The organism is Nonomuraea sp. ATR24 (assembly GCF_041950485.1).
GTDB classification, from domain to species: domain Bacteria; phylum Actinomycetota; class Actinomycetes; order Streptosporangiales; family Streptosporangiaceae; genus Nonomuraea; species Nonomuraea ceibae.
Genome location: NZ_JBGNUU010000008.1, coordinates 227712 through 325788, shown reverse-complemented (window position 1 = coordinate 325788; position 98077 = coordinate 227712). Strand labels below are relative to the sequence as shown.

The following is a 98077-nucleotide window of genomic DNA, read 5'->3' as shown; positions in this document are numbered from 1 at the left end:
CCTTGATCGGCGCGGCGAGCCGCGCGGTGCCCTCGGGAGCAGGACCCCCGGCCCGGGCGGCGGCGCTGCCCGCAGCCAGCGGGTCCGACACGGCCGACGGCGTGCGCCCCAGCAGGCGCAGCAGCACCGCCCGGGCCGCCGGACGCCGCGCCGGATCCTTGGCCAGGCACGCCGCCACCAGCTCACGCAGATCACCGTCCAGCCCGCCGAGATCCGGCTCGGCCCGCATGATCCGGTGGACGAGCGCGGGCAGCGGCCCCGCCCCGAACGGCGGCGCCCCCGACGCCGCGAACACCATGGTCGCCCCCCACGCGAACACGTCCGCCGCCGCGCCCGCCGCCCCCGGCCTGAACTGCTCCGGAGCCATGTACGGCGGCGTCCCCGCCACCTCGTCACCCGCCCCCGCGTCCCCCACCGGCCGGGCGATGCCGAAATCGATCACCCTCGGCCCCTCCGGGCTCAGCAGCACGTTGCCCGGCTTGAAATCCCGGTGCACCACCCCCGCCCGGTGGATCGCCGCCAGCGCCGTCGCGGTCCCCACCGCCAGCCGGTGCAGCTCCCGCCCCCGCAACGGGCCGCGCGCCGCCACCGCCTGCTGCAACGTCGGCCCCTCGATGAACTCGCTCACCACGTACGGCTCGGCCCCCGCCGCGCCGACCTCCAGGACCTGCGCCGTGCAGAACGCCGCCATCCTGGGCAGCACCTCAGCCTCCCGGCGCAGCAGCGCGGCGGCCTCCTCGTCGGCGGCCCGCAGCACCTTGACCGCCACCGGCCGCCCGCCCGGCGCCTGCGCCAGATAGACCACGCCCTGCCCGCCCGCGCCCAGCCGCCCGCGCACCACGTACGCGCCGATCCGCGCCGGATCGCCGGGCCGCACCGCGGCGGCCACCGGTCAGCCCCGCGTGTAGCGCACGTCCACCAGCGGCTCACCCGGCGTGCGCAGCTCGGCCAGCACCCGCACCACCTCACCGGCGAAGTCCGTCACCACCACCTCGCTGCGGTCCCCGCCGCCGGGCACGACCTGGATCAGGTGCTCCTCGTCGTACCAGCCCACCATGCCCGCCCCCTTCCGCGTCGGCACCGTGGCCACCCGGGCGCCGCCCGCCGCCGTCCACACGCAGGCGGCGAACCGCTTGGCGCACCCGCTCGTGACGAACCGGCCGCCGCTCGGCGAGAACATGTCCGTCGCCCCCACGACATGCCCCACCCAGTGCATCATCCGCGTCACCCGGCCCGACTCCGCGTCCCGCACGCGCACGCCCTGCCCCCACTCCGCCGTCAGATAGCGGCTGATCACCGACCTCCCGTCGGGCATCCACCGGAACTCGGCGTAGAAGCTCAGCGGGTTCACCTTCCCGCCCGTCGCCAGCGCCGCCTGCCGCACCTCCGCCCCGTCACCCGTCGGCACGAACCTGGCCGACCGCGCCGCCACGTCGATGATCACGTACCCGGCGCTGAACGGCTGGTTCTCCTCCCCGACCTTCTCGAACCGCTGCACCGACAGCAGCAGCCGGTCACCCCGCCGCGACCAGCTCAGGCCGACGGACTGGTACGGCGGGCGCAGCACCGGCACGCTGAACCGCTCACCGGTCAGATGGTCGGCGAACCATACCGCCAGATGATCCCCGGCGGCCGCGTACAGCGTGTTGAAGCTCGCCGTGTAACGCCCGTCGGGCGACGCCTCCGCCACCACGGTGTGCGGCCCGGCGTCGCCGAACCGGCCCGTCCGCGGGTCCCGCGTGTAGCGGCGGCTCTCGCCCACCCGCACCGACGTCAGCCGCACCCGGTCGCCGGGATGCTCGTACGCCACCCCGAGCCCGCCCGGCAGCGGCACCTCGGCCCCCTCCGCAGGAGGCCCGTCCGCCGGGGCCACCGCTCTCGGCGTCCACGTCCCTCCGGGCCGCGCCTGCTGCGCCACCCGCGCCGCCCCCGCTCCCGGCTCGCCCACGGCCAGCGTCACTCCGGCCGACACACCCCCGGCCACCAGCGCGATCACCACCCCCGCCGCGGCCACGACCCCCCGCCGCCGCTTCCTCCCCGCCCCGGCAGCCTCCACCGCGCTCGCGCCGGCCGACTGCGGGACGGGCCCAAGGACGGGCCTCGGGACGGGCCTCGGGACGACCAGGACCGTCTCCTCGATCAGACGCAACAGCGCCTGCTCCGCCGTCGGCCTCACCTCCGGGTCGACGGCCAGGCAGTCGGCCAGCAGCTCACGCAACGGCCCCTGCGGGAGCGCGGCCAGGCTCGCCGCCCCCTCCGCCATCCGGGCCGGCCGCCCGCTGAAACCGCCCCCGCCGAACGGATCCCGCCCGGCGGCGGCGTACGCCACCGTCGCGGCCCACGCCCACACGTCCGTCGCGGGCCCGAGCTCCCCGCCGCGCGTCCGCTCAGGGGCGAACAGGTCACCCGGCTCCAGATCGATCGGCGACGTGTCGTGCCCCCCGCTCAGCACGTCGTGAACCTCCGGCACCGCGCACAACAGCCGCGGCCCGTCCGGCCCGAGCAGCACCCGGCTCGGCCGGATCCCCACGGGAGCCAGCCCGGCCCGGTGTGCCGCCGCCACGGCCGTCACCGTCCCGATCGCCAGCCGCCGCAACGCCGCCCCCTCAACCGCCCCACTGCCTGCATCACTGTCCGCATCACCTGGCCCGTCGGCGGCAGGGTCCGGCCGGGTACGGGCCGCTCCGCCTCCGCTCTCACCGGGACCGCCGGCGGCGGCGGCCGGGGTGAGGCGGGCCAGGAGGGAGCCGCCCTCGACGTACTCGGTGACCACGTGGTCAGGGCCCGCGTCCAGGACGGCCACGGCGCCGACGGGGGCGGCCTCGCGCAGACGGGCGAGCCGGGCGAGGTCGGGGCGGCGCTCGGCCGGCCTGCCGTAGTGGCGGACGACCACCGTGCGCCCCGAGGGGGAGGTCGCCAGGTGGTGCGAGACGCCGCAGCAGCCCGTGTGGAGGGTGCCGGCGAGGCGGTAGCCGCCCACGGCGCGGGCGTTCACCGGGCCGCCCGGGCCAGGCGCAGGCCGGGGGTGTCGTCGGCCGCCTCCAGGGTGGCCAGCAGCCGCCGGGTGCCCTCACGGAAGTCCAGCGCCACGAACTCGTGCGGCGTCCGGCCCGGGTCCAGGATCATCAGGTGGTCGTCGTCGTACCAGCCCCACATCTCCGCACCCTTGATCGTGTTCACGTAGGTGGCGACGCGGACGCCGGTGGCGGCGTCCCACGCGCAATGGGATCCGCCGCTGGGGCAGTCGGTCAGCATGAGCCGGCCCGACGGCGAGAACAGGGCGCGGCCGACGCTCGGCCCGGTCCACGGCATCGTGCGCGCCTCCCGGCCGTTCAGGTCGCGGAAGCGCAGGCCGGTGTGGCCGCCGCTGTCGTGCGAGGCGACGACGCCGTCGCCGCCGGGGGTCCAGGCGTACGGTCCCGTGTCGCCTTCCGTGGGGACGGTTCGGGCCTGCCGGGTGGCGGTGTCCAGGACGGCGAATCCGGCCGTCCTCCGCTTCGGGCCGCTCACCGTGAGGAGCAGCCGGGACGAGGCCCGGTCCCACACGGGGGAGGCGGCCCGCTCGGGCACCCGTACGGTGAAGCGCTCGCCGGAGCGGCGGTCGGCGACCGTCACGTCACGGCCCGCCTGGAACGCCACCCGGGTGCCGTCGGGCGAGGCGGCCACGTCGTCCGCCGCCACCCCGGCCTCGATGAACCCGTCCCACTGGGCCGCGCGCAGCCAGGTGCCGCGCTCGTTCCGGTACGCGACGACGCGCTGGGGATCGCCGGGATGCTCGTACAGGGAGAGTGCGATCCCGGCCGCCCGCATCGTGGCCTGCGGGGACGGGAGCGCGCGCGGGCCCGCGGCGGTCACCGACAGGTCGGGCAGCGACAGCGTCGGCGACGGGACGGGCCGGGAGGCCGCGCCCACCCGGTCGGCGATCAGATGGCCCGCCCCGGCGGAGACCACCGCCACGGCCAGCGCCCCCGCCGCCAGCCCCGGCCACCCCCGCCACGCCACCCCGCCCGAGGCTGCGGCGCCGCCTCCCGGGGTACGCCCTGCCGCTCCGGCCTGGGACGGTGCGGCCATCCCAGGGGTGTGGCCTTCCGACGCCGGGCGAGGGACAGCCGGGCCGTCCCCCGCCGGACTCGCCGGGCCGTCCGCCTCCGGGCTCGCCCGGAACTCGTCCGTGGGGGAGTGGGGCGCGGTGTCGGGGATGAGCGTACGGGTGGAGTGGCCGATGAGGCGGAGCAGGAGGTCGCCCGAGTCGGGCCGCGCCGCCGGGTCCTCGGCCAGGGCGGCGGCGACGGCGGGGCGCAGGTGCTCTTCGAGGGCGGCCAGGCCGGGCTCGTGGCGGAGGCCGCGATCGGCCGAACCGGTGGCGGCGTACAGGATGGTGGCGGCCCAGGCGAACACGTCGTCCGCCGGGCCCATGACCTGCTCGGGAGCGCCGGTGGGGGCCGGGGGGAAGGCCAGGCCGTAGCCGGTGACGCGGACGCCGTCGGGCCCGAGGACGACGGTGCCGGGGCGCAAATCGCCGTGGGTGACGCCGCCCTGGTGCAGCCCCACGAGGGCGGAGGCCGTCGCGATGGCGAGCCGGTGCAGCGCGGTGCCCGTCATCGGGCCGTCGGCGGCGACGGCGTCGGCGAGCGACCGCCCGGGGACGTGCTCGGTCACCGCGTACGCCCGGCCGCCGGCGACCCCGGCGGCCAGGACGCGGGCCAGCGACGGCGCGTCGAGCTCCGTCAGGGCGGTCACGCGGTCCGCCGCGCCGGGCCCGCCGGGCAGCCAGGCGACTTCGACGTGCCGGCCGCCGGCGTCGCGGGCCAGGAACACGGGCCCGCGGTCGTCGTGCCGTAATCGTCCCAGCAGGACGAACCCGCCGAGGTCCGCGGGATCGGATCGCTGTAATGGGGGAATTTCCGTCATTGCCTCAGCAATTCATCGACAGCCGACCGCCTGATTATGGATCAGGCGCTTCCGGTCGTGGAAGACCGGCGCCCGGCCGTCTTACCCTGCCAGGGCCCGGAGGAGGACGTCCCCACGCCGGGCCCGGGACGGGCCGCCACGGCGGTGGTGGGTCAGGAAACGAGCTCCCCGGCCTGGACGACGTGCCGGATGCGGCCGGGGTCGGCCAGGACGCCGAGGTCGGCGAGCGGGTCGCCGTCGAGGACCAGCAGGTCGGCGTGCGCGCCCACGGCCAGGGTGCCGATCTCGCCGGCCATGCCGAGCAGCTCGGCCGCGTTCACCGTGGCGGCGCGGAGCACGTCCAGCGGCTTCTGCACCTCGCCGCGCAGGCGGAACTCCTGGTTCTGGTGCCGGTGCATGCCGCCGAGCAGGTCGCTGCCGTACACCAGCCGCACACCGCCCCTGGCGGCGCGCTCCAGCGCCGCCAGGCCCGCGCCGAGCACCGCGTCGACCTTGCGCCAGCTCGGCTCCGGCAGCCCGTGGGCCACGCCCTCCTCCTTCAGCGCCCAGTACGTGACCAGCGTCGGCACCAGGAACGCGTCACGCTCCAGGAACAGCTCCACGCTCCGGTCGTCCAGCAGGTTGCCGTGCTCGATCGAGCGGATCCCCGCCTCCAGCGCCCGGTTGACCGCGCGTGCGGTGTACGCGTGCGCGGCCACGTAGCGGTTGGCCGCCTCGGCCTCCTCCACGATGGCGCGCAGCTCCTCCATCGAGTACTGGGTGGAGTCGATGCGGTCGGTGGGGGAGGCGACGCCGCCGGAGGCCATCACCTTGATGTGGTGGGCGCCCTTGCGCAGCTCGTCGCGGGCGGCGGCGCGCACGGCGTCGACCCCGTCGGCGACCCGGCCGAGCCCGGCGCAGCACGGGTGGTCGTCGTGCACCCGGGTGCCCCGGCCGCGCGAGTCGCCGTGGCCGCCGGTCTGGCTGAGCGCCCGGCCGCAGAACAGCAGCCTCGGCCCCCGGATCAGCCCTTCGGCCTGCGCGTCGGCGAGCCCGTAGTCGGCGCCGGAGGCGTCGCGGACGGTGGTGAAACCGCGCGCCAGCATGCCGCCCATGATGCGGGCGCTGTGCGCGGCCACGTACGAGGGCGACCAGGAGGTCAGCCCGCCCAGGTCGGCGGTGGCGGCGGTGACGTGCACGTGCGCGTCGATCAGGCCGGGGACGACGACCGCGCCGGCCAGGTCGACCACGCGCGTGCCGTCGGGGGCGGTCAGGCCGCGGCCGGTCTCGGCGACGCGCCCGTCCGCGCAGCGCAGGTCGGTCTCGGTGAAGTCGCCGGTGTCGGGGTCGAGCAGCAGGGCGTCGCGCAGCAGCAGGCTCATCGGGCGCCTCGCAGCGCGGGCACGGCCAGCGGCGCGAGCGCCTGGGCGGCGGCCACGGACGTCTCGTCGTAGCTGCCCTCGGCGTCGAGGATGTTGAGCGCGCCTAGCACGGTGCCGCCGTCCACGACGGGCACGTTGACGATGGCGCCGCAGCCGAGGCTCTCGATCAGCTCGTGGTCGGCGAAGATCTCGCGTACGGCGGCCCGGTCGCGGCCCAGGTAGGGCAGCCGCTGCTCGATGCAGCGGGTGAGCCACTCCTGCGCGACCTCCACCGTCTTCTCGCCGCCCACCGGGTACTGCTCGGGGTGGCTGCTGTGCACGCGGCGCAGCGCGCGCCGTTCGGGGATCCAGGCGAGCACGGTGAACAACCGCGCGCCCACCTGCTCGCGTACCTTCTCCTGCAGTTCCGGCAGCCCGGTCACGACGTCATCTCCTTAGCTGCGCCGGCGGGCTCGCCCCGCTCGGTCAGGTCTTCCAGGGAACGCCCGGCGGTCGCCAGGCCGAACACCATCACGCAGATCACGCCGGCCGCGAGCACGGCGGTGGTCATGCCGAACACGCCGCCGAAGCCGAGGCTCGCGTACGACACGCCGATGATGGTGGGAGCGAGGATGCTGCCGACGCGGCCGAACGCGCTCGACAGGCCGGTTCCGGTGGCCCGGATCCAGGTGGGGAACACCTCGGGGGTGTAGGAGTAGACGCCGGCGTAGGTGCCGTTCAGGAAGAACGACAGCACGGCGCCCGCGACCGTGATCGACACGGGCGTGTCCATCTGCGACAGCCAGAAGGCGCTGACGGCCGATCCGGCGAGGTAGATCGCGATGGTGTTCTTGCGGTCGAGCCGCTCCGACAGCCAGGCGGCGGAGAAGTAGCCGGGGATCTGCGCCAGGTAGATGATCAGCGAGAACTCGAAGCTCTTCGTCACCGTGATGCCCCGCTCCACCAGCAGGGTGGGGATCCAGGAGAAGAAGCCGTAGTACGAGAACGTGATCACGAACCAGATCAGCCAGATGACGCCGGTGCGCCTGGCCATCGCCCGGCTCCACAGGAACCGCAGGGCGTTGACCAGCGTGACCTTCGGCGTCTCCCGGACGGGCAGCGCGGCCGCGGTCTCGGGCACCGGGGGCAGGGGCCGGCCGGTGGCGAGCTCGACGCGCCGTTCGATGTCGGCGACCACGGCCTCGGCCTCGGCGGTCCTGCCGTGCTGCAGCAGGAAGCGCGGCGACTCCGGCAGCGAGCGCCGCCACCACAGCAGCATCAGGATGGGCACCGCGGTGATGATCTGCGCGATCCGCCAGCCGTCGTCGAACGTGGGCACCACGAACCGGCCGATGAGCGCGGCCCCGACGAACCCGAAGGAGAAGAACCCGGCCAGCGCGCCGATGAACCAGCCGCGCCGCTTGGCGGGCACGAACTCCGACAGGAACGGCGCGATGATCGCGCTCTCCGCGCCGGCCCCGGCCCCGGCCAGCACCCGCGCGCCGAGGAACACCTCGTAGTTCGGCGCGAACGCGGCCACGACGGAGAACACCGCGTAGAAGGCGAGCGCGTACATCATGACCTTCTTGCGGCCGATGCGGTCGCCGAGCAGGCCCGCCGCGATCGCGCCGAACAGGAAGCCGAACGGCGAGGCGGAGCCGATGATGCCGAGCTGGCCGTTGCTGAGGTTCCACGCCTCCTGGGCGCTCGGCAGCAGGAACGCGACGACGGCCGAGTCCATGCCGTCGAAGGTGTAGCCGAGGCCGCCTATCAGGAGCAGGAGGTAGTGCGGACGGCTCAGGGGGAGCCGGTCCAGCCGGGCCAGCAAGGTCATGGCACAGCCTTCCTAGGGCACGGGGCCCTGCCAGGGAGGGGGAGTTATTGCAACGTATAGTGCAAATCGGGCAAGATGCAATGGTCCTTGCAATATTTGGAAAATGTACGATGTCTCCCGGCGAGGGAGGGGCGCGTGACGGACAGCTTCGAGGAGTGGCTGCGCGACCGCGTGCCGGAACGCGGGCTGCGCCCCAAGGCCGCGGCGGTGCTGGACATCCTCATCACGCAGCCGCGCCGGGCGTCGTTCGGCTCGGCGGCCGAGCTCGCCGCGCTCGCGGGCGTCAACGTGGCCACCGTCACCCGTATCGCGCAGGCGCTCGGCTTCGCCGGGTGGCCCGCCCTCCAGCAGGAGCTGCGCGCCCGCTACCTCTCGTCGCTCAGCGCGCCGCAGGTCGCCGCCGAGCACAGCGGCGAGGGCTCGCCCAGCGCCCGCTCGCTCCGGCGCGACCTCGACAGCCTCGCCCTGCTCAACCGCCGCCTGGACGAGGGCGTGATCCGGACCGTCGCCGAGGCCGTCGCCGCCGCCCGCCGCACGGTGATCGTCGCCGACGGCAGCTACGCGGCGGTCGGCATGGCGCTCGCCCACAACGCCCGCATCGCGGGCTACCCCGTCGCGGCCGTCACGGCGGGCGACTCCGAGCTGTCCAACACCGTCGCGGCGATCGGGCCCGGCGACGTGCTGATCGCCATCAGCTTCTGGCGGCTGTACGAGAGCACGGTCCTGGCCGCGCACGAGGCCCGCGCGCGCGGCGCCCGGGTGTTCGCGCTCACCGACGCGGCCAGCCCCGCCCTGGCGGACGCGGCCGAGGAGGTCGTGATGGTCCCGGCGGAGGGGGTCGCGTTCTTCCCGTCGCTGACCGCCGGGCTGGCCGTCGCCCAGGCACTGGTCGCCCAGCTCGCCGCCGTCGACCCGGCGCGCACGGCCGCCGCCATCGAGACGGCCGAGCGGATGTGGACCAAGTTCGGCCTGCTCCACCGGCGCCCCGCGGGCGGCGAGCCCGCCGGCCCGTAGAGGAAGCCCTGGTGACAGGCCGGGAGCGGATGCTTGATCGGGTCCGGCCCCGCCCATAGCCTCGTCGTGCCGGACCTACGACGAGGGGGCCTCGTAGTGACCATCCCGCTGGCGGTGGCCGTGGCATTGACCGAGCTCGCCGCGACCGCGCTCGTGCCCGCCGCCGCCGGACGGCTGCCCGGCTGCCCGCTGGTGTTCGGGCACGGCGGCTACCCGAAGAACCCCGGAGCCAGCGCCAAGGACCTGATCCGCCAGCCGAACCACCCCACCGGCATCGAGCACATGCGCGCCGAGGGCGCCGACGGCCTGGAGGCCGACGTCCAGCTCACCCGCGACGGGACCCAGGCGGTGATGTGGCACAACACCACCACCAACGGCCTGACCGGGCCCAACCGCGAGATCACCGACCTGTGGTGGGCCGACGACGACGGCGGCCTGCGGTCCCGCCGCGTCTCGCGCGGCCCCTACGCGGGCGAACGCGTCCACACGCTCGGCTCCTGGCTCGACCACGCCGCGGCCGCCGGGCTGATCGCGCTGCTGGAGATCAAACGCCAGGCCAGACCCATCCTGCGACGCTCCGAGGAAGCCTGGCAGGAGCTGTCCGGCCCGATCCTCGAACGGCAGGACGCCCAGCGCATCCTCCTCTACTCGGCCGACCCGTGGATCCAGCGCGAGCTCGCCACGCGGCACCCCGGCCTGGTGCGGGGCGAGGCCGTCCGCTGGACCGACGGCGTCCCCTGGGACGAGCCGCCGCCCGGCTGGCGCGCCCAGGTGCCCCGCTGGACGAAGATCCTCAAGCGCGGCCCGGCCGGCGTGCTGACCGACTACCCGGCCGACTACCGCCGCTGGCTGGCCGGAAAGTGCACGTGACGGGCCCGTACGAGCCGGACTGGGCGGCGGTGCGGCGGCGGGTCGCGGACGCGCCGTGGGCCGCCCGCGTGCTCGGCGCCCTGGAGGCCGACTTCGGGTACTGGTCGGGCCTGCCGCTGCCCGGCCCGGACCGGCCGTCCGCCTGGACCCACCACTACTTCTGCGACGCCGACGGCGCGCCCCTGCGCCACGACCCCGCCACGCCCGACCGGCACGCGTGCACCGGCTGCGGCAAGGTCTACTCGGGCGAGCCGTGGGACGGCGCCTGGCGCGCCATCACGCACAACGCCGCCGCCGCGCAGGCCCAGCGCGCCGCCCTGCTGCTGCGCCTGACCGGCTCGCGCCCCGCCCGCGACGAGCTCGAACGCGTCGTCGGCGGCTACGCCCGCCGCTACCGCGACTACGCGCCCCACGGCCAGGCCGCCGGGACCGGCCGCGTCCAGCCGCAGGGGCTCGACGAGGCCGTGTGGGCGATCGGGCTGCTGCGCGCCGTGCGCTGGGCGGGCGACGCCCTCACCCCCGCCACCTCGGCCGCCCTCGACGGCCTGGCCCGCGACGTCGCCGCCCTGCTGCGCCCGCAGGCGGGCGCCGTGCACAACATCCCGTGCTGGCTGCTCGCCGCGCTCGCCGAATGCGCCGTACGGCTCGGCGACACCGCGCTGCTCGCCTGGTGCCGACGACTCCGAGTTCGGTGCGGAGGCGCAGGTCAGGCGCGGGTTCCACGACGAGGGCCTGTGGTACGAGGTCAACCCGCACTACCACTACTACGCGCTCGCCGCCCTGCTGTCCTACCGCGAGGCGGCGGGCCCGGCCGGGCTGTCGGCGACGGCCGCGCAACGCCTGGCCCGGGCGGTCACCGCGCCGCCGATGCTCGCCTACGACGACGGGCGGCTGCCCGCGTACGGGGACGGCTGGGCCGAGTGCTTCACCGCCGACTTCGCCCCGCACGCCGAGGCCGCCTGGTCGCTCCTGCCCGAGCGGCCGCCCAGCCCGGCCCCCTACTACGCGCACCCGCGCCCCGCCCCGGTCCGCCTCTGGTACGGCGCGCAGCTCCCCGACGGGGTCGCGCCGCCGCTGACCGGCCGTTCGTCGGTCGCCGCCCTCGTCTTCGGCCCCGGCGACCTCCCGCCGCCGCCCCCGGACCCGCCGCGCTCGTTCGTGTGGCCGGGGGCCGGGATCGGGCTGCTCAGGTCCGGCCGGGTGCGCGCCGCCCTCCGGTACGGGCCCGACGCCGGCTGGCACGACCACCGCGACAAGCTCGGCGTGGACGTGGCCACCGCCACCGGCTGGTCCAGCCTCGACCTCGGCACCAGCGGCTACGGCTCCGGCTTCACCGCGTGGCTGCGCTCGCCGGTCGCCCACAACACCGTCACCATCGGCGGACGCCCCCAGCCGCCGCACACCGGCCGCCTCGTCGCCTCGTCGCCCGGCCACCTGACGGCCGAGTCCGCGTTCGACGGCCACACGCTGCGCCGCGCCCTGACGGTGACCGGCGACGGCTGGACCGACGAGTTCACGGTGACGCCCGCCGCGCCGGACGCGATCGAGTGGACCTTCCACGGCGACGGCCCGTTCACGGCGGACGGCGAGCCCGCCCTCCTCACCGGCGACCTCGGCCACGCCTGGCTGCGCGACGTGCGCCGGCTGCGGGCGCATGCCGGGGTGCTGCGCGGCGCCTGGGACGCCGACGGCGCGCCGTCCCTGGAGTTGACCGTCCCGGACGGGTTCGAGGCGTACGCGGCGCTCGCCGACGGCAACCCGAACGGCCGCCCGCTCGGCATCGTCCTGCTGCGCGGGCACGCGGCACAGGCGCGCGTCCACGCCCGCTTCACGCTCCCGCCGCCCGCGCCCTGAGCACAACCGTTCAAGACCCCGCCCGCCCGCTGCGGCTACAACGAGGGGATGGACATCGGCTTCATCGGCCTGGGCCTCATGGGCGGGCCCATGGCGGTCAACCTGGCCCGCGCGGGCGGCCTTGTCGTCTGGAACCGCACCCCCGCCCGCGCCGAGCCGGTCCGCGCGGCCGGCGCCGACGTGGCGGCGAGCGCCGCCGAGGTGTTCGGCCGCGCCGGCACGATTCTCCTCATGCTCGCCGACGAGGCCGCCGTCGACGACGTGCTGCGCCGGGGCACGCCGGAGTTCGCCGCCCGCGTCGCCGGGCGCACCGTGGTGCACATGGGCACGACCTCGCCCGCCTACTCCGCCGGGCTGGACGCCGACGTGCGCGCCGCCGGAGGCCGGTACGTGGAGGCGCCCGTCTCCGGCTCGCGCGGCCCCGCTGAGGAGGGACGCCTCGTCGCCATGCTCGCCGGGGACCCCGGCGCCGTCGCCGACGTGCGCCCGCTGCTGCGGCCGATGTGCCACAAGAGCGTCGTCTGCGGCCCGGCGCCGTCGGCGCTGCTGATGAAGCTGGCGGTCAACCTGTTCCTCATCACGATGGTCACCGGGCTCGCCGAGGCGACGCACTTCGCCGCCGGGCACGGGCTGGACCTGCGCCGCTTCCAGGAGGTGCTGGCCACCGGCCCGATGGCCAGCGCCGTGTCGCGCGGCAAGGCCGCCAAGCTCGTCGAGGGCGAGCTGTCCCCGCAGGCGGCGGTCGCCGACGTGCTCAAGAACAACCGGCTCATCGCCGAGGCCGCCCGCGCCGCCGGGCTCGCCTCACCGCTCCTCGACGCCTGCCACGAGCTGTTCGCCGAGACGCTCGCGCTCGGGCACGGCGGCCTCGACATGGCCGCCGTCATCCGGGCGATCGAGGCCAGGACCGGCTGAACCGCAGGCGGCCTGCCAGCGCGCGGGCGTGAGGCCGTACGCGCCCTTGAACCTGCGCGTCAGATGGCTCTGGTCGGCGAACCCGGCCGCCTGCGCGGCGACGGCCGGCGGGAGCCCGGCGCGCAACGCCCGCCGCGCCACGTCGAGCTGCCGCATCGTGCGGAACCGGGTCGGGCTGGTGCCGAACACGGCCCGGAACTGCCGGGCGATCGTCCACCGGTCCAGCCCCGACACCCGCTCGAACACCGCCACCGGATGCCGCACCGCCGGGTCGGCCGCGATCAGGTCACGCACCCGGGCCAGCGCCTCCACCGCCGCGGCCGCGCGCCCGGCGCCCCGCCCGGCCTGGCGCGCTCCCGCGTGCGCCGCCAGCGAGCGGGCGATCGCCAGCGCGACCTCCACCCGTTCGAGCTCGCCGAGCGGCTCGTCCAGCCGCCGCAGGCACGCGGCCAGCGCGGGCGGCATCCGCCGCACCACCGGGTCCGGCACGAACGGCAGCGGCCCGCCGCCCAGCGCCTCGCCCACCAGCGCCGGATCCACGTAGAAGATCCGGTAGCCGAACCCCTCCTCGGTGCCCGGCGCGCCGTCGTGCACCTCGTCCGGGTGCAGGATGTGCCACTCGCCCGGCAGGCAGTGCCGCGCCTCGCCCCGGTAGCGGAACGTCTGCACGCCCCGCAGCGTGATCCCGATCGCGTAGCGGTCGTGCCGGTGCGGCGCGAACGCCTCGCCGACCAGCGACGCCGCCATCCGCTCGATCCCCTCGGCGCCGGCCCCGAAGCGCAGCCTCGCGCCGGGCCCCTCCCCGTTCACCAGGCGAAGTCCTCCAGCTCCAGCACCGCGCGGTCCATGTCCTCGGCCCGCCCCTGCCGCAGCAGCTTGGCATACAGCGGGTCGCCGCCGACCGCGCCCGCGCGGATGTCGCGGGCCCGCGCGCTCATCCGCGCCTGGATCTCCCGGACGATCACCGCCGGGTCGCCGTGCCAGCCGTACGCGTCCAGGAACGTCCGCAGCCGCTCGGCCCGCCTGTCGAACGCCCGGAACCCCTCCAGCTCCGCCACCCGGCGCGCGTGCAGCGGCACCCAGCTCAGCGCGGTCCACGCCAGGTCGGACTCGGCGCCCACCGGCCCGGCGAAGTCCCAGTCGAAGAAGCCCGACAGCCGCCCCTCGTGCCAGGCGGCGTTGAACGGGCTGGCGTCGTTGTGCCCGATGATCTGCCCCGGCGACCACTGCCCGCCCACCCGCCAGCGGGCGTCGGGCGGCGGCGTGAAGTCGGCCACGGCCGCGTGGTAGTCCCGCAGCCAGCGGGCCACCTGGCGCAGCGCCTCCTCCGTCCGCGTCCACTCCGGCCACACCAGCCGGTTGCCGAGCGTCTCGCCCTCCAGGAACGTGAGCACCTCCCGGCCCTGCTCGTCGTAGCCCAGTGCCCGCGGCGCCCCGGCGAAGCCCTTGCGCTCCAGGTGGCGCAGCAGCTCGTGCACGGCGGGCGTCCACGCCCGCGCCGCCCGCCTGACGGTCGCGCCGATCCGGATCGCGCCCCCGTCGTTGCCTCCTTCGAGCCGGATCCGCCGGATCTCATGGCGGCCTGCGGATCCGCTCATCGATCGCCTCCTCCGGGGTCCCGCCTCCCAGATTCTCAATAAGTGCGGGCATCTCCAAGAGGCCCAAAGACCCGTCGTACGCCTGCCGCGATCCAGATCGTGGCCAGGGCCGCGTACACGGTCAGCAGTGCGATCGGCCACACCCCCGACACCAGCGACGCCACCACCGCCAGGCCCAGCAGGGCCGCCCACCCGTACAGGACGGCACGGCCGCGCGGCGAGCCGGTGTGCGCGGCCTCCTGCACGGCGGTGACCAGCGCCATGACGGCGGCCCCCGCCGTGCCGAGGACGTCGCTGCCGAGCACGACGCCCGCCACCAGCGTCGCCGCGCCCGCCACGAGCAGGCCGCAGCAGGCCAGCGCCACCCGCGACTCGCCGCCGTCGAACAGCAGCCCGGTCGCCTTCGCGCGGGCCAGCCGCAGCACGGTGACCGCCTCCGTCACCCACGCCGCCCAGTGCAGCAGCGCGATGACCACGAACACCGCGATGACCGGAGGCAGCGCCGGCAGCAGGAACACCAGCCACCAGCCGCCCAGGAACCTGCGCCGCACCCGCGACAGCCACCGGTGGAGCGGGTTGCGCTCCTTCAGCGCCGTCACCAGCAGGTCCCTGGCCTGCCCGTAGCCCGGGTCGAGCCGCAGCACCTCGCGGAACGCGCCGGCGGCCACGCGCGCGTCACCGGACGCCAGCGCCGCCCGCCCATACACCAGGTGCGCCGTGGCGCTCTCCGGCGCGAGCCCGACGGCCCGCCCCGCCGTCTCCGTGGCCGCCCGTGTCTGCCCGAGCGCCGTCTGCGCCAGCGACAGCAGGCTCATCAGGTCCGCCGACTCCGGGTCGAGCGCCAGCCCGCGTTCCGCCGCGCCCGCCACCAGCGGCCACTCGCCCTTCAGCACGTGCGCGCGGGCCAGCAGCTCCCAGATCGGCGGCCACTCCGGCGACAGCGCGAGCGCGGCCCGCCCGGCGGCGATCGCCTGGTCGGGCTGCCGCGCCCGGTTGTGCACCTGGCCCGCGACGTAGTGCGGGAACCACGAGTCGGGCGCCAGCCGCACCGCCTCGTGCGCCTCCGCCACCGCCTCGCCCGGCCGGCGCTGCTCGGCCAGCGCCAGCGCCAGCAGCGCGTGCCCGACCGCGTGCTCCGGCTCCTCGGCCAGCAGGCCGCGCAGCTCCCGCTCGGCGTCGGCGGGCCGGCGCATCTCCAGCAGCGCCCGCGCCCGCTGCACCGGGCCGGCGGCCTTCACCATCGGGCTTTCTTCACCATCGGGCCTTCACCATCGCACCTTCACGAGCTGGCCTTCACCACTTGGCCTTGATCCACGGCATCAGCTCGTCCCACGCCCCCGAGTCGTTGGCGTGCAGCACGTAGTTGCGCGCCGTCGCCATCCACTCCCGCACCGACGTGGGCCGCACGCTCTTCGCCGCCGCCAGCAGGTCGGGCGTCGCCAGCGGGATCGCCCGGCCCGCGCTGATCGACTGCTGCAGCTTCGCCTCCACGGCCCGGTCGACCACGCCCTTCAGATCGGCGCCGACGAAGTGCTCGGTCACCCGCGCCACCGCGTCGTAGTCCATCTCCGCGATCGGCTTGTCCCGGCACAGGATGCGCAGGATCGCCGCCCGCGCGGAGGCGTCCGGCGGCGGCACGAACACGAGCTGGTCGAACCGGCCAGGGCGGCGGAACGCCACGTCGATGTACCAGGGCGCGTTCGTCGCCGCCAGCACCAGGACGCCCTCGTTGGCGTCCTGGTCCACGCCGTCGAGCTCGGCCAGGAACTGGTTGACGATCTGCCGGTTGTGCGCCTGCCGCATGTCGGAGCGGCGCGCCGCCAAGGCGTCCACCTCGTCGAAGAACAGCACGCACGGCCGGTTGCGCCGCGCCAGGTCGAACGTGGCCCGCAGGTTGCGCTCGCTGGAGCCGATGTACATGTCGAGGATGTCGGCCAGGCCGACGTTCACGAACGACGCGCCGAGCTCGCCCGCCGCCGCCCTGGCCAGGTGCGTCTTGCCCGCGCCCGGCGGCCCGTACAGCAGCACGCCGCCGCCCGCCCGCTTGCCGAACGCGGCGAACAGCTCCGGCTGCTGGATCGGCAGCAGCAGCTTGACCTTCAGCGCCTCCTTCACGGCCTCCATGCCCGCCACGTCCGCGAACGTGAACCGGGACCGCTCCACCTCGGCGCTCGCCTCCGCCGCCGGCGTGGCGGGCGACGGCGCATCGTAAGCCCCGCCCCCGTACGCCGGCCCCGACGGCGCACCGCCGTACGGTGCCGGCCCTCCCAGGGCCTGGGGCGGGGCGGCGAGGCGGGCGGCGAGGGCGGGGTCGGCGAGCGACGGGTCGCGGGTGACCGCGTCGTGGTAGCGGTGCGCCGCCGCCGCGACGTCACCCTCGCCCAGCAGCGCCCGCGCGGCGAGCACGCCGAGCCGGGGCGGGCAGCCGGGCTCGCCCAGGAACGGCTCCAGCGCCGCCAGCGCCTCGCCGTAGGAGCTCTGCCGGACGAACGCCTCCGCCAGCCCCGCCGAGACGTCCGCGTCCTTGGGCGCGAGCACGAGTGCGGCCCGGAACTCGGCCTCCGCCTCGGCCAGGTAGCCCTTGGCCAGGAGCTGGTCGGCGAGGTGCCGCCGCAGGGGGAGATTGTCCGGAGACAGGCGCGCCGCCTCGCGGAGCGCCTGGAGGCCGGCATCGTCGAGCACGTGCCCGTCCTTCCGTCGGGGGAGTGGAATGAGGCAAGGCTATCGAAATCACCGGCCATGACCCCCAGCCCCCGACATATCCAGATACGCCCGGAAACGTCACCCATCCACGGCGGCGACGAGCCGGTCGACCACCTCAGGCGACAGCCCGATGCCGAACGTCCGGAACTTGGCCAGCGGAATCCCCCTGGCCAGCCCCATGAGCGCCGGGCTGAACCGGTCGAGCGCGGACCCGCCGAACGCCTCCTTCAGCACCCGGCTCCCCACGGGATGGTCCAGCCACTCGCCGAGCGTCGACATCGCGGTCAGCGGCGGCGCCCAGCCGTCGCCCGGCGTGCTCAGCTCCAGCCGCTGCCGGATGTCGCGCGAGGAGGCGCCCACCTCGACGGTGAACGCGCCCGGGTCGATCCGCCAGCCGCCCCGCGACGCCGACCACCACGCCAGGTCGCGGCCGGTCAGCGTGAACGAGACCCGCTCGCTCGCGCCCGGCTCCAGGCCGATCTTGGCGAAGCCGCGCAGCTCGCGCCGGGGCCGGGTGGGGCGCTCCTCGTCGAAGGCCACGTAAAGCTGGACGACCTCGTGCGCGAACCGGCTGCCGGTGTTGGTGACGGTCACCTCGACCTGCCACTCGTTCGCGCCGGTCTCGCGGGCCTCCAGGCCGGAGTAGGCGAACGTGGTGTAGGACAGGCCGTGGCCGAACGGGTAGGCGACGTCCACGTCCAGCGTGTCGTAGTGGCGGTAGCCGACGTAGCGGCCCTCGCCGTAGACCACGTGCCCGTCGCCGCCGGGGAAGTGCAGGTGGGAGGGCACGTCGGCGAGCCGGTGCGGGATCGTCTCGGTGAGGCGGCCGGACGGGCTGTGCGTGCCGAGCAGCAGGTCGGCCAGGGCGGAGCCACCGGCCTGGCCGAGCAGCCAGCCCTCCAGGATCGCCGAGGCCGCGTCCTGCCAGCCGGACACCGACACGACGCCGCCGTTGGACAGCACGACGACCACGTCCACGCCCGTCCCGGCCACCCGGCGCAGCAGCGTCGTCTGGTCGCCGGGCAGGTCGATGCCGGTGCGGTCGAAGCCCTCGGACTCTGCCGAGTCGGGCAGCCCGAGGAACAGCACGGCCACGTCGGCCCCGGCCGCCGCCTCCACCGCCTCCCGCTCCAGCTCGGGGTCGGCCTGCCCGTCGAGCCGGTAGCCGGCCGCGAACACCGCGCCGTCCAGCGCCGCCGCCAGCGACTCCCAGGCCGAGTCGAGCCGGGTCGGCACCACGTGCGAGCTGCCGTGCCCCTGGTAGCGCGGGGTGCGGGCGAGCTCGCCGAGCACGGCCACCTTGCGGCCGGGGGCGATGGGCAGCACGTCGCCGTCGTTCTTCAGCAGCACGGCGGACGCGCGGGCCGCCTGCCGGGCGACCTCGTGGTGCGCGTCGGCGTCCCAGCCGGTCGTGGCCGGGGCGGCGGGCACCCGCGAGGCGAGCCGCAGCAGCCGCCCGACGGCCCGGTCCAGCACCTCCTCGGGCAGCCTGCCGTCGCGGACCGCGTCGGCGATCTCCGCGTCGGTGCCGGTCGGCGGCATCTCCAGGTCGAGCCCCGCCTCCAGCGCCGCCACCCGGTCGGCCACCGCGCCCCAGTCGGACACGACGAGCCCGTCGAACCCCCACTCCTCCCGCAGCACCTCGGTCAGCAGCCACCGGTTCTGGCTCGCGTACACGCCGTTGATCTTGTTGTAGGCGCACATCACCATGTACGGGGCGGCCTCGCGGACGATGTGCTCGAAGGCGGGCAGGTAGATCTCGCGCAGCGTCCGCTCGTCCACGTCGGCGCTGATCCGCATCCGGTCGGTCTCCTGGTTGTTGACCGCGTAGTGCTTGACGCACGCGCCGACGCCCAGCGACTGGATGCCGTCGACCAGGGCCGCGCCCATCACCCCGGACAGGCGCGGGTCCTCGGAGAAATACTCGAAGTTGCGCCCGCACAGCGGCGAGCGCTTGATGTTCACGCCGGGCCCCAGCACCACGTCCACGCCCTGCGCGCGGGCCTCACGCGCGATCGTCCCGCCGACCAGCCGCGCCAGCTCCGGGTCCCAGGACGAGCCGAGCCCCACCGCGGGCGGGAAGCAGGTGGCGGGCACGCTCCTGGTCAGGCCGAGCGCGTCGCCGGAGCTCTCGTCCTGCCGCCGCAGGCCGTGCGGCCCGTCCGACAGGGTCAGGGCGCGTACGACGTCGCGGACGGCGGTGGTGTGCCAGGTGTCGCTCCCGGAGGTGAGCGAGGCCTTCTCGGCGAGTGTCAGATCCTTCAACTGATGTCCAATCCCAGCTCGGTGAGGAAGGCGGCGACCGAGACGCGCATGTCGACCCGGTCGGGGTCGAGCAGCCACTGCGTCTGCAGGCCGTCGACCACGGCGAGGAGTTGCCCGGCGACGACGTCCGGGTCGTGGGGCAGCGGCGGCGTGGCCTGCGCGAACAGCTCGGCGAGCACCCAGGCGGCGCCCTTGCGCAGCCGGCGGTAGCGCTCGACGAAGTAGGCGTGGGCCGGATGCCCGGGGTCGGTGGCCTCGGCCGACAGCTTCACGAACAGCCCGACGAGTCCCGGCGTCCGCATGCTGGCCGCGAGCTGGTCGACGTGCCGCCTGATGATCTCCACCGGGTCCAGGCCGGGGCCGGTGGCCGCCACGAGCTCGGCGGTGAGCACCTCGCGGCGCTTGAGCACCTCGATGAGCAGCGCGTCCTTGCCCGGGAAGTGGTGCAGCAGCCCGGCGTGCGTGAGCCCGGCGTGCGCGGCGATGTCGCGCAGGGACACGGCGTGGAAGCCGGAGCGGGAGAACAGCTCCATGGCGGAGTCCAGGATGCGCGCCTGGGTGCGCTCGCCCTTGGTCACCCGGCGTGTGGTGGGTTCGGTCACCGACCGGCCTTTCTGCTGTCCAGGGCACCCGGGTGCCCGGAAAACCGAACTTACCACGTGGTAGGAAACAAATCGGATGCCCGTCCCGTACCGATCTCTGTAGGGTCGGCGACGACCGCCGAGACCAGTGAGGGGGACCGCCATGCGCCGCAGCGCCGTTCCCCTGTCGCGGCTTCTGTCACGGTACGAGGTGATCCTGGTGTCCCCGTCCGCCCGGCGCCCGCTGCGCGGCCGGCGCCGGACGTCCCCGGCGGCCCCCTGACACGAGGGGCCACCGGGCGAATCGCGCTGTCCTGTCCAGAGAGATCCCGAAAGGGCCACGGACCGTGCGTGACACCAACCAGCTCGGCCTCGTCCGCAACCTGGGCATCCTTGCCCACGTCGACGCCGGCAAGACCACCATCACCGAACGCGTCCTGTACGCCACCGGCGCCACCCACAAGCGCGGCGAGGTGCACGACGGCACCACCGTCACCGACTACGACGCCCAGGAGCGCGAACGCGGCATCACCATCTTCGCCGCCGCCGTGACCTGCGCCTGGGACGGCCACCGCGTCAACCTCATCGACACCCCCGGCCACGTCGACTTCGCCGATGAGGTCGAGCGCTCGCTGCGGGTGCTCGACGGCGCGATCGCCGTGTTCGACGGCGTCGCGGGCGTCGAACCGCAGAGCGAGGCCGTCTGGCGGCGCGCCGACCACCACGGCGTGCCGCGCATCGCCTTCGTCAACAAGCTCGACCGGGCCGGCGCCGACCTCGACGCCGCCGTCGCCTCGATCCGCGACCGCCTGCGCGTCACGCCGCTGGCCGTCCAGCTGCCCATCGGGCGGGAGGACGGCTTCACCGGCGTCGTGGACCTGCTGCGCATGCGGGCGCTGGTCTGGGACGGCGCGTACGAGGAGCGTCCCGTCCCCGCGGAGCTGCTGGAGGAGGCGCGGCGGCGGCGCGGGCTGCTGGAGGAGGCCGTGGCCGAGTTGCACCCGGCCGTGCTGGAGGAGTTCTGCGCGGGGACGCCGGTCGGCGAGGCGACGCTGCGGGCGGCGCTGCGCGACCTGACGCTGGAGCGCCGGGCCGTCGTCGTGCTGTGCGGCTCCGCCTACCGGGACCGGGGGATCGAGCCGCTGCTCGACGCCGTCGTGGCCTACCTGCCGTCGCCGCTGGACGTCCCGGCCGTGCCCGGCCGGGCCGCCGGCCCGGCCCAGCCGCTGGCCGCGCTGGTGTTCAAGGTCCACTCGACCGGCGGCGGACGGCTGACGTACCTGCGCCTGTACGCCGGGACGCTGCGGAAGGGGGACGCCGTGCTGGACGCGGGCGCCGGGCGCACCGAGCGCGCCGGGCGGGTCCTGCGTGTGCGGGCCGACCGGCACACCGAGGTCGACCGGGCCGTGGCCGGCGACATCGTGGCCGTCACCGGGCTGAAGGCGGCCCGGCCCGGCGCCACGCTGTGCGCGCCGGACGCGCCGCTCGTCCTCGAACCGCCCGCCGCCGCCGAGCCCGTCGTCTCGATGGCGGTCGAGGCCGGGCGGAGCGTGGACGCGGGCCGGCTGGCCGCCGCGCTCGCCCGCCTGGCCGAGGAGGACCCGTCGCTGTCGGTGCGGGCCGACCCGGAGACGGGCCAGACCGTGCTGTCCGGCATGGGGGAGCTGCACCTGGAGGTGGCCGTGGAGAAGATCCGCCGCGAGCGGGGGCTGGACGTCGCCGCCGGGCGGCCGCGCGTCGCCCACCGCGAGACGGTGGCGCGCGGCGTGTCCGGCGTGCTGTACCGGCACGTCAAGCAGGACGGCGGCGCCGGGCAGTTCGCGCACGTCCAGCTCGACGTGGAGCCGCTCGACGCGGCGGCCGGCTTCGCGTTCCGCTCCGCCGTCACCGGCGGGCGGGTGCCGCGCGAGTACGTCCGCGCGGTCGAGGCCGGATGCCGCGACGCCCTCGCCGCCGGGCCGCTCGGCGGGCACCCGGTCACCGGGCTGCGGGTCACGCTCACCGACGGGGCGACGCACGTGAAGGACTCCTCCGAGGCGGCCTTCCGCACTGCCGGGGCGCTGGCGCTCAGGCAGGCGCTGCGCGCCTGCGCGATGGTGCTGCTGGAGCCGGTGGCCGAGGTCACGGTCACCGTCCCGGACGACGCGGTCGGCGGCGTGCTCGGCGACCTGGCCGCCCGGCGTGGCCGCGTCACCGGCTCGGCCGCGCGGGGCGGCACGGCGGTCGTCACCGCCACGGTGCCGCTGGCCGAGCTGTTCGGGTACGCCACCCGGCTGCGCAGCCGCACCCAGGGCCGGGGCGCCTTCACCAGCCGCCCGGCCGGGTACGCCCCGGTCTGACGCCGGGTATGCCCCGCTCTGCCGGCCGGACAGAGGGCCGTCCGGCCGGCGACCCCCCTGCGCGGTTACATCGAACATTGATATAAATGCCGGGTGGCACCCTCACCGGAGGCCCTCGATCTCGGCGCGCTCGTCACCGCGATCGAGGACTTCAACACCCACTTCATCCGCCTGCCGTCGGTCCGCAGGCTCAGCTTCTCGACCCTGTCCGTGCTGCACACGCTCGCGCGCCGGGGCCCGATGCGGCTCACCGACCTGACGGCGACCGAGCAGCTCAAACAGCCCGCGCTCACGAGCCTGGTGGCCAAGCTCGAACGCGACGGGCTGGTGTCACGCCGCCCCGACCCGCGCGACGGGCGCGCCGTCCTGCTGACCCTCACCGAGGAGGGCGCGCAGATCGTCCGCTCCCGGCACGCCGAACGGGTGACGCGCGTCGCCCGCCTCGTCGAGCACCTGGACGACGACGAGCGCGCGGCGCTCGCCGGTTACGCGGCCGTCCTGACCCGGCTGACCGAGATCGCCGCCCGCCTCGATGACCAGAAGCTCGATGACTAGACGCTCGATGACCAGGAGAACGCCTCCCTTGACGAACCGCCCCTTCCCCCTCCGCCCCGAGCCGCTGCACGTGCCCGACGAGGTGCTCGACGACCTGCGCCGCAGGCTCGCCATGACCAGGTTGCCGCTGGACGCGGGCAACGACGACGGCTTCTACGGCGTGCGCGGCGACCACCTGCGCGAGCTGGTCGCCTACTGGGCGGACGGCTACGACTGGCGGGCGGCCGAGCGGGAGATCAACGCCCACGAGCACTACCGGGTGGACGTCGGCGACGTGCCCGTGCACTTCATGCGCAGGCCCGGCGTCGGCCCCGACCCGGTGCCGCTCATCCTCAGCCACGGCTGGCCCTGGACGTTCTGGCACTGGTCGAAGGTCGTCGACGAGCTCGCCGACCCCGCCTCCCACGGCGGCGACCCGGCGGAGGCGTTCGACGTGATCGTGCCCTCGCTGCCGGGGTTCGGCTTCTCGACCCCGCTGACGCACCGGCCGGACATGAACTTCTGGAAGATCGCCGACGTGTGGCACGAGCTGATGACCGGCGTCCTGGGGCACGACAGGTACGCCGCCGCCGGGTGCGACGTCGGCGCGCTGGTCACCGGGCAGCTCGGCCACAAGTACGCCGCCGAGCTGTACGGCATCCACATCGGCTCGGCCCAGAAGCTCACGATGTTCAACGGCGACCGCGCCTGGGACCTGAGCGGCGGCCTGCCCATCCCGGAGGGCCTGCCCGCCGAGGCGCACGACCGGTTCGTGGCCCTGGACCGGCGGTTCGCGGCGCATCTGGCGGCGCACGTGCTGGCCCCGTCCACGCTCGCGCACGGGCTGACCGACTCCCCGGCCGGCATGCTCGCCTGGATGCTCGAACGCTGGACGAAGTGGTCCGACAACGGCGGCGACGTGGAGAACGTGTTCTCCAAGGACGACCTGCTCACCCATGCGACGATCTTCTGGGCGGGCGACGCGGTCGCCAGCTCGATCCGCACGTACGCCAACAACAACCGCTACCCGTGGACCCCGTCGCACGACCGGTGGCCCGTTGTCGAGGCGCCCACGGGCATCACGTTCGTCAGTTACGAGAACCCGCCGGGCGTGACGACGGCAGAGCAGCGGATCCGGAGCTTCCTCGACGGTGACCGGGCCGCCTGGTACAACCATGCTGGCATCACCTGCCACGAGCGCGGCGGGCACTTCATCCCGTGGGAGCTCCCCCGGGAGTGGGTGGCGGACCTGCGCCGCACCTTCCGGGGCCGCCGCTGAGCGGATCTTTCGCCGGTGACGTCCCTGGGGATGAATGCCGTCATGACCACACAAAGGCTAGGAATCGACGAGGTCCTCACCACCACCAGAAGCGTAAGGAAGCGCCTGGACCTGGACCGGCCGGTGCCGATGGAGCTGGTGCGGGAGTGCCTGGAGATCGCGCTGCAGGCGCCGACCGGCGGGAACCGGCAGGGGTGGGAGTGGGTGGTGGTGACCGACCCCGCCACCAGGGCCAGGATCGGCGACTACTACGGCCGGTCCGTCCGGGCCTACCACGCGTCGGGCTCGTCGGCCGGGAACCTGTTCCAGGACGACCCGGCGCGGGCCGAGGTGCAGCGGCGGGTGTCGTCGAGCTCGGCGTACCTGGGTGAGCACATGGGCGAGGTGCCGGTGCTGGTGCTGCCGTGCATCCGGGTGCCCGACGGGAAGCTGCCGGAGGGCAGCCAGGCCGGGCTGTGGGGCTCGCTGCTGCCGGCCGCGTGGAGCTACATGCTCGCCGCCCGCGCCCGTGGGCTCGGCACCGCGTGGACGACCCTGCACCTGGCGTACGAGCGCGAGGTCGCCGAGCTGCTGGGCCTCCCCGGCGACGTCCGGCAGGGGGCGCTCATCCCCACCGCCTACTACACCGGTGACACCTTCAAGCCCGCCCGCCGTCAGCCTCTGGACGAGGTCCTGCACCTGAACCACTGGAGCGGCTGACCCTCCGGGCCCCGCCCATGCGCCCCCGCGCCCGCGGGCGGGCGGGGCCACCCCCTTGACCGGATGCCCGTTCTCATAAATGATTATTCCTACTTAATAAGTAGGGTACATCGGAAAGGTGGGAACGTGCGGGCGCTCATCCTGCTCGGGCTCGTCGGATTCGCGGCGCAGCTCGTAGACGGCAGCCTCGGCATGGCGTACGGGGTCACCTCGACCACGTTGCTCCTGGCCGTAGGCACCAACGCGGCGGCCGCCTCGGCCACGGTGCATCTGGCCGAGATCGGCACCACACTCGCCTCGGGCCTGTCCCACTGGCGCTTCGGCAACATCGACTGGAAGGTCGTCGCCAGGATCGGCATCCCGGGCGCGCTCGGCGCATTCGCCGGCGCGACGTTCCTGTCCAGCCTCTCGACCGAGGTCGCGGCCCCGGTCATGTCGCTCATCCTGCTGTCCCTGGGCGTCTACATCCTCATCCGCTTCACCGCGTTCGGGCTGCCGCGCGGCAACCTGGGCAAGCCGCTGCGCCGGCGGTTCCTGGCGCCGCTGGGCGTCGTGGCCGGGTTCGTCGACGCCACCGGCGGCGGCGGGTGGGGCCCGGTCGGCACGCCGGCCATCCTGGCCAGCGGGCGGATGGAGCCGCGCAAGGTCATCGGCTCGATCGACGCCAGCGAGTTCCTGGTCGCCATCGCCGCCTCCGTCGGCTTCATCGTCGGCCTCGGCTCGGAGAACATCGACTTCGCCTGGGTCGGGGTCCTGCTGCTCGGCGGCGTGATCGCCGCCCCGATCGCCGCCTGGCTGGTGCGGCACGTGCCGCCCCGCGTCCTCGGCTCGGCGGTGGGCGGCGTCATCGTGCTCACCAACGTGCGCAGCCTGCTGCGCAGCGACTGGATCGACGCGCCGGGCGGCGTCCAGTCCGTCGTCTACATCGCCATCGCCATCGTCTGGGCCGCCGCCGTCGCCTACTCGGTGCGCGCCTACCGCCGCGACAAGGCTCTCGAAGCCGCCGCCCCCGCTCCCCGCGAGGACGAGCAGGAGGCCGCCCCCGCCTGACACCGGCGCCCCCGGGTCTACCCGCCGGGGGCCGGGGCGGTGGAGGCCCGGACGATCAGCTCGGTGGCCAGCTCGACGTGGTGCGACTCGACCGTGCCGCCCGCCGCCAGCCGCAGCGCGGTACGCAGGGCGACGGCGCCCATCTCACGCAGCGGCTGGCGCACGGTCGTCAGCGGCGGCGAGGCCATCTGGGCGATCTGCGTGTCGTCGAACCCGACGATGCTGAGGTCCTCGGGGATGCGCAGCCCGCGTGCACGGGCCGCCTCCATGAGGCCGAGCGCGGTCTCGTCGCAGCCCGCGAAGACGGCCGTCGGCGGCTGCGCCAGGCCGAGCAGCGCGGCCCCGCCCGTCAGCCCGTCGTCGTAGCGGAAGGCGCCGTACCGGACGTGGCCGGGCGGGACGGGCGCCCCGGCGGCCTCCATCGCGGCCCGGTAACCGTGCAGCCGGGCCTGGTTGCAGGCGGCGGCCGGCGGCCCGCCGAGGTAGGCGACGCGCCGGTGGCCCAGGGTGAGCAGGTGCTGGGTCGCCGCCAGCCCGCCCGCGAAGTTCGTCGACCCGACGCTGGTCACGCGGGCGCGCGGCAGGTTCAGCGGGTCGATCACGACGAGCGGCAGCCGCGCCCTGGCCAGCGCGTCGAGCTCGGCGGCCGAGATCTCGCCGGTGACCGCGACCAGCGCGCGCCGCCCGCCCGCGACCAGGTCGCGGGCCCAGGCGGCGGTGCGGTCGGCGACCTTGGCTATGCTCACGACGACCGACGCGCAGCTCTCCGCCCCGGCCAGCACCGCGCCCTGGATGATCTCGCTGGAGTACGCGTTCAGGTCGGCGTCGAACTGCACCTCGATCACGTACCCGGCCTCGGCCCGGCGCGGCGGCGGCGCGACGTAGTCGTGCCGCCGCAGCAGCTCCTGCACCAGCGACCGGGTCTCCGGCGCGACGTCGCTGCGGCCGTTGAGCACCTTGGACACGGTGGCCACCGACACCCCCGCCGAGGCGGCGACGGTGGCCAGCGTGGCGCGCCTAGGACGCGCCGGCATCGGGCCCGTCCAGGGGGACGACCTCCACGGGCGTGTCGAGCCGGCGGCCGGGCCCGGTCTCGCGCAGCGGCCCGGTCAGCCGGACCCGGCCGCGCAGCGGCAGGTCGGCGGACGAGGTGCCGACGAGCACGTCGAGGTCGCCGGGCTCGACGACGCGGCGCAGGTCGCGGCCGGTGAAGGCGGTGCGGTCGGCGTGCACGCGGAAGCGCACCTCGGCGCTGCCGCCGGGCTCCAGCCGGACCCGGGCGAAGCCGGTGAGCTGCCGCACCGGCCTGGTCACCTGGGCGAGCACGTCACGCAGGTAGAGCTGGACGACCTCCTCGCCGGCCCGCCCGCCGGTGTTGCGCACCGTGGCCGAGACGGTGAACTCGCCGTCGGTCGGCACCTCGGCGTCGCTGACGCGCAGCTCGCCCACCTCGAACGTGGTGTAGGAGGTCCCGTACCCGAAGGGGAACAGCGGCGTCGGGTCGAGGTTGCTGATGCCCGCGCTGTCGACGCCGAGCGGCGGCTGCAGGTAGGTGCCGGGCTGCCCGCCGGGCCTGCGCGGGATCTGCACCGGCAGCCTGCCGACGGGCTGGACCCGGCCGGACAGCACGCCGGCGATCGCCGCGCCGCCCTCCTCGCCGGGCATGAACGCCTGCACCAGCGCCGCCGCGTGGGCGTGCACCTCGCCGAGCGCGTACGGGCGGCCGGAGACGACGACCACGACCACCGGCGTGCCGGTGGCGGCCAGGGCCGTCACCAGGTCCTCCTGCGGGCCGGGCAGCCGCAGGTCCTCCGCGTCGCAGCCCTCGCCCGAGGTGCCGAGCCCGAACATGCCGGCCAGGTCGCCCACGACGGCCACGCACAGGTCGGCCCCGGCGGCGGCCGAGACGGCGGCGGCGAAGCCGGACCGGTCGCCGTCGCGCACGTCGCAGCCCCGCTCGTGGACGATCTCGGCGTCCGGCAGCTCGGCGCGCAGCGCCTCCAGCACGGTCGGCGCCTCGATGCCGAGCCCGAGGCCGGGGTGGCGGGGCAGCACGTGGTTGGGGAAGGCGTAGCAGCCCATGAACGTGCGCGCGTCGTCGGCGCACGGGCCGACGACGGCGACCCGGCGCGCTCCCGGCGCCAGGGGCAGCGCCGTGCCCGCGTCGAGCAGCACGATCGAGCGTTCGGCCAGCTCGCGGGCCAGCGCCCGGTTGGCGGGGGAGTCGAGGTCGGCGGCGGCCCCGGCGACCGACCGCTCCGGCGTCCAGTCCTCGTCGAGCAGCCCCAGCTCGGCCTTCTGGGTGAGCAGGCGGCGGGCCGCCCGGTCGATCACCTCCTCGGGAAGCTCGCCGCTGCGCACCCGGTCGGCCAGGTGCTGCCCGAACCCGAGCGTGTCGGGCAGCTCGACGTCGACGCCCGCGCTCAGCGCCAGCATGCCGGCCTCGGCGGCGTCGGCGGCGACGCCGTGCATGGTGGCCAGGAACGGGATCGACCAGTAGTCCGACACGACGGTCCCGGTGAACCCCCATTCGCGGCGCAGCACCTCGTCGAGCAGCCACGGGTCGACGGCGGCCGGGACGCCGTCCACGTCGGAGTAGGAGTTCATCACCGACCCGGCGCCGCCGTGCGTGACGGCCGTCTCGAACGGCGGCAGGATCACGTCCATCAGCTCGCGCCGGCCCATCGGCACCGGCCCGTGGTTGCGCGCGGCCCGCGAGGCGGAGTAGCCGGCGAAGTGCTTGAGCGTGGCGATGATCCCGGCGCCCTGCAGTCCGCGCACGTACGCGGTGCCGAGGGTCGCGACCAGGTACGGGTCCTCACCCATGGTCTCCTCGACCCGGCCCCACCGGTAGTCGCGGACCACGTCCAGCACCGGCGCGAGGCCCTGGTGGGCGCCCACGGCCCGCATGTCGCGCCCGATGGCCGCGGCCATCCGCTCCACCAGCTCGGGGTCGAACGTCGCCGCCCAGGCGATGGCCGCCGGGTAGACGGTCGCGCCGTAGGTGGTGAAACCCGTCAGGCACTCCTCGTGCACGATCGCCGGGACGCCCAGCCGGGAGCCGTCCACGACGGCCCGCTGGAGCCGCACCACCTCGGCGGCGCCCTGCTCGGGCGTCACCGGCGCGCTGCCGAACACCCGCGTCAGATGGCCGAGCCCGTGGACCGGGCCCGGCGGGGCCGACTTGGTGGCCGCGAACACGTCCTGCATCGGCGCCACGTTGGCCGTGCCCGACTCGCCCCCGTCGGGCTGCATGTCGTTGCCGGGCCACCAGCTGCCGAGCTGCGCCACCTTCTCCTCAAGCGTCATCTCCGCGAGAAGGGCGTCGACCCGGTCGGCCACGGGAAGGGCGGGGTCCCGCCAGGGGCGGGTAACCTGGCCCGGCGTGGGCGTCCGATCAAGTGCCGTCATCTGCTGCTCCTTAAAGCCGCCGAAAGTTTCGAAATATTGTCGACAATGCCGGGCGACCCGCGCGGAGATCTTGCCTGACCCCGTTTGAACAGCTAGGCGCCCGTGTGAGAGTACAACATGGACACGTCTGGATACAGGGGGTTGACAGGCATATGGGCCGATTCTAGATTGCCTCCCGCGCGGTCATTTTCGAAATGTTTCGACAGGGAGAGATCAGCGTGGAGCCCAGGACAACGTCTCGCCGTACCTTCCTCAGCCTCTCCATGGGTCTGCCCCTGGGAGCGGCGCTCGCCGCCTGCGGCACCTCCGGGCCCACCCGGGCCGGCGGCACGCCGACAGGCGGCGGAGGCGGGGGCGGCGGAGCAACCTACTGGTACCTCTCCGGCCAGCCCCAGGAAGGCATCCGGGCCGGCGCGGTGGAGCGCTTCAACAAGGCCAACCCCGGCGGGCAGATCACCGGGACGACCTTCCAGAACGACGCCTACAAGGCCAAGATCAAGACGGCGATCGGCGCGGGCCAGGCGCCCACGCTCATCTGGGGCTGGGGCGGCGGCACGCTGCGCAGCTACGTCCAGGCCGGGCAGGTCGAGGACCTGACGCCGTGGTTCGGCGAGAACGCCGCCGTCAAGGACCGGCTGTTCCCCTCCTCCTTCGGCGCGGCCACCATCGACGGCAAGATCTACGCGATGCCGTGCGAGACCGTCCAGCCGATCGTCCTGTTCTACAACAAGAAGCTGTTCGACAAGATCGGCGCAGAGCCGCCCCAGAGCTGGGGCGACATCATGGCCCTGGTGCCGAAGTTCAACGCGGCCGGCATCGCGCCGTTCTCGCTCGGCGGGCAGTCACGCTGGACGAACATGATGTGGCTGGAGTTCCTCTTCGACCGCATCGCCGGCCCCGAGGTCTTCCAGGCCGTCTTCGACGGGCAGAAGGACGCCTGGTCCAACCCGGCCGCCATCGACGCGCTCACCAAGATGCAGGACCTGATCAAGGCCGACGGCTTCATCAAGGGCTTCTCCTCGATCACCGCCGACTCCAACGCCGACCAGGCCCTCCTCTACACCGGCAAGGCCGCCATGATGCTGCACGGCTCGTGGACGTACGGCATGATGGCCGCCGACGGCGGCGACTTCGTCTCCGGCGGCAACCTCGGCTTCATGAACTTCCCGCCCGTCGAAGGCGGCAAGGGCGACCCCTCCAACACCGTCGGCAACCCCGGCCAGTACCTGTCGATCTCCTCCAAGGCGACCGCCGAGCAGAAGGAGATCGCCAAGAAGTTCTTCGCCACCGGCGTGCTCGACGGCGAGGAGGTGAAGGGCTGGGTCGGCACCGGCGCGGTGCCGATCGTCCAGGGCGCCGACAGCAACTTCGCCGGCTCCAAGGACGCCGAATGGCTCAACTTCGTCTACGGCGTCGCCAGCAAGGCCGGCACCTTCCAGCAGTCGTGGGACCAGGCCCTCAGCCCGACGGCGGCCGAGACGCTGCTGGACAACATCGCCAAGCTCTTCCAGCTCTCGGTGACGCCGGAGGAGTTCGCCACCAACCTGAACGCGGTCATCGGCAAGTGAGCGCACCCCCGCGGCACGGCTCGCTCGCGTGGCTGGCCGTGCCCGCGTTACTGCTTTTCGGCGCCTTCGGCGTGGTCCCGCTCGTGGGCGTGCTCGTGCTCAGCTTCACCTCGTGGGACGGGCTCGGCGACATCCACTTCACCGGCCTGGAGAGCTGGGCCGCGGTGCTCGCCGACCCGGGGCTGCCGCACGCCCTGTGGGTGACGTTCCTGGTCATGGCCGTCTCCTGGCTGGTGCAGACCCCGGCCAGCATCCTGCTCGGCGTGTTCCTGGCCGGTCACCAGCGCTACCGCGCGGTGCTGTCGGTCGTGTACTTCGTGCCGCTGCTGCTCAGCTCGGCCGCCATCGCGATCACGTACAAGGCGCTGCTCGACCCGAACTTCGGGCTCGGCGCCGGGCTCGGGCTGGAGATCCTCGCCCAGGACTGGCTCGGCGAGCCCGCACTCGCCTTCGGCGTCGTCATCTTCGTGGTGTCCTGGCAGTTCATCCCGTTCCACTCGCTGATCTACCAGGGCGGCGCGCGGCAGATCCCGCGCTCGATGTACGAGGCCGCCGAGCTCGACGGGGCCGGCCGGATCCGCAAGTTCTTCAGCATCACCCTGCCGCAGCTCAAGTACACGATCGTGACCTCCTCGACGCTCATGGTCGTCGGGTCGCTGACGTTCTTCGACCTGATCTTCGTGCTGACGGCGGGCGGGCCCGGCGACGCCACCCGGGTGCTCGCCCTCGACATGTACAAGCGCGGTTTCCAGGCCAACCTCATGGGCCCGGCCAGCGTGATCGCCGTCATCCTCGTCCTGGTCGGCCTCGCCCTGGCCCTGCTGCTGCGCCGGCTCGGCGGCGGGACCGGCAGCGACAGCAGGCTGGAGGGAGCCTGACATGGCCACCAGAACCCCCGGGCGCGAGCGTTCCAACTGGGCCGCCGGCGCCGTGAGCCTGGCGTGGCTGGCGATCGTCGTCATCCCCATCTACTGGATCGTCATCACCAGCTTCAAGACGCAGAGCACCTACTACGCGACCAACCCGCTGGCGCCGCCGACGGAGCCGAACCTCGACGCCTACCGGCTGGTCATCGAGTCGGACTTCGTCCTGTACTTCGCCAACAGCCTCATCGTCACCGCCGGCGCGGTCATCCCCGCGGTCACGGTCTCGTTCATGGCGGCGTACGCGATCGTGCGCGGCGGCAACGGCAGGTTCCTGCGCTCGGTCAACTGGCTGTTCCTCATGGGGCTGGCCATCCCGCTGCAGGCGACCGTCATCCCGATCTACCTGATCATCATCCGGCTGAGCCTGTACGACTCGCTGCTGGCGCTGATCCTGCCGTCGATCGCGTTCGCGATCCCGCTGTCGGTGCTGATCCTGGCCAACTTCATCCGCGACGTGCCCAAGGAGCTGTTCGAGTCGATGCGGCTCGACGGCGCCAGCGAGTGGGGCACGCTGTGGCGGCTGGCCTTCCCGCTGACCCGGCCGGCCGTGGTCACGGTGACCGTCTACAACGCGCTGACGATCTGGAACGGGTTCCTGCTGCCGCTGATCCTCACCCAGAGCCCGGACAAGCGCGTGCTGCCGCTGGCGCTGTGGAGCTTCCAGGGTCAGTACAGCATCAACGTCCCCGCGGTGCTCGCCTCCGTCGTGCTGACCACGCTGCCCATCCTGGTCCTGTACGTGGTCGGCCGCCGCCAGCTCCTCAGCGGGCTGACGGCGGGCTTCGGCAAGTAGGCGCCGCCGCCGGGCAGATGCCCGGCCTGACCTTCACTGGCCGACGGGCAGCTCGTCCAGGACGGCGGCGGCCAGGGCGCGGGCGGGCTCCTCCCAGACGCGGGCCAGCTCGTGGAAGGTGCGTTCGGCCCGGATGGCGGGCCAGTCGGCCGGCAGGTGCTCGGCCGGCAGGTGCGGGTCCTGGCGGACGAGCCGCAGCCAGTCGGTGTGGAGCAGGAGCTGCCGGGCCAGGTCGTCGGGCAGCCCGAGCCGCGCGCCGCCGTCGTGCCAGCGGTCGAGGAAGGCGTGGTAGCGCTCGGCGATGCGCGGCGTGTCGAAGGCCCGCACCAGGTCGGCCGACTCGGTCGGCTTGAGCGCCCGCGCCGCCAGCACGGTCACGTGCTCGTGCAGCCCCAGCTCCGTCACCGTCTCGGTCACGTCCTTGACGCCGGGAGCGATCCAGAGCCCGCTCTGCAGGAGCCCGAACCCGGCCCACACGAGCCGTGAGCGCAGGTCGTGGCGGGCGCCGCGCAGGCTGTCGGGCAGCGAGAACCCGACCAGGGTCCAGGTGCCGTCCCAGTCGCGGTTGACGGCGCCGGTCTCCCAGACGCGGCGGCGGCCGTCCTCCAGCACGCCGGTGGCCTTCGGCGTGAGCCCGAAATAGGTCTTGCGGCCCTGCCGGTGGCGGGCCAGCAGCCCCCGGTTGACCATGCGCGTCAGCGTGGAGCGCACCGCCTCCTCGGTCACGCCGAGGCGCGCGAACACGTCGATGACGCTGCCGGAGTAGACGGCGACGCGGCGGCCGAGCACGTAGACGCCGAGGAAGCTGAACATCAGCGACTGGGGGCGCGGTGAGGAGGAGTGCGCGGCGCCGTCCCCGTCGTCGGAAGTCACGAGTAGAGGGTAGACGGGTCCCATTTGTTGGGCAAAGCTATGACGCAGATCGGCAGTTTGCCCCGCGTTCAATGGTGTTCCGTCACCCCCCTGCGAAGGAACCAACGCCATGACCGAATCGCCGGCCTCCGCGCAACCCGTCCAGCTCCGCCGCGCCGTCGCCTCCAGCTACCTGGGCAGCGTCATCGAGTACTACGACTTCCTGCTGTACGCCACCGCCTCCGCCCTGGTGTTCGGCAAGGTCTTCTTCTCCGGCCTGCCCCCGCTCGCGGCCACCGTCGCCAGCCTCGGCACGTTCGCCACCGGCTACCTGGCGCGCCCGCTCGGCGGTGTGATCTTCGGCCACTTCGGCGACCGGCTGGGCCGCAAGCGCATGCTCATCCTCACGATGGTCCTCATGGGCGTGGTGAGCTTCCTCATCGGCCTGCTGCCCACCTACGAGCAGATCGGCAGCCTCGCCCCCATCACGCTCGTCCTGCTCCGCGTCGTCCAGGGCGTCGCGGTCGGCGGCGAGTGGGGCGGCGCGGTGCTGATGTCCGCCGAGCACGCCACCGGGCGGCGCGGCCTGTGGGCGAGCTTCACCAACGCCGGAGCGCCCTCCGGCATGCTGCTGTCCACCGCCGTGCTCAGCGGGAGCGCCGCCGTCCTGGGCGAGCGGGAGTTCCTCAGCTGGGGCTGGCGCGTCCCGTTCCTGATCAGCATCGCGCTGCTGGGCGTCGGCCTGTTCGTCCGCGCCCGCGTCGAGGAGACCCCGGTGTTCACGGCCGCCCGGCGGCAGGACGCCTCCGCGCCGCTGCTGGACGTGCTGCGCCACCACCCCAGGACGCTCCTGCTCGGCGTCGGCGTCGGCCTGTCCGCGTTCGTCCTGCAGGGCACGCTCACCACGTTCCTGCTGGCCTACGGGGTGGAGGCCGGCTTCGCCCGGCAGGAGGTGCTCAACGGGCTGACGCTCTCCTCGGGGCTGGCGATCCTCGGCATCCTCGGCTGGTCGGCGCTGTCGGACCGGGTGGGCCGCCGGCCCGTCGTCCTGGCCGGCGCCGTCCTCGCCGCCGTCTACAGCTTCCTGCTCTTCCCGGTGGCCGACACGGGCAGCGTGGCCCTGCTCACGCTCCTGCTCGTGCTCGGCCAGTCGGTCATCCACCCGATGATGTACGGGCCGCTCGCCGCCCTGTACGCCGAGCTGTTCTCCACCCGCAGCCGCTACACCGGAGCCTCGCTCGGCTACCAGCTCGCCGGGCTCGGCGCGGGACTCGCCCCCGTGGTCTTCGCGCAGATCCGGGCGGCGAACGACGGCGGCGGCACGATGGTCATCTCCGCCGTCATCGCCGCCTTCTGCCTGCTCACGGTCGGGTGCGCGCTGGCGCTGCGCGAGACCAGCCGCACCGACCTGGCGGGCGGGCCCATCAGCGAGGGCGTCAGGTAGCCGTACGCGACCGGCCGGCCCCGTGGAGGGCGCGCAGCGCGGGTTTCACGATCTTCCCCGAGGCCGTGCGCGGGATGCTGTCGGCCCAGACGACCGACCGGGGGATCTTGTACCTGGCGAGCCGCCCGTCCAGGTAGTCCAGCAGGTCCCCGGCGTCGGCGCCCGGCTCGCGGACGACGATCGCCAGGCCCGTCTCGCCCCACGTCGGGTCGGGGACGCCGATCACGGCGCAGTCGGCGACGCCCGGATGGGTCGCGATCACCGCCTCGACCTCGGCCGGGTAGACGTTCTCGCCGCCGGAGACGTACATGTCCTTGATCCGGTCGACGATGTAGGCGTAGCCGTCCGCGTCGGCGCGGGCGACGTCGCCGGTGCGCAGCCACCCGTCCGGGGCGGCGGGCGGGCCGCCCCAGTAGCCGGTCATCACGTTCGGGCCCCGGACCAGGACCTCGCCGGGCTCGCCCGGCGCGGCGTCGCGGCCGTCGGGCAGCGCGATCCGCACGTCGGTGAAGAAGTGCGGCACGCCCGCCGAGCCCGCCCTGGCCACCGCCTGGTCCGGCGGCAGATACAGCACGCCGGGGGAGGCCTCGGTCATCCCGTACCCCTGGCTGAAGGCCAGCCCGCGCGCCAGGTACGTCTCGATCGTGCGGAGCGGGACGGGCGCGCCGCCGCAGTTGAGCGTGCGCAGGCTCGACAGGTCCGCCCCGGCCCAGCCGGGGTGCGCGGCCAGCGCGTCGTACATCGTGGGCACCCCGAACAGGTACGTGACCCGCTCGGCGGCGATCGTCTCCAGCACCCGGCCGGGGTCGAACGCGTCCATGAGCACCACCCGGCCGCCCTTGAGCAGCGTCGGCAGGCACGTCATGTTCAGCCCCGCGGTGTGGAACAGCGGCGCGACCACCAGCGTCACCTCGTCGGCGGCCAGGTCGACGTCCACGAGCACGTTGAGGCTGTTCCAGGTGACGTTGGCGTGGGAGAGCACCGCGCCCTTGGGCCGGCCGGTCGTGCCGGACGTGTACATGATCATGCACGGGTCCTCGGCGGAGACGGCCTCGCCGGCCGCCTCGGGTTCCGCCTCGGCCAGCAGCTCCTCGTAGTCGCCGAGCGGGATCCGGCACGGCACGTCCAGCTCCGCCGCAGGCGGCGCGTGCACGAGCGCCGCCACGCCGCAGTCGGACAGCACGTAGGCCAGCTCGGGGGCGGCGAGCCGGACGTTGAGCGGCACGAACACCGCCCCCAGCGTCCCGGTGGCGAACAGCGTCTCCAGGAACGCCGGATGGTTCGCCCCCAGGTACGCCACCCGGTCCCCGCGCCCCACGCCCCGCCCGCGCAGCACGCGGGCCAGCCGCAGCACCCGCTCGTGCAGCTCCCGGTACGTGACGCGCCGCCCGCCGTGGACGACGGCCACCCGGTCCGGCGTCCGGCGGGCCCGGCGCTCCGGCCAGGAGCCGACGCCGCCGTCACGCATCGCTCTTGCCCAGGCCGAGCAGCCGGGCCGCGTTGTCCTTGAGGATCAGCGGCCGTACCTCCGGCTTGATGTCCAGCTCGGCGAAGTCGGCCAGCCACCGGTCGGGGGTGATCACCGGATAGTCGGAGCCGAACAGCACCTTGTCCTTCAGCAGCGTGTTGGCGTAACGGACGAGCTGCGGCGGGAAGTACTTCGGCGACCAGCCGGACAGGTCGATGTGCACCGACGGCTTGTGCGTGGCCACCGCCAGCGCCTCGTCCTGCCAGGGGAACGACGGGTGCGCCAGGATGATCGTCAGGTCCGGGAAGTCGGCGGCGACGTCGTCGACGAGCATCGGGTCGGAGTGCTTCAGCCGGATGCCGCCGCCGCCCGGTACGCCCGCGCCGATGCCGGTCTGCCCGGTGTGGAACAGCGCGGGCACGCCCAGCTCCTGCAGCGCCTCGTACAGGGGGTAGGCCATCCGGTCGTTCGGGGCGAAGCCCTGCAGGCTGGGGTGGAACTTGAAGCCGCGCACGCCGTGCCCGGCCACCAGGCGGCGGGCCAGCCGGACGCCCGCCCGGCCCCGCCACGGGTCGACGCTGGCGAACGGGATCAGCACGTCGGGATGCTCGGCGCAGGCGGCGGCGACCTCCTCGGCCGGGATCGGCGGGTGCCCGGTCGCGTGCTCGGCGTCCACGGTGAACACCACGGCGGCCATCTTGCGCTCGCGGTAGTAGGCCGCGATCTCGGGGATGGCGGGCTCGCGGGCGCCGCGCACCTTGAAGTAGGCGGCGGAGGCGGCCGACAGCTCCGGGCTGAGCGACGGGTGCCCGGAGGCGGAGATCTCGGCGTGGGTGTGGACGTCGATGGCGGTGAGTTCGTCCAGGTCGAGCGCCGTCATCGGGACTCCTTCCGCGAATCGGGGCTGCCGGGGCCGGCCCTGCGGCCGACGTTAGACAGATTCGCGTCGCCGGTCAACAATGTGCGCCAGGTTCGATCTGTCCGTGAAACTGGCCACGCTTGACCGGGGGATTACGCCGGGCGGGGTAGCAATACGGCGAGGTCAGAGCCGCGCGGAGGCTGACGGCGATGACCGGGCGGCCGTTCGCCTATCGGGGGGTTGGCGAACGGAACGCCGGACGAGAAGGTGGGGCCGGGCGGCGCTGTCCGCCCGGCCCCCTTGGCGTCCCGGTCAGCCCGCCTCGCCGTGCGCCTCGGCCTTCTGCCGCAGGTAGCGCTGCTCGGGCAGGCTCGTGGTGAGCCGGGCGGCCAGCCGGTAGTTCTCCCGCGCGGCGACGTGCTCGCCGGCCAGGTCCTGCAGATGCGCCCGGACGGCGTGTAGCCGGTGGTGGCGGGCCATCCGGGGATCGTCGTCGAGGCTCTCCAGCAGGTCCAGCCCGGCGCGCGGGCCGCGCGTCATCGCCACCGCGATCGCGTGGTTGAGCGTCACCATCGGGTTCGGCGCGATCCGGCCGAGGATCCCGTACAGGATGCGGATCTGCTCCCAGTCGGTGTCCTCCGGACGCGGCGCCTGCACGTGCAGCGCCGCGATCGCCGCCTGGAGCTGGTACGGGCCCAGGGGCGAGGCCGACATCGCGGCGGTCACCAGCGCCGTGCCCTCCTCGGCCAGGGCCGCGTCCCACAGACCGCGGTCCTGCTCGGCCAGCGGCACCAGGCCGCCGTCCGGGCCGGTGCGGGCCGGCCGCCGGGCCTCGGTCAGCAGCATCAGCGCCAGCAGCCCGGCCACCTCGCCGTCGTCCGGCAGCGACCGGTGCACCAGCCGCGTGAGCCGGATCGCCTCCGCCGTCAGCTCGCCCCGGTGCAGGTCGGGGCCGGAACTGGCGGTGTAGCCCTCGTTGAAGATCAGGTAGAGCGTGTGCAGCACCGCGTCCAGCCGGTCGGCCCGCTCGCCCGGCGGCGGCAGCTCGAACGACGCGCCCGCCGCCTTGATCCGCTGCTTGGCGCGGCTGATCCGCGGCGCCATCGTCGCCTCCGGCACCAGGAACGCCCGCGCGATCTCGGCCGTGGTGAGGCCGCTGACGGCCCGCAGCGTGAGCGCCACCTGCGACGCTGGCGTCAGCGCCGGATGGCAGCACAGGAACAGCAGCGTGAGCGTGTCGTCCCGGTCACCCGGCCCCTCCTCGCCCGGCGCCGGGGCCAGGTCGGCGTCCGGCGCCTCCCGCACGGCCGCGGCCACCTCCCGGCGCCGGCGCGCCTGCTCGCTGCGTACGTGATCGACCAGGCGGCGGGAGGCGACCGTGATCAGCCAGGCGCGCGGGCTGTCCGGCACCCCCTCGGCGGGCCACTGGGATGCCGCCGCGAGCAGCGCCTCCTGGACCGCGTCCTCGCACTCCTCGAACCCGCCGTAGCGGCGCATGAGCACGCCGAGGACCTGCGGCGCCAGCTCGCGCAGCAGGTCCCCGAGCCGTTCTGTGGCGCTCGCGTCCACGTTCACATCTCCAGTCCGGCCGGGTCCATCAGCGGGCGCACCTCCACGCCGCCCGGCAGCAGCGCGGCCAGCTCCAGCGCGCGCTCCCGGCTCTCACAGTCGACAACGTACTGGCCGGTGACGTGTTCCCCGGCGCCCGCGTACGGGCCCTCGGTCACCGCCGGCACGCCGTCCACCACCCGCACCACGGCGCTGAGGGACGGGTCGGCGAGCGCGTGCCCGCCGACCAGCTCGCCCGCCTGCCGGGCCGCGGTCACGAACGCCTCGTGGCCCGCCGCGTCCGCGTAGAGGCTCAGTAAGAACTTCATCGCGCTCAGCCCGAGAAGACGACCGGCCGCACCTCGATGCCGAGCCCCGGCACGCCGGCGTCGGGGATGAGCGCGGCCAGCTCCAGCGCGCGCTCCCGGCTCTCGCACTCGACGAGGTAGTAGCCGCCGAGGTACTCCTTGGCCTCCAGGTACGGGCCGTCCGTCACGGCGGGGACGCCGTCGCGCACCCGGACGACGGCGCTCTGCGCCGGCTCGGCCAGCGCGGTGGTGCCCAGCAGCTCGCCGGACCGCTTCACGGTGTCCATGAAGGCGCCGTGGCCGTTCATCACCTCGTCGCGTTCCTCTTCGGTCAGCGAGTCCCAGATCAGCGGGTTCACATGCATGATCAGCAGAAATTTCATGACATCTCCTTCGGTGGCCAGGGCGCCCGGTGGCGCCCTCCGACTGATGGTCGGAGCCGTCCGCGCCGTCTTGACATGCCCCGCGCACACGTTTTCCCCGGCCTCCCGAAGGCGGGTCCCGCCCCGGTCCGCTGAGGCGCGGGCCGGGGCGGGCCGGGGTCAGACGCGCAGGCCGGTCTCGACCGGAAGGCCGGCTTCGACCCAGTCCTGGATCCCCTCACGGTACTTGCGCACGGCCGTGTAGCCGAGCGCGGCCAGCCGCCGGGCGACCGCCTCGCTGTTGGGGCAGGCCGGGTTGGAGCAGTAGGTCACGATCGCCGCGTCCTTGTCGGGCAGCAGCTCGGCGGCCCGTGCGGCCACCTCGCTCTCCACCAGGGGGATCGCGCCCGGCAGGTGCTGCTGGGCGTAGTACTCGCCGCCGAGCGCGTCCACGACGACGACGGTCCCGGCGTCGATGGCGGCCTTGAGCTCGTCACGGGTGATGAGTGCGGTCATTGCGACCTCCGAATAACTGGACTACAGTCCGTTTCTGTGGATGATTCGGAAGTTAGCGGACCGCAGTCCGCTTCGTCAAGCGAGCCGCTGGAGATCCTCCGGAACAGGCCGCCCAAGGAACGGGCCGACGCCGCGCGCAACCGCGAGAAAGTGCTGGCCGCCGCCGCGAAACTGTTCCGCGAGCAGGGTGTGGAGAACGTCTCCATGGACGCCGTGGCCGCCGAGGCCGGAGTGGGCAAGGGCACGGTCTTCCGCCGCTTCGGCGACCGGTCCGGCCTGGCCGTGGCGCTGCTCGACGAACGCGAACGCGAACTGCAGCAGCGCGTCATCTCCGGCCCGCCGCCGCTCGGCCCCGGCGCGCCCGCCGCCGACCGGCTCGCCGCCTTCGCCGACGCCTACCTCGACTACCTCGCCGGCCACCTCGACCTGGTGCGCATGTCGGAGACCGCGGGCCCCGGCGCCCGCTACCGGATCGGCGCCTACCGGTTCTGGCACCGGCACGTGGCCATCCTGCTCGGCCAGGCGCGCCCCGGCTGCGACGCCGACGCCCTGGCCCATGCCCTGCTGGCCCCGCTCGGCGCCGAAACGGTCACCGCCGTCCGCGCCGAGGTGGGCGACGACCGGGTCCGGCAGGCGGTCCGCGCCGTCGTGCTCGCCTTGGCCTCAGCGCCCGACTGACCCGCCGTCCCCGGCCTTCCGTACGACGGCCCCGTCCACGATGACCTCGGCCACGCGGCGGACGGCCTCCCTGGTGACGGCCTCCGGCGGCCCCGTGACCAGCGTGAACAGCGCGCCCCCGTAGAGCGCGAGCATCGCGGGGATGCGCTCGCGCGGGATCGTCACGCCCACCTTGTCGTGATGCCCGGCGGTGAACCGCAGCGCGGACGCTTGGAGGCGCGCGAGCGCCGCCGCCAGCGCCGGGCGGCGGGCCGCCTCGAGCTGCAACTCGAAGATCGCCAGGTAGCGGGTGCGCAGCGTGGTCGCCGCCGTCAGCAGCGACTCGGCCAGCAACTCGACCATGCCGGCGGCCTGGCCGGTGCCGGTGGCCCGGTCGGTGTCGGCGGCCTGGTCAGTGTCGGTGGCCCGGTCGGTGTCGGCGTGGTGCAGTTCGGCCACCCGTTCGGCGGCGGCCACCAGCAGCGCCTCCCGGCTGCGGAAGTAGTTGGACGCCGTGCCCGGCGGCAACCCCGCCTCCTTCTCCACCGCCCGATGGGTCAGCCCGTGCGCGCCCGCCGACGCCAGCAGCGCGATGGCGGCGTCGGCGATGGCCCGGCGCCGGGCCGGATTGGTGGGCGGCACACCCCCATGCTACCAATGATCGTACTAGTACGATCGTAGTGAATGAGGAGGGCGCATGAGGATCGCCGTCGTCGGAGCGGGGCTCGGGGGAGTGGCGGCCGCCGTCGGCCTGCACCGCGCGGGCCACGAGGTGACGCTCTTCGAGCGCGCCGCCGAGCTGAGGGAGGCCGGCACCGGGATCGTCGTCATGCCGAACGGCCTCCGCGCCCTGGACAGCCTGGACCTGGCCGCGGACGTGCGCCGGCACGGCCGGCACGGCCTGCACGCCGCGAGCGGCGGCCTGCGGGACCGGCGCGGCCGGCCGCTGCTGGTCACCGACGCGGCCGAGGGCCAGCGGAAGGTGGGCAGCCTCGCCATCCTCGACCGCGCCGAGCTGCACCGCGCCATCCGCGCCCCGCTGCCCGCCGACCTGGTGCGCACCGGCGTCCCGGTCGACCGCGTGGAGGCGCGGGACACCGGCGTGACCGTCATCGCCGACGGCGTCCCCGTCGCCACGGCCGACGCCGTGGTCGCGGCCGACGGCATCGGCAGCAGGCTGCGCGCCCAGCTCTTCCCCGGGCACCCGGGGGTGCGCCGGACCGGCCGGATGGACCTGCGCGGGATGCTGCCCCGCCCGCCCGGCCTCGACCCGAGCCTGCTCGCCGGCCAGTTCGTCGACCGGCGCAGCGGGGCGATGTTCGGCCTGTTCCCCGTCGGCCCCGACCGGCTGTACTGGTTCACCGACTCCGCCCTCGACGGCCCACCACCCGGAGCGGACGAAGCACGGCGGCGGATGCTGTCCCTGATGGCCGACTGGCACCCGCTCGTCACGTCCCTCATCGAGGCCACCCCGCCCGGCGACGTCTACGTCGACCCGATCGCCCGCCTCGCCGAACCGCTCCCCTCCTACGCCGCCGGCCGGATCGCGCTCCTCGGCGACGCCGCCCACGCCATGCCGCCCGACCTCGGCCAGGGCGCCAGCCAGGCGTTCGAGGACGCCGCCGCGCTCACCCGCTGCCTGACCGGCGCCGGACCCGGCGACGTCGCCGCGCGGCTGCTGCGCTACGACGCCGAGCGGCGGCCCCGCGCCGACCGCGTCATGCGCGCCGCCTCCCGGCAGTCGCGCCTGACCAGCCAGACCGGCGCCCCCGCCTGGCTGCGCGACGCTTTGCTGCGCGCCATCCCGTCCTGGCTCGCCACCCGGCAACTGGCCGCCCTCTGGCACGCCTAGAGCCGCCGGGACGAGGGGCATCGACAGGCTCCCACCGGGCAGGGGAACCGGAGATCCGGCTCGGCGCGGAGGTGGCCGACATGCACGTCCTGCTCAGAAGCTGGCTCGCCGGCGCCGCCGGCACCAGCGCGCTCAACACCTGCTCCTACCTGGACATGGCGATCCGCGCCCGTCCGGCCAGCGGGACGCCCCGCCGGGCGATAGCGGACCTGGCCGCACGCGCGCACGTCGACCTCGGCGACGACGAACGGGCCGGCCATCGCAAGGACGCCCTGGGTGCGCTCCTCGGCTACGGCACCGGCGCGATGGCGGCGCTCTGCTACGGCCTGCTCACCTCGGGCAGGCGGCCGGCCTGGCCCGTCGGCGTGCCCATGCTCGCCGGGCTGGCGATGATCGGCTCGACCGGGCCGCTCACCGCGCTCGGGATCACCGACCCGCGCACCTGGTCGGCCGCGGACTGGATCTCGGACGTGGTCCCTCACCTGGCGTACGGGGTGGCGGCCTATCTGGCCTACGCGTCACTCGGCTGACACGGCCACGAGCCGCCACCCCTGCCGCTCCGATCAGGCGCTCTCGCGGGCGTCGTTGCGGAGGCTGAGGAAGATCAGCACGATCCCGATGTACGTGCACAGCCGCACCGCGTCGGGGATGCCGTTCCAGGTGCCGTTCATCCACATGCCGAACCATTCGCCGCCGATGGCCTGGAAGCCGAAGAACCACAGCAGCAGGCCGACCGTGCAGCCGACGACGCCCCAGCGCTTGGCCCGGTGGAAGGCGGCGTCGTCGCGGCCGACGGCCCTGATCTGCTGCCAGGCGGAGATCAGGCAGGTCACCATGATGACCGCCTCGGTGAGGATGACGCCGATGTAGGCGGCGTGGTGCGCCCACGTCCACGGGATGGCGCGGTAGTTGATCTGGCTGACCGCGGCGAGCTCGGGCTTCTGCGCGTCCATGGCCAGCACGTGCCGGACGAACTCGAAGTTCGTGCCGTAGTCGGTGAGGTTGCCGAACACGACGAGCAGCGCGAAGCCGCCGACGGTGAAGGTGAGCAGCGCCTTCGCGATGCGAAGGGCGGCGATGGTGTCGAAGCGGGCCAAGGTTCTTTCCTTTGACATCTCTGATCGAATGAGCACACGGGCCCAGGGGAGGTGTCCTGAAAAGGGGGGAAAGATCCACGGGGCCCGAGCGCCCGGCGTGGAGGAACTCGCCGGGCCGCTCCACTGGCTCCGTCACTGGCGGTGACGTCGCGGGCCCCTCAGCCTGAGGTGGAGCAACGTGACTCATGGTAGCCGAAGTCGCACCATGCCGATCCTGCCGTTCCGATGCCCCCGGCTTTTTTGTTTGCCCTGGTGAAACGGGGCTGGCAAACAATTCCCCGGCCCGAAGACTGCGATGCGGAAACCACGAACGTTCCCTTACACACGAGGAGAATGATGCGAGTCAGCAAGGCTCTTCTGGCAGGCGCCTTCGGCGCGGCACTGCTTCTGTCGCAGTCCCCGGCGGCGCAGGCCCAGGCCGTCGCTTCGGCGGCGGCGGACGGCGGATGCCGCCCCGCCTACACCGGCAACGGCTTCGTCAGCGTCTATCCGTGCATTTCGAAGGCCGGAACCACCGTCATCGCGGACGCGTACGCGGATGAGATGCCATCGGCCTGCGCCTACTACAGGGTCTCCATCGTCAGCGGCGCGTACGACACGGTATGGAAGACCGGTCCGAGGGAGGCGTGCAGCCGGGCGCACTCGGGGCAGGGTCTACCTCTACAACGCCCGGGGGACGTTCAGGTCGAAGATCACGACCTACAACAGCAACGGCGGCGCGATCGGCTCGCTCGAGAGTCCGAACATCACCGTTCCCTGAGGCGCCCCGGAGGGGCGGCGGAAGGTGACGCCGTCGCCCCGGTGACCGGCGAGCGCTCCGGCGGCGGGCACGTCCGCTGGTACGGCAGTCGCGGAAAGTAGGTCCGCCAGTCCGCCTCCGGCAGCCCGCCTCCGGCGCGACGGCACACGGCAGCCGCCGAGGCGGCGGGGCCGACGTCGTAGCGCTGGACGGGCACGTGCTGTCCGGCGGCGTACAGGGAGTCGCCGCCGGCGCTGAAGGAGAGGGCCAGGATGCCGTCGCCGGGGGTGGGCAGGGGCGCTCCGATCGGCAGCCGGGAAGCGACATCCCACAGTCGCAGGGTGCCGTCCGCCGTCCCGACGGCCAGCACCGACTCGTCACGGGAGAACGCCAGCGCGGTGACATCCCGGCTCGGATCGGAGCCGCTCGCCGCGAACGCGTTCAGCACGCCGATGCGGCGCCGCACGGCACCGTCCCACAGGACGGTCTTGCCCGAGGCGTCCCCCGTGGCGAGGTACCTGCCGCCGGGGCTGAAAGCCTGCGCCTCGATGAGGCCGGGGCCGGCCGAGGGCGGATTCTTCGCGCCCGACCGTAAGTCCACGACATCACCCGCTGACGTGACGACGAGCGGCCGGACAGGGTGCACGGCGATCCGGTCCGCGATGACGTCGGGCAACGCCCTCGTGATGGTGCGCCGGCGCAGGTCCCAGACCATCGTGGCTCCTCCCTGGTGATGCTGCGCGTCCAGGAGCGACCTGTCGCCGGGCCCGAAGGCGATCGCGCCGGTCGGCGGCTTGTTCTCCGGGCTCAGCACGAGCGAGTCCGTCGTGCGCCGGCCGGCCACGTCCCACAGGGACACGCGGGTCGGCCCCGTGACGGGATACGACTCCGAACTGCCGAAGGCCAGCGTTCTCCCGTCGGAGGCGAAGGCGAGCAGGATCGAGCAGCCCGGCATGGCGTGCTCCTTCGCGGGGCACGCAACCTCCGGGAGGTCGGCGGGCGGCCCGCCGGACAGCGTCCGGTGGAGCCGGAACAGCACGCTTCCCCGCTCCCGCGCCTCGTAGGCGAGCGCCAGCCGGGTCCCGTCCGGGCTGAACACCGCCTGGCCGGCCTGGTCCTCCTGCCACTGCGGGGTGAGGGCGGCGCCCAGATCGAGCGTGCGTACGGCAGCCGGCCACGCCCAGCTGGAGCCCGCCAGGTAGCGGATCCGGTTCGCCTGCGTGTCGATGCGCAGGTCGGCGACCTGCTCGCCCATGAGCGAGTGGCGGAAGACCGGTCTGCCCGGCCAGGAGACTCGCCACAGCAGGAGGTCGGTCCCGTCGGAAGCGGCCAGGAAGGCCCCGTCCGCGCTGAACCCGATCTCCTGGACGTTCCGATGGGCGATGGAGGCCACCTCGGCGCCCGACGCGAGGTCCCACAGGCGGACCCGCTCATCGGTGACGACCGCCAGGCGACGGCTGTCGGGCGTGAACCGCACGAACTGGTACTGGCACTGACGCCGGCCAAGAACCGGCGCCCAGGCGGTGTCCGTCTTCCTGCCCGTCCGCACGTCCCACACCTGCAACCGCCGCCCCGGAACACACAGCGCCAGGTACCGATCGTCCGGGCTGAGCGTCGCGTCCGGGAAGTCCGGTGCGGTGACCGTCCGCCTCTCGGCGTAGCTGCGCGCCATGGCGGGCGCGGCATCCCACGTCGACTCCAACGGCGCCGAGGGCTCTCTGGGGACGCTCACCCGCAGGAGCTCACGCCTCCGGGCGAGGTCCCACGCCAGGATCCGGTAGCGGGATCCCTCGGCGTTGTACCCGATGACGCTGCGCCCGCTCGTCCCCATCTCGAACCCGTCCTTCGCCGGGCCCAGCTCCCTGTCGTCGCGGCGTCCGGTGGCCAGATCCCACGACACCACAGTCCCGTCCCGCGTGAGGATGGGCAGCGTCCACGCGTCGCCCGTCCTCGCCCCCGCCCGCGGGTGCTCGGCGCCGAGCCCCGGCAGGAGAGCCGTCCGGCGGCGAGTGTCCACGTCCCAGGCGGAGACCTGGGCGGCGCCCACGCTGACCAGGGTGCGGCCGTCGGTGCTGAGGTGACGCATGGTCCCGGGGGCGCCGTCGGGATCGGTGAAGACGTCCTGGTGGCGTTGCGTGGCCGCCGCGTGCAGGCCGGACCGGGTCTCGGGCAGGTCGGCGACCCGCCAGGCGGCCAGGCTGAGGCGCATCGCCCTGACCGGGTCCATCTCGCGCAGGCTTTCCGCGATGCCGGCGGCGCGCCGGGCTTCGGCCTCGCGCTGGCGGGTCTGGCCCGTCGTGTTCTGCTGCCAGGCCAGCAGGGCCGCCACCAGCGTCAGCACGAGCAGTCCGGAGATCGCCGCCGTCCGCCGGGTGCCCGAGCGCCGCTCCCGCTCCCCGGCCGCCAGCCCGGCGGCCAGGAACTCGCGCTCCAGCGGAGTGAGCTCCTCCGAAAGCTGCTCCGGCCGCCTGCCCGGGCCGCTGCCCCGGCTCTTCCCCGAGACGGTGAAGTGCTCACGGGCAGCCGCCAGAGGCGCCCCGCGATACAGGCCGCCCGGATCGCGGTCGTGATCCCGCCAGGCCGTGGCCGCCTCGGTCAGGCGGCGCTGCAGCCGGATCCGCTCCCGGTCCGCCTCGATCCAGCCGCGCAGCCGTGGCCACGCGGTGAGCAGCGCCTCGTGGGCGAGGTCCACCTGCGCGTCGCCGAGCGTGAGCAGGCGGGCCGCGGCCAGCCGGTCCAGGAGCAGCCGGGTGTCGCCGTCGGCGGGCAGCTCGCTCCGGCCGATGGGGCGGCGGGTGTCGGGCGTGCCACGGCCGGGCTCGACCAGGCGCAGCAGCAGGTGCCGCAGCCGCTCCCGCTGCGGCGGGCTGAGATCGGCGTAGCAGGCTTCGCAGGTGCGGGCGATGGCGGCGTGGATGCCGCCGGACGCCTCGTACGCGGCCGTGGTCAGGGCCTTGCCGCTGCTGCGGCGCCACGTTTCCAGCAGCGCGTGGGACATCAGCGGCAGCCCGCCGGGCTCGCCGTCGACCTCGGCGATGATGCGGGCGGTCAGCTCGCGTTCGACGATCAGGCCGGCGGCGGCCGCGGGCCTGACGATCGCCTCACGTAACTCGGCCGTGCTCATCGGCCCGACCAGCAGCGTCGATCCCTGTACGGCCTCGGCCAGGGAGCGGTGCCCGGCGCAGTGGCCGAAGAAGTCGGCCCGCACGGCGATCACCACCCGGGCGCCGTTCTCGCGCCGCGCCTCGGCCAGGAGCGCATCGACGAAGGTGTCCCGCCGCTCCGCGTCGGCGCACAGGGTGAAGAGCTCCTCGAACTGATCGACGATGATCACCTCGTCGGCCTGCCCGGGGCGGACGCGCTGCGGATCAGCTCCCGGCGCCAGCACGCGAACCGTGGGGGGCGGCCGATCCTCCCGCTCGCGCAACCGGGGGAGCAGGCCCGCGCGCAGCAGCGAGGACTTCCCGCTGCCCGAGGGGCCGACCAGGAGGACCAGGCGGTGCGCGCCGACCAGCGCGGCCAGCCGGCCGGCCGTCGCGTCACGGCCGAAGAACCGGCCGTGGTCGGCTTCCTCGAAGCGGGCCAGCCCGAGATAGGGGGCCCGAGCGTCGTCCCGGCCGGCCGCGGCGAGCTCGCGCGCCTCCTCACCGGCCTCCTCCCAGCGTCGCCTCCAGTGCTCGGCGTCGCCGTCGCACGCCCGGACGTAGGCCAGCGCCACGTCGAGCGACGGCAGCCTTTCACCCGCGGCGGCCTGCGCCAGCGTCGTGACGGAGTAGTGGGCACGGGCGGCCATCATGCGGTACGTGGGCGTACCGGCCTTGTGGCGGAGCTCGCGCAACTCGTGGGCGAAACGGGCGATCGGCCCGTCCGCCGGATCCAGCGGCTGCTCACGACGTCCCAACTCTTCTCCTCCAAGCGGTGAACACGTCCGATGTCCGGGAATTCTTCGCACCGGCGAAAAGGGGGTGCAAAACAATCCGCCGGGGCTCTCGCGCGAGGAGAAAGATGCGAGCCGGCAGGCGCTGCTTCGGCGGTCGTCGGGCGCCCTGCACCGACAACGGCGGATGAGATTTCCCTCCCGGAACATACAGGTCGAATCTCCTGGTCTACAACCGGAGCGGCGGGCAACAGCGCCTTTGACCTGCGTGTTCCTGCTCAGGCCGGAACTGGGTGACGATCTCCGGGCCGATGGGATGTACTGACTCCGCGCCCCATCGGCTATTCAGGCCACGAGCGAGGAGAAATTCATGCTGAAGAAATTCATTCCGGCAGCCGTGGCTGCCATTTCCCTGGCAGGGCTGACATTCACGCATGTATACGACTGAGGTCACCATGACGCGGACTGGCCGACGACGCCGCAAACTGAAGACCACGTCCTGGTCACGTACATCCGGGGTGACACCGGATCCAGGCACACGACGTGCGTTCACCGCGCCGAGGACGGCGATCTCGGGTCGGGACATGAGTGGCCCCACGGGCGCGTCTACGTGACCGTCATCAAGATCGACTGGGTCAACCGCTGGACGTCGCCGTGCAACGGGTAGCCCGAGGACGACCCTAGGCGTTCACCGGGCCGGGGACGCGATCACTGCTGCCGGTGGATCAGGTCGCCGCCCAGCCGGGTGAGCTGGTGGATGACCATGTTCGCGTGCCGGGTGCTGGTGATCAGCCCGGCCCGTTGCAGCACCTGCGCGTGCGCGCTGGCCGACGACAGGGAGGCGCCGGTCCTGCGGGCGAGTTCGCTGGTGGTGCAGCCGGTGGTGGCGGCGATGCAGCGCAGGATGCGGGCCCGGGTCGCGCCGAGCAGGTCGGGCAGCGGGTCGGGGCCGGGGCCGGGTTCTGGTGTTCCGTGCGGGGTCGGGAACACCAGGACCGGCGGCAGGCTGGGGTCGGCCATCGCGACCGGGGTGAACCGCCCGAAGTAGGAGGGGATGAGGGTCAGGCCGCGGCCTCGCAGGTGGATCTCGTACCGGCCGGTGGCGTAGTCGGTCTCGAGCACCGGGGGCCGCCACCGGATCGACGGGCCGAGGCCGGCAAGCATCGTGTCCACGCCCTGGTCGGTGAGCAGGCGGGCCAGCCTGGCGCGTTCGCGGCCGAGGGTGTGCTCCATCGCGGTTCGGCGGGGGCCGAAGGCGATCTGGCAGTACCGCTCGCTCAGCCGTGCCAGGTCGCGGATCGCGTGCCGGCTGCCGCGGGCGAGGTCGTCCAGCGTCGCGGGGACGGGCGCGTGCGGGCGCAACTGGTCGAGCTCGTGCCGCACGCGCGCCGACGGCGTGTCGGCCAGGACGTCCAGGCCCTGCTGGAACCCGTTCGTCGACTCGTAGGGGGTCAGGAAGTCGGGGAAGTACGCCTTGATCGGCGCCAGCGGCACCAGCTTCTCCCGTACCGGTGTGAGCAGCCCGGCCTCGGCCAGGTCGGCGCGGACCTGGCGCCGCCAGCCGGACATCGCGCCGGTGCCGCCTGGCCGCTGCAGTGTGTGCAGGCTGAGCACCATTTCCCACATGATGTCCAGTCGGCTGGCGATGCGCACGCGAGCCAGGTCCTCACCGGTGAAGACGATCCGCAGGGTCCCCTTGATCATGATCGCATGTTCGGCCGCCAAGGTCACAGACAGATCAAAAGCCGATCGACGACGGCCGCCGCCCTCTCGAACGTCACGTCGATGCCCTGGTCGGCGCGGATCGGCTCGTTGCGGAGGGCGGCGCCGGCCTGGTCGTCGCCGGCGCCGGTCGGTGGGTGATCGCCCGCCGGTGGCCGGGCGGCCGGGGGTCAGGCAGGCCGTGCCCACGGCGGCCGAAGGCGACATGATACTTTACGGCCGTAGAGGTCGGGCGGAGGGGTGGGCGGAGATGACGGCGGAGGGCTCGACGCGACGGCAGCAGATCGCGGACGCGGCGATCGAGACGCTGGCGGAGGCGGGTTCGCGCGGGCTCACCCATCGGGCCGTCGACCGGGCGGCGGGGCTGCCGGAGGGCTCCAGCTCCTTCTACTTCCGCACCCGGCTGGCGTTGCTCCAGGCGGCTCTCGACCGGCTCCTCGAGCTCGAGATGGCGGAGCTCGCCTCACTTCCCGAGCTGCGTGGCGACAGCCCGACCGAACGGGCGGTCGAGCTGGCGATGTTCGCCATCGGGCACTGGACGACCGCCGGCCGCGTCCGGACGCTGGCCCGTCACGAGCTCTCCCTGGAGGCGACCCGCCGCCCCGAGCTGCGCGCGTCCCTGCAGAAGGCGTCCGACGTCGCTCACCGGCCGATCGTCGACCTGCTCGCGACGGCCGGCATCCCCGGGCTGGAGAAGCGCATCCACCTGATCGTCGCCTGCATCGACGGGCTCATCCTGGAACACCTGACCGGCCCCGACGGGCTCGACCTCGACCCGGTCGAGTTGCGGGCCGTGCTCCATCCCCTGATGAGCGGGCTCTCGCCCTGACCCTCGCGCGCGGCGCTCACGTGAGGATCCGGCTCTCCGGTACGTGATCGACGGCGCGGGTCCTGGCGTAGCGCGGCCGCCAGAGGGCGTGGTACAGCAGCCGGTCGGTCGGGGGAAGATGGCGCAGCACGGAACCGCGCACGGCGGCGGGGGCGCCGTCGAGAAGCCAGGGTAGAAGGAGCCGGCTCCCCGCAGACCGGCCAGCCGGCGGCGTTCCCAGTAGAGCGCGACCCGCTCGGCCCGGGTGAACAGCTCGGCGGTCGCCTCGGCGAGGCGGGTCTCGTGCCGGTGGTGGCGCGTCAGGGCGATCATCAGATTCGACAGCGCGCGCCAGGCCCGGTCCGGGGAGGCGGGGCGTCTCGCGGTGGCGTCGACCGCGTCGACCAGCGTGGCGAGCCTCCGGCGCTCCTCGGCGATGACACCGAGCAGGGCCAGGTCGGCCCGGCCCGCCTTCGCCCGTAGCACCGGCCACTGGTGGTTCCGGTCGGCGCGCTGGTGGATGAGCAGGAAGTACGCGAAGCGGGCCCATCGGTTCCGGCTCCGCGCCTCGCTGTCGCCCTGTCGTGCCACGGCCGCGGCCAGGAGGGCGAGGTCGCGCTCGAACGCCTCGTGGAGCGCGGCGCGCATGCGGGCTTCGTCGGACGTGGTGACGGTGGGCATGGCCTCCCTCTCGTGCGTGCCGGACAGGCGAGCGCGGACTCTTGCGTCATCCCGCCTCCCCGCATCTACTTCTGTAGAGCATCATTGCTACTCTACAGAAGTAGATGGCCTCCACCGGCACCCGAAAGAGGACCCTTCCGATGAGAACCCGACCCCCATCCGGGGCATCGCGACAGAAGCGGCGGATCGATGATTGACAGAACGGCGGGCTTCGCCAGGCGCAACCTGCGCAAGGTCTTCCCCGGCCACTGGTCGTTCCTGCTGGGGGAGATCGCGCTCTACAGCTTCGTCATCCTGCTGCTCACCGGAGCGTTCCTGACGTTCTGGTACAAGCCCAGCATGGGACACGTCGTCTACGACGGGTCGTACGCGCCGCTCAAGGGCATCCTGATGTCCGAGGCCTACGCCTCGACGCTGGAGATCAGCTTCGAGGTGCGCGGCGGCCTGCTCATCCGCCAGACCCACCACTGGGCGGCGCTGCTGTTCGTCGCCGGGATGCTGGTGCACATGCTCCGCGTGTTCTTCACCGGCGCCTACCGCAAGCCGCGCGAGCTGAACTGGATCATCGGCGTGCTGCTGCTGGCGCTCGGCATGGCCGAGGGCGTCACCGGCTACATCCTGCCCGACGACCTGCTGTCCGGCGCGGGCCTGCGCATCACGCAGGGGGTGGCGATCTCCCTGCCGGTGGTCGGGACGTACGTCCAGTTCTTCGTGTTCGGCGGCGAGTATCCCGGCGAGGACGTCATCTCCCGGTTCTTCACGCTGCACGTCCTGCTCATCCCCGGCCTCCTGGTCGCGCTCGTCTGCACCCACATGGTCCTCATGTGGGTGCAGAAGCACACCCAGATGCCCGGCAGGAACCGCACCGAACGCAACGTCGTCGGCTCCCCGTTCTACCCGGCCTTCATGGCCAAGGCGGGCGCGTACTTCTTCTTCACGCTCGCGGTCCTACTGGGTCTCGCCACCTTCGCGCAGATCAACCCGATCTGGCTGGCCGGTCCGTTCAACCCGGCCGACATCTCCGCGGGCTCGCAGCCCGACTGGTACATGGGCGTCCTGGAGGGGGCGTTGCGCGTCATGCCGGCCTGGGAGATCAACGCCCTGGGGCACACGCTGCCGTTGAGCGTGATCATCCCAGGACTGGTGCCCCTGGGCGTCATCGTGACGGGCCTGGCCCTCTACCCGTTCGTCGAGCGGTGGGTCACCGGCGACACCCTGGAGCACCACCTCGCCGACCGCCCGCGTAACAACCCGGTCCGCACCTCGATCGGTATGGCGGCCATCGCCTTCTACGGCGTGCTGTGGCTGATGGGGGCGAACGACGAGATCTCGGCCAACTTCCACATCTCGCTCTTCGCGCTGACGTGGGCGGGCCGGGCCGGGGTCATCGTCCTGCCGGTCCTCGCGTACGTGATCACGTACCGGCTGTGCCTGGGCCTGCAGCGCGGCGACGCCGGACTTCTCGCGCACGGCGTCGAGTCGGGGGTGGTCAGGCGGCTGCCGCACGGCGAGTTCGTCGAGGCCCACGTGCCGCCGGTCGAGGACATCGCGGCCCACATCAGGGGCAAGGCGGCGATCCCGGTGATCCGCGGCGCCGACGGGGCCGGGCGCGACGGTGCGCCGGCCGAGGAGCGGCGTGGTCCGCTGGGCCGGCTGCGCGCCCGCCTGAGCCGGGCGTACGGCGGCGAGAAGATCCCCCTCGAGAGCGGACCCCGCGCACCCCACGCCCGCGACGGCGAGCACGAGGCCGTGACGCGCTGAGAACGGCTCGGGCGGTCAGCGGGAGACGCTGGTGGCGCTGCGGCGCGGCCCGGCGTAGCGCCAGAAGAAGTTGAGCAGCACGCTGGCCCGGTTGCGCCCGCCCAGCAGGTAGGACACGTGGATGAAGATCCACACCAGCCAGGCCGGGAACCCGCGCACGGTCAGCCCGTTGGGCAGTTGCAGCACCGCCTCGCCCTTGCCCACGGTGGCCATGATGCCCGGGTCCCGGTAGGAGAACCGCTGCGGCGGCCGGCCCTGGATGGCCGCGGCGATCTGCCGGCCCGCGTGGTCGCCCATCTGGATCGCCGGCTGGGCGAGCTGCGGTTGCGCTTCGGGCTGCCCCGACAGGTCGCCCGCCACGAAGATCTCCGGGTGGCCGGGCACGTTCAGCGCGTCGGTGAGCGTGATCCGGCCGCCCTTGCCCTGCTCCAGGCCCCAGCTCCCGACCTGCTCGGGGGCCGTCACGCCGAGCGCCCACACGGTCAGGTCGCTCGGCAGCCGCGTGCCGTCGCTCAGCAGCACCGCGTCCTCCTCGACCGCCGCGACCGTGGAGCCCAGGCGCAGCTTGACGCCCCGCCTGCGCAGCGCCGCCGCCGTCGCGTCCCGCAGCCTCGGCTTGTACGGGGCCAGCACGTACTCGAAGCGCTCCACCAGCGTCACGCTAGTCCGGTCGGGGCCGATCTCCGGGTGCGTGAGCGGCAGCGTGCGCCGGCGCAGTTCGGCCAGCGTGCCCGCCATCTCCACCCCGGTCGCGCCCGCGCCCACCACCACGACGTGCGTGCTCTTGCGGCGGCCGAGCGCCGTGTCCTCCAGGTACTGTCCCAGCCGGTCGCGCAGCGCCGCCGCGTCGTGCAGCGAGTAGATCGGCAGCGCGTTCGCCTCGGCGCCCTCGATGCCGAGCCAGTTGGTGGTCACGCCGGTGGCCAGCACGAGATAGTCGTAGTCCAGCCCCGTCCCGTCCTCGAACTCCACCCGCCGCTCGTCCGCCAGCACCCTGGTGAGCGTCGCCCGGCGGGTGCGCACGTTCGGCCACTTGGCGGCGAACGTGCGGATCGGGTACGACACGTCCGACAGGCCCATCCCGGCGGTGGCGACCTGGTAGAGCAGGGGCTGGAAGGTCGAGTACGGGTTGCGGTCGACCAGCGTCACCAGGGCCCCGGCGCGGGCCAGCCTCTTCGTGGCCGCGAGCCCCGCGAACCCCGCACCCACGACCACGACCCGCGCTCTCTTCACCATGATCCGGTCCTTCCCTGAAACGCCGATCCGGAAAATCGTCCAATACCCTTTGTTTCCCGGTATGTGCGTCTTTTGGCGGACCAGGGTCGGCAACCGCGCGGGTCACGTACCTCCCAGACTCCACACGTACAGGACCCCGCCCGCCGCGCCCGCGACCACGGGACGGCCGGTGACCTCCGCCAGGGCCAGCGCGCGGACCTCCGGGCCGGTGGTGAGGAGCTCGCCGATGACCTCGCCCGTGTCGAGGTTCCAGACGCGCACGTACGTGCCGCCGCCAGGACTGTGCGCGACCACCGCGACCGGCACCCCGTCCAGCAGGCCCGCGACCAGGGCGGCGGTCCCGCGCGCGCCGAACGACCACTTCCCCGACCGCTTCCCGCTCGCCAGGTCGTGGACCCGCAGGGTGGCGTCCAGGTGCGTGGAGACCAGCAGCGTGCGGCCCTCCCGCTCGACGCAGGCCAGCCGTTCGACGCCGCCGACGTCGCCGGTGCGGAAGTCGTGCGACACCCCGCCGCCGGACAGGCCGCGGACGCGGACCCGGTTGCGGCCGTCGGCGGTGACGAGCACGTCGCGGCCGTCCAGCCTGCCGAACGCCAGCGCGCCGATGCCCTGGAAGTGCTCGCCCATCGGCTTGCCGAGCTGCTCGCCCCCGGCGACGTCCCACAGGCGGGCGACGCTGTAGAGGTCCCTGACGAGGTCGTACTTCTGGGAGATCGCCACCGCCTTGCCGCCCGCGAGCGTGACGCCGATGATCGGGTCGCCGGCGCCGTGGCGGGCGTCCGGGCCCCACACGCGCATCCGGCCGTCGGCGTGCCCGGACACCACCCGGTCCCCGTCCTCGCACGCGACGCACGTCACGGCCGCGCCGCCGTCGCCCAGCCTGGCCACCCGGGCGGCGGTGGCGGTCGTGCTCAGGTCCCAGGTCAGGACCGTCCCGTTGCCGGTGCCGCACGCGACCCGCGCGCCCGAGGCGGCGAGCGCCACCGGCGTGCCGCTTCCGCGCGGCAGGGTGACGGGCTCCACGACGAACGACCCGAACGGCACGGGCTGCGGCGCCGCCGTGGCGGGCGCGGTGGCCGCGCCCGGGGTGCCGTCGGTAGCGGTGGGCGTCGCCCCGGCGGTCGCCGTGCCGGTCGTGCCCGTGGTGCCGGTGCTGCCGGTCGTGCCGGGGCTCGCCGTACGGGCGGTCCCGGTCACCGTGGGGTCCGCCGGTCCGTTCGCCTCGAAGACGCCGCTTCCCGGCCGGAGGATCGCGAACGCGGACACCGCCGCGGCCGCCGTCGCCGCGACTCCCCCGATGAGGACCCGCCGGCTCACCGCCCCGCCCCGCCCCGCCACCGTCTCGGGCCCGCCGGAGGAGGACGCGGTACGAGCTCCGGGCCCCGGCGGCAAGGCCCGCTCCGGACCACCCGCCCCCGGCGGCCCGAACGGCGGCACGGGCGCCCCGGGCCCGTACGGCCCCTGCGCCTGCGGCGTCCCGGGCGCCGCGCCGTACGCCCCCTCCGGCTGCCGGTCCGCCCGCCCGGCATGGCCGCCCCCGCCGCCCCCGCCTTGCGCCGGCCCCTGCCCGGCGTCCTGGGGCGCGCCGTACGGGCCCTGCCCTGACGGCCGCGCCTGCCCGGTGCCCGGGGCCGGGACGTACGGACCGTGCGGGGCCGGAGTGTGCGGGGCCGGGGTGTGCTGGCCGGCGGGGTGGTCCGGGCGGGGGATGAGGCGCTGGGCGGCGTCGGGGGCGCCGGACTGGGTGAGGGCGGCGAGCAGGTCGGCGGGGGCCGGGCGGGCGGCGGGCGACTTGGCGAGGCAGGCGCGGATCGGCTCGGCGAGGTGCGGCGGGACGCCGGTCAGGTCGGGTTCGTCGGTGAGGATCGCGTTCAGGATGACCGGCACCGTGCCGCCCGCGAAGGGCGGCCGCCCGGTGGCCGCGAACACCATGGTGCCCGCCCAGCTGAACACGTCGGACGCCGGCCCGACCCGCTCCCCGGTGAACTGCTCCGGCGACATGTACGTGGGCGTGCCGACGGGCCCGGACGCGTGCGTGGTGGCGCCGAGCGCCTTGGCGATGCCGAAGTCGATGACGGTCGGCCCCTCCGGCCCCATCAGCACGTTGCCCGGCTTGAAGTCGCGGTGCACGATCCCGGCCCGGTGGATGGCGGCCAGCGCGGTGAGCGTGGCGATGGCGAGCCGGTCCAGCCCGCCGCCGGTGCGCGGTCCGGAGGAGCGCACGAGCGCCTGGAGGGTGTCTCCGGCGACGTACTCGCTGACGATGTAGGGCCGCTCGTCCAGCGTGCCGACGTCCAGCACGGCCGCCGTGCAGAACGCAGCCACGCGGCGCGCCGCCTCGACCTCGCGCAGGAAGCCCCGGGTGACGTCGTCGTCGTGGCCCAGATGGCTGTGCAGCAGCTTGATCGCGACCGGGCGGCCGTCGTCGGCGGTGCCGTGGTAGACGACGCCCTGGCCGCCGGAGCCGAGCACCCCGGTGAGGCGGTAGCCGCCGATCCGCTCGGGGTCGCCCGGGCGGAGCGGCCGGATGTCCGGCATCCCACTCCTTTCCGGACCTTTCATGAACGACCACACGATAGGCCCGGCCGTACCCGGGGCGGAAGGCGGCAGCCGCGGTCAGGCGAGCGTCCAGGCGGCGGCCTGCTCGCGCTGCCGCCAGTAGGCGGCGAAACGCCCGCCCCGGGCCAGCAGCTCGGCCGGGGCGCCCGCCTCGGCCACCCGCCCGTCCTCCAGGAAGACCACCTGGTCGGCGCGGGCGATCGTGCTGAGCCGGTGGGCGACGACGACGGTGGCCCGCCGTCCCGCCGTCGACTCCAGCGCGGCGACGACGGCCCGCTCGTTGGCGGCGTCCAGGGCGGCCGTGGCCTCGTCGAGCAGGAGCAGCGGCGCGTCCTTGAGCAGGGCGCGGGCGATGCTCACCCGCTGGCGTTCGCCGCCGGACAGCGCCGCGCCGCGTTCGCCCACGCGGGTGTCCCAGCCGTCGGGCAGCCGTTCGATCACCTCGTCGAGCCGGGCCGCCGACGCCGCCTCGCGGACCCGCTCGTCCGGCGCGTCCGGGTCGCCGAGCCGGACGTTGTCGTAGAGCTTCGCGTCGAAGAGGTAGACGTCCTGGAAGACGATGCCGAGCCCGCCCATCAGCGCGGCCGGGTCGTAGCGGCGCACGTCGTGCCCGGCGACCAGCACGCTGCCCTCGCGGGCCTCGTGGAAGCGGGCGACGAGCGCCAGCAGCGTCGACTTGCCCGCGCCCGACGGGCCGACGATCGCCGTGGTGGTGCCGCGCTCCACCGTGAACGAGACCCCGGCCAGCACGTCCCGCCCCGGCTCGTGGCCGAAGCGTACGTCGCGCAGCTCCAGGGCGGGTGCGCCCGGGTCGGGCACGACCGGGGCGGGGGCGTCCGCGCCGAGCACCGGCGCGTCGAGCACACTGCGGACCCGCGTCAGGGTGCCGCGCAGCGCCTCCATCGCCGGGGAGAGCTCCGCCAGCGTGGCGAACGGCTCGGCGAAACGCACCGCGACGATGACGAGCGCGACGACCTGCGCGCCGCCGAGCTCGCCGGTCACGCCCAGCACGACCGCCGTCGCCACCAGGCCGAGCAGGGCCGCCTGGGTGGCCAGCCCGAACAGCACCTGCCCCGGCAGGCTGAAACCGATCAGCCGCAGCGCCGCCGAGCGCTGCCGGGCCAGCGCCCGGCCCACCGCCGTGCCGCGCACGCCGGTCCGCCCGGCGGCGCGCAGCGCGGGCTGGGCCTGCGCCAGCTCGATGACGCGCTGCCCCGCCTCGGCGGAGGCCGCCGCGTAGGCGTCGTCGGCCGCGCGCAGGCACCGGCCGCTCGCCCACATGGCGCCCAGCAGCACCGGCGCCGCCGCCAGCGCCACCAGGCCGAGCGGCCAGGCGACCAGCAGCAGCCCGGCCCCGATCAGCGGCGGCGTGATGAGCGCCCCGGCGACCGGCGTCAGCAGGTGCGCCACCCCCTGGCACAGCTCGCGCCCCGACGAGGTCAGCGCCCGCTGCGCCTCGGCCCGCCGCCCGGCGGTGAACCAGCCGAGCGGGATGCGCTGGAGCCGGTCCACGACCCGCGCCTCCATGCCGGACAGCAGCTCGAAGCCGATCGCGAACCCGGCGGCGGCGACCGCGCGGTCGGCGGCCCAGCCCGCCGCCACCAGCGCCGCCAGCAGCGCGATCCAGCCCGCAGCGGTGCCGGGCCCGGTGGAGAACAGCGCGCCGAGCAGCGGCACCAGCGTGAGCACCGCCCCCGCCCGCACCGCCGCGCTCACCCCGAGCAGGACCAGGTAGCGGACGACCGCGGCCCGGTCGCCGGCCAGCCGGAGCACGTCGAAGATCATCATGTCAGGGTCTCCAGGGGAGCGGCGGCCTGCCACAGGTCGCGGTAGAGGCCGGGGGCGGCCAGCAGCGTCTCGTGCGTGCCACGCTGGACGACCCGGCCGCCGTCCAGCACCACGATCGCGTCCGCGCCCGTGATCGTGTGCAGCCGGTGCGCGATGACCACGACGGTACGGCCCGCGACCAGCTCGCTGATCGCCCGCTGCACCAGGTGCTCGGACTCCGGGTCGGCGAACGCCGTCGCCTCGTCCAGCACGAGCACCGGCGCGTCGGCCAGCAGGGCGCGCGCGATCGTCAGCCGCTGCGCCTCGCCGCCCGACAGCCGCGCCCGCTCGCCGAGCACCGTGTCGTAGCCGTCCGGCAGCCGGGCGATCCGGTCGTGCACGTGCGCCGCCCTGGCCACCCGTTCCACCTCCTCCCGGGAGGCGTCCGGCCTGGCCAGCGCGATGTTGTCGTGGACGCTCGCCCGGAGCAGGGACACGTCCTGGAAGACGAACCCGACCGTACGGTGCAGCTCGGCCTGCGACAGCTCGCGCAGGTCGACGCCGTCGACGGTGATCCGGCCGGCGTCCACGTCGTGGAAGCGCGCCAGCAGCGCGGCGAGCGTCGACTTGCCCGCGCCGCTCGGCCCCACGAGCGCCGTCACCGTCCCCGGCGCGAACTCCAGGTCGACACCCGACAGCACCGGCCGCCGCGCGTCGTAGCCGAACCCCACCCCCTCGAACCGGACCGTACGGCCCGCCGCCCCGGGAAGCGGCCGGGGCAGCCGCGGCTCGGGCAGCTCCGGCTCCACCAGCAGCAGGCCGATGCGCCGCGCCGCCGCCAGCGCGTCACGTACCGAACCCAGGCCGAACGCGGCAGCCAGCAACTGGCTGCCGAACGTCGCGCCGAGCAGCAGGAACGGGAGCAGGTCCGCGGTGGCGAGCAGGCCCCCCGCCGCCATCGGCGCGCCCGCCACGACGATCAGCAGCAGGCTCGTCAGCGGGCGCGTCACCAGGTCGACCGCCGTCCGGCGGCGGACCAGCGGCCGCTGCCACCGCTCCAGGAACCGCGCCCGCTCGCCCAGCAGCGCCCGGAAACCGCCCGCCGGGCCCGCGTCGTACGCCCTGACCACGGTCAGGCCGTCCACGTACGAGACCGCCTCCGCGCCGACCCGCCGCTCCCACACGGTGAACCCGGCCAGCTCGGCGGCCGACGCCTGCACCATGCGCGCCGACATGACGAGGTAGGCCAGCAGCGGCGCCAGCAGCACCGCCGCCAGCGCCGGCGAGACCGTGAACAGGTAGACCAGCACCGCCAGCGGGGCCACCAGCGCCGCCACCACGTCCAGCACCGCGTGCGTCACCAGGTAGTGCACGCTCTCCGCGTCGTCCTGGACCGCCTGCTTGACCCGGCCGGAGGAGCGCTCGGTGAACCAGCCCAGCGGCAGCCGCGCCAGCTTGCCCACCACGTCCGCGCGCACCCGGTGACCGAACCGCGCGTCGAGCACGTGCATCGCCGCCACCAGCAGGCCCGCCAGCGCCGCGCCGCCGCCCATCAGCGCCAGCGCCCCCACCCCCAGCCCGGCCAGTCCCTCCGCCTGCGGGCCGGCAGTGAGCAGGCGGCGGCACAGCTCGACCAGCAGCAGGTAGGGCGCGAGCTGCACCAGGCTCACCACGGCCTGGAACGCCCCGGCCAGCAGGAGCCGCCCCCGCAACGGCGCCAGCAGCCGCGCCCCCGCCCGCGACCGCCACCCCGCCGAGGCCGCAGCGGACCCTCCCGAGCCCGCGCGCCCAGCGGACGCGCCCGCTGGTGCGCCTGCCGCCGTCGGTGTCGCGGGGTGGTTTCGCGTGGTGCCGGTGGTGGGGGTTTCCTCGCCGGGGGTGTGGTCGCGGCCGGTGCCCATCGCCTGGCCGCGGATCCAGTACGCGCGGGCCTTGACGTCGCCCCGGGGGAAGCCGAGGTCCTTGAGCCGGGCGCGGACGTGCTTGGTGGCGGCCGATTCGGCGGTGACCCAGGCGTACCAGTTGGACCAGTCGCGCTCCTCGATGGCGTCGGCGAGCGCGGCGGGGTCGCCGGTGGCGGGCAGCCAGGTGACCGTGGCGCGGGGGTGCGGCGTGACGGGGATGAGCGTGTCGTGCTCATGGTGGCGTTCGAGGTGGACGCGTACCTCGGCGGTGTCGGGCAGGGCGGCGAGGATGGCGTTGATGCCGGGCAGCGAGGCGGCGTCGCCGACGAGCAGGTAGCCGTCGGGCGCGGGGTCGGGCGGGGCGAAGTGCCCGGAGGCCCAGCGGGTGACCTGGACGGTGTCGCCGGTCCCGGCCTGGGCGGCCCAGGCGCTGGCGGGTCCGGCGGGCTCGTGGATGAGGAACTCGATGCTGACCCGCCGCGTCTCCGGGTCGGGGTCGAGCAGCGTGTAGCCGCGCTGGTGCTCGCGCCCGGGCCGGCGGGGGTCGGGCACCCAGAGCCGTACCCAGCTCGCGGGCTCGATCGGCTGCCCGTCGAACAGCGTCGGCGCGTCGAAGGTGATGCGACGGTAGTGCGGGGTGACGTCGTCGACGGCGGCGACGGTGAGCGTGTGCTCCACGGCGCCGAAGGTCTTCATCATGGCCCCGGCGTAACCCCTGCTCGCCACTCGCTCTCCCAGGTAAGGCTTACCTTAGTTACGGGGCATAACATAGAAGAGCGAGCGGCACGGGCGCAACCGGCGTTTCAGCGCAGCAGGTCCAGCGCCTTGGCCAGGCCCGGGTCGCGGCCGGTGGCCAGGGCGAGGGCGGTCATCGGGGCGTGGTGGTCGGCCGGCGTGCCGATCGTGTCGATCATCTCCCGGTTCGGACCGAGATGCCGGACTTTGGGCAGCCCCAGCACGGTGCCGTCGTCCAGCAGGTAGCCGGCGGCGGGCCCGGAGACGGCGCCGGCGGTGCGGGTCCCCACGATCGTCCCCAGCCGCAGCCCCTTCACCGCGGCGCTGAAGTCGTCGCAGGCCGACGCGCACCCCCGGTCGGTGAGCACGACCAGCCGGGCGCCGAGCAGCGGGACGCTGTCGTCCGTGCGGTTGGCCGCGCACTCCCCCTTCAGCGGGCAGAAGTAGCTGGTGACCTTGCCGTGCGCGAACGCGCCGAGCAGCCGCGTCACCTCCCGGGGCGACCCGCCGCCGTTGCCGCGCAGGTCGAGCACGACCGCCTCCGGCTTGTCCCGCAGCTCGGCCAGCACCTGGTCCGCGGCGCCGGGGAAGAACCCGGGCAGCTTCACGTACACGGCGCCGCCCGGCAGCTTCCTCGACGTGACCTCGTCGCGCGGCGGGTCGAGGGGGCCTTCGACGAGCCGTACGGTGCGGACCTGCCCGGACGTGGGCCTTTTGAGCGTCAGCCGGACGGACGGGCCCGGCAGGACGTCGAAGACGGTCGTGTTGGGCCGGTCGCCGACGAACACCGGGATGCCGTTGACCTTGAGCACGATGTCGCCCGGCCGGATGCCGGCCCGGTCGGCGGGGCTGTCGTCCAGGACGCGGGTGATGAACAGCGGCGGCCGGGCCGCGGGGTCGAACCTCGGCCCCTGCGCCGCCGACAGGCCCGCGATGCCGGTGCCGACCGGCCCGTCCCCCGGCCCGCCGTCCGGCGGCGGCGACGGGCGGGCCGTGCGGGCGTGGTTGTCCTGCAGCGAGTCCACCATGCCGGTGATCGCGGCCCGCAGCGCGGCGGGGTCGCCGTCGCCGAGGACCTTCGCGAACGCCGCCCAGTCGCCGTCGCGGTCGCCGGTCAGCGCGGGCAGGTGCAGCCCGGGCCGGTCGGCGCCGCGCCGCATCAGGTCCTGCGTGTAGGCGGAGAACGCGCTCTTCAGCAGCTCGCGCGGGTCCATCGCGGGGCCGCTGTAGTAGTGGTCGAGCACGCAGTGGTACGCCATCCGCAGGGTGTTCACGGTGGTGGGAGGCGGCGGCTGCGGCGGCGGCGCGGTCGCGGGGGCGCACCGGCCGCCGGGCTCCGAGGGACTGGACGGGCTGGGGACGGGTGCCGGGGACAGGGCGCAGGCCGCGGCGAGCGCGGCGGCGCAGAGTGTTCTGATCATGGCCGCCAGCGTGGCGGCCGCCCCGTTGCGCGGCTGTGAACGCGATCGTTAACGCCGCTGTTACGCCCGCCGCGATACGAACGGCGGCATGCGGGTTCTGGTGGCCGAGGACGAGCGGGATCTGGCCGATCTGGTGGCGGTGGGGCTGCGCCGTCACGCGATGGCCGTGGACGTGGTGTACGACGGCATGGCCGCCTCGCAGCGGCTGGCGGTCAGCGACTATGACGTGCTCGTGCTCGACCGGGACCTGCCGGGGACGCACGGCGACCTGGTCTGCCGTGAGCTGGTGGCGCGCGGCTGCCGGACCCGGATCCTCATGATGACGGCGGCCGGGTCGGTGCCGGACCGGATCGAGGGGCTGGGCATGGGCGCCGACGACTACCTGCCCAAGCCGTTCGACTTCGCCGAGCTGGTGGCGCGGGTGCGGGCGCTCGGCCGGCGCAGCGTGCCCGGGGTGCCGCCGGTGCTGACCAAGCATGGCATCGTGGTCGACACGCACCGCCTCCAGGCCGCCCGCGACGGCCGCCACCTGCACCTGTCGCTCAAGGAGTTCGCCGTCCTGGAGACGCTGATGCGGGCCGACGGCGCCGTGGTGAGCGCCGAGCGGTTGCTGGAGGAGGCGTGGGACGAGAACGTCGACCCGTTCACCACCGTGGTCCGGGTCGTGGTCAGCCGGCTGCGGGCCAAGCTCGGCGACCCGCCGTGCATCCAGACGGTGCCCGGCGCGGGCTACCTGCTGTGACGACGATCCGGGTCCGGCTGACGCTCGTCTACTCGGGGCTGTTCCTGCTGACGTCGGTGGTGCTGCTCGTCACCGTCAACCTGCTGCTGAGCCACGCGCTGTCCACCCGGGTCGGGCGGCTGCCCGTCCCGCCCCCCGCCGCCGAGGTCCCGCCCGGCGGCAGAGGCGGAGACGGGGTGCGGCCGCCGCTGCCCGAGCTGGTGGACGACGTGGTCGGCTACCAGTGGGAGGTGACGTGGCTGGCGGTCGGCGTCCTGACGCTGGTGTCGCTGCTCGCGGGCTGGCTGGTGGCCGGCAGGCTGCTGCGGCCCCTGCACCGGATCACCGCCACCGCCCGGCGGCTGTCGCTGTCGACGCTGCACGAGCGCATCGCCCTGACCGGGCCGCAGGACGAGCTCAAGGAGCTGGCCGACACCTTCGACGCCATGCTCGACCGGCTCGAACGCTCGGTGGACGCGCAGCGGCGCTTCATCGCCAACGCCTCGCACGAGCTGCGCACCCCGCTGGCCGTGCAGCGGGCCGCCATCGAGATCGGGCTGCCCCCGGACCTGGGGGAGATCCGCGACAAGCTGCTGACGCACAACCGCCGCAGCGAACGGCTCATCGACGCCCTGCTGCTGCTCGCCCAGGCCGAGCACGGCCTGCGCGAACGCGCCCCCGTCGCCCTGGACGAGGTGACCCGGCTGGTGCTGGCCGAGCAGGCGGGCGGCCCGGTGAGCGTCACGGCGCGGATCGAGCCGTGCGTCGTGGACGGTGACGCCGTCCTGCTCAACCGGCTCGTCACCAACCTCGTCGACAACGCCGTCCGCTACAACCGGCCCGGCGGGACCGTCGAGGTGACGCTCGCCGGCCGCCGCCTGACCGTCGGCAACACCGGCCCCGAGGTGCCGGCCGACCGGCTCGGCGACCTCTTCCTGCCGTTCCGCCGCCTGGACACGACCCGCGAGCAGGGCGCCGGGCTCGGCCTGTCGATCGTCGCCTCCATCGCCGCCGCCCACGGCGGCGACGTCCGCGCCCGCCCCAACCCGGGCGGCGGCCTGACGGTGACCGTCACCTTCCCACCCACCTGACCCGGTGTGCCTGCCCCCGACCCGGCCCGCCTGACCCCGGCCACCTGACCCGGCATGGCGCGGCACGGTATACAGGGCGGATGACGTTCGAGGTGCGCCAGTTCGAGCTGGCCCTGATGCACCGCATGCGCGACCTCAACCCGGCGCGGGTGGAGGAGGCGCTGGCCGCGATGGGCGCGACCCGGGCCGAGCTGCGCGACGCGCACGCCCGCTGGACCCGGACGGCGTACGCGCCCGGGGCGCCGAAGGGCGTCGCCGCGCTGCGCCGCGCCCTCGGCCCCCCGGCGCACCGGGGCGTCCGGCAGGCGGGCAGCCTGACGTGCGAGGTGTTCCGGTGGGCGCTGCCGTCGTGGCCGGGCCTGGAGTTCGAGGCGCTGGCGGGCCCCGGCGGCGAGGTGTGGAACCAGTGGTTCGTCCGGCCGAGCCCCCGCGCCGCGCCCGCCTTCGGCGAGCTCGTCCCGTGGGCGTGCGTCGTGGCGGACCTCGCCGCCTTCCCCGGCGCGACGCAGGGCGAGGGCGGGGCGCCGCACCACTGGACGGCCGGTTTCACCCACGAGGGCGCGGGCTACCGGGCGCTGTTCGTGTACGGGCTGCTCCAGCGGCTCGACCGCGCCTGATCGGCAAAAATCGGCATGTGTACGCTTGTACGTATGATGCCTGATGCGGATGGCCGGACGATGCGCGAGCGGATGCTGGCCGGTGACCTGTACATCGCCGACGACCCCGAGCTGGCCGAGCACCTCATGCGCGCCGCGGAGCTGACGGAGGCGTTCAACGCCACGCCGGCCCGCGACGCCGGTGAGCGCCGCCGCCTGCTCACCGAGCTGCTCGGCTCGGTCGGCGAGGGCACGGAGATCCGGCCGCCGCTGCACGTCGACTACGGCGGCCACATCCGCATCGGCGCCCGCTGCTTCGCCAACTTCGGCCTCGTCGCCCTGGACGTGGCGCCGATCACCATCGGCGACGACGTCCAGATCGGGTCGTACGTCCAGCTCCTGACCCCCACCCACCCGGTCGACCCGGAGCTGCGCCGCGCCAAGTGGGAGGCCGCCGCGCCCATCACCATCGGCGACAACGTGTGGCTGGGCAGCGGCGCGATCGTCCTGGCCGGGGTCACGATCGGGGACAACACCGTCGTCGGCGCCGGGGCCGTGGTCACCCGCGACCTGCCCGCCAACGTCGTCGCCGTCGGCAACCCCGCCCGCGTGATCCGCACCGCCGGACCCGCCGCCGGCTCCGATCCCGCCGCCGATCCCGCCGCCGGTCGCGGTCCCGGTCCCGGTCCCGGCGCCGGATGACCGGCGCCACGCCGTCGCCCGGCCGGCGGCGTCCGCGCCGGCACGACCCCGGGCGGCGCGACCGGCTGATCGACGCCGCGCTCACCGTCATCGCCGAACGCGGCGTCGCCCGCACCACCCACCGCGAGATCGCCCGCGCCGCCGACGTGCCGCTCGGCTCGATGACCTACCACTTCGCCTCCCTGGAGGAGGTCCTGGCCGAGGCGTTCACCCGGCACGCCGACGCGGTCGCCCGCGTCTTCGACGAGCGCCTGGCGGCCGCCGCCGACCGCGACGCCGCCGCCGAGGCCGTCATCGCCCTGGTGTCGGACGACCTGCTCGGCTCCCGGCGGGACTTCGTCCTGAGCGTCGAGCTGTACGTGGCCGCCGCCCGCGACCCCGCCCTGCGCGCCGTCACCCAGGCGTGGATGGCACGCAGCCGCCGCGCGCTGGAACGCCACTTCGACCCCGCCACCGCGCGGGAGCTCGACGCGCTCATCGAGGGCCTGGTGCTGCACAGCGCCCTGTCGACCGACCCGATGACGCCGGAGCAGATCCGGCACGCCGTCCACCGCTTCCTGCGCTGACCGCGCACTCCCGCCCGTGCCACCTGATCGGAATCTCCATGCCCGCCGCTCCCCCCACCGCCCAGGCCCGCCGCGCCCGCGCCGCCGTCGCGGCCCTGTTCCTCACCAACGGCGCCGTCTTCTTCAACCTCGTCCCCCGCTACCCGGAGCTCAAGGCCGACCTCGGCGTGAGCAACGCCGTCTTCGGCACCGCCGTGGCCGGGGCCCCGCTGGGCGCGCTCGTGGCCGGGCTGCTCGCCGGGGCGGCCATCCGCCGTCTCGGCTCGGCGCGGGTGGCGGCCTCGGGGATCGCCCTGACCGCCCTTGTGACGCTGCTGGTCTGCTTCGCGCCGAACTGGGTGGCCTTCGCCGGCGTGCTGTTCGCCGTCGGCGCCCTGGACGCCGTCGTGGACGTCGCGCAGAACGCCCACGGCCTGCGCGTCCAGCGGCTCTACGGGCGTTCCATCGTCAACTCGCTGCACGGCCTGTGGAGCGTCGGCGCGGTGCTGGGCGGCCTGATGGGCGCGGCCGCCGCCGGGCTGCGCCTGCCCCTGCCGGTCCATCTGACGATCTCGGCGGTGCTGTTCAGCGTCGTCGCGCTCGTCGCGTACCGGTTCCTGCTCCCCGGCGCGGAGGACGCCGAGCGGCCCGCCGGAAGGCGAAACCCTGGCGGGCGCGGGTGGCGGGAGGCGTTTCCCGGGGCGGCCGTGCGGATGCTGGCCGTGCTCGGCCTGCTGGCCGCCTGCGGCGCGCTCGCCGAGGACGCCGGCGCGTCCTGGGGCGCCCTTTTCCTCAGCGGCGACCTGGGCGCCGACGCCGCCACCGCCGGGCTGGCCGTCGTCGCCCTCCAGACGGCCATGACCGCCGGCCGCCTGACCGGCGACCGCGTCGTGGACCGGTTCGGCCGGCGCGCCGTCGTCCGCGCTGGGGCGGTCCTGGCCGCCACCGGGATGGGGGCCGCGCTCGCCGTGCCGTCGGTCCCGGCGGCGCTGGCCGGGTTCGCGCTGGCCGGGCTCGGCTTCGCCACCGTCGTGCCGGCCGCCATGCAGGCCGCGGACGAGCTGCCGGGACTGCCCGCCGGCACCGGGCTGACCGTCGTGAGCTGGCTGCTGCGCGGTGGGTTCCTGCTGTCGCCGCCCCTCGTCGGGGTCGTCGCCGACCTCGTCAGCCTGCGCGCCGGGCTGCTCACCGTCGTAGCGGCCGGCGCGCTCACCGCCGTCCTCGCCCGCGCCCTGCCACGCCGCGAACCCCCGGGGTGAGCGGGATCACCGGGAACGGCCGTCACACCCTGGACCGCCCGTCCGTCCGGACCATGAACGACTCGACGACAGAGACCGAGGATGACATGGTCCGCCCTGACGACACACCCCCGACCCGGGCCCGGCGGCCCGGACGCAGGCGCCGCTGGCCGCGCGTGCTGGCGGCGGCGCTCGCGCTGCTGGTGGCCGTGACGCTGTTCGGCGCGTACGGCTGGCAGCCGGCCGAGGACGGCCGCGCCTTCCGCTCGCCCTTCCTGGCCCAGGCCGGGTCCCGCTACGCCGACACCCCGATCGCCGCCTTCCACTACGTGAAGGCCGGGTCCGGCAGCCCGGTGATCCTGCTGTCGCCCGGCGGCACCTCGGTCATCGGCTGGAAGGACCAGCTGCCGGCGCTGGCCCGCGACCACACCGTGTACGTGGTCGACCTGCCCGGCCAGGGCTACACCCGGCTCAAGGACCCCGGCTTCGCCTACGACCTGGACGCGATGACCGCCGCCGTCGGGTCGTTCATGGACGCCGTCGGCGTGCGGCGGGCCGCCCTGGCGGGCAACTCCTGGAGCGGCGGCTGGGCCCTGGCCTTCGCCCAGCGCAACCCTGCCCGCGTCAGCAGGCTCGCCCTGCTCGACGCCACCGGCCTGGACCTGCCCGGCACCTGGATGTGGGAGTCGCTGAAGCTCCCCGTCGTGGGCGAGCTGGCCGTCAAGCTGTCCTCCGGCCGGTCAGCGGTGGAGAGCCTGGCCGAGGGCATGATGGTCAACAAGGAGCGCGTCACCGCACAGCTGGTCGACGAGTGGTGGGCGCCGATGACCTTCCACGAGAACATCCGCGCCACGTACCTGCTGGAACGCCGCCTCGACTGGGGGCCGACCGAGCGCGCCCTGCCCGCCACCAGGACGCCGGTCCTGGTGCTGTGGGGCGAGCAGGACACCGTGCAGCCGGTCGAGCGGGCCCGCCGCTTCGCCGAGCTGCTGCCCGACGCGCGGCTGGAGATCCTCAAGGGGTGCGGTCACGCGCCGCAGCTCGACTGCCCGGAGCCGGTCAACCGGCATCTGCGCGCCTTCTTCGCCGCCTCCGGGTGACGAGGGCGGCCGGTCAGCCGCCGGTCAGCGGCCGGTGGAGCCGTCGATCCGCTCGCGCAGGATGTCGGCGTGGCCGGCGTGCCGCCCGGTCTCCTCGATCATGTGCACCAGCACCCAGCGCATCGACGGCGTCCCGCCCCGGCCCGGGGGCCGCGGGGCGGGCAGGTCCAGGTCGGGGCAGGCGTCGATGACCCGGTTCGCCTGCTCGACGGCCCTGCGGTAGCGGGCGAGCACGCCGTCCACCGTGTCCTCGGCCGTGGGCCGCATGGTCGCGGCCCAGTCGCCGGCGTCCTCGCCGAGGAAGTAGAAGCGTTCGACGTACGCCAGATGCCTGACCAGGCCGAGCAGGCTCGTGCCCGACGGCACCCCGGCGGTCCTGACCTGCGGCTCCGGGACGCCGTCGACCTTGGCGGCGACGGCGTCGCGCAGGCGGTTGAGGAAGCCCCGCAGCGTCGCCTTCTCACCGGCGGGCCGCGCCCGGGAGAGCCCCGCGTCCTCGCCGCCCGGCCGCTGGGTCCGGGTGGAATCCATGTGGGTCGCCCCCTTCGTCGGTGATGGACAGCCAGCATCGCCGCCGCCCTTCCCGGCTTGCAAGAAAAGTTGCGGATCCGCATCATCGGGGCATGGAACGCCCTGAAGAAGACGTCCTCGCCGGAGTCGGGCCGAGGCTGCGCGCCCTGCGCAAGGCGCGCGGCGCCACGCTGGCCGCGCTCGCCGGTGAGACCGGCCTCACCGCGAGCACCCTGTCCCGCCTGGAGAACGGCAGGCTCCGCCCCACGCTGGAGCAACTGCTGCCGCTGGCGCGGGCGCACGGCGTCCCGCTCGACGACCTCGTCGCCGCGCCGCCCACCGGCGACCCGCGCATCCACCTGCGGCCGGTGCGGCGGCACGGGCTGGTGCTGGTGCCGCTCACCAGGCGGGCCGGCGGCGTCCAGGCGTACAAGGTCGTCTACCCGCCCGCCGGGCGGGAGTCCACGACGAAGCTGCAGGCCCACGAGGGTTACGAGTGGTTCTACGTCCTCGACGGGGAGGTCAGGTTCGTGCTCGGCGAGCGGGAGTTCCGGCTCGGCGCCGGCGAGGCCGCCGAGTACGACACCCGCGTCCCCCACTGGATCGGCAGCGCGGGCAGCCGGCCGGCGGAGGTGCTCACGCTGTTCGGCGCCCAGGGGGAGCGCGCCCACCTGGCCCCGGCCAACTCCTGACCCGGCGTCACAGGCCGGCCAGCCAGCCGGTCAGGATGCGGTTCACCTCCTCGGGACGCTCCTGCTGCACCCAGTGCCCGCAGTCGTCCAGCAGGTGGGAGGCGACCAGGCCGGGCAGCGTCACGGGGAACGCCTTGACGGCGGCCGACAGCCACGTGGTGGTGGCGTCCAGCGCGCCCCCGACGAACAGCGACGGCTGCGCGATCGGCGCGCCCGCGTGAGCGGCCAGGTCCTCCCAGTCGCGGTCCATGTTGCGGTAGCGGTTGAGCCCACCGGTCAGCCCCGTCCGCTCGAACTCGGCCGCGTACACGTCGAGGTCGGCCTCGCTCAGCCAGCCCGGCAGCGGCCCGGACGGGAACCGGTCGCGCATCCGGCCGCCCCGGCTCACGAAGTGCGGGTCCGGCGCGCCCGGCGGCGGCATGGTCCCGGCCGACAGGGCGGCGTAGACGCCGGCGAGCCAGCCGCGCACGTCCGGCTCGATCTCCGCCTCGGCCCGGCCGGGCTCCTGGAAGTAGGCGACGTAAAACTCCTCGTCACCGCCCATCCGCGCGAACGCCTCACTGGGCCTCGGCCCGCCCGGCGGCGTGTAGGGCACGCTCAGCATCGCGACGGCGGTGAACACGTCCGGCCTGAGCAGCGCGGCGTGCGCGGCGATCCCCGCACCCCAGTCGTGGCCGACGATCGCCGCCGTGTCCTCGCCCAGCCCGCGCACCGCCGCGACCGCGTCCTCCACCAGGTCGACCATCCGGTACGCGGCCACGTCCGCCGGCTTGGACGAGCGGCCGTAACCGCGCACGTCCACCGCGGCCGCCCGGTAACCGGCGGCCGCCAGCGCGGGCAACTGGTGCCGCCAGGAGTACCACGACTCCGGGAACCCGTGGACCAGCAGCACGAGCGGCCCCGCCCCCTCCTCCACCAGGTGGATCCGGCCCGCGGGCGAGGGAACGAGACGGTGGGCGTATTTCGGCATGTCATCCTCCAAGTGGTTCCCGCCGATCATCGGCGAAGCGGCGCGGTCACCGTGAATCCTGTTGCCGAACCGGCAAAAACACCCGTAGCCGCGCCCAGAGGAGGTTCCCCTGCCCGCGTGCGGGCACGGCGCCGGCGTCTCCAGCAGGGAACTGCACCCGTTGGTCGCCGAGCTCGGCGAACGGCTGCCCGCCTGGACGGTGTGGACGCTGCGGACCGGATCGGTGCCGTTCACGTATCCGATGTCCCGGCTCCTGCCCCTCGACCGCGTCGCCGACGCCCTGACCGCCCGCGACGACGTGACCTGGTCCGACCTCTGAGGCGGGCCGATTCGGCGGGCTGCTCTCGGGTGGCCGTTTCGGGGGGCTGGGTCCCGGGAAGCGACAGCGCATGGAAGCCTGGGCGGCCGTGCTCGGCCTGTTGCTGCTGCTCGCCGCCGGGATCGGCGGCGTGTACGGGGTCGCCGCGCTCCTGCGCCAGCCGCCCGCGCTGGACACCGGGCCGTTCCTGTCGGGCGGGCGGCCCGCCGAGCACGCCCTGTCCCGCTTCCACGTCCGCTGGTACGCCGTGACGCTCGTCTTCCTGGCCTTCGACATGGAAATGATCTTCATGTACCCGTGGGCCCTCGTCGTCGCCGAGATGGGCGCGATGGCCGTGGTGGAGATGTTCGCCTTTCTGGGCTTGCTCATGACCGGAGTCCTGTACGCCTGGCGCGAGGGCGCGTTCCGGTGGGCATGAGCGGGTGGGCGGCGGGAAGGGCGTTCCGGTGGGCATGAGCGAGTGGCTGGTGCGCCGGGCCGCCGTGCGTCCCCTCGTCGTCGCCGTGCCGTACGGCACCCGCGCGCGGCTCCTCGCCGAGGCCGCGCTGGCCGAACGCCACTGGTTGGCGGCCGGCTCGCCCGCCGCCGCGAACCTGCTGGTGGTGTGCGGACCGCCGTCGGGCCGCCTGGCGGACGCCGTCGAGACCGTCTGGGCCGCCATGCCCGGCCCCCGAGCCCGCGCCGACCTCCCCGCCGCCCCCACCCCCGCCCAGGTCGCCACCCTCCTGACCACCCCCCTCCACCACCCCACCTCCCAGACCCACCCCACCCCACCCGATACCGGGCACGGCGAGGGGCACGACCCCGGGCACGACCCCTCACCGGATGGGGACGGCGGGGCCCACGGAGCAGGTCACGGCAACGGGCATGGTGGCGGCCACGGTGGGGCTCACGGCGGGCATGGCGGGGGGCATGAGCATCACATGGGGAGTCCCGGTGGGCTGGCGATGGCGGAGAGGGGGCCGGATCGGGACGGGCTGACGCTCGACCGGCTGCACGTGCCGCTGGGGCCGGTGCTGCCCGACTGGCCGGCCGGGCTGGTCATCGAGACGACGATGCAGGGTGACGTGATCCAGGAGGCGGAGGCGCGCTTCGACGGCCCCGCCGACGGGGAGCGGTTCTGGGACGCGCCCTGGCTCGCCGCGGCGGCGGGCCTGCCGGTGACCCGGGGCGAGGCCGAAGCTCACCGGGCCGCCGCCCACCTGGACAGCCTCGGCCGCCTCCTGGCCGTCGCGGGCTGGCCTGCCGCCGCCGCCGAGGCCCGCCTCCTCCGCGACCACCTGGTCACCCGCGCCCTCCACCTCCCTCCCACCGGCCCGCCCCAAGCCCCGGGCCACCCCCTCACCGTTGAGGGAAACCCGCCCCACGCCGGCCAGGCGGCGGGCGGGGAGGGGCGGCCACTCCGCCCCGGCTACCTGGCGGCGGGGGAGGGGTTCCCGGGCCGTCGGGAGGGCGTGGGGGGAGGGCCGGGTGGGGAGGGGTGGGTGGTGGGGAGGTTCGCGCGGTTCGCGCGGCGGGTGCGGAGGTCGTGGGTGCTGCGGTGGATGCTGCGCGGGGTGGGGCGGGCCGACGGGGCGGCGCTGGGGCTCCGGGGGCCGGCGGCGTGTGACGGGGATGTGCTGGCGCGGATGGAGGCCTGGCTGGGGGCGGTCGAGGGGGCGCTGGGCCTGCTGGGCGATCGGTCGCCGCTGGCCGATGACGTGGGGCCGAGGGGGCCGGTGGGGGAGGGCGGCAGGCTGCTGGAGGTGCTGCCGCCGCTGCTGGCCGGGTGTGAGCTGGCGCAGGCGCGGCTGGTCGTGGCGGGGTTCGATCCTGACGGCGGGCGGCCGTGACCGTGGGGCCGCTGATCGGCTACGCGGTCACGCTGGCGGTGCTGGCGGTGGCCGCGGCGGCGTTCGACGCGGCTCTCGCCGCGCGGCCGGCGGCGTGGGGGAGCGCGGCGACGGCGCCGCTGCGGGAGGTGGCGCGGCTGCTCACCCAGCAGCGGCGGCGCACGGTGCTGCCGGATCTGGTGCTGCTCAGGGCGGGGGTGTGGAGCCTGCCGGCCGCGGCGGTGCTGGCGGGGGTGGTGCTGCCGCTGGGGGAGCGGCCGGTGGCGGAGTCGGCTGTCGGGGTCGTGTGGTTCAACGCCATGGAGGTGTGCGTCTGGGGCGCGGTGTGGCTGACGGGCTGGGCGCCGAACTCGGTGTTCCCGCTGGTCGGCGGCTACCGGTTCGTGGCGCAGGGCCTGGCGTACGAGCTGCCGCACATGTTCGCGCTGATCACGGCGGCGCTGGGGGCGGGGTCGCTGAGCGTGACGGAGGTCGCGGCCGCCCAGCGGGAGGTGTGGTTCGTGGTGTGGATGCCGGTGGCGTTCGTGATCTACCTGGTGTCGGCGCTGGCGATGGCGTTCTGGGGGCCGTTCGGGCAGCCGGTGGGCGGTGAGGTGGCGGGCGGGGTGCGGGCGGAGCTGGCGGGGCCGGATCGCCTGGTCTTCCAGGCCGGGCGGTACGCGCTCCTGGTGGTGGCGTCGGCGGCGGCCGTGCCGCTGTTCCTGGGCGGCGGCGCGGGGCCGCTGCTGCCGTCGTGGGCCTGGACGCTGGTCAAGACGGTGGCGGTGCTGGGCGTGCTGGTGTGGGCGGGCCGCCGGGTGCCGGCGGTGCGGATGGACCGGTTCACGCAGGCGTCGTGGCTGGTGCTGATCCCGGCGGCGCTGCTGCAGATGCTGGTCGTCGGGCTGGTGGTGATCTGATGGCGGTGGTGGCGTTCTGGGCGCTGGCGGTGCTGTCGGTGGCGGGCGCGGTGGCGGTGTTCACGGTGGACTCGATGGCGCGGGCGACGTTCGCGCTGCTGGTGTCGCTGGCCGCCGTGGGCGTGCTGTTCCTGCTGATCGATCTCGCCTACCTGGGGGTGCTGATCGTCCTGATGATGGTGATGGAAATGATGATCATGGCGGTGTTCATGATCATGTTCATGATGAACCCGGCCGGGCTGATGCCGATGACGATGGTGCACGGCAGGCGGTTCGCGCTGGCGGTCTCGGGGGCGGTGTTCGCCGGGCTGGCGGCGCTCGCGCTGCTCACCCCGTGGCCGGCCCGCCGGGGGACGCCGCCGCCCGACCCGGCGCACGCCCTCGGCATGTCGATCATGGGTCCGCAGATGCTGGTCATGATGGTCATCGGGGTGGCCATCCTGGCGACGATGATCGCCACCGTCGTGCTGGCGACCGACCGCGGCCGTTACGACCGCCGCTAGGGGGGCTCGATGGGGCTGGAGGCGTTCCTGCTGCTCGCCGCCGCGCTGTTCGCGGTGGGCGTGTACGGGGTGCTGTCGCAGCAGTCGATCGTGATGCTGATGATGGGCCTGGAGCTGATGATCAACGGCGTGATCGTGGCCGGTGGCGCCTTCTGGTACCACCTGGCGCCGGGCACCGCGGACGGGCAGGTGCTGGTCCTGGTGGCGGTGACCGTGATGGCGCTGGAGATGGCCGCGGGGTTCGCCGTCGTCACCGCCCTCTACCGGGCCCGGCAGGTCGACACCACCGACGAGGCGGGGGACCTGAAGGGATGAGCGCTCTCGCCTGGCTCCTGCCCGCGACCCCGGGCGTCGCGGGCGCGCTGCTCGCGCTGGCCGGGCGGCGCGCGGACCGGGTGGCGGCGGCGGGGGCCGTCGCGGTGACGGCGGTGACGCTGGCCCTCGCGGCGCTCGCCGCGGCGGTGCGGCCGGTGTGGGGGACGACGCTGGTCGCGGTGGCGGCCCCGCCGGGCGGCACGCCGGCCGGGATCGCGGTGGACGGGCTGTCGGCGGTGATGGCGGTGACGGTGGCGGCGATCGCGCTGGCCGTGCTGGTGTTCGCCGCAGGTGACCTGCCGTCCGGTGCGGCGCGGGGCCGCTTCTTCGGGCTGATGCTGCTGTTCACCGGGGCGATGCTGCTCACCGTCACGGCCGCCGACCTGATGCTGCTGCTGACGGGCTGGGAGATCATGGGCGCGGCCTCGTACGCGCTGATCGGGTTCTGGTGGCGTGAGCACGGGCGGGTGCGGTCGGCGGGGCTGGCCTTCGTCACCACCCGCGCCGGCGATCTCGGGCTGTACGTGGCGGCGGGGTGCGCGTTCGCCGCGACCGGGACGCTGGAGCTGGCCGGGATCGCGCAGGCCGGGCAGCCGTGGCGGGACCTGGCCGCGGCCGGGATCGTGCTGGCCGCGCTGGGCAAGTCGGCGCAGCTCCCGTTCTCGTACTGGCTGTCGGGGGCGATGGCGGGGCCGAGCGCCGTGTCGGCGCTGCTGCACTCGGCGACCATGGTGGCGGCGGGGGCGTACCTGCTGCTGCGGGTGCAGCCGCTGCTCGCGGCCACCGGGTGGGCGGCGGTGGCCGTCGCGTGGGCGGGGGCGGTGACGGCGCTGCTGCTGGGCGCGGTGGCGCTGGCGCAGCGCGACCTCAAGCAGTTGCTGGCCGCCTCGACGTGCGCGCAGGTGGGGTTCATGGTGCTGGCGGCCGGGGCGGGGGCGGTGGCCGGGGGGACGGCGCACCTGGTCGCGCACGCGGCCGTGAAGAGCCTGCTGTTCCTGTGCGCGGGGGTGTGGCTGACGGCGCTCGGCACCGAGGCCCTGGCCGGGCTGCGGGGTGCCGGGCGGTGGCGCCGATCGGTGGGCGTGGCGTTCGCCGTGGGGGCGCTGGCGCTGGCCGGGGTGCCGCCGCTGTCGCTCTGGGTGACCAAGGACGCGGTGCTCGCCGGGGTGCCGTCGCCGGGCCTGTACGCGGTCGCGCTGGCGGCGGCGCTGCTGGCCGCCGCGTACGCGGCCAGGGCGCTGGCTGCGGTGTGGCGGCCGGGGACGTTCCCCACGGCGGCGGGGGAGCGGCGGGTGCCCCGCGCGGTGACCGGGCCGCTGCTCGCGCTCGCGCCACTGGCGGCCGGGCTGTCGGTGCTCGGGCTGCCCGCCGTGTACGCGGGCTGGCGGCAGCTCGTCGGCGCAGGCGGCGAGCCGGGGCCCGAGGTCGCGGGGCTGGTGGTGACGGGCCTGGCGGCGAGCGCCGTGACCGCCGCCGGATGGGCGATCGGCGTACGGGCGCGTCAGGGAACCGCGTGGCGCAGACGGGCCGCGGAGCTGGGACAGGGCAGGCTGGCGGTGGGGCTGCGGGGGTGGCTCGGATTGCGGCAGGGGGCGATCGGCGGGGTGTGGGAGCCGGTGAAGGCGCTGGCGGGGGCGCTGGCGCGGTTCGACGACCGGGTGCTCGCGCGTACCGGGGAGTGGCTGGCGGACGGGGTGACGGCGGCGGCCGGGGTGGCGGGACGGAGGGCCGAGGGGCTGCTCGACGGGGTCGTGCGCGGCGCCGCCGGGGCGCTCGGCGGGGCGGCGTGGCTCGGGCGGGGCCGGGTGGAGCGCCCGCTGGAGCATCTGGTGCGCGCGGTCGCGGCGGGCGCCGGGGCTTTGGGCCGGGCCGCGCGGCGCCCGCAGGCCGGGCAGGCGCACCTCTACCTGGCCCAGGCGGCGGCCGCGTTCCTGCTGCTCGCCGTCGTGCTGATGCTGGTGCGGTGACCGTGCTCACCGTGGTGATCTTCCTGCCGCTGGCCGCCGCGCTCGGCCTGCTGGCCGTGCCGCGCGTGCGCGGGCGGGCCGCGACCTGGGTGTGGATCGCGGTGTCGGCCGCCGACCTGGCGCTCGTGGCGGCCATGTGGGCCGGGTACCGGGGCGGGATCGGGTACGAGACGCGGCTGCGCTGGATCCCGACGCTGGACGCCGGCTACCACGTCGGCGTGGACGGGCTGTCGCTGCCGCTGATCGCGCTGACCGCGCTGCTGTTCCTCGTGTGCGGCGTCCACTCGCTGGGCGAACGGCGGCGCGAGCGGGCGCACGCGGCGCTGTTCCTGTTCCTGCAGTCGGTCTCGCTCGGCCTGTTCGCCGCGCTGGACCTGCTGCTGTTCTTCGTCTTCTTCGACCTGTCGATCGTCGGCATGTACTTCGTGATCGCCGGATGGGGCCACGGCGACCGGGCCAGGTCGGCGCTGGCGTTCTTCCTCTACACCTTCCTCGGCTCGCTGGCGCTGCTGCTCGGCTTCGTCGGCCTGTTCCTCGGCGGCGGCACGTTCGACCTGGTCGAGCTGGCCCGCAATCCGCCCTACGCCGGGTCGCCCGGCGTCGCCTCGCTGGTGCTGCTGGCCGTCGGCGTGGGGCTCGCGGTCAAGACGCCGGTCTTCCCGGTGCACACCTGGCTGCCGCCCGCCCACACCGACGCGCCCGCCGCCGGGTCGGCGATCCTGGCGGGCATCCTGCTCAAGATGGGCACCTACGGCCTGGCCCGCGTCGCCATGCCCGCGCTGCCCGACGCCTGGCGCGCCCACGCGTGGCTGATCATGGCGATCGGGCTGGTCAGCGTGCTGTACGGGGCGCTGGTAGCGCTCGCCCAGCCGAACCTCAAGCGGCTCGTGGCCTACACCTCGGTCAACCACATGGGCTACGTCGTGCTCGCCCTCGGCGCCGCCGGGCTGGCGCCGGGCGGCGGCCGGGCCGGGGAGCTGGCCGTGTCCGGGGCGGTCACCCAGATGGTCAGCCACGGCCTCATCACCGGGGCGCTGTTCCTGCTCACCGGCGTCCTGTGGGACCGGGCCGGCACGTACGACATGGACCGGTTCGGCGGCGTCGCGGGCCGCGCCCCGGTGTTCGCCGCGCTGCTGGCCGTGGCCGCGTTCGCGTCGCTGGGGCTGCCCGGGTTCTCCGGGTTCATCGCCGAGTTCCAGATCTTCGTCGGCGTGATCGGCGCCGGGGCCGTCGTCCTGGGCGCCGCAGCCGTGCTCGGCATCCTCATCACCGCCGCGCTGTTCCTGCGCGCCCTGCAACGGGTGCTGCTCGGCGGGCCGGGCGAGCTCACCGGCCGCGTCACCGACCTGCGGCCCGCCGAGACCGCCGCCGTGGCGCCGCTGCTGGCGCTGTCGGTGCTCATCGGCGTCGCGCCCCGGTGGCTGCTGGACGTCATCGAGCCCGCCGCCGCCGCGCTCTCCTCGCTGGCCGGCCGGTGAACGACGACCCGGCCGCGCTGCTGCCCGAGCTGCTCCTGCTGGCCGGGGCTGTCGCCGGGCTGCTCACCGGCATGTTCGTGCCGCGCGGGCGGCAGCGCGCGGTCGCGTGGATCTGCGCCGCCGCGCTCGCCGCCGCCCTGGCCGTGACCGTCACCGCCACCGGCGGCGCCGCGTTCGGCTCGTACGCGCCCGACGCGCTCACCCAGGCGGCCCGCGCCGTCGTGGCGGGCGGCACGCTCCTGGTGATCGCGCTGGTGGCCGCCGAGGCGCGCGGGCACCGCCGCGAGGCCGAGGCGTACGTGCTCGTCATGCTCGCCGCCCTCGGCTCGGTGCTGCTGGCCGGGGCCGGTGACCTGCTCGTCCTCGTCCCGGCGTACCTGCTGGCGAGCATCCCGGCCTACGCGCTCGCCGGGTTCGGCAAGGACGCGCCGGGCACCGAGGCGGCGCTCAAGTACTACCTGATGGGTGCGTTCCTGGGCGTGCTGATGCTGGCCGGCGTCACCCTCCTGTACGGCCTGGCGGGCGCCACCGGCTACCGGGCGGCCGGGGCGGCGCTCGCGCTCGCGCCCGGCGCGGCGGCGGCCTGCGCCGTGGTGCTCCTGCTGGCGGGGCTGCTGTTCAAGGCGGGCGGGGTGCCCGCGCACTTCTGGGTGCCGGACGTGGCCGAGGGCGCCCCCGTCGCCGTCGCCGCGTTCGTCACCACCGTGCCCAAGATCGGCGCGCTGGCGGCGCTGCTGCGCGTCGCGGATGAGCTCGGGCCCGGCGGCTGGGACGTCCTCGTCGCGATCGTCGCCGCCGCCACGATGACGCTCGGCAACCTGGCCGCCTTCCACCAGGACGATGTGCGCCGCCTGCTCGCCTACTCCACGATCAGCCAGGCCGGGTACGTGCTCGTGCCGGTCGCGGTCGCCCAGCACACCGCGCTCGCCCGCCCCGCCGTGCTGTTCTACCTGGCCGCCTACGCGGTCACGAACGTGGGCGCGTTCGCCGTGGTGGCCGCCACCGGGCGTGGCACGCTCGACGGCTACCGGGGGCTGGGGCGGGCCGCGCCGGGGCTCGGGCTGGCGCTCGTGGTGTGCCTGCTCGGGTTCGCGGGCATCCCGCCCGCCGCCGTGTTCGTCGCCAAGGTGCTCGTGTTCGCCGCCGCGTGGGACGGCGGTTACGCCTGGCTGGCCGTGCTCGTCCTGGTCAACACCGTGGCGAGCCTGTACTACTACCTGCGCTGGGTCGCCGTGGTGTTCCGCGGCGACCCGCCGGCCGCGCCGCCCCCGGGCCTGGCGCGCGCGGTCGCCTGCGTGGCGGCCGTCGCCTCGCTCGCCCTCGGGGTGGGCGGCGGCGTCCTGCTCGGCCGGGCCGCCTGAGCCGTCACGCCTTCCCGGCGGTGGCGGCCCAGTCGAGCAGCGCCTGGGCGGTGTCGAAGCGGCGGCCGGAGTCGCTCTCGCCGAGGATCACCCCGACCAGCAGCCGGCCGTCCCGCTCGGCGGCGAACGCCAGCGTGTAACCCGCGGCGCGCGTGTAGCCGGTCTTCACGCCGACCGCGCCCGGCTGGGCGAGCAGCCGGTTGGTGTTGCGCCACGAGTAGGAGCCGTGCTCACTCGTCGCCCCGACCGAGTGGTAGCGCGTCGAGGTGATCGACTTCAGCGTCTCGTTCCGCAGCACCGCCTCGGCCAGCCGTGCCTGGTCGGCCGCCGTGGAGTGGCCGCCGCCGTTCGTCGGCATGCCGTCGGCGTTGACGTACAGGGTGTCGGCCATGCCCAGCTCGCGGGCGGCCGCGTTCATCTTCCCGACGAACCCCTCGACACCCGGCCCGTACGTGCGCGCCAGCACGTGGGCGGCGTCCGCGCCGGACGGCAGCAGCAGGGCGTGGAGCACGTCCCGCACCGGCAGCCGGTCACCGGCGCGCAGCCCGGCGACGGCCGCGCCGCCCCGGGCCGCGTAGCGCACGTCCTCGGCCGTCACCTCGACGACGTCGGCCGGGTCGGCCTCCTGGAGCACGACGTGGGCGGTCATCATCTTGGTCAGGCTGGCCACGGGAAGGCGCTCGCCGGCGTCCTTGCTGTAGCGGACCTCGCCGGTGGACGTGTCGACGACCAGTGCGGCCCGCCCGAGCACGGCGGGCGCGTCAGCGGGCGCGTACGATGCCGGGCCGGCGAAAGAGGCCGTGGTGGCGGGGGTGGCTGTGGTGGCCGCGTGGGCGGCGGTCGTGCCGGTCGTCAGGACGCCGGCGGCGAGGGCGGCGCCGGCCAGGGCGCGGCCCCAGCGGCGCGGCCGGGCGCTGGAGAAGAGGGAGGTGGGCATGAAGGGCTGTGCTCCTTGCTTCCATGCCGCCTACCGGGTTAGCTGACGGGTTCGGGCCTGGAAGTGCCCTACGGGCGCGGCCGGGGGAGCCGGCGCGCCGATTCACCCCAAGAGAGAGTGGGTCCCCGGTTCCGCGTGAGGCGGATTCGGCGGCCGCGGGCCCCGCGAACGGGCCCACGGTCCGGGCATTGCGCGCATAAGGTACGAAACTTGACAAACTATGGCAAATCGCCCGTCAAGTAGTGCTGCACCACCGGCCCCACGCTGCGCGCCAGTTCCTCGGCCGTCATCGCCACCACGGGCGGCAGCCGTACGACATAACGGGTGAAGGCCAGCCCGAGCAGCTGCGTGCTCACCAGCCCGGCCCGCCGCGCCGCCTCCTCCGGCCCGCAGCCGAGCGCCCGGCCGACGAACGAGGCGACCTGGGAGGTGAACACGTCGCGCATGCTCTGCGCCGCCAGCGCGTTCGTGGACGACGAGCGCAGCAGCAGCATGATCGCCTCGTCCGACAGGTCGCCCTCCCAGCGGGACAGGAAGTGGCGCGCCATCGCCTCGCCGAGGCGCTCGCGCGGCGGCGCGGGCAGCTCCTCCAGGTTGAGCCGCAGGTCCACCGCGGCGCGGAAGAGGCCCTCCTTGTTGACGTAGTAGCGCATCACCATGGACGGATCGACGCCGGCCAGCGAGGCCACCTTCCGGATGGTGGTGCCCGCGAACCCCTGCTCGGCGAAGAGCTTGCGGGCCGCGCCGAGGATCGCCGTGCGCGTGGCCTCGGACCTTTCCGTGAACGCCATGCCAACAAGTGTAGACCAACGCTTGTGGTCAAAAAGGTGCTGGCCGGGCCGGGCAGATCTTGGTAAGAAGAGCGGGTGGACCTCATCCCCGTGGAGTTCGAGGCGTTCGACCGCCGCATCGCCGACGTCACCGGTGACCGCAACCTGGAGCGCCTCCACCGGGGCACCCGCTGGGCCGAAGGGCCCGTCTACGTCCCCGCGGGCCGCTACCTGGTCTGGAGCGACATCCCCAACGACCGGATGCTGCGCTGGGACGAGCTGACCGGCGCCGTGGGTCCCTTCCGCCAACCGGCCGGCTACGTCAACGGCAACACCCTCGACCGCGAGGGCCGGCTGATCTCCTGCGAGCACGGCGCCCGCCGGGTGACCCGCACCGAGCACGACGGCTCCGTCACCGTGCTCGCCGACCGGTGGCGCGGCAAGCGGCTCAACAGCCCCAACGACGCCGTCGTGCGCTCCGACGGGTCCGTCTGGTTCACCGACCCGCCCTACGGCATCCTCGGCGACTACGAGGGCCACCGGGCCGAGCCGGAGATCGACGGCTGCCACGTCTACCGGATCGACCCCGCCGGCGGCGAGGTGAGCATGGTGGCCGGCGACTTCGCCCGCCCCAACGGCCTGGCGTTCTCCCCCGACGAGCGGCTGCTCTACGTCGCCGACACCGAGCGCCGCCACGTCCGCGTCTTCGAGGTCACCCGCGACGGCACGCTCACCGGCGGCAAGGTGTTCGCCGAGCAGCAGGGCGACGCCGACGGCAGCTACGACGGCATGCGGCTCGACGACACCGGCCGCCTGTGGGCCGCCGTCGGCCGGTCGATCCACGCCTACCACCCCGACGGGACGCTCCTCGGCAGGCTGCACCTGCCGGAGAGCGCCTCCAACCTCGTCTTCGGCGGCCTCAAGCGCAACCGCGTCTTCATCACCGCGACGACGTCCCTCTACTCGATGATGCTGAGCCTGAGGGGCGCCGCCCCGGTATGGGCTACCTGAACGCCCAGGTGAACAGGTGCAGCTCGCCGTCCTCCGGGTCGGAGAAGGCGAAGCTGCGCACCTTCTTGCCCGGGTCCAGCGCGATCGGCTGCGAGGCGTACACGTGCGCCGGCACCGGCTGCAACGCCCACGAGCCCCAGAACAGCCGGTGCGGCGTGCGCGCCACGACCTCGTTGCCGAACTGCGGCTGCCCGCCGCCGAAGTCGAGGATCCAGTCGCTGAAGCCGAGCCTGCCGGTGCTGGTCGTGCCGTCGGCGTAGGTGACGGTGACCTGCGACTCGGGCCAGCCGTTCACGCCCGTGCCCAGGAAGGCGACGCTCGTGGCGCCGTCGGGCGCGGCCACCTCCAGCGCCTTGCCGCCGGTGCGCACGTTGTCCCACTCGCCGCGCCCGCGGTCGGGCCAGGTGAACGAGTAGTCCCGCCACCTCACCGTGCCGCCCGGCGTGAGCCCCGCCTCGGCCAGCGCCTGCGCCGACAGGCTGAAGCCCGGCCCGTCGATGTTGGCCTCGCCGGGAGCGGTCATGTCGCCGATGCCGACGTTGTTGTGATGCCACTCGGGGGTGCCGCGCGCCGCCACGTTGAGCCGCACCGACGCCCGCCGCTCGCCCACGACGACCGGCACGCTGACGAAGCCGCGCGGCACGTCGCCGGACACCGACACCTCCAGCGCCTGACGCTCCTGCCCGCCCGCGCCCACGGTGAGCGTGCCGCGTGACGGCGACACGGTGACGCCGTCCGGCGGCCTGGCCTCCCAGGTCAGCGTGGCGGCCGGGCCCGTCGAGCGCACCGCCAGCTCCGTCGCGAACGTGCCGCCCGGCTCGACCGGGCCGCTGCCCCGGCTGAAGCCCGCCAGGTACGGCAGCGTCCCGTCGCCGAACGACGGCGGCGCGTCCGCCGGGTCCGCGCCGAAGCTCCGGTCCGGGGACCAGCCGACGGCGAAGTCCAGCCGCCCGCCGCCGGTCGCGAACGACTCCGGCAGCCACGCCCGGTCCGTCTCCGCGCCGTTCACCCGCAGGGACCGCACGTACGAGCCCTGCCCCCAGGAGTTGACGACGATGTCGCCGCCCGGCCGGTCGATCGTGATCCGGTCGAACAGCGGCGTGCTCACCAGCAGCTCGGCCCGGCCCGGGATCGCCGGGAACAGTCCCATGGCCGACCACACGTACCAGGAGCCCATCGCGCCCAGGTCGTCGTTGCCGACCAGCCCGTCCGGGCCCGGCCCGAACAGCTCCCGCTGAACCCGGCGCACCAGCTCCTGCGTCTTGTACGGCTGCCCGGCCCACGCGTACAGCCACGGCGACGGCAGCGACACCTCGTTGCCCAGGTAGGCGCGCGCCACGGCGGGTCCGGCGTTCAGCTCGCCGAAGTACTCGTCCAGCCGGGGCACCACCTTGCCGGCGCCGCCCATCGCCGCGAACAGCCCGGCCGGGTTGTGCGGCACCAGCCAGTGGTACTGCGCCCCGTTGCCCTCCATGTACACGTCGGGCGCGGCCGGGTCGAACGGCCAGGTGAACGAGCCGTCGCCCATGCGCGGCTGGATCCACCCGCTGCCCGGGTTGTAGATGTGCTGCCACGCCTGCGAGCGGCGCATGAACTCCGCCGCCGTGTCCCGCTCGCCCAGCCGGGCGGCGAGCTGCGCGATCCCGAAGTCGGCCACGCCGTACTCCAGCGTCGCCGACGGGTCGTACGGCACGTGGCCGTCGCGCATGAACGCCGCGTTGCCGGGCCGCTCGTCGTAGGCGAGCAGCGGATGGCCGATGTCGCGCGGCCCGGTCCGCCTGGCCGCCTCGGCCATCGCCTTCAGCGCCGCCTCCGCGTCGAAGCCGCGCGCGCCGAAGGCGTACATCGTGGACACGATCGAGTGGAACGGGTCGCCGACCATGACGCCGGTGATCGCCGTCTGGTGCGACCAGCGGTCCCACACGTTGCCGACGGCCTGCGCGTTGTCGTACATCGACTGCGCGATGTCCCCGGCCACGTCCGGCGCGAGCAGCGCGAGGAGCTGCACCTCGCTGCGGTAGATGTCCCAGCCGGAGAACGTCGCGTAGTGGTGCTCGCCGGGCCGCACCTGGTGCGGCTTCTGGTCGAACCCGGTGTAGGCGCCGTCCACGTCCTCCGACACGTGCGGCTGGAGCAGCGCGTGGTAGAGGTTGCTGTAGAAGGTGCGCCGCTGCGCGTCGGTGCCGCCGGCGATCCGCACCTTGCCGAGCCGCTCGTCCCACACGCCGCGCGCCTCGCGGGCGACCTGGTCCAGGCTCTTGGCGGCGATCTCGGCGCGGAGGTTGCGCTCGGCGCCGTCGACGCTCACGTACGACAGGCCGACCCGCATCTGCACCGGCCGCGCCGGGTCGAACTGCAGGTACGCGCCCGAGCCCGGCCCGTTGACGGCCACGTCGTCCGACGTCACCACGTCGCCCCGCACCCGGGCGGGACCGGCGTTGGCGACGGCGGTGCCGCCGGGGCGCACCTCGTCGTCCTTCCACGTCCCGTACGCGGTGACCGGCTGGTCGAACGTGGCGTGGAAGTAGATCTTGTAGCGGGTGGGCGGGCCGCAGAAGCCGCCGGTCTGCACCCAGCCCTCGACGGTGTTGCCGCTGATGCGGGTCTCGCCGTCGTCGACGCCGTTGACCGAGCCGCTGGTGTTGAGCAGCACGGTGCCGGGCTTGCCTGCCGGGAAGGTGAAGCGGGCGACGCCCGCGCGCATCGAGACCGACAGCTCGGTCTTGACGCCGCTGTCGAGCGTGCTGGAGTAGAAGCCGGGCCAGGCCCGCTCGTTGGCGTGCGAGAACGTCTGCACGTAGTCCTCGCCGTGCGTGGCGGGCGAGCGGCCGACCGCCCCGGAGAACGGGGTCACCGGGAAGTCCTGCGCGCCCGTGCAGCCGGGGCCGGAGATGTGCGTCATCGAGAAGCCGCGCAGGCGGTTGTCCTCCCAGCGGTAGCCGCCGCCGGCGTCCTCCACCGTGTCGGGGCTCCACTGCATCATGCCGAACGGCAGGACGGCGCCGGGGAAGGTCATGCCCCCGCCGCCGCCGTGGTCGAAGTCGGGCGCCGCCTCCTTCGTCCCGTGGAAGACGTTGACCAGGGAAACCGGATCGCGCTCCACCGTCACGTCCTGGGGAGCGCCATAGGGAAAGGTCGTCGCCGCGACCAGCGCGGTGACGACGGGTAAGGACCAGAGAGCCACGACAGTCCTCCAGATAAGGGGATCGCCGTATCGAACCCCGGGGCGAACGGGCCGGTCAACGGCCGGAAACCACGGCCACAACAGGTCACGGGCGCCGCCGTGGACAGGGGTTGGCAGGCGGCTCCCGCGTTGCGAGATTCGCCGTGACCCCGTCCCCGAACCGTCCCCCGTGACGAGCATGTGAGGGATGTCAGCGATGACCGTCGTGTCCACGATCGAGACCTCCGAAGCCCCCGTCGCCGGACCCGCCCCCGACCCGCGCGCCCCCGCCGTCCGGCTGGCGGGCCTGCTCGACCCCGGCTCCATGACCGCGCCGCACGACGAGGACGCCACCGGCGTGACCGCCGTGCGCGGCCTGGTCGAGGGCGCGCCGGTCGTCGCCTACTGCACCGACGCCCGGCTGATGGGCGGCGCGCTCGGCGCGGCCGGCGCCGCCCGGATCGTCGAGGCCGTCGAGGACGGCGTGCGGTCCGGCTGCCCGGTGATCGGGCTGTGGCACTCCGGCGGCGCCCGGCTCGCCGACGGCGTGGAGTCCATGGACGGAGTGGGCCGCATGTTCGCCGCCATGACCAGGGCGTCCGGCGTCGTCCCGCAGATCTCCGTCATCCTCGGCCCGGCCGCCGGCGCCGCCGCGTACGGGCCCGCGCTCACCGACGTGGTCGTCATGGCCGACGCCGGGCGGGTGTTCGTGACCGGCCCGGAGATCGTCCGCAGCGTCACCGGCGAGCGCATCGACATGGCCGGGCTCGGCGGGCCCGAGGCGCACGGCAGGAAGTCCGGCGTCGCCCACGTCCTGGCCGCCGACGAGGCCGACGCCTGCGCCCGGGCCCGCCGCCTCACCGGCCTGCTCGGCCGCCCCGGCACGTGCGCCGCCGCCGGCGCCGGGCCGGTGGCCGACCCGCGCGCCCTGCTGCCGGCCTCGCCGCGCCGCGCCTACGACGTGCGGCCCCTGGTGCGGGCCGTGCTCGACGACGGGCTGATGGAGGAGCTGCAGCCGCGCTGGGCCGCCAACGTCCTCGTCGCGCTCGGGCGGCTCGGCGGCGCCACCGTCGGCGTGCTGGCCAACAACCCGATCCACAAGGGCGGCTGCCTCGACTCGCTCTCCGCCGAGAAGGCCGCCCGCTTCGTCCGCATGTGCGACTCGTTCGGCATCCCGCTCGTCGTGCTCGTCGACGTCCCCGGCTACCTGCCCGGCGTCGGCCAGGAGTGGGGCGGGGTCGTCCGGCGCGGGGCCAAGCTGCTGCACGCCTTCGCCGAGTCGGTCGTGCCCCGCGTGACGCTCATCACCCGCAAGGCGTACGGCGGCGCCTACATCGCGATGAACTCCCGCTCGCTCGGCGCCACCACCACGTTCGCCTGGCCCGGCGCCGAGGTCGCGGTCATGGGCGCCGAGTCGGCGATCGGCGTCCTGCACCGCAAGGCCCTGGCCGCCGCCCCCGAGGAGGAGCGCGAGGAGCTGCGCGCCCGCCTCGCCGAGGAGCACCGCCGCACCGCCGGCGGCGTCGGCCGGGCCGTGGACCTCGGCGTCGTCGACGAGGTCATCGCCCCCGAGACCACCCGCGCCCGGCTCGCCGACGCGATCGCCCGCGCCCCCCGCGCCCGGGGCCGCCACACGAACATCCCCCTGTGAGTCAGAGCTGCTGGGCCGACAGGGTCTCCGGCAGGTCGGAGCGGCGGGTCACGCTCAGCTTGCGGTAGACGCGCGTCAGGTGCTGCTCCACCGTGCTCACCGTGATGAACAGCTTGGCGGAGATCTCCCGGTTGGAGTAGCCGTCGGCCGCCAGCGACGCCACCCGCCGCTCGGCGTCGCTCAGCACCGGCCGCGCGCCGGCCTCGCCCGCCTCCCACGCCCCGTCCGGCAGCGCCCGGCTCAGCGCGCCGGCCTGGCACTCGTGCGCCAGCACGCGGGCCCGGCGGCCCATCACCGCCGCCCGCCGGAACTCGCCGACCGCGTGGTACGCCTCGGCCAGCCCCGTCATCGACCTGGCCAGCTCGTACGTGTCGCCGCCGTCGCGCAGCAGCTCCGCCGACTGACGCAGCAGCATCACGCGGTGGCGCTTCTCGGCGGTCGCGGCCAGCACCCGCAGCGCCATCCCCTGCACCCGCCGCGACCCGGCGGCCCGCGCCAGCTGCTCCTCCACGAGCAGCCGCGCCTCGTCCGTCTCGTCGAGGGCGATCAGCGCCTGCGCCGCGTCCAGCCGCCAGGCGATGAACTCGGCGCTGTCGAGCTGCCACTCGCCCATCAGCTCGCCGCACAGCCGCAGGTCGCGCAGCGCCTGCCGCGCCTGCCCGGCAGCCAGGTGGAAGCGGCCCTTGCCGTACAGGTAGTGCAGCCCGAACCGGGTCTCCAGCATCGCCTCCGGCACCGGCCTGGTGACCGGCGGCAGGCACTCCTCGTACCGGCCCATCGCCGCGCCCGCCAGCAGCAGGCTGCCCAGCGGCCCGCCGACGGCGACGCCCCAGCTGTCCGGCGGGATGAGCTCCAGCGCCAGCCGCGCGTCCGCCGCCGCCGCGGCCGGGTCGCCGCGGCGCAGGCCGATCTCGGCGCGGATCGCCGACAGCCGCGCCTGCCGGCCCGGCGCGCGGCGCGAGGCCGCCTCCGCGATGAACGAGTCGCACCAGGGCGCGGCCAGATCGGCCCGGCCCGTGTACGTCAGCGCCAGCAGCGCGCTCTCCACCGTGTCCAGCGTCATCTCGTCCAGCCGGGAGCCGCGCAGGATGCGCTCGGCCGTCGTCGCCGTCTCCGGCAGCGGCCCCTGCGTCAGCGCCCGCACCAGCGCGCCCACCGCCTCGGTGCGGCGGTCCGCGCTCAGCGAGTAGGCGGCGCCGCCCGCCTGCTCGTCGCTCAGCTCCGGCAGGTCGGCCAGGAACGGCGGGCAGCTGCTGCGGAACCAGGCGTGCGCCGCCGCCACCTCCGCCACCGCCTCCCGGTCCAGCTCGTCCAGCTCGTCCAGTTTGCGCAGGTGGCCGAGCACGCTCCTGGCGTCGGCCGCGTGACCGTGCCACAGCAGCGCCTTGGCCAGGGTCACCGCGTCGCCGCCGCTCAGGTGCCCCTGGCGCAGCGCCTCGGTCAGCTCGCCGAGCTGCCCGGCGGGGGTGCCGGGGTCGATCCGCCAGCGGGCGCGCACCAGCGTGGTCGCGATGCCCGCCCGCCGCCGCTCGTCCGGGCAGGACCGCAGCGCCAGCTTCAAATACTCGATCGCGGACTCCACGCCGTCGTCGCGCAGCGCCTGCGCCGCCGCCTCCTCCAGGATCGGCAGCGCCCACAGCCGGCTCGCGTCCCCGGCGCGCAGCAGGTGACCGGCCACCACGGGGGCGGGCGCGCCGTCGTGGTAGGTCAGCTCGGCCGCCCGCAGGTGCAGGCCGACGCGCTCGCCGTCGTCCAGCCCGGCCAGCACGGCGGACCTGGCCGCCTCGTCGCGGAACCGGCCGCCGTCCAGCAGCCCCGCCCGGGTCAGGGCCAGGACCTCCTTGGCGGTGGCCGCCTCGTTCGCGCCGAGCAGCCGGGCGACCGGCCCCGCCTCGCCGAGCACGGCCAGCGCCCGCGCCACCCCCGGCGCGGCCTCACCCGCCCGGTGCAGGCAGGCGAGCACGGCCTCGGCGTAGCGCTCGCCCCGGCCGTCGCCGATCCGGTGGTCCTCCAGCAGCGCGTCCACCAGCAGCCGGTTGCCGCCCGTCAGCTCGTGCCAGCGGGCCGCCTGCCCCGCCCCGGCCTCCCCGGCCGCCAGCCGCGTCACCTCCGCCGCCGACAGGTGGGCCAGCCGGACCGCGCGGCAGTGCGGCTGCCGCAGCATCTCCGCGTGCAGGCCGCCGAGCGCGTGCGGGTCCCGTACGGTGACCGCCAGCATGACCGGCGCGTACGCGATCCGCCGCGCCAGATGCGACAGGCACAGCTGCGAGGCGCGGTCGGCGTGCTGCAGGTCGTCCACGACGACGAGCAGCGGATGCCGCTCCGCCAGCTCCAGCAGCACCGTGCAGAGCGCGTCCACGATCAGCACGTCCACGTCGTCGCCCGGCCCGGCCGCGCCGCGCGCCCCCTCCCGCAGCAGGCTCGCCACGGTGGCGCGGTTGTCCTCCGACATCCGCGCGCCGAGCAGGAGCTGCGACAGCACGCCGAACGGCAGCGCGCTCTCGGCGGGCGAGCCGGTCGCCGTCAGCGGGACGGCGCCGTGGTCGCCGGCGTGCTCGGCCAGGCCGTACAGCAGCGCGCTCTTGCCGGTGGCGATCGCGCCGGTCACCATCGCGACGCGGCCCCGGCCGGCGGCGGCCTCGTCCAGGAGTTCCCGGAGCGTGGCCATCTCCTGGCGCTCGACGTCCTCGGCCATGGCGGCCCTCCTTGCTCAGCACTCGGTCGGTCGGGTCAGTAGGGGAGCCGGCGCCCCGACGGGGTGCGCAGGTCGAGGCCGGCCTCGGGGCCGGGGCGGCGGTGCGGGCGCGGCTTCCTGGGGACGACGCGGGCCATCGCCGGCCTCACCCCGCGGCCGCGAGCGGAAGCTGCTCCACCTGGCGCTGCTCCCTCGGCCGCTGCTCCCTCGCGCTCGGCTCCAGGGGGCGCGGCTCCAGAGAGCGCGGCTCCAGGGGGTGCGGGTTCAGGGGGTGGGCGGGGCGGTGGTGGGCGCGGCCGGCGAGGCGGGCGCTCGCCGCGCGCACGGCGGAGAACGCCGCCGCCGTCACGTCGGCCCCGGCGCCCACCCCCCACGCGACCTCGCCCGTGCCCTCACTCTCGGCGCCGGCGCCGCACTCGGCGTAGACGACGGCGTCGTGCGGGGCGCGGCGGACCAGGGGCCGCCGGCCGATCGCGCCGTGACGCGACAGCGGGGGAGCGGCCCGGTGCACGGCCCGCACGTCGATGCCCCACGGCGCGAGCGACTGGCGCAGGCCGCGCGGCACCGCGCCGTCGACCCAGAGCGTCGCCGTGACCGGCGCGAACAGCTCCGCCGGCGCGCCGTCGTCGGCGTACGCGTCGCGGAACAGCTCGCCGATCCGGCCGGGCGACAGCTCGCCGCCCTCGGCGTCGGCCCGCGCCTGCACGCGCGCCGACAGGTCGGCCTGCAGGCCGCGCGGCAGGGCGAGCCCGTGCCAGGCGCTCATCACGTACGCGACGCCGCCCTTGCCGGACTGGCTGTTGACCCGCACCACCGCCTCGTACGTGCGGCCGACGTCCCGGGGGTCCACGGGCAGGTACGGGGTGCGCCACGGCAGCGCGGCGGCCGGGGCGCCGGTCGTGACGGCGCGGCGCTCCAGCTCGTCGAACCCCTTCTTGATGGCGTCCTGGTGCGACCCGGAGAAGGCCGTGTAGACCAGGTCGCCCGCGTAGGGGTGGCGCGGGTGCACCGGCATCTGGTTGCACTCCTCGGCCGTGCGCCGCACGTCGTCGATGTCGGACAGGTCGACGCCCGGGTCGACGCCGTGGGTGAACAGGTTCATGCAGAGCGTCACCAGGCAGACGTTGCCGGCGCGCTCGCCGTTGCCGAACAGGCACCCCTCGACGCGCTCGGCCCCGGCCAGCAGCGCCAGCTCGGCGGCGGCGACCCCGGTGCCGCGGTCGTTGTGCGGGTGGACGGACAGGCACACGTGCTCGCGCCGCGACAGGTTGCGGCCCAGCCACTCGATTTGATCGGCGAACACGTTCGGCAGCGACCGCTCGACCGTGGTCGGGAAGTTGAGGATGATGCCCCGGCCCGCCTCCGGCTGCCAGGCGTCCATGACCGCCTCGCACACCTCCAGGGCGAAGTCCGGCTCGGTCTCGTTGAAGAGCTCGGGGGAGTACTGGTAGCCCAGGTCGCAGCCGGGCAGGGCGCGCCCGGCCTGGTCCATCAGCACGTGCGTGGCGCGTACCGCGAGGTCGCGGCAGCCGGCCCGGCCGACGCCGAGCACCAGGTCGCGGAAGAGCGGCGAGGTGGCGTTGTAGATGTGCACCGTGGCGCGCGGCGCGCCCTTGAGGCTGTCCACGGTGGCGCGGATGAGCTCCTCGCGGGCCTGGGTCAGCACGGTGATGCGCACGTCGTCGGGGATGTGGTCGCGCTCGATGAGCAGCCGGACGAAGTCGTGGTCGTCCTGGCTGGCGACGGGGAAGCCGACCTCGATCTCCTTGAACCCGATCCGCACCAGCAGGTCGAACATCCGGAGCTTGCGCTCGGGCGACATCGGGCGGGCCAGCGACTGGTTGCCGTCGCGCAGGTCGGTGGAGAGCCAGCGGGGGGCGGAGTGGATGCGACTGCCCGGCCAGGTGCGGTCGGGCAGATCGAGGGGCGTGAGACCGGTGTAACGTCCGGCACCCTGCATGGCGGAATTCCTTTCGTGGGTGACCCTCGTTTTCCTCGGAACAGGGGTTGGAATTCACCGGAGTCGTTTCTAAGGTGAGGTCCGGCCCCCGCGGTTCGGCTTTCCCGGCGTTATGGCCGGACGTTATAAGGGGGCTCGCGGGCCGGGCAAGACGGGGCATCAGGAGTTCTCCGGTAATAGCCCCGGGTACCACCCCCCGTATCGAAAGGCGCAGTCCCGGCTACAACCTTCGGATCGCCCCTATGTCAGGCCCGGCGCGGGCCGCTCACAATGCGGACATGGCAGCCTTGTCCGCGCGTGCCCTCGGTCTCTGCGTCGCAGAGGCCCGACCTCTGGTGCTGGCCGTCTCGGCCCTGCGCTACCTCACCGGCGTCGCGCTCGCGCTGCCGGCCGCGACCGCCGCCGCCTCCTTCCCGCAGGTCGCCCAGGGTGCCGCCGCCTGGGTGCTGTCGATCTTCGCGATCTACCTCTTCAACGGGGTGACGGACGTCGCGGAGGACCAGATCAACGGTTCGGGCCGGCCGATCGCCCGGGGCGACCTGGACGCCCGGCTGGCCGCCGTGGTGGCGGCCGGGGCCGGGTGTCTCTCGCTGGTGGCGACGGCGGGCCTGCCCGGGCAGATGCCGTGGATCATCGCCGGCAACCTGGTGCTGGGCTACCTGTACTCGGGCCCGCCGCTGCCGCTGAAGGACACCTCGGGCGGCACGGTCGCGGTGCTGTGCCTGTCGGGGCTGCTGTCGTACCTGGCGGGTTTCACGGTGGCGACGGCGGGCGGCGGCGTGGCCGCGCCGACGGCGCTGGTGCTGTTCGCCGGGGTGGCGATCGGCTGGATGGTGTTCGTCGGCGTGCCGGCCAAGGACCTGTCGGACATCGAGGGCGACACGGCGGCCGGCCGGCGCACGCTCGGCGTGCTCATCGGGGAGCGGATGTCGCGGCAGGTCATGGTGGGCGCCGCGGTGGTGCTGCTGGTGGCCTTCGCCCTGGCGGTGGCGCTGGCGCGGGCGCCGCTCGGCGGCGTCGTGGCGGCGCTGGCGGCGGGCGTGGTGGCGGTGGCGGCGGCCGGGCTGCCGGCCGCGCGGGGCCCGGAAGCGGGCGCCGGCGGCGGGGACGGCGGGCGGCGGCGGGCGCGCCGCCCGTATGGAGCGTTCATGGGAACGCAACATCTTCTTCACCTGACCGCGTTTTTGTCATGGATCTGACCCAAATGTTGCATGTGTCTCCTGGTCGCGCGATAGTTTGGAGAACGCTCAACGCGCGGCGGCGGAGGGGGGACATTGGAGGCGGCACACGGGGCCACGGGGGACCCGGCGGAATTAGTCGAATCGTGTCGTGATTTAATCCTCAACGAATTCGAATCAGCCCTTCAGACCGCCGGTAACGTCGTCTTCGCAGATCAGAGCGCGCGCGAGCTCGCGCTCTCCACCGCCCGTCAGGTGCTCGACGACGTGGCGGCCACGCTCCGTGCCGGAAAGGTGCAGGTGGGCGAGCTCTATCAATTTCACGCGCGCGAGGTGGGAAACGCGCGGGCCGCGGGCGGCGTCCATCCCAAAGCCTCACTTGAGGCGGGCTCACTTTTCTTCCGTTCGGCGCTGCGGCATTTGACCCGGGGGCTGGCGGACGCGTACGACTCGCCCGCCGACCTGATCACGCTGGCCGTCAGCGGCATGGAGGAGAGCCTGTCCCGGCGCGTGCGCGAGTCGGCCGACAGCTACCACAGCTTCCTGCTCAACCAGGTCCACGAGGCCCAGGACGACGAGCGCCGCCGCATCGCCCGCGAGCTGCACGACCGCATCGGCCACGGCGTCAGCGTCGCCCACCAGCAGCTCGCGCTGTCGGAGGTGTACCGGCCGGTGGACGCCGCCCGCGCCGCCGCCAAGATCAGCCTCGCCCAGCAGGCCGTCCAGGAGACGATGGAGAACCTGCGCCAGATCACCTCCGAGCTGCACCCGCAGGTCCCGGTCAAGAGCCTGGAGAAGGCGCTGCTCGGCTTCATCGAGACCGTCGAGGACGACGTGGTCTCCGTCGGGCTCGACGTGAGCGGCGACGAGTCGTGGGCCCCGCCGCGCGTCCTCGACGAGGCGTTCCTCATCGTCCGCGAGGCCGTGCGCAACGCGCTCGGCCACGGCCGCCCCAAGCTCGTCGTGGTCCGGGTGAACATCGCCCCGCACGAGCTGTCGGCCTCCGTCCAGGACAACGGCCACGGCTTCGACCCCGCCCGGGCCCGCGAGCACGACGGCGTCGGCCTCACCTCCATGCGCGAGCGCGCCGAACTGCTCGGCGGCCGGGTGCTCATCTCCAGCGAGCCGGGCCGGGGCTGCCTGGTCCAGCTCTTCGTCCCACTCAAGAGGCGGCCCGGTGGACAGCGTGACGCCTGACGCCCGGATCTCCGTGGTCCTGGTCGACGATCACGCCCTGTTCCGGGAGGGCCTGCGGGAGATCCTGGAGTCGGTCGGCGACATCAGCGTGGCCGGGGAGGCCGGCGACTCCGCCACCGCCGTGCGCGTGGTCGCCGAGACGCTGCCCGACGTGGTGCTGCTCGACGTGGAGATCCCCGGCGACGAGGTGACCGAGACCGTCGGCCGCATCCGCGCGCTCTCGCCGGAGACCGGCATCATCATCCTCAGCATGTACGACGGCCCGCACCTGCTCACCCGGCTGCTGGCCGCCGGCATCCGCGGCTACCTGCTCAAGAGTGTGCACCGGCACGAGCTGATCTCGGCCGTGCGCAGCGTCCACGAGGAGCCGTCACGGCTCGTGCTGGCCGTCTCCCGCAGCAGCCTGGCCCGCGTGGAGGCGCCCTCGACTGGCGTGCTGTCGGACAAGGAGCTGGAGGTGCTGCAGCTGGCCGCGCAGGCGCTCAGCAACAACCAGATCGCCCGCCGGCTCGGCCTGGCCGAGGCGACGGTCAAGCGCCACATGCGCAACATCTTCGTCAAGCTGAACGCCGCCTCCCGCATCGACGCCGTCAACAAGGCCCTGGCCGCCTCGCTCATCCCGCCTCAGAGCAGGGGCGGCGACGACTGACCCGACGGGCAGGCCGGGAAGAGCTCCGCCAGCGCGTCGCGGGTCGCCGGCGGCACCTCGACCGACGAGGCCGCCAGGTTCATCTCCAGATGCACCGGGTCGCGCGTGCTCGGGACCGGCACCACGTAGTCGCCCTGCGCCAGCAGCCAGCTCAGCGCGAGCCGGCCGGCCCCCACATCGAGCCGGGCGGCCATCGCCTCCAGCGACTTCAGCTGCGGCGCGCACGCCTCGCGCTGCTCGGCGTCGAAGCGCGGATCGGCGTGCCGCCAGTCGCCCGGCCCGAGCGCCGGGCGTGACCCCATCCGGCCGGTGAGGAACCCGCGGCCCAGCGGCCGGGCGGCGACCACGGCGATGCCGAGCTCCCGCACGGTGTCGAGCAGCCCCTGCGACGGCCGCCGCCCCCACAGCGAGAACTCCACGGCGACCGCGCTGATCGGGTGCACCGCGTGCGCCCGCCGCACCTGCTGCGGGGTGCCGCCGGTCAGCCCCACATGGGCGATCTTCCCGGCCGCCACCAGCTCCGACAGCCGCTGCACGCCCGCCTCCACGGGCACGCGCTCGTCCTGGCAGTCGAGGTAGAACAGGCCGATGCGGCCGGTGCGCAGCCGCCTGAGCGAGGCGTCGCAGTCGCGCTCCAGGGAGCCGGGCCGCCCGTCGGACTCCACGGTCCCGCGCGGGCCGTGGCGGCGCACCCCGCCGCGCGTGGCCACCACCACGCCGTCGCCCCGGCGCGCGACCGCCTTGCCGATCATGCTCTCCACGTGGCCCGCGGCGTAGAAGCCCGCCGTGTCGAGAAAGGTCACGCCGGCGTCGAGCGCCGCCCGGAGCAGCCGGTCGGCGTCGGTGTCGCCGACGGGCCCGTAGGCGCCGGACAGGGCGAGCGAGCCGAGCCCGACGCCGGAGATAACCGGCCCCGACGGGCCGAGCCTCGTGTACCGCACGAATCCCCTTACATTCCGTCGCTTTCCACGTGTGCGCCTTCCTATCAAAAAGGGCTTCAAATCGCGTGGCAACCCCGCACTTCACAAAGTGTGGGATTGGTCAGTCAACCCCCGATGTGCCCCTGCGCATGATAGGGGACCTCCCGGCTTCCCGGCCACGCCGGAACCCCTGTCCCTACCCCAGAAAATCCGGCGGCACCCATAAAGATGATTGGCCTTCCTTTCGGCCGCCCTGGACGGCGGCTAATGTGCCGGTTATACGGGGTGCGAGGAGGATTAGGTGATCGAGGAGATCCTGCCGGTGACGGTCAAGTCTTTCGACACCTTCACCGACCCGGCCGGCGTCATCCTCTTCCCGGAGGAGGCCGCGCTGGTGCGCCGCGTGGCCGTCAAGCGCCGGGCCGAGTTCACCACCGCCCGCGACTGCGCCCACCGGGCCATGCGGCGGCTCGGCCTCGACCCCGTCCCGATCCTCAGCGGCTCCTACGGCGAGCCGCTCTGGCCGCCCGGCGTCATCGGCAGCATCACCCACTGCGCCGGCTACCGGGCCGCCGCCGTCAGCGCCGAGCCCGGCGCCGTCGGCATCGACGCCGAGCCCGACGCGCCCCTGCCGCCCGGGGTGCTGGAGGTCGTCTCCGTCCCCGGCGAGCGCGACATGCTGCGCCGCCTGGCCGAACGCCACCCGCGCACGAGCTGGGACCGGCTGCTGTTCAGCGCCAAGGAGTCCGTCTACAAGGCGTGGTTCCCGCTGGCCGGGCGCTGGCTCGACTTCCAGGACGCCGTGGTCAGCGTCGACCCGCTGCGCGGCACGTTCCGGGCCGAGCTGCTGGTGCCGGGGCCGCGCTGGATGGGCCGCCCGCTCACCGGGTTCAGCGGCAGGTGGCGCACCGGCGGCGGGCTCATCGTCACCGCCGTCGCCGCGATCGCCGCCGCGCACACCGTCCCGCCGGCCGTCCCGCCCGCCCGCGGTCACGAGAGCACGCTGCGATGAGGTTCGGCGTCGTGCTCATCGCCGAGGACTGCTCCAGGAACGCCTGGGTGACCCGGTGCCGCCGCGCCGAGGCGCTCGGCTACGACGTGATCGCCGTCCCCGACCACCTGAACCTGCTCGCGCCGTTCCCCACCGCGCTGCTCGCCGCCGAGGCCACCGAACGGCCGCTCATCGGCACGTACGTGCTCAACGCCTCCTTCCACCGGCCCGCCCTGCTCGCCCGCGACGTCGTCACGCTCGACCGGCTCATGGACGGGCGGCTGGAGCTCGGGCTCGGCACCGGCTACGTGCGCGCCGAGTTCGAGGCGGCCGGGCTGCCGTTCGGCGCGGGCGCCCGTGCGCGCACGCTGGAAAGGCTCGTCGCCGAGCTCGACCGGCTGCTGGACCGCAAGCGCCCGCCCCTCATGATCGGCGGGCACGGCGACCGGGTGCTCGCCCTGGCCGCCCGCACCGCCGAGATCGTCAGCTTCACCGGCGCCCCCTACCGGCCCGAGTACGGCAGGACCGCGCTCGTCGACGCCGCCACGCTGCTGGAGCGGGTCGCGCACGTGCGCGCCGAGTCGGCCGGGCGGGCCGCGCCGCCGGAGCTCAACGTGCTGTCCAAGGCCACCGTGCTGACCCGCGACCGCCGCGCCGGGCTGGAGGGCCTGCGCCGCTACGCCCCCGACCTCACCACCGCCCAGCTCCTGGACGTGCCGACGCTGTTCGCCGGCACCCCGGCCCAGATCGCCGAGCAGGTCAGGCGCGACCGGGAACGGTTCGGCTTCACCTACGTCACCGTGATGGACTCCGCGATGGAGGACTTCGGCGAGGTCATCGCGCACCTCCGCTGACCGGCTCGCTCGCCAGCCCGTGCAGGCAGGCGTTCAGGCTGCGCGCCTGCACGTTCAGGTAGTAGCTGTGCCGCAGCAGCGCGTCGAGCTGGTGCAGCGCGAGCCAGCGGAAGGACGGGTGGCCGGGCAGCGGGTCCTCGTCCGTCTCCACCACCAGATAGCGGTTGCGCGCGTGGAAGAAGCGCCCGCCCTCCTCCGACAGGACGGTGTCGTAGCGCACCCGCTCCGGCGGCGCCGCGAGCACGTGCGCCAGCAGCGGCGGCCGGGCCGACGCCGGCAGGTGGTCGTAGTTGCCCGGCGTGCACTGCACGGTCGGGGCCAGCTCCACCACGTCGGTGTAGCCGGGCTCGACACGGGCGTGCACCAGCGCGTGCAGCACCCCGCCGATCGGCCGGACGAGGAAGGCGACCAGCCCGGTGCCCACCGGCTCGATCATCGGCTGCGTCCACCGGTCGACCTCCCGGCCGCGCGCCTCCACGCGCACGCCGATCACGTCGAAGAACCTGCCGCTCTCGTGCGTGATGCGGCCCGCGTCCCGGTGCCAGCGGCGCAGCCGGTTCAGCGGCAGCGGGCTGGCCTGCACGTCCACCGTCGAACGGATGCCG

The 98077-nt window shown here is 74.6% G+C and carries 84 protein-coding genes and 1 riboswitch (1 of these 85 running past the window's edge); of the genes, 42 read left to right on the top strand and 42 right to left on the bottom strand.

The window, feature by feature from the left end:
- From ACBI99_RS22305 to ACBI99_RS22280, 6 genes are all read right to left on the bottom strand, one after another.
- On the bottom strand, positions 1–889 hold an 889-nt coding region (locus ACBI99_RS22305; RefSeq protein WP_375073365.1), incomplete at its 3' end, for a serine/threonine-protein kinase.
- A gap of 3 nt (positions 890–892) precedes the next feature.
- The gene (locus ACBI99_RS22300; protein WP_375073363.1) at positions 893–2995 is read right to left on the bottom strand and encodes a hypothetical protein; all 2103 of its coding nucleotides are present in this window, start codon (positions 2993–2995) and stop codon (positions 893–895) included.
- Positions 2992–4911, bottom strand: a complete 1920-nt coding sequence (locus ACBI99_RS22295) for a hypothetical protein (protein ID WP_375073361.1) — start codon at positions 4909–4911, stop codon at positions 2992–2994. Before ACBI99_RS22295 ends, ACBI99_RS22300 begins: the two co-directional genes overlap by 4 nt.
- Before the next feature lie 152 nt (positions 4912–5063).
- Positions 5064–6272, bottom strand: coding sequence for an amidohydrolase family protein (locus tag ACBI99_RS22290; RefSeq protein ID WP_375073359.1), 1209 nt, complete (start codon positions 6270–6272; stop codon positions 5064–5066).
- Complete coding sequence (locus ACBI99_RS22285; RefSeq protein WP_308125905.1) at positions 6269–6694, bottom strand: GAF domain-containing protein; 426 nt, start codon at positions 6692–6694, stop codon at positions 6269–6271. The genes ACBI99_RS22290 and ACBI99_RS22285 overlap by 4 nt, the downstream gene beginning before the upstream one ends.
- Positions 6691–8085, bottom strand: coding sequence for an MFS transporter (locus ACBI99_RS22280; RefSeq protein ID WP_219508423.1), 1395 nt, complete (start codon positions 8083–8085; stop codon positions 6691–6693). Before ACBI99_RS22280 ends, ACBI99_RS22285 begins: the two co-directional genes overlap by 4 nt.
- 135 nt (positions 8086–8220) lie before the next feature.
- Between ACBI99_RS22280 and ACBI99_RS22275 the strand changes: the two genes are divergently transcribed.
- Complete coding sequence (locus ACBI99_RS22275; protein ID WP_375073356.1) at positions 8221–9099, top strand: MurR/RpiR family transcriptional regulator; 879 nt, start codon at positions 8221–8223, stop codon at positions 9097–9099.
- Positions 9100–9195: 96 nt separating this feature from the next.
- Complete coding sequence (locus tag ACBI99_RS22270; protein WP_375073354.1) at positions 9196–9969, top strand: glycerophosphodiester phosphodiesterase; 774 nt, start codon at positions 9196–9198, stop codon at positions 9967–9969.
- On the opposite strand, the gene ACBI99_RS22265 is transcribed toward ACBI99_RS22270, so the two are convergent.
- A complete protein-coding gene (locus tag ACBI99_RS22265) occupies positions 9936–10718 on the bottom strand; it encodes a hypothetical protein (RefSeq protein WP_375073352.1) in 783 nt (260 codons plus the stop codon). The two genes, ACBI99_RS22270 and ACBI99_RS22265, sit on opposite strands and share 34 nt — an antisense overlap.
- A gap of 118 nt (positions 10719–10836) precedes the next feature.
- On the opposite strand from ACBI99_RS22265, the gene ACBI99_RS22260 reads away from it, so the two are divergent.
- Complete coding sequence (locus tag ACBI99_RS22260) at positions 10837–11823, top strand: heparinase II/III family protein (RefSeq protein ID WP_375073350.1); 987 nt, start codon at positions 10837–10839, stop codon at positions 11821–11823.
- Between the two features lie 48 nt (positions 11824–11871).
- Complete coding sequence (locus tag ACBI99_RS22255; RefSeq protein ID WP_357588182.1) at positions 11872–12738, top strand: NAD(P)-dependent oxidoreductase; 867 nt, start codon at positions 11872–11874, stop codon at positions 12736–12738.
- Here ACBI99_RS22255 and ACBI99_RS22250 read toward each other — a convergent pair.
- The 6 genes from ACBI99_RS22250 to ACBI99_RS22225 form a co-directional block, all read right to left on the bottom strand.
- On the bottom strand, positions 12628–13548 hold the full coding sequence (locus tag ACBI99_RS22250; protein ID WP_357588180.1) for an AraC family transcriptional regulator: 921 nt from the start codon (positions 13546–13548) through the stop codon (positions 12628–12630). The genes ACBI99_RS22255 and ACBI99_RS22250 overlap by 111 nt on opposite strands.
- The gene (locus tag ACBI99_RS22245) at positions 13545–14336 is read right to left on the bottom strand and encodes a phosphotransferase (RefSeq protein WP_357588178.1); all 792 of its coding nucleotides are present in this window, start codon (positions 14334–14336) and stop codon (positions 13545–13547) included. The genes ACBI99_RS22250 and ACBI99_RS22245 overlap by 4 nt, the downstream gene beginning before the upstream one ends.
- Positions 14337–14371: 35 nt before the next feature.
- The gene (locus ACBI99_RS22240; RefSeq protein WP_375073347.1) at positions 14372–15577 is read right to left on the bottom strand and encodes a tetratricopeptide repeat protein; all 1206 of its coding nucleotides are present in this window, start codon (positions 15575–15577) and stop codon (positions 14372–14374) included.
- A 52-nt stretch (positions 15578–15629) separates the two neighbouring features.
- Complete coding sequence (locus ACBI99_RS22235) at positions 15630–17018, bottom strand: 26S protease regulatory subunit (protein ID WP_219508429.1); 1389 nt, start codon at positions 17016–17018, stop codon at positions 15630–15632.
- Positions 17019–17117: 99 nt separating this feature from the next.
- Positions 17118–19304: a glycoside hydrolase family 3 C-terminal domain-containing protein gene (locus ACBI99_RS22230; RefSeq protein WP_375073344.1), complete on the bottom strand. Its 2187-nt coding sequence runs from the start codon at positions 19302–19304 to the stop codon at positions 17118–17120.
- Positions 19301–19906, bottom strand: coding sequence for a TetR/AcrR family transcriptional regulator (locus ACBI99_RS22225; RefSeq protein ID WP_375073342.1), 606 nt, complete (start codon positions 19904–19906; stop codon positions 19301–19303). The genes ACBI99_RS22230 and ACBI99_RS22225 overlap by 4 nt, the downstream gene beginning before the upstream one ends.
- A gap of 326 nt (positions 19907–20232) precedes the next feature.
- Between ACBI99_RS22225 and fusA the strand changes: the two genes are divergently transcribed.
- From fusA to ACBI99_RS22200, 5 genes are all read left to right on the top strand, one after another.
- Positions 20233–22224: an elongation factor G gene (gene fusA, locus ACBI99_RS22220; RefSeq protein WP_375073340.1), complete on the top strand. Its 1992-nt coding sequence runs from the start codon at positions 20233–20235 to the stop codon at positions 22222–22224.
- A gap of 93 nt (positions 22225–22317) precedes the next feature.
- On the top strand, positions 22318–22779 hold the full coding sequence (locus ACBI99_RS22215) for a MarR family winged helix-turn-helix transcriptional regulator (protein WP_219508432.1): 462 nt from the start codon (positions 22318–22320) through the stop codon (positions 22777–22779).
- 28 nt (positions 22780–22807) lie between these two features.
- A complete protein-coding gene (locus ACBI99_RS22210; protein ID WP_375073338.1) occupies positions 22808–24037 on the top strand; it encodes an epoxide hydrolase family protein in 1230 nt (409 codons plus the stop codon).
- A 42-nt stretch (positions 24038–24079) separates the two neighbouring features.
- The gene (locus ACBI99_RS22205; RefSeq protein WP_375073336.1) at positions 24080–24736 is read left to right on the top strand and encodes a nitroreductase family protein; all 657 of its coding nucleotides are present in this window, start codon (positions 24080–24082) and stop codon (positions 24734–24736) included.
- 126 nt (positions 24737–24862) lie between these two features.
- On the top strand, positions 24863–25786 hold the full coding sequence (locus ACBI99_RS22200; RefSeq protein ID WP_219508434.1) for a sulfite exporter TauE/SafE family protein: 924 nt from the start codon (positions 24863–24865) through the stop codon (positions 25784–25786).
- 17 nt (positions 25787–25803) lie between these two features.
- Here ACBI99_RS22200 and ACBI99_RS22195 read toward each other — a convergent pair whose 3' ends face one another.
- The gene (locus tag ACBI99_RS22195) at positions 25804–26820 is read right to left on the bottom strand and encodes a LacI family DNA-binding transcriptional regulator (protein ID WP_219508435.1); all 1017 of its coding nucleotides are present in this window, start codon (positions 26818–26820) and stop codon (positions 25804–25806) included.
- On the bottom strand, positions 26804–29197 hold the full coding sequence (locus tag ACBI99_RS22190) for a glycoside hydrolase family 3 N-terminal domain-containing protein (protein ID WP_375073334.1): 2394 nt from the start codon (positions 29195–29197) through the stop codon (positions 26804–26806). The genes ACBI99_RS22195 and ACBI99_RS22190 overlap by 17 nt, the downstream gene beginning before the upstream one ends.
- 263 nt (positions 29198–29460) lie before the next feature.
- Here ACBI99_RS22190 and ACBI99_RS22185 point away from each other — a divergent pair, with 263 nt between their 5' ends.
- From ACBI99_RS22185 to ACBI99_RS22175, 3 genes are read left to right on the top strand one after another with little or no spacing between them, the layout of a single operon-like run.
- Entirely contained in the window at positions 29461–30765 is a 1305-nt protein-coding gene (locus ACBI99_RS22185; protein WP_357588164.1) for an extracellular solute-binding protein, read from the top strand.
- Positions 30762–31643: a sugar ABC transporter permease gene (locus ACBI99_RS22180; protein ID WP_308125910.1), complete on the top strand. Its 882-nt coding sequence runs from the start codon at positions 30762–30764 to the stop codon at positions 31641–31643. The genes ACBI99_RS22185 and ACBI99_RS22180 overlap by 4 nt, the downstream gene beginning before the upstream one ends.
- 1 nt (position 31644) lies before the next feature.
- Positions 31645–32484 carry a carbohydrate ABC transporter permease gene (locus ACBI99_RS22175; RefSeq protein WP_375073332.1) on the top strand — a complete coding sequence of 280 codons (840 nt, stop codon included), beginning with the start codon at positions 31645–31647 and terminating at the stop codon, positions 32482–32484.
- Positions 32485–32517: 33 nt separating this feature from the next.
- Here the strand turns inward: ACBI99_RS22175 and ACBI99_RS22170 are convergent, their stop codons facing one another.
- Positions 32518–33357 (bottom strand): PaaX family transcriptional regulator C-terminal domain-containing protein, encoded by an 840-nt coding sequence (locus tag ACBI99_RS22170; protein WP_375073331.1) that lies wholly within the window; start codon positions 33355–33357, stop codon positions 32518–32520.
- Between the two features lie 109 nt (positions 33358–33466).
- Between ACBI99_RS22170 and ACBI99_RS22165 the strand changes: the two genes are divergently transcribed.
- The gene (locus ACBI99_RS22165; RefSeq protein WP_375073329.1) at positions 33467–34780 is read left to right on the top strand and encodes an MFS transporter; all 1314 of its coding nucleotides are present in this window, start codon (positions 33467–33469) and stop codon (positions 34778–34780) included.
- On the opposite strand, the gene ACBI99_RS22160 is transcribed toward ACBI99_RS22165, so the two are convergent.
- From ACBI99_RS22160 to ACBI99_RS22135, 6 genes are all read right to left on the bottom strand, one after another.
- A complete protein-coding gene (locus ACBI99_RS22160; RefSeq protein WP_375073327.1) occupies positions 34773–36248 on the bottom strand; it encodes a long-chain fatty acid--CoA ligase in 1476 nt (491 codons plus the stop codon). The genes ACBI99_RS22165 and ACBI99_RS22160 overlap by 8 nt on opposite strands.
- A complete protein-coding gene (locus ACBI99_RS22155; protein WP_219508441.1) occupies positions 36241–37128 on the bottom strand; it encodes an amidohydrolase family protein in 888 nt (295 codons plus the stop codon). The genes ACBI99_RS22160 and ACBI99_RS22155 overlap by 8 nt, the downstream gene beginning before the upstream one ends.
- 291 nt (positions 37129–37419) lie before the next feature.
- The gene (locus ACBI99_RS22150) at positions 37420–38676 is read right to left on the bottom strand and encodes an RNA polymerase sigma factor (protein WP_375073325.1); all 1257 of its coding nucleotides are present in this window, start codon (positions 38674–38676) and stop codon (positions 37420–37422) included.
- Between the two features lie 2 nt (positions 38677–38678).
- The gene (locus tag ACBI99_RS22145; protein WP_219508443.1) at positions 38679–38984 is read right to left on the bottom strand and encodes a YciI family protein; all 306 of its coding nucleotides are present in this window, start codon (positions 38982–38984) and stop codon (positions 38679–38681) included.
- 5 nt (positions 38985–38989) lie between these two features.
- The gene (locus ACBI99_RS22140; RefSeq protein WP_357588153.1) at positions 38990–39346 is read right to left on the bottom strand and encodes a YciI family protein; all 357 of its coding nucleotides are present in this window, start codon (positions 39344–39346) and stop codon (positions 38990–38992) included.
- Between the two features lie 159 nt (positions 39347–39505).
- Positions 39506–39841, bottom strand: coding sequence for a rhodanese-like domain-containing protein (locus ACBI99_RS22135; RefSeq protein WP_357588151.1), 336 nt, complete (start codon positions 39839–39841; stop codon positions 39506–39508).
- 36 nt (positions 39842–39877) lie between these two features.
- Here ACBI99_RS22135 and ACBI99_RS22130 point away from each other — a divergent pair, with 36 nt between their 5' ends.
- The gene (locus ACBI99_RS22130) at positions 39878–40519 is read left to right on the top strand and encodes a TetR/AcrR family transcriptional regulator (protein WP_375073324.1); all 642 of its coding nucleotides are present in this window, start codon (positions 39878–39880) and stop codon (positions 40517–40519) included.
- Here the strand turns inward: ACBI99_RS22130 and ACBI99_RS22125 are convergent.
- Positions 40505–41140, bottom strand: a complete 636-nt coding sequence (locus tag ACBI99_RS22125) for a TetR/AcrR family transcriptional regulator (protein WP_375073323.1) — start codon at positions 41138–41140, stop codon at positions 40505–40507. The genes ACBI99_RS22130 and ACBI99_RS22125 overlap by 15 nt on opposite strands.
- 55 nt (positions 41141–41195) lie before the next feature.
- Here ACBI99_RS22125 and ACBI99_RS22120 point away from each other — a divergent pair, with 55 nt between their 5' ends.
- Positions 41196–42350 (top strand): FAD-dependent monooxygenase, encoded by a 1155-nt coding sequence (locus tag ACBI99_RS22120; RefSeq protein WP_375073322.1) that lies wholly within the window; start codon positions 41196–41198, stop codon positions 42348–42350.
- Between the two features lie 80 nt (positions 42351–42430).
- Positions 42431–42880: a hypothetical protein gene (locus tag ACBI99_RS22115; protein WP_219508448.1), complete on the top strand. Its 450-nt coding sequence runs from the start codon at positions 42431–42433 to the stop codon at positions 42878–42880.
- A 33-nt stretch (positions 42881–42913) separates the two neighbouring features.
- Here ACBI99_RS22115 and ACBI99_RS22110 read toward each other — a convergent pair whose 3' ends face one another.
- The 3 genes from ACBI99_RS22110 to ACBI99_RS22100 form a co-directional block, all read right to left on the bottom strand.
- Complete coding sequence (locus ACBI99_RS22110; RefSeq protein WP_246645691.1) at positions 42914–43447, bottom strand: DUF2165 family protein; 534 nt, start codon at positions 43445–43447, stop codon at positions 42914–42916.
- A 746-nt stretch (positions 43448–44193) separates the two neighbouring features.
- A complete protein-coding gene (locus ACBI99_RS22105; RefSeq protein ID WP_375073321.1) occupies positions 44194–48087 on the bottom strand; it encodes a hypothetical protein in 3894 nt (1297 codons plus the stop codon).
- A 684-nt stretch (positions 48088–48771) separates the two neighbouring features.
- The gene (locus tag ACBI99_RS22100) at positions 48772–49767 is read right to left on the bottom strand and encodes a helix-turn-helix domain-containing protein (RefSeq protein ID WP_375073320.1); all 996 of its coding nucleotides are present in this window, start codon (positions 49765–49767) and stop codon (positions 48772–48774) included.
- A 268-nt stretch (positions 49768–50035) separates the two neighbouring features.
- Here ACBI99_RS22100 and ACBI99_RS22095 point away from each other — a divergent pair, with 268 nt between their 5' ends.
- Complete coding sequence (locus tag ACBI99_RS22095) at positions 50036–50614, top strand: TetR/AcrR family transcriptional regulator (RefSeq protein ID WP_219508453.1); 579 nt, start codon at positions 50036–50038, stop codon at positions 50612–50614.
- A gap of 16 nt (positions 50615–50630) precedes the next feature.
- Here ACBI99_RS22095 and ACBI99_RS22090 read toward each other — a convergent pair whose 3' ends face one another.
- Positions 50631–50756 carry a hypothetical protein gene (locus ACBI99_RS22090; protein WP_375073318.1) on the bottom strand — a complete coding sequence of 42 codons (126 nt, stop codon included), beginning with the start codon at positions 50754–50756 and terminating at the stop codon, positions 50631–50633.
- 707 nt (positions 50757–51463) lie between these two features.
- Here ACBI99_RS22090 and ACBI99_RS22085 point away from each other — a divergent pair.
- On the top strand, positions 51464–53035 hold the full coding sequence (locus ACBI99_RS22085) for a cytochrome bc complex cytochrome b subunit (RefSeq protein ID WP_375073317.1): 1572 nt from the start codon (positions 51464–51466) through the stop codon (positions 53033–53035).
- A gap of 15 nt (positions 53036–53050) precedes the next feature.
- Here the strand turns inward: ACBI99_RS22085 and ACBI99_RS22080 are convergent, their stop codons facing one another.
- The 5 genes from ACBI99_RS22080 to ACBI99_RS22060 form a co-directional block, all read right to left on the bottom strand.
- The gene (locus tag ACBI99_RS22080; RefSeq protein ID WP_375073315.1) at positions 53051–54271 is read right to left on the bottom strand and encodes an NAD(P)/FAD-dependent oxidoreductase; all 1221 of its coding nucleotides are present in this window, start codon (positions 54269–54271) and stop codon (positions 53051–53053) included.
- Between the two features lie 102 nt (positions 54272–54373).
- A complete protein-coding gene (locus ACBI99_RS22075) occupies positions 54374–56809 on the bottom strand; it encodes a protein kinase (protein ID WP_375073313.1) in 2436 nt (811 codons plus the stop codon).
- A gap of 78 nt (positions 56810–56887) precedes the next feature.
- The gene (locus tag ACBI99_RS22070; RefSeq protein WP_375073311.1) at positions 56888–58618 is read right to left on the bottom strand and encodes an ABC transporter ATP-binding protein; all 1731 of its coding nucleotides are present in this window, start codon (positions 58616–58618) and stop codon (positions 56888–56890) included.
- Entirely contained in the window at positions 58615–61200 is a 2586-nt protein-coding gene (locus tag ACBI99_RS22065) for an ABC transporter ATP-binding protein/permease (RefSeq protein WP_375073310.1), read from the bottom strand. Before ACBI99_RS22065 ends, ACBI99_RS22070 begins: the two co-directional genes overlap by 4 nt.
- A 104-nt stretch (positions 61201–61304) precedes the next feature.
- The gene (locus ACBI99_RS22060; protein ID WP_375073309.1) at positions 61305–62657 is read right to left on the bottom strand and encodes a S41 family peptidase; all 1353 of its coding nucleotides are present in this window, start codon (positions 62655–62657) and stop codon (positions 61305–61307) included.
- Positions 62658–62745: 88 nt separating this feature from the next.
- On the opposite strand from ACBI99_RS22060, the gene ACBI99_RS22055 reads away from it, so the two are divergent.
- The 7 genes from ACBI99_RS22055 (at position 62746) to ACBI99_RS22025 (ending at position 68650) form a co-directional block, all read left to right on the top strand.
- Positions 62746–63399: a response regulator transcription factor gene (locus ACBI99_RS22055; RefSeq protein WP_219508461.1), complete on the top strand. Its 654-nt coding sequence runs from the start codon at positions 62746–62748 to the stop codon at positions 63397–63399.
- Positions 63396–64469, top strand: coding sequence for a HAMP domain-containing sensor histidine kinase (locus ACBI99_RS22050; RefSeq protein ID WP_219508462.1), 1074 nt, complete (start codon positions 63396–63398; stop codon positions 64467–64469). The genes ACBI99_RS22055 and ACBI99_RS22050 overlap by 4 nt, the downstream gene beginning before the upstream one ends.
- 80 nt (positions 64470–64549) lie before the next feature.
- Entirely contained in the window at positions 64550–65086 is a 537-nt protein-coding gene (locus ACBI99_RS22045) for a hypothetical protein (RefSeq protein WP_219508463.1), read from the top strand.
- Between the two features lie 33 nt (positions 65087–65119).
- Positions 65120–65767 carry a sugar O-acetyltransferase gene (locus tag ACBI99_RS22040; RefSeq protein WP_375073307.1) on the top strand — a complete coding sequence of 216 codons (648 nt, stop codon included), beginning with the start codon at positions 65120–65122 and terminating at the stop codon, positions 65765–65767.
- Entirely contained in the window at positions 65764–66333 is a 570-nt protein-coding gene (locus ACBI99_RS22035) for a TetR/AcrR family transcriptional regulator (RefSeq protein WP_375073305.1), read from the top strand. The genes ACBI99_RS22040 and ACBI99_RS22035 overlap by 4 nt, the downstream gene beginning before the upstream one ends.
- 38 nt (positions 66334–66371) lie before the next feature.
- Positions 66372–67571 (top strand): MFS transporter, encoded by a 1200-nt coding sequence (locus tag ACBI99_RS22030; protein ID WP_375073304.1) that lies wholly within the window; start codon positions 66372–66374, stop codon positions 67569–67571.
- 86 nt (positions 67572–67657) lie between these two features.
- Positions 67658–68650, top strand: coding sequence for an alpha/beta fold hydrolase (locus ACBI99_RS22025; RefSeq protein ID WP_375073302.1), 993 nt, complete (start codon positions 67658–67660; stop codon positions 68648–68650).
- Positions 68651–68674: 24 nt separating this feature from the next.
- On the opposite strand, the gene ACBI99_RS22020 is transcribed toward ACBI99_RS22025, so the two are convergent.
- The gene (locus ACBI99_RS22020; RefSeq protein ID WP_219508467.1) at positions 68675–69181 is read right to left on the bottom strand and encodes a DinB family protein; all 507 of its coding nucleotides are present in this window, start codon (positions 69179–69181) and stop codon (positions 68675–68677) included.
- Positions 69182–69273: 92 nt separating this feature from the next.
- On the opposite strand from ACBI99_RS22020, the gene ACBI99_RS22015 reads away from it, so the two are divergent.
- Positions 69274–69852 carry a helix-turn-helix domain-containing protein gene (locus tag ACBI99_RS22015; protein ID WP_219508468.1) on the top strand — a complete coding sequence of 193 codons (579 nt, stop codon included), beginning with the start codon at positions 69274–69276 and terminating at the stop codon, positions 69850–69852.
- Positions 69853–69859: 7 nt separating this feature from the next.
- Here ACBI99_RS22015 and ACBI99_RS22010 read toward each other — a convergent pair whose 3' ends face one another.
- Positions 69860–70822: an alpha/beta fold hydrolase gene (locus ACBI99_RS22010; RefSeq protein ID WP_375073300.1), complete on the bottom strand. Its 963-nt coding sequence runs from the start codon at positions 70820–70822 to the stop codon at positions 69860–69862.
- Between the two features lie 160 nt (positions 70823–70982).
- Here ACBI99_RS22010 and ACBI99_RS22005 point away from each other — a divergent pair, with 160 nt between their 5' ends.
- The 9 genes from ACBI99_RS22005 to ACBI99_RS21965 all read left to right on the top strand — a co-directional run bounded on the left by ACBI99_RS22005 (position 70983) and on the right by ACBI99_RS21965 (position 79496).
- Positions 70983–71141, top strand: coding sequence for a hypothetical protein (locus ACBI99_RS22005; protein WP_375073299.1), 159 nt, complete (start codon positions 70983–70985; stop codon positions 71139–71141).
- Between the two features lie 70 nt (positions 71142–71211).
- Positions 71212–71559, top strand: a complete 348-nt coding sequence (locus ACBI99_RS22000) for an NADH-quinone oxidoreductase subunit A (RefSeq protein ID WP_357588110.1) — start codon at positions 71212–71214, stop codon at positions 71557–71559.
- 34 nt (positions 71560–71593) lie between these two features.
- Positions 71594–72973 carry a hypothetical protein gene (locus ACBI99_RS21995; protein WP_375073297.1) on the top strand — a complete coding sequence of 460 codons (1380 nt, stop codon included), beginning with the start codon at positions 71594–71596 and terminating at the stop codon, positions 72971–72973.
- Positions 72970–73872 (top strand): complex I subunit 1 family protein, encoded by a 903-nt coding sequence (locus ACBI99_RS21990; protein WP_375073295.1) that lies wholly within the window; start codon positions 72970–72972, stop codon positions 73870–73872. Before ACBI99_RS21995 ends, ACBI99_RS21990 begins: the two co-directional genes overlap by 4 nt.
- Positions 73872–74375 (top strand): NADH-quinone oxidoreductase subunit J, encoded by a 504-nt coding sequence (locus tag ACBI99_RS21985; protein WP_219517880.1) that lies wholly within the window; start codon positions 73872–73874, stop codon positions 74373–74375. Before ACBI99_RS21990 ends, ACBI99_RS21985 begins: the two co-directional genes overlap by 1 nt.
- Before the next feature lie 9 nt (positions 74376–74384).
- On the top strand, positions 74385–74690 hold the full coding sequence (gene nuoK, locus ACBI99_RS21980) for an NADH-quinone oxidoreductase subunit NuoK (RefSeq protein ID WP_219517881.1): 306 nt from the start codon (positions 74385–74387) through the stop codon (positions 74688–74690).
- Positions 74687–76657, top strand: coding sequence for an NADH-quinone oxidoreductase subunit L (locus ACBI99_RS21975; RefSeq protein WP_375073294.1), 1971 nt, complete (start codon positions 74687–74689; stop codon positions 76655–76657). The genes nuoK and ACBI99_RS21975 overlap by 4 nt, the downstream gene beginning before the upstream one ends.
- Complete coding sequence (locus ACBI99_RS21970) at positions 76654–78135, top strand: NuoM family protein (RefSeq protein WP_375073293.1); 1482 nt, start codon at positions 76654–76656, stop codon at positions 78133–78135. The genes ACBI99_RS21975 and ACBI99_RS21970 overlap by 4 nt, the downstream gene beginning before the upstream one ends.
- A complete protein-coding gene (locus ACBI99_RS21965; RefSeq protein ID WP_375073292.1) occupies positions 78132–79496 on the top strand; it encodes an NADH-quinone oxidoreductase subunit N in 1365 nt (454 codons plus the stop codon). The genes ACBI99_RS21970 and ACBI99_RS21965 overlap by 4 nt, the downstream gene beginning before the upstream one ends.
- Before the next feature lie 4 nt (positions 79497–79500).
- Here ACBI99_RS21965 and ACBI99_RS21960 read toward each other — a convergent pair whose 3' ends face one another.
- Together ACBI99_RS21960 and ACBI99_RS21955 are read right to left on the bottom strand one after the other, a co-directional pair.
- The gene (locus ACBI99_RS21960) at positions 79501–80433 is read right to left on the bottom strand and encodes a D-alanyl-D-alanine carboxypeptidase family protein (protein ID WP_375073291.1); all 933 of its coding nucleotides are present in this window, start codon (positions 80431–80433) and stop codon (positions 79501–79503) included.
- 12 nt (positions 80434–80445) lie between these two features.
- A riboswitch (cyclic di-AMP (ydaO/yuaA leader) is annotated at positions 80446–80595 on the bottom strand.
- A gap of 56 nt (positions 80596–80651) precedes the next feature.
- Positions 80652–81224: a TetR family transcriptional regulator gene (locus ACBI99_RS21955; RefSeq protein WP_219517883.1), complete on the bottom strand. Its 573-nt coding sequence runs from the start codon at positions 81222–81224 to the stop codon at positions 80652–80654.
- A 75-nt stretch (positions 81225–81299) separates the two neighbouring features.
- Between ACBI99_RS21955 and ACBI99_RS21950 the strand changes: the two genes are divergently transcribed.
- The gene (locus ACBI99_RS21950) at positions 81300–82214 is read left to right on the top strand and encodes an SMP-30/gluconolactonase/LRE family protein (RefSeq protein ID WP_375073290.1); all 915 of its coding nucleotides are present in this window, start codon (positions 81300–81302) and stop codon (positions 82212–82214) included.
- Here ACBI99_RS21950 and ACBI99_RS21945 read toward each other — a convergent pair.
- Positions 82207–85398, bottom strand: a complete 3192-nt coding sequence (locus ACBI99_RS21945) for a GH92 family glycosyl hydrolase (protein ID WP_308126196.1) — start codon at positions 85396–85398, stop codon at positions 82207–82209. The two genes, ACBI99_RS21950 and ACBI99_RS21945, sit on opposite strands and share 8 nt — an antisense overlap.
- 196 nt (positions 85399–85594) lie before the next feature.
- On the opposite strand from ACBI99_RS21945, the gene ACBI99_RS21940 reads away from it, so the two are divergent.
- Positions 85595–87028 (top strand): acyl-CoA carboxylase subunit beta, encoded by a 1434-nt coding sequence (locus tag ACBI99_RS21940; RefSeq protein ID WP_219517888.1) that lies wholly within the window; start codon positions 85595–85597, stop codon positions 87026–87028.
- Between the two features lies 1 nt (position 87029).
- On the opposite strand, the gene ACBI99_RS21935 is transcribed toward ACBI99_RS21940, so the two are convergent.
- Both ACBI99_RS21935 and ACBI99_RS21930 read right to left on the bottom strand, forming a co-directional pair.
- Entirely contained in the window at positions 87030–89723 is a 2694-nt protein-coding gene (locus ACBI99_RS21935; RefSeq protein WP_375073289.1) for an AAA family ATPase, read from the bottom strand.
- A gap of 145 nt (positions 89724–89868) precedes the next feature.
- A complete protein-coding gene (locus ACBI99_RS21930) occupies positions 89869–91683 on the bottom strand; it encodes a 2-isopropylmalate synthase (RefSeq protein WP_375073288.1) in 1815 nt (604 codons plus the stop codon).
- A 278-nt stretch (positions 91684–91961) separates the two neighbouring features.
- On the opposite strand from ACBI99_RS21930, the gene ACBI99_RS21925 reads away from it, so the two are divergent.
- Positions 91962–92882, top strand: coding sequence for a UbiA family prenyltransferase (locus tag ACBI99_RS21925; protein ID WP_357588091.1), 921 nt, complete (start codon positions 91962–91964; stop codon positions 92880–92882).
- 156 nt (positions 92883–93038) lie between these two features.
- Here the strand turns inward: ACBI99_RS21925 and ACBI99_RS21920 are convergent, their stop codons facing one another.
- Complete coding sequence (locus ACBI99_RS21920; RefSeq protein WP_219509608.1) at positions 93039–93227, bottom strand: hypothetical protein; 189 nt, start codon at positions 93225–93227, stop codon at positions 93039–93041.
- A 54-nt stretch (positions 93228–93281) separates the two neighbouring features.
- On the opposite strand from ACBI99_RS21920, the gene ACBI99_RS21915 reads away from it, so the two are divergent.
- Together ACBI99_RS21915 and ACBI99_RS21910 are read left to right on the top strand one after the other, a co-directional pair.
- The gene (locus ACBI99_RS21915) at positions 93282–94058 is read left to right on the top strand and encodes a sensor histidine kinase (RefSeq protein WP_357588089.1); all 777 of its coding nucleotides are present in this window, start codon (positions 93282–93284) and stop codon (positions 94056–94058) included.
- On the top strand, positions 94048–94707 hold the full coding sequence (locus ACBI99_RS21910; protein WP_357588087.1) for a response regulator transcription factor: 660 nt from the start codon (positions 94048–94050) through the stop codon (positions 94705–94707). Before ACBI99_RS21915 ends, ACBI99_RS21910 begins: the two co-directional genes overlap by 11 nt.
- On the opposite strand, the gene ACBI99_RS21905 is transcribed toward ACBI99_RS21910, so the two are convergent.
- Positions 94683–95648 (bottom strand): aldo/keto reductase, encoded by a 966-nt coding sequence (locus tag ACBI99_RS21905; protein ID WP_357588085.1) that lies wholly within the window; start codon positions 95646–95648, stop codon positions 94683–94685. The two genes, ACBI99_RS21910 and ACBI99_RS21905, sit on opposite strands and share 25 nt — an antisense overlap.
- Positions 95649–95928: 280 nt before the next feature.
- On the opposite strand from ACBI99_RS21905, the gene ACBI99_RS21900 reads away from it, so the two are divergent.
- Together ACBI99_RS21900 and ACBI99_RS21895 are read left to right on the top strand one after the other, a co-directional pair.
- A complete protein-coding gene (locus ACBI99_RS21900; protein ID WP_219509612.1) occupies positions 95929–96639 on the top strand; it encodes a 4'-phosphopantetheinyl transferase superfamily protein in 711 nt (236 codons plus the stop codon).
- Positions 96636–97472 (top strand): TIGR03621 family F420-dependent LLM class oxidoreductase, encoded by an 837-nt coding sequence (locus tag ACBI99_RS21895; RefSeq protein ID WP_219509613.1) that lies wholly within the window; start codon positions 96636–96638, stop codon positions 97470–97472. The genes ACBI99_RS21900 and ACBI99_RS21895 overlap by 4 nt, the downstream gene beginning before the upstream one ends.
- Here the strand turns inward: ACBI99_RS21895 and ACBI99_RS21890 are convergent.
- A protein-coding gene (locus ACBI99_RS21890) for an NDP-hexose 2,3-dehydratase family protein (protein WP_219509614.1) crosses the window boundary here: on the bottom strand, positions 97453–98077 show its final stretch. It continues 869 nt past the right edge of the window; only the last 625 of its 1494 coding nucleotides appear in the window; the start codon falls outside the window, past its right edge; the stop codon is at positions 97453–97455. The two genes, ACBI99_RS21895 and ACBI99_RS21890, sit on opposite strands and share 20 nt — an antisense overlap.

Coding starts and splice junctions, on each gene's coding strand:
- ACBI99_RS22060 (WP_375073309.1), bottom strand. CDS start 62,657: ATGATCAGAACACTCTGCGCCGCCGCGCTCGCCGCGGCCTGCGCCCTG.
- ACBI99_RS22135 (WP_357588151.1), bottom strand. CDS start 39,841: ATGACCGCACTCATCACCCGTGACGAGCTCAAGGCCGCCATCGACGCC.
- ACBI99_RS22065 (WP_375073310.1), bottom strand. CDS start 61,200: ATGATGAAGACCTTCGGCGCCGTGGAGCACACGCTCACCGTCGCCGCC.
- ACBI99_RS22245 (WP_357588178.1), bottom strand. CDS start 14,336: ATGAGCGGATCCGCAGGCCGCCATGAGATCCGGCGGATCCGGCTCGAA.
- ACBI99_RS21925 (WP_357588091.1), top strand. CDS start 91,962: ATGGCAGCCTTGTCCGCGCGTGCCCTCGGTCTCTGCGTCGCAGAGGCC.
- ACBI99_RS22175 (WP_375073332.1), top strand. CDS start 31,645: ATGGCCACCAGAACCCCCGGGCGCGAGCGTTCCAACTGGGCCGCCGGC.
- ACBI99_RS22280 (WP_219508423.1), bottom strand. CDS start 8,085: ATGACCTTGCTGGCCCGGCTGGACCGGCTCCCCCTGAGCCGTCCGCAC.
- nuoK (WP_219517881.1), top strand. CDS start 74,385: ATGGGGCTGGAGGCGTTCCTGCTGCTCGCCGCCGCGCTGTTCGCGGTG.
- ACBI99_RS22255 (WP_357588182.1), top strand. CDS start 11,872: ATGGACATCGGCTTCATCGGCCTGGGCCTCATGGGCGGGCCCATGGCG.
- ACBI99_RS22075 (WP_375073313.1), bottom strand. CDS start 56,809: ATGCCGGACATCCGGCCGCTCCGCCCGGGCGACCCCGAGCGGATCGGC.
- ACBI99_RS22240 (WP_375073347.1), bottom strand. CDS start 15,577: ATGGTGAAGGCCGCCGGCCCGGTGCAGCGGGCGCGGGCGCTGCTGGAG.
- ACBI99_RS22100 (WP_375073320.1), bottom strand. CDS start 49,767: ATGATCAAGGGGACCCTGCGGATCGTCTTCACCGGTGAGGACCTGGCT.
- ACBI99_RS22010 (WP_375073300.1), bottom strand. CDS start 70,822: ATGCCGAAATACGCCCACCGTCTCGTTCCCTCGCCCGCGGGCCGGATC.
- ACBI99_RS21940 (WP_219517888.1), top strand. CDS start 85,595: ATGACCGTCGTGTCCACGATCGAGACCTCCGAAGCCCCCGTCGCCGGA.
- ACBI99_RS22115 (WP_219508448.1), top strand. CDS start 42,431: ATGCACGTCCTGCTCAGAAGCTGGCTCGCCGGCGCCGCCGGCACCAGC.
- ACBI99_RS22045 (WP_219508463.1), top strand. CDS start 64,550: ATGACGTTCGAGGTGCGCCAGTTCGAGCTGGCCCTGATGCACCGCATG.
- ACBI99_RS22295 (WP_375073361.1), bottom strand. CDS start 4,911: ATGACGGAAATTCCCCCATTACAGCGATCCGATCCCGCGGACCTCGGC.
- ACBI99_RS22080 (WP_375073315.1), bottom strand. CDS start 54,271: ATGGTGAAGAGAGCGCGGGTCGTGGTCGTGGGTGCGGGGTTCGCGGGG.
- ACBI99_RS22095 (WP_219508453.1), top strand. CDS start 50,036: ATGACGGCGGAGGGCTCGACGCGACGGCAGCAGATCGCGGACGCGGCG.
- ACBI99_RS21975 (WP_375073294.1), top strand. CDS start 74,687: ATGAGCGCTCTCGCCTGGCTCCTGCCCGCGACCCCGGGCGTCGCGGGC.
- ACBI99_RS21955 (WP_219517883.1), bottom strand. CDS start 81,224: ATGGCGTTCACGGAAAGGTCCGAGGCCACGCGCACGGCGATCCTCGGC.
- ACBI99_RS22120 (WP_375073322.1), top strand. CDS start 41,196: ATGAGGATCGCCGTCGTCGGAGCGGGGCTCGGGGGAGTGGCGGCCGCC.
- ACBI99_RS22070 (WP_375073311.1), bottom strand. CDS start 58,618: ATGATGATCTTCGACGTGCTCCGGCTGGCCGGCGACCGGGCCGCGGTC.
- ACBI99_RS22020 (WP_219508467.1), bottom strand. CDS start 69,181: ATGGATTCCACCCGGACCCAGCGGCCGGGCGGCGAGGACGCGGGGCTC.
- ACBI99_RS22165 (WP_375073329.1), top strand. CDS start 33,467: ATGACCGAATCGCCGGCCTCCGCGCAACCCGTCCAGCTCCGCCGCGCC.
- ACBI99_RS22290 (WP_375073359.1), bottom strand. CDS start 6,272: ATGAGCCTGCTGCTGCGCGACGCCCTGCTGCTCGACCCCGACACCGGC.
- ACBI99_RS22140 (WP_357588153.1), bottom strand. CDS start 39,346: ATGAAATTTCTGCTGATCATGCATGTGAACCCGCTGATCTGGGACTCG.
- ACBI99_RS21920 (WP_219509608.1), bottom strand. CDS start 93,227: ATGGACGCCGCCCGCGGCCCGCGCGTTTCCCACCTCGCGCGCGTGAAA.
- ACBI99_RS21960 (WP_375073291.1), bottom strand. CDS start 80,433: ATGCCCACCTCCCTCTTCTCCAGCGCCCGGCCGCGCCGCTGGGGCCGC.
- ACBI99_RS22085 (WP_375073317.1), top strand. CDS start 51,464: ATGATTGACAGAACGGCGGGCTTCGCCAGGCGCAACCTGCGCAAGGTC.
- ACBI99_RS22145 (WP_219508443.1), bottom strand. CDS start 38,984: ATGAAGTTCTTACTGAGCCTCTACGCGGACGCGGCGGGCCACGAGGCG.
- ACBI99_RS22030 (WP_375073304.1), top strand. CDS start 66,372: ATGCCCGCCGCTCCCCCCACCGCCCAGGCCCGCCGCGCCCGCGCCGCC.
- ACBI99_RS22260 (WP_375073350.1), top strand. CDS start 10,837: ATGCTCGCCTACGACGACGGGCGGCTGCCCGCGTACGGGGACGGCTGG.
- ACBI99_RS22155 (WP_219508441.1), bottom strand. CDS start 37,128: ATGACGGCGCTCGACCTGGACGAACTCACCGCCATCGACGTCCACACC.
- ACBI99_RS22055 (WP_219508461.1), top strand. CDS start 62,746: ATGCGGGTTCTGGTGGCCGAGGACGAGCGGGATCTGGCCGATCTGGTG.
- ACBI99_RS22205 (WP_375073336.1), top strand. CDS start 24,080: ATGACCACACAAAGGCTAGGAATCGACGAGGTCCTCACCACCACCAGA.
- ACBI99_RS21995 (WP_375073297.1), top strand. CDS start 71,594: ATGAGCGAGTGGCTGGTGCGCCGGGCCGCCGTGCGTCCCCTCGTCGTC.
- ACBI99_RS22190 (WP_375073334.1), bottom strand. CDS start 29,197: ATGACGGCACTTGATCGGACGCCCACGCCGGGCCAGGTTACCCGCCCC.
- ACBI99_RS21985 (WP_219517880.1), top strand. CDS start 73,872: ATGGCGGTGGTGGCGTTCTGGGCGCTGGCGGTGCTGTCGGTGGCGGGC.
- ACBI99_RS21895 (WP_219509613.1), top strand. CDS start 96,636: ATGAGGTTCGGCGTCGTGCTCATCGCCGAGGACTGCTCCAGGAACGCC.
- ACBI99_RS21935 (WP_375073289.1), bottom strand. CDS start 89,723: ATGGCCGAGGACGTCGAGCGCCAGGAGATGGCCACGCTCCGGGAACTC.
- ACBI99_RS22040 (WP_375073307.1), top strand. CDS start 65,120: ATGATGCCTGATGCGGATGGCCGGACGATGCGCGAGCGGATGCTGGCC.
- ACBI99_RS22195 (WP_219508435.1), bottom strand. CDS start 26,820: ATGCCGGCGCGTCCTAGGCGCGCCACGCTGGCCACCGTCGCCGCCTCG.
- ACBI99_RS22015 (WP_219508468.1), top strand. CDS start 69,274: ATGGAACGCCCTGAAGAAGACGTCCTCGCCGGAGTCGGGCCGAGGCTG.
- ACBI99_RS22185 (WP_357588164.1), top strand. CDS start 29,461: ATGGGTCTGCCCCTGGGAGCGGCGCTCGCCGCCTGCGGCACCTCCGGG.
- ACBI99_RS22025 (WP_375073302.1), top strand. CDS start 67,658: ATGGTCCGCCCTGACGACACACCCCCGACCCGGGCCCGGCGGCCCGGA.
- ACBI99_RS22160 (WP_375073327.1), bottom strand. CDS start 36,248: ATGCGTGACGGCGGCGTCGGCTCCTGGCCGGAGCGCCGGGCCCGCCGG.
- ACBI99_RS22000 (WP_357588110.1), top strand. CDS start 71,212: ATGGAAGCCTGGGCGGCCGTGCTCGGCCTGTTGCTGCTGCTCGCCGCC.
- ACBI99_RS21930 (WP_375073288.1), bottom strand. CDS start 91,683: ATGCAGGGTGCCGGACGTTACACCGGTCTCACGCCCCTCGATCTGCCC.
- ACBI99_RS22035 (WP_375073305.1), top strand. CDS start 65,764: ATGACCGGCGCCACGCCGTCGCCCGGCCGGCGGCGTCCGCGCCGGCAC.